The organism is Bordetella sputigena, assembly GCF_965137885.1.
GTDB classification, from domain to species: domain Bacteria; phylum Pseudomonadota; class Gammaproteobacteria; order Burkholderiales; family Burkholderiaceae_B; genus Bordetella_C; species Bordetella_C sputigena.
Window position 1 is genome coordinate 171,371 of sequence record NZ_CBCSCA010000009.1, and the last position, 115,343, is coordinate 286,713.

Genomic DNA, 115,343 nt, shown 5'->3' on the forward strand with positions numbered 1-115,343 from the left:
GCAGGCGGTGCCGCGCGGCCAATGGCAAGCCGCCGCGGCGTCCGGCCTGCGTCCGGCCGAAACCTTGCGCTTCGTCGTGCTCCCACAGGCGCTGCGCCACATGTTGCCGCTGCTGATCACGCAGGCGGTCATCCTGTTCCAGGACACCTCGCTGGTGTACGTCATCTCCCTGCGGGACTTCATGACGTCCTCCGGCATCGTGGCCAACCGCGCCAATCGCCTGGTCGAGGTCTACGTGTTCGCGGCGGCCGTCTATTTCGCGATCTGCGTGTCCACGTCCGCCGCCGCGCACTATCTGGAGAAGCAATGGAGACGAGCATGAGCACCCTGGACATCGAACTCGCCGACGGCACGTGTGCGGCGGCCATGATCGATCGCGCGGGCGCCGGCCAGGGGCCGATGGTGGAAGTGCGCGGCCTGCACAAGGCCTATGGCGCCACGGCGATCCTCAAGGGGTGCGACATGACCATCCGCCGCGGCGAGGTGGCCGTGGTCTGCGGCCCGTCGGGATCGGGCAAGAGCACTTTGATCAAATGCATGAACGGCCTGGAAGCCTTCCAGCAGGGCAGCCTGGTGGTCGACGGCGTGGAGCTGGCGGGCAACCGGGCCGATACGGTTGCGCTGCGCGCCCGGGTCGGCATGGTGTTCCAGCATTTCGAGCTATATCCCCACCTGACCGTGATGCAGAACCTTTGCCTGGCGCCCGTGCGCGTGCTGGGACGGCGCCGCGAGGACGCGGAGGAACGCGCGCGCACATTGCTGCGCCGGGTCGGCCTGCCGGGCAAGGCGGATGCCTATCCCGCGCAGCTGTCCGGCGGCCAGCAGCAACGGGTGGCCATCGCCCGCGCCCTGGCCATGGATCCGGTCCTGATGCTGTTCGATGAACCGACGTCCGCGCTCGACCCCGAAATGATAGGCGAGGTCCTGGGCGTGATGCAGGAGCTGGCCCAGGACGGCATGACGATGGTGGTCGTGACGCACGAAATGGGCTTCGCGCGCCGCGCCGCCACGCACATGGTCTTCATGGACGATGGGCGTGTCGTGGAGGACACCTCCACCGCTGAATTCTTCGACGCTCCGCGTTCCAACCGTGCGCGCGACTTCCTGTCGCGCCTGCTCTCGCACTGAAAGGCAAGAACCATGGACCTGCGAACACCCTCGATGGCCGATGTGCGGGACGCGCAACAGCGCCTGGCCGGCATCGCCGTGCGTACGCCCCTGTTGCGCGCGGATGCACTGGACCGGCGCCTGGGCCTGCGGCTGTACGTGAAGGCGGAGAACCTGCAGCATTCCGGCGCCTTCAAGTTTCGCGGCGCCTACAACTGCCTGTCGCGGCTGACGCCGGCCGAGCATCCCGGCGGCGTTGTCGCGTACTCCACCGGCAACCACGGGCAGGCAATCGCCACCGTCGCCCGCATGCTGGGCTTGAAGGCCACCATCGTGATGCCGGCCGACGCGCCGCGCGTCAAGATCGCCAAGGCGGAACGCCAGGGCGCCGAAGTCGTGACGTACGACCGCGCGACGCAGCGCCGCGAGGACATCGCCGCGCGCATTTCGCGCGAGCGCGGCGCCCTGATCGTGCCGCCGGGCGATCATCCCGACGTGATCGCCGGCCAGGGCACGGCCGCGCTGGAAGCCTTGCAGGATCTGCCCGGCGGTGTGACGGCCGACGTGCTGGCCGTGCCATGCGGCGGCGGCGGCCTGGCCGCGGGGACCTGCCTGGCGGTGGACGCGCACGGCACGCCGACCGCCGTGTGGGCGGCGGAGCCCGAGGCTTTCGACGACACGCGGCGGTCGCTGGCGGCGGGACAGCGGATGATCAATCCGGCGCTGACGGGCTCCATCTGCGATGCGCTGCTCGCGCCCACGCCGGCCGAGCTGCCGTTTTCCATCAACCGGCAAAAGCTGGCCGGCGTGCTCACGGCACCGGACGAGTGCGTACGGCAGGCCATGGGCCTGCTGTTCGACGAGCTGCGCATCGTCGCGGAGCCGGGCGGCGCGATGGCGGTCGCCGGCCTGCTCCAGGATCCCCGCCGCTTCGCAGGCCGCACGGTGGTCGCCATCGTGTCCGGCGGCAATATCGACAGGCCGGCCTTCGTCGACGCCTTGCAGGCTGCGTAGCGCGTGCGGGACCGCGCGCGATGGCACAGGGCCGTTTCATCCAATCCAGCAGTTCCGAGGGAGTAAGCATGCAGGCAACCATGACGCGCATCGAAGAGAAGTTCCAGGGCCTGGGCGTGGATAGCGCGCCCGGCCAGGAAGTACGCCAACACGACGATGCATTGGCCGGCCTGGCGATAGGCGAAGCGCTGGAAGGTCCGGCCGTGGATTTTTCGCACGGCGACGTAGGCGCCGATGCCTTCCCGCCCACGCCGGGCGCGCTCGGGCTGTTCGTCGATGGCTATGAGCGGGGAGGCGCCCAGGCCTACACGGAATACCGCGGCGACGGGGCGATACGCGAGCTGGTGGCCGAACGCCTGGCCCGTTTTACGGGCGCGGCCGTGTCCGCGGGCGATGCGATGATCCTGACGCCTGGCACGCAGAGCGCGCTGTTCCTGGCCGTGCTGTCCACGGTCACGGCCGGCGACCAGGTCGCCATCGTGCAGCCGGATTACTTCGCCAATCGCAAGCTGGTGGAGTTCGCCGGCGCGCGGGCGGTCCCGGTGCGCCTGGGCGAGATGACGGAAGGGCCAGGGGCCGGCATCGATCTCGGGCAATTGGAAGATGCCTTCCGCGCCGGGGCCAGGACCTTTCTGTTCTCCAATCCCAACAATCCCGTGGGCGCGGTCTACTCGCCCGAAGAAATCGCGGCCATCGCGCGCCTGGCGGAGACCTACGGCGTGACGGTCATCGTCGACCAGCTCTATGCGCGGCTGCGCTACGCGGGCACCCGGTACACGCATCTGCGGGCCCAGGATATCGATCCGTCCCGCGTGCTGACCATCATGGGGCCGTCCAAGACCGAATCGCTGAGCGGCTTCCGGCTGGGCTTGGGCTTCGGAGCGCCCGCCATCGTCGCGCGCATGGAGAAACTGCAGGCGATCGTGTCCTTGCGCGCGCCGGGCTATTGCCAGGCGGTACTCCGTACGTGGTTTGCCGAACCGGAGAACTGGCTGGCCGATCGCATCGCGGCCCACCAGGCCATACGCGACGATCTGCTCGGCGTATTCCGGGGCGTGGATGGAGTGCGGGTGCGCACGCCCGATGCGGGCAGCTACCTGTTTCCCGAGCTGCCGCTGCTGACGGTGCCCCATGCCGGCTTCGTCCGCCTGCTGCGCGCGCAAGCGGGCGTGACGGTCACCCCGGGCACGGAGTTCAGTCCGCATGCGGGCGCGCGCATACGCCTGAACTTCTCGCAAAACCATGAGCGTGCCGTCCGGGGCGCATCGAGGATCGCGGCCATGGTAGAGCGGTACCGGCAGGGCGCCTGAACGCGCGCGGGGCGCCTGCCTCATCGTCGCTATACGCGCATCGCATCCCGTACCGGCACGCGCGCGGCCGCGCGGGTTCCGAAGATGAGCCAGATCCAGCCGACCCGGCCGGAAGGCAGGGGCGTGCTATGACCGGCGCCCCAGGAGACCGGCTACGCCGTAGCGGATGCGCGCCCACATCGCTTTGAGCCCGATACTCAGCATGTTGAGTTCTCCGGCGGGCGGCGCGCTTGCCGCCTTGCCGTGCCGTGCCTGCACCATGCGCGACTGGGCCAATGCCAGGACGGCCTGGGCCTGGCTCAGTACCGCCTGGGCCTGCAGCAGCACCGTCTGGGCGTTTACCGTTCCGGTGTCGAATGGAGCCGGCGCCGCGGGAGCCTGGCCCGGGGCCATGCCTGGCAATGCCCCGCCGCGCGCGTCCGCGGTCGGACCGGTATCCGTGCCCAGGCCCGCGGCCGGCGCTTCGCCCATCTCTAAGCCTGTGCCGGCGCCCGGCGCGGCCAGTGACTGCGCCAGGTTCCGTTCGAACTGGGCCAGGATCTGCGACGCGACCTCGGCGATCATGCCGCTGCCGCGCCCGTACTGGGCGACCGAGCCGGACAGCGCCAGCTGGGTAGTCACGGTGACCTGGGTGCCGCCGGCCGCCGGCGCCAGCGCGAAACTGAATTCGGAACGGGCCGAGCCGCGGCCCTTGGGATCGACGCCCGACCCTTCCAGCCAGGCGATGTGTTTTTCATCGTCCTGGCGCACCAGCTCGGCCTGTCCGTCGAAGGAAAGCCGGATGGGGCCCAGCTTGACCGACACCGAGCCTTTGTACCGATTGCCGCCCTCGACTTCGGTCAGCCGCGCGCCCGGCAGGCAGGGCAGGATGCGCGGCACGTCCAGCATCAACCGCCAGGCATCCTCCAGCGGCAGCGGCACGTGGAAGGTATTGGTGAACTCCATGGCTGTTCCTGAAATGGTATGAAAGCTGCACCTAGGCGCGGCCGCTATCCGGCGCGATGTTGTCCGGGCCGGCGGCCGCGTCCAGGCGCTCCAGCAGGCGCATCGGCGTCAGCGGGAATTCGGATAACCGCACCCCGTGATCGGCCAGCGCGTGTTCAATCGCGCCGATAACGGCGGCGGCGACGGGGATGGTGGCGCACTCGCCCACGCCCTTTACGCCCAGCGGATTGAGCGGCGTGATGGAGGGCTGGAATATCACTTCCACGTCCGGCACTTCGGGCGCCGTCGGCAGCAGGTATTCCGCGAAAGTGGTGCTCAGCGGCTGCGCGCCATCGTCGTATCCCATCCATTCGAACAAGGCATTGCCGATGCCATGCACCACCCCGCCATGCACCTGGCCGGCGGCGAGGACCGGATTGATGATGCGTCCGCTGTCGTGCACGGCGACGTAGCGCACGATGGACGCGGCGCCGGTCAGCGCATCGACTTCGACCTCGCAGGCGTGCGACGCGCCTGCGTATGCCTGCGCATCGCAATGGAAGTGGACGGTCTCGTCCAGTCCCGGGTCGCCCGGTACGGGCAACGCATAGCCCGGCACGCCTTTGAGCAGCATCGCCAGCCTGGCCAGGGCGATGGACGGCCCCGCGCCCGATCGGGACACCACTTCGCCGTGGGCCAAGGTCAATTCATCCGGCAGGGTATCGAGCATGACGGCCGCCGCGTCCAGGATCCGGCGGCGCAGCCGGCTGGACGCCTGGTCCACCGCGGAGCCCGCCATAATCGCCTGGCGGCTGGCGAAGCCGCCCATCCCATAGCCTATGAAGGCGGTATCGCCGGCAATGACCTGCACCGCCTCCGGCGCGACGCCGAGATGGCCGGCGCAGATCTGCGCCAGCGTGGTCTTGATCCCTTGCCCCATGGCCAGCGCACCGGTGTACACGGAGATCTGCCCGGAAGGCTGCACCCTGACGCGCGCCGATTCGAAAGGACCGCGCCCGGTCGGCTTGACGCTGTTGGCGACCGCGATCCCGCGATACAGGCCCCGCGCGCGCGAGTCCTGCCTGCGGGCGTCGAAGCCGTCATAGTCGATGGCCTGCAGCGCGCGCGCCTGCAGCGCCGGAAAATCGCCGCTGTCTATGGTCAGGGGTACGCCGGCGCGCGACTTCAGCGGCTTGGTGTAGGGAATCTTCGCGGCGGGGATCAGGTTGCGGCGGCGGCATTCCGCCCTGTCGATGCCCAGCGCGGTGCTCACGCGGTCCAGCAGCCGCTCCATGACGAAGGCGGCCTGCGGATAGCCGGCGCCGCGCACGGTGGCTACCGGCACTTTGTTGGTATAGGCAACGGCGACATCCAGCCGATAGGCGGGCACGATATACGGCCCGGTCATCGAGGAGGCCGAGTTGTACGGCACGTTGGTCCCCTGCGGCGTGTACGCGCCATGATCGTGCACCATGCGTCCGCGCAGGCCCAGCAGGCATCCCCGTTCGTCCACGGCCACCGCCATCGACCAGTACTGGTCGCGCTCCTGGATCGCGCTGACGAAGTGCTCACGCCTGTCCTCCACCCACTTGACCGCGCGGCCCAGCTTGCGCGCGGCCGCCGGCACGGCGACTTCTTCCGGGTAGATCATGAACTTGACCCCGAAGCCGCCCCCGACATCAGGGGTTACGACGCGCAGCAGCTCTTCCGGATGGCCGAGCATCAGCGCGATCGTGTAGTGCAGTTCGTGCGCCATCTGGGTGGACGACCACACCGTCAGCTCGCCGGATGCCGGGTCGGGCCGCGCCAGCACGCCGCGCCCTTCCATGGGGTGGCCGCAGCCGCGGTGTACGTGGAATTCTTCCTGGAGCACCATGTGCGCGTTGGCGAAAACGGCATCGCAATCGCCGTACGACAGCGTGTATTCCTGCAACGCGTTGGAAGCCAGTCCCAGGCGCACGGGCGGGGCCGTGGGTTCCAGGGCCGCACGGCAATCCGCCACGGCGGGCAGCACTTCATAGTCCACCGCCACCGCCGCGGCGGCGTCTTCCGCCGCATGGCGTGACGACGCCACCACGATGGCGATGGCCTCGCCCACGAAGGCGACTTCGCGTGTCGCCAGCACGAAAGGCGTCGTATCGGCGGGCAGGTTGGCAAGCGGAAAGCCCAGCGGCATGCGCCATTCGGTGATTTCGCCGTACAGGTCCCGCGCCGCGTACACCGCCACCACGCCCGGCATGGCGCGCGCCGCCGCGGCGTCGATGGCGCGGATGCGCGCATGCGCATGCGGACTGCGCACGAAGCAGGCGTGCAGCAGCGGGTCGACCTGCAGATCGTCCAGGAAGCGCGCGGTGCCGGTCAGCAGGGCCTGGTCTTCGATGCGGCGGGCGGATAGTCCGACGCCGGGATTCGCCAGGGGCGCCGCGTCCGGCGCCAGCTCGGGATAAGCGGGTTCAAGCGATGTGTCCATGTAGCCGCTCTTCGCGCAGCCGCCGCGTCGCTTCGAGCGCGGCGGCCACAATGTTCTGGTAGCCGGTGCAACGGCACAAATGACCCGACAGCACATCGCGCACGGTGGCTTCGTCAGGGTCCGGGTTGTCGCGCAGCAGTTCGGCCAGCGACATCAGGATGCCGGGCGTGCAATAGCCGCACTGCAGCGCGTGCAGATCGTGGAAGGCGGCCTGCAGCACATGCGGCACGCCGTCGCCCGCCAGCCCTTCGATGGTCTCGACGCGGCAGCCTTCGGCCTGCACCGCCAGCATCAGGCAGGCGCGGGCGGTATGGCCGTCGACCAGCACGGTACAGGCGCCGCACACCCCGTGCTCGCAGCCGACGTGCGTGCCGGTGAGCTTCAGCTCGCCGCGCAGGAAGTCGGCGAGATGGACCCGGGGCTCCGCCGCGCCCTGGCGCGGCTGGCCGTTGACCGTCAGCCGGATCGGCAGCGCCTCGCGGGCGCCACGGGCGGCATCGTCCTGGTTCATGATGATGGGGTCTCCTCGTACGCGCCGGCCCGCGCCACGGCCTGCTCCAGCGCCCGCCGCGACAGCACCGCGGCCAGCCTGCGGCGATACCAGGCCGGCACATAGCTGTCGGCCACGGCGTCGACCTGCCCGCACGCCGCGGCGGCGAGCGCCAGCGCTTCATCGTCCGGCGCGCGGCCCAGCAGCGCCGTTTCCGCTTCGCGCATGCGCAAGGGCGCCATCGCCACGCCGCCCAGCGTCAGCGACACGCGCTCGACCAGGCCGTGCCTGTCGAGCAGTATCAAGGCCGCGCACGACACAATGGCGAAATCGCCGTGGCGCCGCGCGAATTCGACGAAAGCGTATCCATGGCGCCCGGGCCAGGCGGGTACGCGCACGGCCGTCACCATTTCGTCGGGCTCCATGGCGGGCGTCATATAGGCCGCCGGAAAGTCCGCCATGGCGATTTCGCGCGCGCCGCGCCGGCTGCGCACCTCGACGCGCGCGTCCATGGCCATGGCCACGGTCGGTATCTCCGCCGAAGGGTCCAACTGGCAGAGACTTCCCCCGACGGTGCCCCGGTTGCGCGTCTGCCGGTGTCCCACGTGCAGCACGGCCTCGCGCCACAAGGGCAGGCGCTCGGCCACCAGCGGTGAAAACTCCACATCCCGCTGGCGGGTCATCGCGCCGAACTCGACCGTTCCGCCATCCCCGCTGGCGCGGATATACGCCAGCCCGGGGATGCGGTTGATGTCGATCAGGCAGTCCGGAAAGGCGAAACGCATATTCAGCATGGCGACCAGCGATTGGCCGCCCGCCAGGATGCGCCCGTTCTCCGTCTCGCACAGCAGGGCCAGGGCCTCGTCCACCGAACGGGGCGCCAGGTAACGCAGGGCCGGGGCTTTCATCGGCGCGCGTCAGATCTTGGACAGGTCCAGCGCGGATGCGGCGAACAGTTCTTCCGGCGCGACCTTGCGCTTGGAAAGGCCCTGTTCGTAGTGGTAGCGCGCGAAGGTCTCGATCGTGTGGCGATTGGCCTCCAGACCGTAGGGCCAGAAGTCCTCGCCCATGATGGAACGCGCCTCGTTGTAGTGATGCACCATCCACGGCAAGGTCACCGCCAGATGGCAGATCTCGTTCAGTTCCTTGACCGCCAGCGCCTTGGCCTTCAGGAAAGCCTTGTACACGCTGACGGGCAGCCAGGGGTTTTCTTCGACCAGCGATCTGCGGATGCCCACCATGTGCATGATGGGGAAGATGCCGGTGCGCCGGTAGTAGTCTTTCTCGGCCTCGATGTAGTCGCCGAACAGGCGGCCGACGTTGGCCGCGCCGCGCAGGAAGCAGGACGGCGCCCGCGCGCCGATGTAGCCGTCGATTTCGCCGGCCTCCAGCATGCCGGACAAGGTCTTGTCGTCCGGGATCTGCTGCAGGTCGATGTCCTTGCCCAAGTCGATGGGCGCGCGCTCCCCGCGGCCCGGCTCCTCGATGCCGCCGCGCCGCCATTTGATGTCGGACGGCTTGACGCCATACTCGTCTTCCAGGATGCCGCGTATCCACACATTGGCGGTGATCTGGTATTCCGGCACGCCGATGGTTTTGCCGCGCAGGTCCTGCGGCGTCTTGATGCCACGGTCCGTGCGGACGTAGATGCCGGACTGTCGAAAGACACGCGAGATGAAGGCCGGCACCGCGATATAGGCGTTGTCGCCGCGCGCCGTGGTCATCATATGGCTGCTCATGGAGATTTCGGTGACGTCGAACTCCTGGTAACGGAAGGCGCGGTGGAAGGCTTCTTCCGGCTCGATCGGCACCGCCGCGACATCGCAGCCTTCGATGGGCGCGCGGCCATCGAACAACGCCGCGGTCCGATCGTATGCGCCGCAGGCCAGACTGATCTTCAATTTATTGCTCATCGTGATGCTCCTGTTGTTCCCTTGCCTTGACCGCGCCGCGCTAATCCGCCGACAGGCCGATCTTCTGCGCCAGCGCCGTGAACTTGTCGATATCGCTATTCACCATCTTCTGGAAAACCGCCGGCCCGTCGGAGGCGGTGTCGTAACCCAGGTCTGCAAGCTTCTGCTCCACGTCGGGGCGCCGCATGATTCTGGCCACGGCCTCATAGAGCTTCTGCTTGATATCGGCGGGCGTGCCGGCCGGCGCCAGCAGGCCGTGCCATTGCGTCAGTTCATAGCCGGGGTAGCCCTGTTCGGCCACCGTCGGCACATCGGGCATCAGCTTGGAGCGCTCCCTGGACGTGACCGCCAGGGCGCGCAGCTTGCCGGCCTTGATGAAGGGCAGCGCGCTGGACGCCGTGATCACCGCCAGGCCGATCTGGCCGCCCACCACATCGTTCAGCGCCGGACCGCAGCCCTTGTACGGCACATGCACCATGTTGACCTTGGCCTGCAGCTTGAACAGCTCGCCCGCCAGATGCTGCGGCGTGCCGTTGCCGCACGAGCCGAAAGAGACATCGTTGGCTTTCGCCGCGGCCGCCGTGACGTCGGCCAGGCTCTTGTAGGGCGAACCGGGCGGCACCACCAGCACCGAGGGCACGTAGGCGATATTGATGATGGCGTCGAAGTCCTTCTTGGGATCGAAGGGCAGGGTCTTGAAAACACCGGGATTCACGGCGAAGGAACTGTTGACCATCAGCAGCGAATAGCCGTCCGGCGCCCGTTCCTTCACGACGCGCGCGCCGACGTTGCCGCTCGCGCCGGGACGGTTCTCGACGATGGCGGTCTTGCCTATTGCTTCCGGCATGTAGTTGCCGATGAGCCTGGCCAGCATGTCCGTGCCGCCGCCTGGCGGGAACGTGACGATGATGTCGAAGGGCTTGCTCGGGAAGGCGGCGACGTCCTCGGCGGCCGGGGCCGTTCCGGCCGTTGAAAGTAGGGCCGCCGCGGCGGCTCCTGTGATCAGTTTGCGCAGCATCATGACGATTTACCCCTTGTTTATCGGCGTTCATGGACGCCGAGTGCGTGGCCAATTAGTCAGCCTACTGAGTTTTTTGCTCATAGTACTGATTATTTTGACGACCACATCTAGGGAAAATACTTAGCGGCGGAGCACGCCGCCGCTTGCCGCTGGCAGGGAGCAGGAAGCGGTGTGCTTGCAGGCCGCTGTCCCTGTTTTCTATTTGTTTGCCATGTGTTGGCGCGATGCAAGGCAGCGCCCGCGGGCGCTGCTTCTTATAATGGCGGCACAGAACAATGACGAGAAAGCGACGGATGCCGATGAGGAGGACCTTTTGTCAACGGCCATCAAAATCTTCCACGGCCGGTTCGGGCGGGTCGCGCTGCTCGATATGGACAAGCCGCTCATCCCGCATGCGCACCACCATTGCCATGTGTTGATCAAGGCCAGCGGGGCGGACACGTTCTTCTCGGTGCGCGATCGTCTCAACCCCTTGACCGACGACACAGCGGTGCTGGTCAATGCCTGGGAGCTGCACTCCTATGAGCATCCCGGGCCCAGGGCGCCGCGCACGGTCATCCTGGCCCTGTACATAGAGCCTTCCTGGCTGGCCGACATCCAGCGCCAGCTTTGGGTTTCCGCCCATCCCCAGTTTTTCCCCAAGCCTTGCGTCGAGATCGCGCCCCGCATCCGCAAGCTGGCCGACGACCTGGCCATGGAGATGTACTTCGCCGATCAGATATCGCCGCAGCGGCTGGAGGCGGTCCTGTTCGACCTGATGATCGCCGTCATCGACCCGTTTTCGGAATGGCGCAATCTGCGGGGAATCCCTTATCAGCACGCCACGAGCGCCATCGACCCGCGCATCCGGCGCGCCATGGCGTATATGCGGGAGAACGTCGGCGCGCCTGTGGATATGGCCGCGCTGGCGACCCGCAGCGGGCTGTCGCGCGCGCATTTCTTCGAGCTCTTCCGGCGCAGCACCAGCCTGACGCCGAACGTCTTCAGCAATGTGTTGCGCATGGAAGCGGCGCTGCAGGCGCTGAGCCGGCCCGACACGACGTTGACCGATCTCTCTTACCGGCTGGGTTTTTCGGCGCCTGGCCATTTCACCCGGTTCTTCCGCCAGCACATCGGCAGCGCGCCCATCGATTACCGCCGGGTCGTGCAAAGTTATGAAAATCAGACTCCAGGGTAAGTAGCCGGATTTCCCGGTAAGACAAGCTGTCCCGCTCCTGTCTAAGCTGCGCCCATCACAGGATTCATTACAAGAGGCGCGGCGGCAACGACCGGCGTCTGACGGGAAGAGACTTGGATACAGGCCAGCAACGCGCCGGACGGCACGTGGGCGACGCCAGGCAGCGGATCGAGGACGATACGCTGCTGACAGGCAAAGGACGATATGCCGACGATCTGGGCGTCAAGCCCGGCACGCTGTACGCGGCCGTGCTGCGTTCGCCGCATGCTCATGCGCGTCTGCTTGGCGTGGATGGCGCCGCCGCCCTGGCGCTGCCCGGCGTGCATGCCATGCTCGCCGGCGAAGACGTCCGGCGCTGGACACGGCCCTTCGTGGTCGGCGTCAAGCAGCCCATGGAACACTGGTGCCTGGCCGTCGACACGGTGCGCTATGTGGGCGAGCCGGTGGCCGTGGTGGTGGCGGAGAGCCGCGCGCTGGCCGAAGATGCCCTGGAGCACATCAAGGTCGAGTACGAGCCGCTCGATCCGGTCGTCGAAATAGAGGCGGCCATCGCTGGGGATGCGCCCGTGCTGCATCCCAAGGTGGGCAGCAACATCCCCAGCGACCGCGTTTTCCGCTACGGAGATCCGGAAGCCGCCTTCGCGCGGGCGCCCCATTGTGTAGCGCTTACTGTGCGCTATCCGCGCAATTCGGGCACGCCTATCGAATGCTTTGTCGTGTCCGCCGAGCACGTGTCCGCGGACGACGGCTATGAAGTCCTGTCCAATTTCCAGGGCCCGTTTTCGCTGCATGCGGTCATGGCCCTGGCGCTGCAGATTCCCGCCGCGCGTCTGCGGCTGAAGACGCCTCCCGATTCCGGCGGCAGCTACGGCGTCAAGCAGGCGGTGTTTCCGTACATCGTGTTGATGTGCCTGGCCGCGCGCAAGGCCGGCGCTCCCGTCAAATGGGTGGAGGACCGGCTGGAGCACCTGGTGGCGGCGACTTCCGCGACCGGCCGCCTGACTACTTTGCGTGCCGCGGTGGAGGCCGATGGCCGCATCACGGCCCTGGACTATGACCAGTACGACGACGTCGGCGGCTACCTGCGCGCGCCGGAACCGGCGACCTTCTACCGCATGCATGGTTGCCTGACCGGCGCCTACGATATTCCCAACCTGAGCGTGCGCAATCGCGTGGTGCTGACCAACAAGACCCCCGCCGGCCTGGTGCGCGGGTTCGGAGGGCCGCAGGTCTACTTCGCGCTGGAGCGGTTGATGCAGCGCATCGCCGTCGAGCTGGATCTGAACCCGCTGGACGTGTACCGCCGCAACTTCGTGCAGCCGGGCGCATTCCCCTACCGCGCGGCGGCCGGCGCCTTGCTGGATTCCGGGGACTATCCCCAGGGGCTGGCGCTGGCGACCCGCCACGGCGGCCTGGACGAATTGCTGGCGCGACGCGAAGCGGCGCGTCGCGAAGGCCGCCTGTATGGCATTGGCTACGCGGCCATCGTCGAGCCGTCCATCTCCAATATGGGCTATATCACCACGGCCTTGACGCCCGAACAGCGGGCCAAGGCCGGACCGAAGAACGGCGCGCTGGCCGCCGCGACGGTCGCCATCGACCTGCTGGGCGGGGTGACCGCCGTCATCGATTCGACGCCGCAAGGGCAGGGGCACCGGACGGTGGCCGCGCAGATCGTCGCCGACGTGCTGGGCCTGGATCCGTCGGAGATCACTGTCAACGCGGAGCTGGACACGCAAAAAGATGCCTGGTCGGTGGCGGCCGGCAACTACTCCAGCCGTTTCGCCGGCGCGGTCGCGGGTACGCTGCATCTGGCGGCGGTGCGGGTGCGTGACAAGCTCGCGCGTATCGCGGCCGGGCAGTTCGGCTGCGCTCCCGGGGAAGTACGGTTCGCCCGCGGCAAGGTCTTTCCGGAGGGGGCCTTCGACAAGGCGCTGCCCTTCGCCCGGTTGTCCAGCGGGGCGCACTGGGCGCCCGCGCTGCTCCCGCCGGGCGAGGATCCCAGCCTGCGGGCCACGGTGTTCTGGACGCCGGAGCAGCTGACCGCGCCCACCGAGGATGACCGCATCAATACGTCGGCCGCCTACGGCTTCGTGTTCGATATTTGCGCGGTCGAAGTCGACCGCGATACCGGGCAGGTCCGTATCGACCGCTACGTGACCTGTCATGACGCCGGCCGCATCCTGAATCCGGCGCTGGCGGACGGGCAGATACGCGGAGCGTTCGCCCAGGGCCTGGGCGCGGCGTTGATGGAAGAGTTCGTCTACGGGGCGGATGGCAGCTTTCTTTCGGGCACGCTGGCGGACTACACGGTGCCGACCGCCTGTGAAGTGCCCGAGCCGGTGATCGTCCACATGGAGACGCCGTCGCCGTTTACGCCGCTGGGCGCCAAGGGGCTGGGCGAAGGGAACAACATGAGCACGCCGGTGTGCATCGCCAATGCGGTCGCCGACGCGCTGGGCGTGGCCGACGTGCGCCTGCCTTTGAGTTCGTCGCGGGTCATGTCGCTGATCGGCATGGCCGATCCCGAGCCTGCCGCCGGAGCCCTCGCGCGGCCGGCTGTCGCGCCGGATGCCGCTTCGCCTGCTTCGTCCACGTCGGCCGCGCCGCCCGCCGGCAAGGCCCGCGGCCTGACCGCGCGCGGCGAGGTGCGGTTGCAGGCGCCGCCGCAAGCGGTCTACGACGTGTTCCTGGACCCCAAGGCCCTGGCCCGCATCATCCCCGGCTGCCACGCATTGCAGCCGATCGGGCCGAACCGCTATCGCGCCGATGTGACGGTCGGCGTGGGTCTGGTCAAGGCGCGCTACGCGGCCGAGATCGAGCTTGCCGAGCTGGAGCCGCCGCATCGCCTGCGGTTGTCCGGCTCGGGGATTTCGTCGCTGGGCACGGCGCGCGGCAGCGGCAGCGTGGAGCTCGAACCGCAGGGCGCGGGCACGCTGCTGCGCTACGACTATAAGGCGGAGGTCAGCGGCAAGGTGGCCGCGGTGGGAGGACGCATGCTGGAAGGCGCGGCCAGGATCGTACTGGCGCAGCTGTTCGAGAAACTCGGCGGCCAGGCCGGCGGTCAGCCGGTGCCACCGCCGGGGGCCACGCCGGTGCGCATGCCGGCCTGGCGGCGCCTGCTGCGTTGGCTGGGGATCTCGAAATGAAGCCGCCCATCTTCGATTACCGCCGCTGCGATACCGTCGACGAGGCGCTGGCCCTGCTCGACGAGTACGGCGACGACGCCCGGGTGCTGGCGGGAGGCCAGTCGCTGATGGCGGTCCTGAACATGCGGCTGGCGCAGCCGCGGATACTGGTCGATATTTCCCGCGTGCAGGGGCTCGCCCATGTGCGTCCGGAGAACGGTTTCCTCGCGATCGGGGCGTCGGCCACGCAGGCATCCGTCGAATGGCGCGCCACGCTGGCCGACGAAGTGCCCCTGCTGGCGCGTGTTTTTCCCAGTATTTCGCATTTCCAGATCCGCAACCGGGGCACCGTATGCGGCTCGGTGGCGCACGCCGATCCCAGCGCGGAACTGCCCCTGGCGCTGGCGGCCCTGGGTGGCAAGGTCAGGCTGCGGTCGCGCGAGGGGCGCCGGGAGCTGGACGCCGAAGCGTTTTTCCAGGGCATGCTGACCACCGCGCGCCGCCACGACGAACTGGTGGAAGACGTGCACTATCCGCTGCACCGCCCGGGCACCCGCTACGCCTTTGCCGAAGTCAGCCGCAGGCATGGCGATTTCGCCATCGTGGCCTGCGCCGCCGTGGCCGGCGAGCGCGAGATCCGCCTGGCCGTTGGCGGGGTGGCGGATCGGCCGCGCGTACTGACGATGCCGCGGCTGCCGGCAAGCGAGCTGGCCGGCGCCATCAACGATTTCGCCTGGCAGCTGGATGCCCAGGATGATCCGCACGCCACGGCGGTGTATCGCCGCCACCTGGTGCGCAAGCTGGGACGGCGGGTGATCGAGGAGGCTACCCGATGAAGGCTCTGGACCGTGGACAGCGCGATGACATCGCCATCACCTTGAACGGCAAGGCGCGCACGGGCGCATGCGACAACCGCACGCTGCTGGCGGATTTCCTGCGCCACGAGCTGGGCGCGACCGGTACCCACGTCGGCTGCGAACACGGCGTGTGCGGCGCCTGCACGGTGCAGGTCGAAGGCGTGGCGGTGCGCTCCTGCATGATGCTGGCGGTGCAGGCCGAAGGCCTGCGGGTGGATACCGTGGAAGGTCTGGCGCGCAAGTGCGCGGCCGGGACGCCCGCGGATGATGGGAATGCCCGGGATGCCGCGACCCCCATGAGCGACCTGCAGGCCGCCTTCAAGCGCCACCACGCGCTGCAATGCGGGTTCTGTACGTCCGGCATCCTCATGACCTGCGACGACTTCCTGGCCCGCGTGCCGGATCCGACCGAGCAGCAGGTCAGGGAAACCCTGTCGGGACATCTGTGCCGGTGTACCGGCTACACCAATATCGTCCGGGCCGTGCTGGAAACGGCGCGCGACCGGCTTGCCAGGAAAAACCATAACGGAGACGAAGCCGATGCTTGATCTCGGACGCACCTTTCTGCAAAGCGTCGAGCGCAGTCCGGCGGCCGCGGCCATCGTCGACGGCGCGGTGCGTCGCAGCTACGGAGAATGGTATGAAGACGTGCGCGCGGCGGCCGCCGGACTGGCCGGCCTGGGGCTGCGCCGTGGCGATCATCTGCTGATGGTGCTGCGCAACCGCTGGGAAATGGCCACCCTGCACTGGGCTTGCCAGTTCCTGGGCGTGATCGCGACGCCGCTGAACTGGCGCGCCAAGGGCGATGAGATCGAATACTGCGTATGCGATTCGGGCGCCCGCGTGATTGCCTACGAAGCCGTAAGCGCCGACGCGGTGGACCAATCGCCCTCCGCGCGTGCGCTGCCTGGAATCATGGTGGGCGACGACGCCGGCGGCGAGCGTCCCGGCCTGCCGTTCGCCGAACTCTTGCGCGGCGGCGCCGCCGCCCAGGGGACGTTCGCGCCGCAGGCAAGCGCCGAAGATATATCGCTCATGCTGTACACCTCCGGCACCACGGGCAAGCCCAAGGGCGTGCCGCGGCGGCATCGCCACGAGCGGGCGGCCGCACTGGCGCATGTCGCGCAGAACACCTACAGGAGCGGCGAGCGCACGCTGGGCGTAATGCCGCTCTATCACACCATGGGTGTGCGCTCGCTGCTGTCCATGGCGCTGGTCGACGGCCTGTTCGTCTGCATTCCCAAGTACGATCCCGCGGCGGTACTGCGCGCCATCCAGGACGAAGCCATCTCCACGCTGTACCTGGTGCCCACGCTGTACCACGACATCCTGGGGCATGAGGACTTCGCGCGCACCGATATTTCCTCGGTGCGGAAAATCGGCTTCGCCGGGGCGCCCATGCATGATGCGCTGCTCAAGCGGCTGGACGCGGCGTTCCGGCCCACCTTGTTCGCCAATCACTACGGGTCGTCGGAGGTCTACACCTGCGCGATCAACCAGGACGCGCCACGCAAGCCCGGCTGCGCGGGCCGCGCGGGCATCAATACCCGCCTCCGCGTCGTGCGGCTGGACGCCGCCGGGCCGGACGACGCGGCGCGCCAGGGCGAAGAAGGGCAGGTCATCGCCGACCTGGCCGGGGACGAGGCATTCGAAGGCTATTGGAACCGCCCGGACGCGGATGCCAAGGCGCTGCGCGACGGCTGGTACTTCACGGGAGATACCGGCTACATCGACGCCGACGGCGATCTCTACGTGACGGGCAGGGTCGACGACATGATCATTTCCGGCGGCGAGAACATATCGCCTGTCGAGATCGAATCGCTGCTATCGCTGCACCCCGCGGTCGACGAGGTCGCCGTGGTGGGCCTGCCGGACGAGCGCTGGGGCCAACGGGTCGTCGCCTTCGTCAAGCGCCGCCAGCCGGTCGACGGCCCGGCGCTGGACGCCCATTGCCGGCAGTCCGACCTGGTCAATTTCAAGCGTCCGCGCGACTACGTCTTTGTGCAAGGCATTCCCAAATCGCCGGTCGGCAAGATCCTGCGCCGCTGTCTGGTGGCCGGGGAGTTCGAGCGGGATCCTTCCTGATCCCGGAACCGGACCGCAATCATTCATCCAGGAGAGTATTCGTGTCTACCTTGAAGCATCCGGCCCATCACCTGCTCGCCGATCTCGACGGCTTCCGCGTCGAGATCGACGAGGCCCGGCAACGCGCCGACATCGTGCTCGCGCGCCCGCCGTTCAATATCATTTCGATGCCGCAACGCGATCAACTGCGCCTGGTGTTCGAAGCGCTGGACGAACACGACGCCGTGCGCGTCATCGTGTTGCGCGCCGAAGGCGAGAACTTTTCCAGCGGAGGCGATATCAAGGGATTCCTGGCGGCCTCGCCGGAGCACGTTTCCAAGCTGGCCTGGAATATCGCCGCGCCGGCCCGCTGCGGCAAGCCGGTGATCGCCGCCAACCGCGGCTATTGCTTCGGCGTGGGTTTCGAGATTTCCCTGGCCTGCGACTTCCGCATCGCTTCCGACACCACGCTGTACGCGCTGCCCGAGCAGAAGCTGGGCCAGATCCCGGGTTCGGGGGGCTCGGCGCGCTTGCAGAAGATGGTCGGCATCACGCGCACCAAGGACGTCGTCATGCGTTCGCGCCGCATCCCGGGCAAGCAGGCCTATGACTGGGGCATCGCGACGGAGTGCGTGCCCGACGCCGGGCTCGAAGCCGCCACCGACCGTCTGGTCGAGGAACTGGTCGGCTTCTCGCCGATCGCGCAGCGTACGGCCAAGAAGTTGTTGAACGACACGGAGGATTCCACGCTGTCGATCGCCATCGAGCTGGAGGGGCATTGCTACAGCCGCCTGCGCAGCTCCGACGATTTCCGCGAAGGGGTGCAAGCTTTCCATGGCAAGCGCGCGCCGGTTTTCAAGGGGAGTTGATGCGCGCCGCCCCGCGTGGGCGGCATGACTACACGCTGCCCACCGGCGGCATGAGTACATAACGCAGGACCGACCGGCGTGCCGCCAGGCCGCCGGCCTGCCTATAACGACAAGGAGACATCGCATGAATACCACGCAACGCAGGCCTTCCATGCATCTGGCCGCGGCCACGCTGCTGGCGCTGGGCACCCTGGGTGCGCAGGGCGCGCTCGCGCAAGACGCGCAGCCGATACGCCTGGGCGTCGTCACGCCGCTGTCCGGCACCTACGCGCCCATCGGCGCCCAGGTGAAGATGGGGCTGGACCTGGCCTTGGCCGAGATCAACGCCGCGGGCGGCATCATGGGCCGCAAGGTCGAACTGCTGTACGAAGACGAAGAGGCCAATCCCCAGGTGGCCGTGCAGAAAGCCGAAAAGCTGTTCCAGCAAAGCAAGGTCGATTTCCTGACGGGCACGGTAAATTCCGGGTCGACGCTGGCGGTGGGGCAGGTGGCCGAGCGCAACAACAAGCTGATCGCGACCACCGTGTCCTTCTCGGACGCCATCACCGGCGACAAGTGCTCGCCCAACGTGTTCCGGGTGAACGCGAAGGCGGGCCAGCAATCGGTGGCGCTGGCCGCCTGGCTGGCCAAGGAAAAGCCGGGCGCGTCGCTCTTCCTGCTGGGGCCGGACTATGAAATGGGCCGCAGCACGGTAGCGGCCTTCAAGTCCGCCGCCGAGAAGCGCGGCATCAAGCCGGTGGGCGACCTGTTCGCGCCGCTCGACAGCAAGGACTATTCGAGCTATTTCGGCCAGATTCGCGCCGCCCGGCCGCAGGTCTTCTATACGTCGACGGCCGGCAACGACACCGTGCGCCTGTTCAGCCAGATGAGCGAGTACGGCATGAACAAGAACCTGACGATGGTGGGCGTCTCCGGCGCGATCACGGCGCAGAACATCAAGGCCATCGGCAAGAACGCGGAAGGCTTCGTCACCGGCGTCGGCTACTCGCCGGAGATCGACACGCCCGAGAACAAGCAGTTCGTCGAGAAGTTCAAGCGCGCGAACAAGGTCCTGCCCGATCTGTACGGCGCGGATTCCTACGGCGTCCTGTACTTCTACAAGGCCGCCGTCGAGAAAGCGCAGAGCACCGACACCGCCAAGGTCCGCAAGGCCATGGAAGGCCTGGAATGGGATACGCCGCAAGGCCGCAAGACCATGCGCGCCGCCGATCACCAGGCGATCCAGGACATGTACGTGGTGCGCATCCAGAACGGCGATTTCACCATCGTCAGCAAGGTCGACGGCAAGGACGCCATCGATGCCAGCGTCTGCAAGCGCTGGTAGGCCGGCTTCGTAAGGAATGCCATGAACGCCTTGTTCGAAAGCCTGCAGTTCGTCTATGCCCCGCAGGTCGTCAACGGCCTGTCGCTGGGCGTGGCCGTGATACTGATGGCGCTGGGCTTGACCATCATCTTCGGCCTGCTCGATGTCATCAATATGGCGCACGGCGAGTTCTACGCGCTGGGCGCCTACCTGGGCATGTCGCTGCTGGCGATCGGCGTGGACTTCTGGGTCGCGCTGGTGCTGGTGCCGCTGGTCATGCTGCCCATCGGCTACCTGACGGAGCGCGCGCTGATCCAGCGCGTGTTCCACCACAAGGACCGCCATATCCTGACGCTGTTGTTGACCTTCGGCATGGCGATCGTGCTGGAGGACCTGTTCAAGCTGGTCTACGGTCCCAACCCGCTGCGCCCGGACGCGCCGATCGCCGGCGCGACCGAGCTGTTCGGCATGATTTTCCCCACCTACCGCCTGTTCCTGATGGGCGTGGGCGTGGCGATCGTGGCGGCGGTCTGGTGGGTGGTCTACCGCACCCGGCTGGGGGCCATGGTGCGGGCCGCGGCCTACGACCGCAACATGGCGGCCTCGCTGGGTATTCCCGTGCTACGGGTCTATGCGGCCACGTTCGCCTTCGGCGTGGCGCTGGCCGGATTGGCGGGCGTGCTGCTGGCGCCGGTGTATTCGGTGTTTCCGACCATGGGCAAGGATTTCATCCTGATGGCGTTCTCGGTGGTCATCGTGGGCGGGCTGGGCAGCATCAAGGGAGCGATCATCGCCGGCTTGCTCCTGACCCAGGTGCAGGCGCTGTCCAGCCTGTATATCTCGCCGGTGTGGTCGGATCCGCTGCTATTCGGGATCATGGTGCTCGTACTGATGTTCCGTCCGCAAGGTCTGTTCGGGAGGCTGGGCCATGGCTGATACGATCGCGCTGCCGCGCGCGGCGAACCAGCGTACGCGCATGCGCCCCGGGCTGGCCATGGCGTTCGTGGTGCTGGCCCTGGCGGGTGGCCTGGCGGGCTGGCTGACGGACAACGTCTTTTATCTGCGGCTGGCGACCGAAGCGCTGATCTTCGGCGGCCTCGCCATGGCGGTGGATCTGCTGCTAGGTATCGCGGGACTGCTGTCACTGGGGCAGGCGCTGTTCTTCGGCTTCGGCGCCTACCTGGCCGGCCTGTTGTTGCGCGACGCGGGCTTTTCCTTCTGGCCGATGCTGGTGGTGGTGGCGGCCAGCGGCGCGCTCGCGGGCCTGGTGGCCGGCGTCATCGCTATCCGGGCACGCGGGGTGTACTTTGCCCTGATCACTTTCGGCCTGGCGCAGATCGCGGCCAAGGCGGTCTATAACATCCAGGCGCTGGGCGCCTCCGACGGCCTGATGGGTGTGCCGGTGGTGGCCGTCGGCATGGGGCCATGGGAAGTCCCGGCGTCGGATCCGCTGGGGTTTTTCCTGGTCGTGCTGGCCATCGTCATGATCATGTATGGCGTGCTCAGCTACCTGCTGAACACACCCTTCGGGCGCAACATGCAGGCACTGCGGGCGAATCCGCAGCGGCTTTCCTTCCTGGGCTTCGATCCCTGGCGCTACAAGCTGGCGGCCTTTGTGATCGCCGCCGTCCTGGCGGCCGTGGCGGGCGCGCTGTATCCCGTGTTGCGCGGCTTCGCCTCGCCGGAACTGCTGTACTTCCAGACGTCGGGGAACGCCGTCATCACCGTGGTGCTGGGCGGGGTCGGGACCTTGATCGGCGCGCTCTACGGCAGCGTCATTCTGTTCGGCCTGAAGTCCATCATCGGCACCTATACGGAACATCACCTCATCGTGATCGGCCTGTTGTTCATGATCGCGGTCATCTTCTTTCCCGCCGGGCTGGTGGGCGCATTGCGGAGGCGCAAGTGAGCACGACCGACCGAACGGCCGCCGCCGGCGATCCCATCCTGCGGGTCGACCGCCTGAGCGTGCGTTTCGGCGCGCTGCGGGCCGTGGACGACGTTACGCTGCGAGTCGCGCGTGGCGGTATCACATCGCTGATCGGCCCCAATGGCGCTGGCAAGAGCACTTTGTTCAATCTCATCAGCGGCGCCTTGCGGCCGACGGCGGGTACGGTGACGTTCGACGGTCGCGACGTCACCGGCTGGACGCCTCATGCGCTGCTGCGCGCCGGTCTCGCGCGTTCGTTCCAGATCACCAATCTGTTTTTCGAGCTGCCCGTGGCGGAGAATCTGCGGCTCGCCGCGCAGGTCCTGGACGGCGGCTGGAACGGGCTGCGCCCGCTGTCGGCCTCGCGCGTCGCCCGGGCCAGGGTGGATGAACTGCTGGAAGAGTTCGGGCTACAGGCCAAGGCGGCCGAGCCCGCCGGCGCGCTGTCGCATGGTGAGCAGCGGCGCCTGGAGATCGCGGTCGCGCTGGCCTGCAAACCCAGGCTGTTGCTGCTGGACGAGCCCACCCAGGGCATGTCCCATGGCGACACCCAGGAAACCGCCGCGTTGATCAAGCGCCTGGCCGGCGACCTGACGATCCTGCTGGTCGAGCACGACGTCGGCCTGGTCATGGACGTCTCCGACCATGTGGTCGTGCTGGCGCAGGGCCGCAAGCTGGCCGAAGGACGGCCGTCGGATGTCCGCGCCGATCCCGCGGTCCAGGCCGCTTATTTCGGGGAGGCCGCGCATGCTTGAACTGCGCGACGTACACGTGCATTACGGGCTGAGCCATGTCCTGCAGGGCTTGACGCTGGAAGTCGGCCCGGGCGAAGTCGTGGGTCTGTTCGGCCGCAACGGCGTGGGCAAGACCACGACGATCAAGACGGTCGCGGGCTGGACGGCGCCCAGCGGCGGCGAAATCCGCTTCCGCGGCGAATCGCTGGCCAGCCTGCCGGCCGAGAAGATCTGCCGGCGCGGCATCGGCCTGGTGCCCGAGGACCGGCGTATCTTTCCCGGCCTGACCACGGAGGAAAACCTGGCCATGGGTTTCATGCAGTGCGCCCGCCTGGGCCGCGCCGAAGCGCGGGGCCGGCTCGATCGCATCTATCAGCGATTCCCGCGGCTGGCCGAACGCCGGGCACAGCCCGGCACCACCCTGTCGGGGGGCGAACAGCAGATGCTGGCCATCGCCCGCGTGCTGCTCGGCCAGCCCGATCTGCTACTGATCGACGAGCCGACCGAAGGCCTGGCGCCGCTCATCATCAACGACTTGTTCGAGGTCATGGCGCAGGTCAAGGCGGCGGGGCAGTCCATCCTGCTGGTCGAGCAGAATGTGCCGCGGGCGCTGACGCTGTGCGACCGCTTCTATGCCCTGGAGCGCGGCCGGGTGGTGATGAGCGGGCGCGCGGATCGTCCCGAGGACGTGCAGGCGCTGATGCGGGCGATCGCGGTTTAACGCGGCTGCAACGGCGTCATCCCGATCTTTGTCTTCAGCGCCGTGGTGCGATCGGATGCAAGGTAGGCCAGGAATCCGGCCGCCTCGTTGGGTGCCGCGGCGCCCATGCGCACCGCGCCTGAAAATACGGTATTGATCTCCGCCCCTGGCGGCATGTCGCCCAGGATCCGTATGCCGGGCATGCCGAGCAGCTCGCTACGCTGCTGCAAGCCCAGCTGCACGGTGCCGTCGGCGATCAGCCTGGCAACCGGCACGCCGGACGGCGCTTGCACCAGCTTGGGCTGAAGCGCGTCGTACATGCCCCATTCCCTGATCAGCGATATCAAGGCCACGCCGCTGGGGCCGGTCGAGTAGCCGATGCGCGGCGCGGAAGACATCAGCGCGCGCAGGTCGTCGGCCCGATCGAGCGCGTGCGCGGGCGCCGCGTCCGCCACGGCGACGGCGACCTGGGAAAGGGCGATGGCCGTCATCGTGGAGGGCTCGATCTTGCCGGCGGCCGCCAGGGCGTCCAGCGCGTCCTGGGCCAGGATGACCACGTCGAACGGTTCGCCATCCGACACGCGCTTGGCCGCCACGACGCCGCCCACCGATTCGAGCGCGACGGAAATCCCGGTTTGCGCACGGAAGTCCGCCGCGGCTTCTTCCAGCAGGCGTTTCGTCGCCATCGACGAGATGCAGTTGAGGGTCGCCATGATGTTTCGCCTATGTATGTCCGATGTAAGCACCGCGCGGCTGTCTGTCCGGGTGCCGACTGAGAGATTAGCCGATGCCGTCGAGCGTCGCGCCATCGCTGGCCGAACGTTCGTTCAAGCATGTTCCGGCGCCAAGGCCAGTATTTGCTTGCCGACCAAGGACTGGAATTCATCCGCCAGCGCCATGGGGACGGCATGTTCCGGGCGCATGCAGGCGTATTGGGACACCAGCCGCTCCTTCAATGGCCTTTGCACGATGCGCGGGTCGCCTTGCGGTATCGGCGTCCAGGCCGATACCAGGCCGATGCCCGAGGCTTCCGCGGCCAGGCCGCAGATCAACGGTGACGTCGGCGTCTCCGCGACCACGTCCGGCGTGATGCCCAGGCGATTGAATGCATCGTCGATCTGGTAGCGCAGATAGCTTTGCGGAGAGGGAAGCACCAGGCGTTCGCCGGCCAGGTCGCGCAAGGCGACGCGGTCGCGCGCGGCCAGCCTGTGCCGCGCCGGCAGGACCGCGACGATGCGGCAGGCCGGCAGCGGCTGCACGCTGACCCCGGACCTGGACATCGGCAGTTCGACCAGGCCTATATCGAACTGCCGCGTCGATACCAGTTCGGCGATCTGCGTCGACGGCAAGGTCTGCACGAAGACGCGGACCTTGGGACGCGTTTTCAGGAACGATGCGATCACCCTGGGTATGAACCAATGCGCCAGCGCGGGCAGGGTGGCGACACGCAGCGCGCCCGCGCGATGGTGGCCGATGTCATAGGCCACCTGCGTGATCCGCTCGATGCCGACATACAGGTGTTCCACTTCGCGATAGAGGGCTTCGGCTTCCGACGTCGGTACGAGCCGGCGTCCCTTGCGATGGAACAGCGCGTAGCCCAGCCGCAGTTCGAGTAGCGCAATGGTACGGCTGACGCCGGGCTGCGTGACGTTCAACAGCTTGGCTGCGCCCACGACGCTGCCGGAAATCATGACCGCCCGGAACGCTTCGATATGGCGCATGTTCATGTCGATTTTCATCTATACCTCTAAGGCATAAGCAGGCGTTGATTCTTAACTATTTCGCGGCCGCGCGCCTGTCTATTATTCACGGACTTGTGATTGAAGGGTCTTAGGCCGGGGAAATATCCGGACGTGACTTCGGTATAAATATGCTCAAAAGTAATAGCTCAGAGGCCCGGGAAGCCGGAACGGCCGCGCTCCGCGCGCCTTCCGGGCATCGTGGCCACTCCGCGCCGGATGTCGGACTGGCGCTGCGATTGGGACGTTACGTCGCCGGCCTGGACCCCCACGCCATCGACGGACAAACCAAGGACGCCGTATGGCGCTGCATCCTGGACGCGCTGGCGAGCGCGGGTGCCGCGCTCGGTCTGCCCGCGGTGGCGGCGGCGCAAGAGGCCGCGTTGGCGCTATACGGGCGTGGCCCGGCGCCCATGTGGTTCACGGGACGGTCGGCAAGCACGGCCGCCGCCATGTTCTCGAACAGCGCGGCAACCGCGGCGCTCGACCTGGACGACGGCTACCGGCAGGCGCGCGGGCACCCGGGCGCGGCGGTCATTCCCACCGCGCTCGCCTTGATGGATGAACGCCCGCGCGATACGGCCGCGAATCTGTGCGCCGCCATCGTTGCCGGATACGAGGTAGGCGTGCGCCTGGCCATGGCCAGGCCCGCCTATGCCCCGTCGGGGGCCTGGTCCGGCTACGCGGTGGTGGCGACGGCGGGGAGGATGCTGGGCCTCGATCCCGCGGTGATCGCGCACGCCCTGGCGATCGCCGCCCAGACGGCGCCGGCCTTGCCCGCCCTGGCCGGCGTTGCCGGCTCCGACGTGAAAGAGGGGATCGCGGCCGGCGTCGCCGCCGGCTGGGCCGCGCTACGCCTGGCGATGGCCGGCTACGCAGGCCCGGTCGCCGTCCTGGATGACGCGCGGCTGTTCGATCCGGACATCGCGTTGCGCGGCCTGGGCGGCACGCCCCTGATCCATGGCACCTACTTCAAGCCCTTCGGATGTTGCCGCCACATCCACGCGCCGTTGGAGGGATGGCTGCACCTGCGGGCCCGTCACGGCCTGGATGCCGAAGATATCGCCGGGATGCAGGTCCATACCTATCGCGCCACCTTCAACCTGTCCAACAGCCCGGCGCCCGTCACGCTGGTGGAAGCGCAATACAGCGTTCCCTATTGCCTGGCCTTGTGCGCGGTGCACGGGAGCGATGCCTTGCTCCCGCTGGAAGCGAGACACCTGGGCGACGTCCAGGTACGGGATCTGGCGGCGCGGATCACCGTAGTGCATGACGCCGAGGTGGAACCGCTCTTTCCGGCCCGCTCGCCGGCCAGCGTGGCTATCAGCCTCAAGAACGGCCAACGCCTGGCATCGCCTGTGATGGATCCGCGCGGCGACCCCGCCACGCCCTTGGGATGGGCGGACCTGGAAACCAAGTTCCGCGTGGCCACGCGCAAAGGGCTGTCGTCCGCCAGGCAGCGGGCCATCCTGGATGCGATCGCGGACCTGCGCAACGGCGACAGCGTGTCCTTGTCGCGCGTATTGCGTTCGGCGGACCAACAACCTTGCAAGGGAGATGAGCCATGACCGTCACTATCAACGATATCGATCGCCGCCGTCGCACGGTGCTGCGTTCGGCCTTCCTGCTGGCGGCCTCGGCGGCCGCCGGAGCCGGCGTGGCGCAGGATTTTCCCGTCAAGCCCATCAGGCTGATCGTGCCGGCGCCGCCGGGCGGAGGGACGGACGCGATGGCCCGGGTGCTGGCCAATGCGCTGGCGGAGTCGGCCAGATGGAGCGTCGTGGCGGAGAACCGTCCCGGCGGGGGTGGGAATATCGGGTTCGACCAGACCTTCCGTGCGGCGCCGGACGGCTACACGCTGGCCCTGGGCGAGTCCAGCAATATGATCGTCAACGAGTTCCTCTATCACCGCATACCGTACGACATCGAGAAGGACATGCAGCCCATCGCGCTGCTCGCCAAGGTGCCGCTGGTGTTGATCGTTTCCGCCAGCGGACCGTATGGCAGTGTCGCGGATCTCGTGGCCGCCGGGCGGAAAACGAGGATTACGTTCGCCTCATCCGGCAACGGCACCCTGGCGCATCTGATGGGCGAGCGGTGGAAAGGCCAGACCGGACTGGACATGCTGCACGTGCCTTACCGGGGCGCCGCGCCGGCCTTGACGGACCTGATCGGCGGCCAGGTCGATATGTTCTTCGCATCGGTGCCCGTGGCCTTGCCGATGATACGGGGCGGCAAGGTTCGCGCCCTGGCCGTTACCGCGTCGCATCGGCTCGGCACCTTGAAAGAAGTGCCGACCATGGCGCAGGCGGGCTACCCGGGCATGGAAGCCAGCGTCGTGTTCGGCCTCGTCGGTCCGGCGGGAATACCGGCGCCTGTCGTCAGTGAAATCAATACCCAGGTGAACAAGGCCATGCAGGGCCCGGCGGTCACCGGCCAGCTCCTGGCCATGGGCGTGGATCGCCCGCCTGGAACCTGGGGCGGGGATCCCGCTTCCTTCGCCGCGCTGCTGCGAGAGGAACGCGCCCTGTGGGCGCCCGTGGTCAAGGCCTCGGGTGCGCAGGTGGACTAGCGCGGCGGGCCACCGGCCGGCGGGCTGACCGCCTTCCGTTTCACCGTGTCTGTTCTTGAGGAGGCAGTACCAAGGCCGTCAATCCCGGCCGCTACAAAGGCCTGGTGGAAAACCTGGCGCTAGAACGGCGCCATCACCCGCAGCGTGCCGCTATGGCTGGCGATCCTGCCGGACAATTCGCCGTCATATTGCAGCCGGAAGTCCACGCCGGACTTCGTCGTGACCTGCAGTCCGGCGCCTATCCTGGCGATGACGCTGTCCGTCTCCATGGTGGTGCTGAAGGATCCCGTGCCGGCGGGCGCGCCCTGGAAGCGCGCGCTGGTGCGCCATTTGTCCTTGGAAAGAAAGGACGCGCCGGCATAGGCATAGGGCCGCATCGTCGCGCCGTTGCCGAGTTCGGCGCGGCCGCCGATTTCCAGCATGGGCGATAGCGCCATGACGAACTGGTCGCTGCCGTCGACGGACAGGTGCAGGTCGTTGCCGGATTCCCTGTATCCAGGCATGCGCACATACGTGGCGTCCAGGTCCACGTAGGGTTTCAGATACAGGTTGCCGGTGGGCGCAAAGGTACGGGCCGCGCGCAGCTTGGCCCCCATGCTGTATACGTCGGGGTTGCCGTTCGCGGTGCTTTGCAGGCCCGGGATGCCGATGTTGCGATCCAGGTCATACGAGCCGTAGCCGCCGCCCAGCGCGCCGGAGAAGGTCCACGGGCCCGCCTGGTGCTTCAGCACCACGCCCAGGTAGCCGCTGTCGCCATCGCCCGTCACGCGGCCATCCTGGCCGCGCAGCTGGCTGCTCTGATAGGCCGCCGACGCACCGATGAACCAATCGGGACGGAATTGGCGCTGGCCGCCGAATTGGTAGGTCATGCTGTCGTACTTCAGGTCCGCGGTGCCGCCGTTGCCGTCCTGGTGTGTGCTGCGTCCGGTCACCTGGCCCCACAGGCAATCGCGCTCGCCCGTCAGCGGGCCGCTGCCGGTGAAGACGGGGCAGGACATCATGCCGTTGTTGAAGCGCGCCATGCTGGCCTGCATCTGCACCGCCGGCGCCAGCGCCACGCCCGGCGACAGGTCGGACAGGCTCTGCCGATACGTATCGGCGCCCTGGCGCGACGCCTGGTCCAGGGCGGCGAACAGCACGCCGAATCCGGAGTTGCCGCCGGCGTCCCACGCGCGCTGCAGATTGTCGGCGACGGTCGCCTGGTTATGCCGCAGGCCCATCGCCGGCGCGGCGAAGTCGGCGCCGGCGGCGCGTACGCGAGTATCAGGACCGGACTGGCGCGCAGCGTAGTCGATGATCGGGGAATCCACGGCTTCGACCTGTCCCTGCGTGGGGCCTTGCGCCGTCAGTACCGTGACCTCGCGATCCGGCAGCAGGCTGGTGGGCGCGACGTCCACCGTGCCGTTCAGGCTCGACGGGCCTTGCACCACCAGCCTGTTCGAGCGCAGCTGGTCGAAGTCCGCCGTGACGCGCAGGACGCCGCTGCTTCGTTGCGAGAACGAGCCGCTGACGCTGGTGGTGTCGAAACGTCCCGGCGTGCCGATAACCATCAGGCCCGCGTTGTCGATATTGGCCTGGTAGATCGTGGCATTCGCGAGCGTGGCCGTGCTGGCGTTGTTGAGCTCGGGCAGGTTGCCGGTGCAAGCGGTGTTGCCGGCCGTGTTGTTGCAGATGACGTTGCCCTGGATGGTGCCGCTGTTGTTGATCGTAAGTACCGATCCGGACGCGGTATCGCTATTGCCGTCATAGCGCACGGCCGTGCCCGATAGCGCCGATATGGAGCCGCTTGCGCCGACGTTCAGCACATTGTTCGTACCGGCGGCGATCCATGCGCCGCTGGCGTTGCTGCCCGAACCGCCCTGTACGCTGCCGTTGACGTTGACCGTAACGATGCCATTGCCCGAGGGACCCTGGCTTTGCGCGAAGATGCCGGTGGACCCGGCGCCGGTCGCGTTCAAGGTGCCGGCCTGGGTGACCTGCACAGCGCCCGCCGAGCCTGTCGCGGATACATTGCTGTTGCCCGCGAAGCCGCTACCGCCCGCGCCGCCCAGGCCACCCCCGCCGCCTATCGATTGCGCGATGATGCCGAATGCGTTCGCGCCGGTGGTGTTGACGCCGCCATCCACGGAGACGACCACTGGTCCGCCGTTGCCGTTGGCATTCGCATCGGCGGGCTTGCCGCCCCACGCGTCCGGATCCAGCTGTATGCCGAGCGAGGTGTCGCCCGCGATGCCGCCGCCGCCGCCGATGGATTGCGCCACGATCGCGTGCGCGCCGGCGCCCGAGGTGTTCACGCGGCTGCTAGCCGTCAACACCAGGTTGACCGAACCGCCATTGCCGCCCGCGCCGCCGCTGCCGCCCAGCCCCACGCCGAGCAGGTTGGCGGAATTGCCCGCGCCGCCGATACCGCCGCCGCCGCCGATGGACTGCGCCACCACGGCATACGAACGCGCGCCCGACGTGGTAAAGGCGCCGCCGGTGGTTGCGTCGATGCCGCCGCCGTCGCCCGTGACGCCGCCTTTGCCGCCCACGGCGATGGCGATCTCGTGCGTGTTGACGCCCAGCGCGGAGCTCGTATTGCCGGCACCGCCGATACCGCCGCCGCCCCCGATGGACTGCATGGCCATGGCGGGAGAGTCGCTGCCGGTGGTCGTGATGTTGATCCAGCTGCCACCGGCGGGAATCGAGATCGTGCCGCCGTTGCCCGACGCGCCCCCCGCGCCGCCGGCCACGCCGCCCACCGTGACGTTGCCGCTGGCCATGTCGGATCCGNCGCCACGCTGGCCGCCGCCGCCGCCGATGGATTGCAGCAGCACGCCGTAGGCCGAATAGCCGGCCGTGGTGATCAGGTTCGCATGGTCGTCATCGAAGGACGCCGTGATGTTTCCGCCATTGCCGGAGATGCCGCCCGTGCCGCCGACGCCCACCGTGATGTTGGCGTTGACCTTGCTGCCGGACGCGGTGGACGAGCCGCCGGCGCCGCCGCCGCCGCCGATGGATTGGGCCACGTAGCCGTCGGCCCAGTCGCCGCGCGTGGCGATCTGGCCGGCGTGCGTGAGGGTGACCGCGCCGCCGTTGCCGCCGCCGCCGCCGCTGCCGCCCACGTTGACGGTGAGCGTGTAGGTGGCGCCCGAATCGGTGAGCCGGCTCTTGTTGTCCTCGAAGGTGCCGATGCGATCCAGGATGGGATTGGACGAGGCATCCGCGCCTATGGAGCCCCCCAGGCCGCCGCCACCGCCTATCGATTGCAGCATCACGCCGTCGGCATCGCCGCCCGCCGTGGCGATCGCGCCCGAGGTCGTCACGTTCACGGCGCCGCCGTCGCCGCCGCTGCCGCCGGTCTTGCCGACGCCCACGCTCAGGCGGCCGCCATAGCCGTTCACGGCGCCGCCCAGATAGAGCGTGCCGCCCTGCGAATTGCCGCCGCCGCCGCCGATGGATTGCGCGGTGATGCCGCGCGAACCCGAGCCCAGCGTCTGGATGGTCTGGTTCGGGTTCTGCGTCACGTTCACCGTGCCGCCATAGCCGCCCTGGCCACCTTGGCCGCCGAGTCCCACGGTGGCCTTGAGATTGACCAGGCCGCCTTGCGCATAGGCGTTGCTCGCGCCGACGCCGCCATTGCCGCCGCCTCCGCCTATGGACTGCGCGAGCACGCCGTTGGCATAGTCGCCATAGGTGACGATGGTGGAGGCGGGCGGCCGCACGTTGATGGGCGGCAGTTGCAGCGCGGATGGAATACGGGCGTAGGCCGTGCCGGCGTCGCCGAGCGTGACGTTGACCTGGCCGCCGTTGCTGCCGCTGCCGGTGTTGATGCCGCCGATGGCGATGCTGGAGGATATCTCCACGCTGTCCTTATCGCCCAGCGTGGTCGACAAGGTGGACGCATCGCCGCCATTGCCGCCGCCGCCGCCGATGGACTGCGCCACGACTGCGTGCGAGCCGTCGCCCAGGGTGGCGACGGACGTGCCGTGGGCCAGGTTCACGGTGACCGTATTGCCGCCGCCCGCGATGCCGCCGTTGCCGCCCACGGATGCCTGCATATTCACCGCGACGGGCACGCCGGTTCCGGTCGGGGCCACGAGCACGAAGTCCTTCGCGGTGGCGCTGCCGCCGTTGCCGCCACCGCCGCCTATCGATTGCGCCAGGATGCCGAAGGCGTCATCGGGCGCGAAGGTCGCGGGATCCACGTTGGGCGGCGGCATGCCGGTCACGATGCTGCTGTTGTTCAGGTTGACCGTGGTCGTACCGGCCGAGCCGCCGGAGCCGCCGCTGCCGCCGATCGCCACGCCGGCGTTGAAGCCGATGGTGGCATTGAAGTATGAAGAATCGCCGCCGTTGCCGCCGCCTCCGCCTATGGATTGCGCCAGCACGCCCGTGCCATGCTGGCCGCTGGTGGTGATCGACAGGAAATCCTGCCGCACCGTCACATCGCCGCCGCCGCCGCCCGCGCCGGCGGACCCGCCGATCTGCAGCTGCACGAACGACGCCAGGCTCACGTTGCTGGCGCTGCCGCCATTGCCGCCGCCGCCGCCCACCGACTGCGCGGCCAGGCCGATGGCATAGTCGCCCAGCGTGGTGATCACGCCGGGCAGGATGGCGGGCAGGGATCCGCAACTTCCGGTGTTGTCCACGCAAACGGCGCCGCCGCTGCCGCCGCCGCTGGCGCTGCCGCCTATGCCCAGGGACAAACCCGTTGACACCGTCATGGTGTCGCCGCCGTTGCCGCCCCCGCCGCCCACGGACTGGGCCAGCGCGCCGACCGCATAGCTGCCCGAGGTGTTGATCGTGCCCAGATTGAACATGTTGACGGCGCCGCCGGCGCCGCCGGCCGAACCCGTTCCGCCCACTCCCGCAATACCCTTGGCGCTGCCGCCGGTGCCGCCGCCTCCGCCCACGGACTGCGCCAGCAGGCCGATCGCCGCGTTGCCCGCCGTCGTAACGGAGCCGGCGTTATAGAGCTGGACCATGCCGCCTGGCGAAGTGGTCGTGCCCGCGGCGTTGCCGCCGACCGCCAGCAAGCCATTCGCCGATCCGGCGGCGCCACCGCCGCCGCCTATCGATTGCGCGACGATGCCGTGCGCCGAGTAGCCACCGGTGGTGATGCCGCCGGTGTTGGCGACCTGTGCCATGCCCGCGGTGCCGCCGCCCGCTCCGGAGCCGCCCAGCGACACCAGCGTGGAAGTATCCACGCCGCCATTGCCGCCGCTGCCGCCCACCGACTGGGCCAGGATGCCATAGGCATGGTCGCCGCTGGTGGCAATGCGTCCCGCGGACTGGATGGTGACGTTGGACGCGTCGCCGCCATTGCCGCCGTTGCCGCCCGAGCCGCCGAGCACGCCGACGAAATCGGAGCCGGTGCCGCCGCCGCCGCCGACGGAATGGCCGACGATGGCGGTGGAATAGGCGCCGGTGGTGGTGATGCTCGAACTGGCGTCCGCCTTCACGTACACGATGCCGCCGTTGCCGCCGAAACCGCCGCCGCCGCCCGTGCCGGCCAGGGCGCCGCCATTGCTGCCATCCCCGCCCAGACCGCCGAGCGACTCGGCCAGTATGCCGAACATGGCGTCGCCGTGCGTGGTCACCGAACCGCCGTTGATCAGCTGGACCTCGGAACCCCACGACGCGCCGCCGTTGCCGCCGTATTTGTCGCTGGACGGTCCCTTGCCGCCGGCGCCGCCATGGCTCAGCGCCGCGATGCCGGCGCCCACGGCGTTCGACGAACCCGTCACATCCAACAGCACGTTCGCGGTCGATGCGGTGACCGAGGCGTACTGCGCAACGCCGCCGCTGCCGCCCTGGTCGCTGTTGTCGGTGGAGGGAAGGCCGTTACCGCCGGCCGTACGGCTTGCCACGCCGAACAGATAGCCTCCCGTCGTGGCATTCCAATAGACGCTAATGGGCGCGCTGTTGTTGACCACGGCGTAGCCACCGGAGCCGGCGCTGCCGTTGTTGGGGCCGCCGCTGCCGCCCACGGATTGCGACAGGATGGCGGCGCCCAGGGCGGTGCCCTGTACACGGCTGCCGCTGCTGCCCAGCGCGATGCTGCCGTTATTGTTGACCGTGGCCGTGCCGGCGCTGCCACCGCCGCCGCCCAACTGGTCGCCGAAGGCGGAGTTGTTCTGCTCGCCGCCGGTGCCGCCATGGGCATCCGCCAGGATGCCGAAGAATCCTTCGCCGGATACGGTACCGGACATGCTCAATGCCGCGTTGTTGTTCACCGTTACCGTGTCGCTGTTGCCGCCATGGCCGCCGTTGGAATTGTTGTTCTTGTTGTCGGTGCTGCCATTGCCGCCCGCCGACAGGGCGTACAGCAGTTTGCCGGTGGGGAAAAAGCCGGTGCCCGTGCCGTTCAGGAAGGCGCTGAGCGTGCCGTTGTTGGTCAGCGTGACGGCGCCGGCGGCGCCGGCGGTGCCGTCGTCATAGCCGCTTCCGCCTTCACTGCCACCGAGTATCGCGGCGCCGCCGATGACGCCGGACATCGAATAGCCGATGGAGAAACTGCCGTCGTTGGTGATCGATACCTGGGGTCCGGCACCGCCCGTCTTGTTGCTGTTGGTGCCGCTGGCGCCGCTGTAAAGCAGGACCTGGCCGGTGGAATAGGAGCCGCTGGAAATGCTGCAGTTGTACGTGACGGTGCCGTTGGAGGTGCTCTCGCTACACGATGCCTGCGCGGCCCGCGGCAGGACTCCCATCAATCCGCATGCCACCGCGGTGGAAAGAAGCGCCAGCCTGGGCAATGGGTTGCCATGGGGATGGACCCACCCCGGGATGACGAAGCCCGCATGCGTGGCGCGCTGCCCGGTCTTGTCGTTGCTGGGCTTGCGCTGCTTCGTGATTGCGGCCGGTTCGTTCATTCTGCTTCTGCTCCGCGCAGCGGCCCCGCCTGGAATGGACCGGCTGGTTTTTTATGGTTCTCGGGAGCGCCGGAGTGTGCCACGCGTCCTTGAAAACGCGGGATTTTTTCGATGAATCCGGGATTTTTGTCGATGAATTCCGGCGTGGGGTCGGGCAGGGGGACTCCCTTGCCGGCTGGGCAAACCCTTATGGCGGCCGCGTCGTAGGGCCGGCTAGGATGATGCACACATCCATATATCCAGTCTGACAATTGTAACTAAGAAATGGACGACGCTTTCGACGCTCCCGCGGCGCTAACCGCGGAAGAAGAAGCCTATCGCTACATCCTCCAGCGCATCCGCGTGCGGGCCTACGCGGCGGGAGACCGGCTCGTGCCCGAGGAAATCGCCGCGGCGATCGGCACCAGCCGCATGCCTGTGCGCGAAGCCTTCAAGCGGCTGGCCGGAGAAGGCCTGCTGAGCCTGCGGCCGAACCGCGGCGCGCTGGTGCGCGGCCTGTCGGTGCCCGAGATGGAGGAGGTGTTCAACATGCGCGCGGTGCTGGAAGGCCTCGCCGCGCGTACGGCCTTGCGCCGCATCGGACCAACCCATATCGGCGGACTGCAACGGCTGATCGATGTCATGGAAGAGTGCGATGGCGACGTCCCCCGATGGGTGACCGCGCACCGCCAATTCCACGAGTATCTATGCCGCCTGAGCGCCAGTCCGCGCCTGATGCAGCAGATCGCGGCCCTGCATGCCGTGGTGGAGCCCCATATGCGCTTGTGGCTGCAATATGCCGACAAGCCCATGAGCTCGCGGGACGACCACATGGGGATCGTGCAGGCTTTCCGCGCAGGCGATCCCGCGCGGGTCGAAGCCGTGATGCGCGAGCATATCGAAGGCACCGTGCCGGCGCTCAGCGCATTGATGGCCGCTTCAGGCGGCGCGCATGGCATGGTCGCCAATAAGGATCCACACTCCGGCCCGTCGGCGCCACGCGCCTAGCCGGCAAGCATTCCAGGCCCGCGGCCGTCGTGGCCGCGGGCGCTCCCCACCCAGGTGCAGCTTCATGCAAAACCAATACGACGCCATGCGCGCGGCCGATGTGCGCTATACCGTGCATCCCTATACCAATCTGAGCCTGCATGAAGAGGTCGGCCCGATGGTGATCGCACGCGGCGATGGTGTGTATGTCTACGACACCGCGGGCAACCGCTACATCGAAGGCCTGGGGGGATTGTTCTGCGCTTCGCTGGGTTTCAGCGAAGCGCGCCTGGCCGACGCGGCGGACCGCCAGATGCGCACGCTGCCCTTCTATCACGCGTTCGGCCACAAATCGAACGAGCCGGCCATCCGGCTCGCCGAAAAGCTGATCGGCATGGCGCCGGGAAAGATGTCCAAGGCCTTTTTCGCCAATTCGGGTTCCGAGGCCAACGACACGGCGATCAAGCTGATCTGGTACTACAACAATGCGCTGGGCCGTCCGCAAAAGAAGAAGATCATTTCGCGCACGCGGGCCTATCACGGCGTGACGGTGGCGTCGGCCAGCCTGACCGGCCTGCCCAACAACCATCGCGATTTCGATCTTCCCATCGACCGCATCCTGCACACCGACTGCCCCAACTATTACCGCAACGCGCAACCGGGCGAATCGCAGGAGGCCTATGCCACGCGCTGCGCGGAATCGCTGGATGCGCTGATCCGCGCGGAAGGGCCCGACACGATAGCCGCTTTCTTCGCCGAGCCCATCATGGCGTCGGGCGGCGTCATCGTTCCGCCCGCCACCTACTTCGAGAAAATCCAGGCGGTGCTGCGCCGGCACGACGTCCTGCTGGTGGCCGACGAGGTGATCTGCGGTTTCGGGCGCACGGGCAATATGTTCGGCTGCGAAACCTACGGTATTCAGCCGGACATGATCTCCTTGGCCAAGCAGTTGTCGGCCGGCTATCTGCCGATCTCGGCCCTGCTGGTCAGCGATCGGATATACCAGGCCATGGTCAGCGAAAGCCGCAAGATCGGCACCTTCAGCCATGGATTCACCTACAGCGGCCATCCCGTCGCCGCCGCCGTGGCGCTGGAAACCCTGCGCATCTACGAAGACGACCGCATCCTGGACCACGTGCGCGCCATCGTGCCGCATTTCCAGCGGCGGCTGGCCGAACTGGGCGAACATCCCCTGGTGGGCGAGGCGCGCGGGGCGGGCCTGATAGGCGCGGCGGAGCTGGTGGCCGATAAGGACGACAAGACCACCTTTCCGGTCGAAATGGGGGTGGCCGCCCGCGTCGGCGAATGCGCGCTTCGGCACGGCGTGATCACGCGCGCGCTGGGCGATACGGTGAACTTCTGCCCGCCGCTGATCATCACCAAGCCGCAGATCGACGAATTGTTCGACGGCGTGCATGCCGCGCTGGAAGAGACCTGGGACTGGCTGCGTACGCAGTCACGCTGGGAAGAGCCGGCGCCAACATAAGGGCCGGCCATAACGCCCGTCACAAGGGCATATATTTCAAGGGAATATCATGCACCGTGGAATTCTTCGCGCGTTCGGCGCGATCGTATTGGGCTTGTGCGCCCACTTACAACCCGTTCAAGCCCAGGGCGCCTGGCCCGATCGCCCGGTGCACGTCGTCGTGCCGTTCCCGGCCGGCGGGGCCACCGACTTCATCGCCCGGGCCTTGGGCGAACGGATGTCGCGTGAACTGGGGCAGCCATTCATCATCGACAACCGGCCCGGCGCGGCTTCGATGATCGGTTCGCAGGTCGTGGCGCGCGCGCCGGCCGATGGCTATACCTTGCTGCTGGCGACGTCATCGTCCATGGTGGCCAACCGCTTCATGTACAAGACGCTGGACTACGATCCGGACAGCTTCGAGCCCATCTCGCTGCTATGCATTACGCCGCTGGTGCTGGTATCCAATAATGATCTGCCCGCCAAGGATATTGGCCAGTTGATCACGTACGCCAAGGCGCATCCCGACGCGCTCAGCTATGCATCCTACGGTACCGGCACCCAGTCGCATCTCGCGATGGCGATGTTGAACAACAGCGCCGGCACCCGCATGTCGCACGTGCCTTACAAAGGCGCCGCCGAAGCCTTGCCGGCCGTGATGGGCGGCCACGTGCAGCTTTACGTCGACACCATCATCAGCAGCCTGCCTTATATCAAGAGCGGCAAGGTCCGCGCGCTGGCCGTGACCACGGCGCATCGCACGCCGTTGTTGCCCGACGTGGCGCCTATCGCCGACCAGGGCTATCCCGGCTTCGACCTGGCGCCGTGGTACGGCCTGGTGGCGCCGCGCGGCACGCCGGCCCCGGTGCTGGACAAGCTGCGCGCGGCGATGGCGAAGGTCATGGCCATGCCGGAATTCGTGGCGACGCTGGCGCAGGCCGGCGCCGAGCTGCCGGCCGACGGCGCCGGGCCGGCCGCCTTTACCGCGCGCATGAAGGCGGATATCCCCTTGACGGGGCGCCTCATGAAGGCAGCCGGCGTCGCCCAGAATTAGGCGCCGCCGGCGGGGCATGGGCGGCCCGGACCGCTGGCCGGGAGCCCGCCGGGCAGTCCGCGGGCGGCGGCCCTTTTGCCCATGGAGCCGTCCCGACATGGCCCTGGCCGGCCCGGCTCCGGCCGGCCCCGGGATGAGAAAATGGCGGGCATGCCGGCCCGATAGCGATGACCGGCGTGCTCCACCATTCTTTCAACCGCGCCGCGCAGGGGCCTAATGAACCAGCGGAATGTCACTTACCGGATGATCGAGGCCTTCCAGGCCGCCATGCTGCACGGTGGCATCAGCGCCGGAGCCGATGCGCTGGGAATATCGCAGCCGGCCATGAGCCGGCTGATTGCCGACCTGCAGAATTCGATAGGTTTCCTGCTGTTCGCCAAGAGCGGGCGCACGGTCAAGCCCACGGATGAAGCGCATGCCTTGATGGCGAAGGTACAGCAGTCCTTCCTGGGCCTGGAACAGATCGTGGATTTTTCCGCCCAGTTGCGCAAGCAGAAACTCGGGCAGCTGAGCATCTGCGCCATCCCCTCCATCGGGCACTCGATCATGCCGCGGGTGGTCGCCCAGCTCCGGCGGAAATTTCCCGATGTGTTGATCAGCCTGCAGGTCAGTTCGTACGTCGACGTGGCTCGCCAGGTAAAGACGCGGCAGGCCGACATCGGGCTGACGGCGGATACGTTCTCGCTGGGCGGCCTGGAGACCGTCGCGGAGTTTTCCGCGGATTGCGTTTGCATCGGCACGTCCCCATGGCTGGACGCGGGCGCTCCGCACGTGGATGTGAAAGCGCTGGGCCGGCTTCCCTTCATCTCGCCGACCGGTACGTTCCGTCCGCGCCTGGATGCATGGCTGCGGGCCAACGACGTGCGGGTCGACGCCATGGCGGAAGCCTCGCTTTTCCAGTCCATCAGCGATCTTTGCCTGGAAGGCCTGGGTGTCGCCGTCGTGGATCGCTTGACGGGCATCAAGCATAGGGAACGCGGCGGCGTGACGCTGCCGCTACGGCCATCCATGGCCTACACCGTCTATGCCACCGCGATGAGCGATACCCGGATGTCGGCGCCCGCGCGCGAGCTTATCCGGCTGGTCGCCGCGGCGCATGGCTGAAACATAACATCCAGGTATGGGTCGATCACCTGGGATCCATGGATGCGGATGCGATGACTTCTTAGGATGGAGCCTCAATAAATTTCAAGGGGATCCTGATGTCCTGGAGCATCGCGTGTCGGCCCTGGATAGCCGCCGTTTCAATGGGGATGATCTTCGCCACACCGGCGGCGCGGGCCGACTGGCCCGAGCGGCCCATCCGGTTCATCGTCAATGCCGCCGCGGGCGGGGCGGCGGACGGCACGGCCCGGGTGCTGGCCGACGCACTGGGCAAGCGATTGGGCCAGCCCGTCATCGTCGAGAACCGGCCGGGCGCCTCGGGCGCGATCGGCCTGGACATCGTCGCCAAGGCCGCTCCCGACGGCTACACCATCGGCAACGCCAACCTGGCGACGTATACGGTCACCGCGCTGACCGCGCCGTCGCTGCCCTATAACCCCGCGCAAGACTTCACGCCCATCGCGCGGCAATGGACGCAGCCGAATCTGCTCGGCGTCAGCCCCAAGCTGCCCGTAAAGACGGTGGCCGAGCTGGTGGCCTACGCCAAGGCGCATCCGAACGCCCTGTTTTACGGCTCCACGGGTACCGGCACCGCATTGCATGTGCTGGGCGCCTTGTTCGCGAACCTGTCCGGCGCGCAATTGACCCACGTGCCCTACAAGAGCGCGCCCGCCGCCGAACTGGATTTGTCCACCGGACAGATCCAGATGATGTTCAGCAACTTCACTTCCATGGAGCCGCAGGCGCGGGCGGGCCGCATCCGCGCATTGGCCATTACCGGCCCGCATCGCTCGCCCATGCTCCCCGACGTGCCCACCATCCGCGAGGCCGGCTACCCCGCGCTGGAGATGGAAACCTGGGGCGGTGTCGTCGGTCCGGCCAATATGCCGCCGGCCATCGTGGAAAAACTGAATCGCGAGATCAACGCGGTGCTTGCCGATCCCGCGGTCATCAAGAAGCACGCCGCGCTGGGCGCGACGGTGGCGCCGGCCTCCATCGCGGAATTCAGGCAGATGCTCGATGCCGACAGCGCCCGCTGGGGCGAGGTGATCAGGCGCAACCACATCACGCTCGAGTAGCCAGGTCGTATGTCCTCGAATGAAATCATCGTCGTAGGCGGCGGGCTGGTTGGCGCCGCCATCGCGTACGGCATAGCCAGGACCGGCGGCGCCGTAACCCTGCTGGATCAGGGCGACATCGCCCATCGCGCCTCGCGCGGCAACTTCGGCCTGGTCTGGCTGCAAAGCAAGGGCGCCGGCTTTCCCCGCTACGCCCGATGGAGCCGCGATGCGGTGGACCACTGGGGCCCGCTGGCCAGGGAGCTGGCCGAACTGACCGGCGTCGATGTCGACCTGCGGCAAAACGGCGGCTTCTGGATGGGCTTCAGCGAAAAGGAGATGGTCGAACGCGAGGCCATGCTGGCCGGGATCAACGCCGACGGCCGCACTCCGTTCGAGATGCTGGACCACGCGCAACTGAAAGCACGCCTGCCCGCGATCGGTCCGAAAGTCGTGGGCGGCAGCTGGTGTCCCCTGGACGGTCACGTCAATCCGCTGAAACTGCTGCACGCCCTGCATGCCGGCCTGAAGCTGCGCGGCGGACGCATTTGCAACGGCGTCGATGTCCGCGAGGTCAAGGCGGCGGGCAGGTCTACCGGTTTCCAGGCCAGGTCGGTCGACGGACGCAGCTGGACGGGCAACAAGATCGTGCTGGCCGCGGGCCTGAGCAACGACGCGCTCGCGTCGCAGCTGGGACTGCATGCGCCGGTGGTGGCCAACCGGGGCCAGGTACTGATCACGGAACGGCTGAAGAAATTCCTGCCGTATCCCACGAACAAGGCACGTCAAACGGCGGAAGGGACCGTTCAGCTCGGGTTCTCCGTCGAGGATGTGGGCCTGGACGACGGCACGACCGTGTCCGCCATCGAATGGATAGCCAGACGCGCCGTGACGACTTTTCCGCTCCTGTCCACCGTGAAGCTGGTGCGCGCCTGGGGGGCGCTTCGGGTGATGACGCCCGATGGCGCGCCGATCTATCAGGAGTCGGCGCGCTTCCCGGGCGCATTCGTTGCAACCAGCCATAGCGGCGTGTCGCTGGCGGGTTCGCATGCCTTCGAAATCGCGCCCTGGATCGCGGGCGTCAAGCCGGCGCCGCAAGACTTGGAGCAGTTCGCCGGGGAGCGTTTCCTCGACCCCAACCGGAAGTTCAGCAATGCGCACTAACGATTCAGAGACCGCCATTTCCCTGTTCATGCCGGAGGGCAATCACAGCGCGCGAACCGTCCGCATCCATTTCGATGGCAAGCCCCTGGCGGTGCCGGAAGGGATCAGCGTCGCATCGGCCTTGCTGATGTCGGACGTGCGCGCGTTCAGGTCCACGCCGGTGTCCGGGGCGGCTCGGGCGCCTTACTGCATGATGGGTGTGTGTTTCGAATGTCTCGTGGAGATAGACGGCCTTCCCGGCCGGCAGTCCTGTCTCGTCCCGGTTCGTGACGGAATGGTGATCAGGCGCCAGGAAGGCGCCACCGAGCTCGATGCGCCGAGCGGCAAGGACTGAGATATGGATGCAAATGTCGAACGATACGACCTGGTGGTGGTCGGGGCGGGGCCGGCGGGGCTGTCCGCGGCGATAGAGGCGCGGCGTGCCGGATTGAGCGTCGTCGTGCTGGACGAACAGCGGCGGCCGGGCGGGCAGATCTACCGGGCCATCGAGGACGCGCCCGCGCACAGGCGCAAGGTCCTTGGCGCGGATTATGCCGCCGGCGCGGCCCTGGCCGAATCTTTTGCCGCTTGCGGCGCGGACCACCGTGCGGGCGCCGCCGTCTGGAACGTCGACCGGGACAGGACGGTTTCCTATCTGCAGGACGGCCGCGGTGGAACGGTGCGGGGGCAGGCCGTCGTGCTTGCCAGCGGCGCGATGGAGCGGCCTTTCCCCATCCCTGGATGGACCCTGCCCGGCGTCATGGGCGCGGGGGCGGCGCAGATCCTCTACAAGGCGTCGGGCGCCATTCCGTCCGAACCCGTCGTGATCGCGGGATGCGGGCCGCTCCTGCTGCTCCTGGCGCAGCAGTATCTGGACGCGGGCGTGAAGATCAAGGCATTGATCCAGACGACCGGCACGGCGGATTACCTGCGCGCCGTCCCGCATCTCTTCCGCGCGGTGCAAGGCTGGAACGACCTGGCCAAGGGCGCGAAGATGCTCAGGACGATACGCGCGCACGGCGTCGAAACCTACACCGGCGCAAGCGGCTTTTCCATCGAAGGCGCCGACAGGGCCGAGGCGATTACCTTCCGGCACAAAGGCAGGCGGCGGCGCATTGCGTCTTCCTTGATCCTGCTGCATCAGGGGGTAGTCCCCAATACGCAACTGAGCTGGTCGCTGCGCGCCGAACACCGGTGGGACGAGGGGCAACTGTGCTGGATTCCGCGCACGGACCCGTACGGACAGATCGACGATACGCGCATCTATATCGCGGGCGACAGCCGGGGCATCGTGGGCGCGAAGGCATCGGCTTCGCAAGGGCGCCTGGCCGCGCTGGATATTGCCCGCCGTTTGCAGCGTATCGAACCCAGGGCCATGCACGCGCGCGAGGCCGAACTGCTGGCCGGATTCCGCAAGCAGGTGAGGATCCGGCCCTTCCTGGACCAGCTGTATCGCCCGCGGGACGATCATCGCATTCCCACGGACGGCAACGTCATCGTCTGTCGTTGCGAAGAGGTTCCCGCCGGCAAGATCCGGAAATACGTGGAAGTCGGCTGCCTGGGCCCCAACCAGACCAAGGCCTTCGGCCGGTGCGGGATGGGGCCATGCCAGGGCCGCCTTTGCGGCCTGACGGTGACCGAAATCATCGCGGACGAACGCAAGGTCAGTCCGCGGGAGGTCGGCTACTACCGGATCCGGCCACCGATCAAGCCCATCACTTTGGGCGAGCTCGCCCATCTCGAAGAATAGTTTTTCAACCCGCCTGAAGAGTCCCAGACATGGAAATCAAACGCATCGCGACCGACACCCGCCGCTCGCGCGCCGTGGTCTACAACAATATGGTCTTCGTGGGCGGCCAGACCGCCGACGATCGCAGCCAGGACATACGCGGCCAGACGGCCCAGACGCTGGCCAAGATAGAGAAATTCCTGGCGGAAGCCGGTACCGACAAGAGCCGCCTGCTGACCGCGCAGATCTGGATCAAGGACCTGGAGCGCGACTTCGCCGGCATGAACGAGGTCTGGGATGCCTGGACCGCGCCGAACGCGGCGCCCACCCGCGCCACGGCGCAATGCGAGCTGGCCGCGCAGGACATTCTTGTCGAGATCATCGTCACCGCCGCCGTCGCCCGGAGTTAGATCCCGCCGGCGGGCCATGGTCCCCTGGACAAGCTGGCCACGCTGCCGGCCAACGCGGCCAGGGCCGCCGACGCCAGCCCCCAGTGCACCGCGTCGTGCGCCGGCAGCAGCGCGAACATCAAACTCATCAGCAGGCTGCCCAGCGTCAGGCCGGTAAGCCGCGCGGTGCCTTGCGCGCCGCCGGCCGCGCCGCTGCGCTCCCTGGGCGCCGACAACAGCATGTTCTGATTGTTCGGCGTCTGGAAGAAGCCGAAGCCCAGGCCCGCCAGGCTGGTGAACACGACAATCGGCAAGGCGGGGTCGCCGTGCAAGGGCCACATCGCGCACAGCGCCAGACCGATCGCGAAGCATCCGCTTCCGGCCGCGCACAGCCAGGCGCCTGGCACGCGCTGGGCCAGGCGGGCCGACAGCGGCGCGGCCAGCATCACCGCCAGCGGCCAGGGGATCATCAGCAGCCCCGCGGTCACGGCGCTCTGGCCGAGTTCGTGCTGGATGTAGAACGGCAGCGCGACAAAGGCGGCCATCTGGCCGGTGAAGCAGCACACCGACGCCACCACGGACGCACGGAACGAGGGCACGCGCAGCAGGTCGAACGGAATCAGGGGCGCCGCCTTGGGCGTCTCCCGCCGTACCAGCAGCACCATGCAAACGGCCGACAAGGCGAGCAGCGCGCCGCCGTCCAGCGGACGCATCACCAGCCGGTCGCTTCCGAGCACGAAAGCGGCGAACATGACCGCGTTGAGCGCGATGCTGCCGGGGTCGATGCGGCGCGTCGAGCGGGCCGGCGCCGGCAAGGCTGCGCATGCGGCGAGCACCAACAGGCCTATCGGCAGATTCACCGCGAACAGCCACGGCCAGCTTGCGGCGGACAGTATCAACGCGCCCAGGGTCGGCCCCGCCGCCGAGGCGGCCGCGACGGCCAGCGCGTTCCAGGCGATCGAGCGCCCCAGCAATCGACGCGGATAAATGAACCGCAACAGCGCCAGCCCCAGCGGCATGACGGCCGCGCTGCCCAGGCCCTGCAGACATCTCGCGGCCACGAGCCAGGGCAGGGACGGCGCCAATGCGCACAAGACCGATGCCGCGGTAAAGAGCGCGACACCGCCGGCAAAGATCCGCCGATACCCATACCTTTCCCCGACGGCTGAAGCCGGCAACAAGAACATGACGACCGCCAGTTGATAAGCGGTGACGATCCAGATCGCATCGGCCGGTGTCGTCTGCAATTGCGTGGAGATCTCCGGCAGCGCGATATTCGCGATGGCGCCATCGAGCACGACGAGTACACCCGCGCCCAGCACGGCCGTGACGGCGGCAATGCGCCGCGGCAGCGGCAGGCCGTCGGCATCGTCCGCATCGTTCTCCTTCTTCGCCTGAATGGTGTGCGCAATCGCGGGAGGGGGATGGGGGCTGGACAGGGATGGCAACATGATCGGAAGACCTGTAAGGGGCACGCTGTATCGCGCCAGGCCAGCTTAGGCCTGGCCGGCCGGCTTGCACAGCGCGTGGCGCGCAACTTATCCCTGCATGCGGCGCATGTTGGAATTCGCGCGGCCGTGCTAGATTCCAGCCATGCCCACAGAAGCCGACCTGAACCTATTGCTGGCGTTGAACGCACTGCTTTCCGAGGGCAGCGTCGCGCAGGCCGCGGAACGCCTGGGCCTGAGCGAATCCGCCATGAGCCGGGCGCTCGCGCGGCTGCGCGAAACCACTGCGGACCAGCTCCTGGTGCGGGCGGGCCGGGGCATGGTGCTCACCCCGCATGCGCTCGCATTGCGCGACCGCGTCAGGGAGCTGGTGCAGGAGTCACGCGTGGTGCTTCAACCCGCCGGCGTGGAGATGGATCCCGCTACGCTCCAGAACCTGTTCACGATACGCGCCAACGACGGCTTCATCGAGGCCTTCGCGCACCGCCTGGTGGCCCGCGCCGCGCGCGAGGCGCCCGGCGTCCGCCTGCGGTTCGCGCCCAAGCCGGACAAGGACGTGCGCCCGCTGCGCGAAGGGCTGCTCGACCTGGATATCGGCGTCCTGGGCGAGGCGGGTCCGGAGGTACGCGTCCAGGCGCTCTTTCGCGACCGCTTCATCGCGGTGGTGCGCGAGGGCCATGCCTTGCTGTCCGAGCCGGCGATTACGGCCGAGCGCTATGCGGCCTGCGGCCACGTGGTGACGTCGCGCCGTGGCCGCCCCGGCGGGCCGGTGGACGACGCGCTTGCCGCGATGGGACTGGCGCGCAACACCGCCGTCGTGGTGCCCAGCTTCAACACCGCCTTGTCGGTGGCGGCCGCGACCGACCTGGTCGCCTTGATCCCCGCTTCGTACTTCGAACACCTGCGGGAGCGCGGCACGTTGCGCGCCTTCCCGCTGCCCATGGCCACCGAGCCTATCACCGTGTCGCAGATGTGGCATCCGCGCCTGGACCGGGATCCCGCGCACCGGTGGCTGCGCGGGGTAGTGCTGGAAATTTGCCGGCCCCGGGACGAGCGCGCCGGGCCCGAGGCCGATCGCGCCTGATCGGCCGACGCGCGGTCCCGGCGCTATATCGAAGCCCCGCCGTCGACCATCAGCAGCGTCCCCGTCACGTAGGCAGCATCGTCGGAGGCCAGGAACAAAGCCGCGCGGGCGACGTCCCAGCAGGTCCCCTGCCTGCCCATCGGGCATTTGGCGTCCCGTTCCCGCATCACTTCGGCGAAGCGGTCGGCGGACAGGTGGCGATACATGGTGCGGATGTGGGGCGTATCCAGATAGCCGGGCACCACCACGTTGCAGCGTATCTGCTGCGGCGCGTACTGCCGGGCGATGATGCGCGAGACGTGGTTCAGGGCGGCCTTGGAAGAGTTGTACGCCAGATAGGGTATGCCGGAATAGCGCAGGCTGGCGGTGGACGAGACGTTGACGATGCTGCCCCTGCCATGCCGCTCCATCAGCGGAATCGCCTCCTTGCATGCCAGGAAGACGCTCTTGAGGTTGACGTCGTGTACCCGGTCCCACGCTTCTTCCGGCGTGTCGACCGGGCCGCCCAGGTATTCGATGCCGACGTTGTTGTGCAGGATGTCCAGGCGGTCCCAGCGCTCGGCCACGCAGGCGACGACGCGTTTGACGTCTTCGTGACGGCTGACGTCCGCCTGCATTGCGTGAGCCTCGCCGCCTTCGGCGTGGATCATCCGCGCGGTGGCTTCGGCGGCATCCAGATGCAGATCGACGACGACCACGCGCGCGCCCTCGCGCGCATAGATCAGCGCCACGGCCTGGCCGTTGCTGAGGCCTGCTTCGGGCGCGGACGCGCCGCCACCCATGACTATCGCGATCTTGTCTTGCAATCGGCCATTCATGTCGGACCCTCACGGACGAATGTAGGCGCCACCGTTGACGTCCAGTGTAATACCGGTGACATACGCGGCCAGCTCGCTGGCCAGGTAAAGGCAGGCGCCCGCGACATCGGCGGGCAGGCCGACGCGCCGCAACGGAAAGCCTTTCGCCTTCTTACTCCAGCTGCTTCCGGAAATAGACCCGGTCGAAACCCGCTTCGCTTTTACGGTCCGTTATGACGAAGCCGGTCTTCGTGTACAGGGCGATGTTTTCGTGCATCAGTGCATTGGTAAACAGCGTCAGGGCCGGCAGGTTCTTCGATCGCGCCATGCGCTCCGCGAACAGCATCAGTTCGCGCCCGTAGCCCTTGCCCTGTTCGGCGGGTCCCACGACCAGATTGTTGATCTTGATGGAATCGTGGTCTTGCGTCAGCAGCACCGCGCCCGCGATAACGCCATGCGCGCGCAGCACATAAAGATCGCCGGAGGCCGCCAGTTCGGCGTAATCGGCGCTCATTGGCGCCGGTAGTCTTCCCATACGGTCGATGTATTTGGAATAAGCGCCATCGACCAATGCCTTGATCGCGGCGGCGTCGCCTTGCCGCGCCGGTTCGATGGTGTGCGCTTCCTGGCCGTGCGATGGCAGCCGCTTGTAGAAGAAAGTCGTCGCGGTCAGGCCGCCGTACGGCTTCAACGCGTAATCGGGGATCACGCCCGCGCGCGTCCAGCCCGCACGCGCATAGACGCGTTCCGCATCGCTGCCGGTTTCGGTGTCCAGCACCAGCAGCGTCCGTCCGGCCCGCGCCGCCACGACGTCCACTTCGGCCAACAGTTTTCTTCCAAGGCCGTGGCGGCGGAACTCGCTGTGGACCAGCAGTTTTGAGACGTCGGCTCTATGGGGTTGGTTTTCGGGTTGGCCGACGACGATCTGTACCGTGCCCACGATCCGGCCGCGGACTTCGGCGATAAGCAGTATGCGGTCGCCGCGTGCAACGCCGTCGGCGACATTCGTCCAGAATCGCAGGGCCTTCGGCATTTCGAGCGGCGCCATGAAACTGACCGAGGCGCCGCCGTCGACGCAATCCATCAATAGCTCGGCCAGCGGTTGAACAAGTCCTGACGCTTCTTCCGCTCCAACCACACGGATACTGGCTTCGGTCCTCATCCTAGATTCCTTTGGGGGTCGTCGTTATCGCCAGCAGATAGTGGGCGTTCACGGAGCCTGGGTTATGGAAGGCGGTGGGCCGATCCAGCCGCATGGTCAGGCAGTCGCCTTTCGCCAACTGCCAGGTCGTTGCCCCGCTACGTACTTCCATCGTTCCGCGGATCATCCACAGTTGCTGGATGACGTCAGGGTCCTGCATCGCGGTTTCATAGGAGACCCGTTGGCCGGGGGGGAAGTGGATCTCGACCAACTGGGTGGGGCAGGGAACGGCCGCGGAAAGGTGCCGTCGTACGTATCCCGACGCCGGGTCTTTCCAAACGGCCTGCTCGTCGGCGCGGGAAATGGGCGAAATACTGCCCTCGGCGGGCGGACGCTCGAACAAGGACGCGAGCGGGACCTGAAGCGCCGCGGCCAGCTTGTCCAGGACGATGGCGGTCGGGCTGCTTTCGCCGCGCTCAATCACGGATATGGTGGAACGGCTCACGCCGCTGCGCTCGGCCAGCGCGTCCAGCGACCAGGCCCGCTTCGTCCGCAGATCGCGGATGCGAGACGCGATGAGCGCGTTGATGTCCATGTCTATCTTGAAAATTGGAAATTTTGTCCATTTTTCAGGATAATGGCCACGGCGTCAATCGATGTCGTCAGTCGCCGGCGCCCGTCGATGCCGTCAATCCGTATGCCGGTTTGCGGCATGGCTTTGCGACGGCCCCCGCGCCAGTTCTGAAAGGATTCATCACCGTGATCACCAACGTCGGCATTCTCGTCCGCGACCGTCTGGGCCGCGCGCTTCTGCAAATGCGCGACGGCAAAGCCGTTAACGGCCCCCTGGCCTGGAGCTTCTGGGGCGGCGGCATGGAACCGGAAGACCCCGATCACTGGCACACGGCCTCGCGTGAATTGGCGGAGGAACTGGACATCGTCGCACCGCCCGCGGATTTCACCGAGATAGGCCGCCGCATCGGCAGCGACGGCCAGGAAGCCCCCCTGATGCTGCTGCGCCAGCCCATCGAATGGGGCGATTTCCGCGTCCTGGAGGGCGCCGGCGCCGGATACTTCCTTCTGGACGAAATCCGACAGCTGCCGGTCACACGATCCGTCGCGTGGTACCTGGCCCACCAGCCCGATGTATTCCTCCGCCTGGCCTAGCGTGCAATCGATGCCGCTACTTGTGAAGAGAGCGCCTCCACCGAGCGATCGCTACGAGGGAAAAATGCCTTTGCTCAAGGTCGTCTGGCATATGCAATACTGCATATGCAATCTGGGGGCAACGTCATGGCGATACGTTCTCCTTCCCCTGGCGCCGTTGAGAATTGGCTGGAGTAGACCATTGACCCGAGGACCGTCATGACGACGCTGGAAAATCGCGCCAATGCGGCGTTGGTGGTAATCGATCTTCAGAACGGTGTGGTGGCCGATGCCTATCGGCGTGACGAGGTGATCCAGGCCGTCAAGGCGTTGATCGATCGTGCCCGCGGCGCGAACGTGCCGGTCATATGGGTCCGGCACGCCGATGAGGAGCTCCGCGAGGGCAGCGCGGCGTGGCGGATCGTTGACGAGCTCGTGCCGGTAGCGGACGAGCCGATCGTCGGCAAGCGCTATCGGGATGCGTTCGAGGATACCGATCTCGAAGAGGTCTGTTCCCGACTGAAAGTGGGCAAACTCATCGTCGCCGGCGCACAGACGGATATGTGCGTGCGTTCGACATTGCATGGTGCGCTGGCCCGTGGTTATGACGCGGTTCTGGTCGGTGATGCTCATACGACAGTCGACATGACGCAGCAAGGCGCCCCGACCCCCGCGGAAGTCATCCGCCACACCAACCTCTATTGGAGCGGACAGAAGGCACCCGGAAGGTCGGGTGGCGTGATCTCCAGCACGGATTTCCCGATGCACATCCGTGGCGCGTAACGCTACGGCAGAGCGGGCCCGGGCGATCAGCCTTGCGGCAAGCGCACGACCGCGCGGCTGGCTCGCGCTCGCGTAAACTCTCGTTCTTGCGCGGCGTGGCCGCGCACCGCTGCGGTGTTCGTCGTGGGGTCATGCCCCGAACGCCGATGTGTTTCATCAGCGAGAGCTTCTACATGTCCCCTGCATACAGTGCGTTCGACAATCCGCGGACACTCGCGTCCAGTCCCCAGCCCCGCGAAGGCTTGCCCGGTCCAGGCCGTTCCCGTCGTGGCGGTCTGCCGCGCGGCGTCAAATATGTGGTTGCGGTGTTATCCGGCGCGTTGCTGCTGGTCTCGGCGAGCGGTTGCAGTTCGCTGTTCAGCGAAGGTGCCGCGGCGGGCGCGGGTGTCGGTGGCGCGGCGCTGGCCAGCAAGGTGACCCGCAATCCGACCGTCGCCGCCGGTATCGGCCTGGGCGCCTTGGCGGCGGCGCAGGCCGGCGTCAAATACGTCGAGAAGGACTATCACGCGGAACAGCAGGATCGCATCGCGGCCGTCGCCGGGCCGTTGGCGATAGGCAAGACCGCCAAATGGGAAAGCCGCCACGCGATCGAGATCGAGCCCGATGCGCAGGGCCGGGTGACCGTGTCGCGGCAGATCAGCACCGGCGAGTTGAACTGCAAGGAAATCGTGTTCTCGGTGGATGAGGTGGTCGAGGACAAGCCGCGCAGCGACTTCTATACCGCGACGATTTGCGAGCAGGCCGGCCATTGGAAGTGGGCGTCGGCCGAGCCGGCGACGGCGCGCTGGGGATCGCTGCAGTGACGGCCCGACGTAGCGCGAACCCTGGCATCGGTGCCGCGGCCGTACGCGCGGCGGTCGCCGCGTGCCTGACGACCGGCGCCCTGGCCGGATGCAGCTCGATCGGCGGCTTTACCGGCGCCGCGGCTGGCATCGCGACGGGCGCGGCCACCAGCAATCCCGCGGTCGGCGTGGGTGTCGGCGTGGCCGTACAGGCCGCTACCGACGCCGCCATCCAGCGCGTGTATCGAAACATGCAGGATACCGAGCAGACCCTGATCGCGCGCGCGGCCGGCAACATGGCTCCCGGTGAAAAGCGCGCATGGGCGGCCCACTATTCGATCAGCTTCTTCGATGAGCACGGCGAGCTGCAGGTGCTCAATCAGACCGAGAACGCATTGACGGCCTGCCGCGAAGTGGCGTTCTCCGTGATCAGCGGCAAAGGGGATACCGCGACCTCGCAATGGTTCATCACACAGGTCTGCCGCGACAGCGACCAGCAGTGGCGCTGGGCCGCCGCCGAGCCCGCGGTGGGCCGTTGGGGATCATTGCACTGACCGCGCGGGACGCGCGTCCTGATGCCTCCGCCACGGCCGCCGTTCCGTGCGCGGCGGCCGGCGCGCCGTACGTCCCGGCCGCCGCGGTCGCCGTTCCGGCGTATCAGCGTGGCTTCGCGAAGCCGCCGGCCGCCCACTCCGCGGCCCGCTGCACGCTGAGCTTGTAAGTGGGCGCCACGTTGACCTGGGCCAGTTGCTCGCCCAGTTCGTCGTAGGCGCTCAGCACCGCATACGGCTCGTCTTCGTCCGGCACGATGTCCAGCTTGACGGTCAGGCGGCCGCCATCCGCGTCGATCTTTACGCTCTTGTGCAGCGTCGCATGCAACTGCTGCTCGTGCCGGCGCAGGACTTCATTCGCTGTCTTCACCAGCGTAAAGAAGGCAGGCGCATCCAGCGGCTTCGGGTTCTTCTTGTCGCGCCCCATGGTCCATGGGCCCACCAGGGCCGGCTCCGCTTCGCCGTCCTTGGTCATTTCCACGGCCCAGCCGTCGTCGTCCTCGTTCTTGATGACGCGGGCGGTCCAGCCGTCATCGCACCAGAGCCTGGGCTCCTGTGTCTTGCGGTCTCCGGGGGTGTCGTCGTCCGGCGTGCTGGCTTGATTCACTGCTGTATTGCTCCTGGATTGTTGCTACGCGCCGCTCAGTCTACCGTGACCACGATTTTGCCGACCTGTTCGTTCGACTCCAGGAAGCGGGTGGCTTCCTTGATTTGATCGAACCGGAAGGTGCGGGAGATCAGCGGCGACAGCGTACCGGATTCCAGCCCCGCGTTGATGAAGGCCTTGGCCTGCGCCAGCAGTTCATCGTTGCCAATGACTTCCAGGTAGAGATAGCCCTTGAAGGTCAGGCATTTGCCCAGCGCCGCGAACTGCGGGAATGTCCCGGTTTCCGTGCTCAGCGCGCCGTACTCCAGCAGCATGCCCCCGAAGGCCATGCATTCCGCAAGCTGGGCGATCGCCGGGCCGCCGATCGGGTCGAATACCACGCGCGCGCCCTTGCCGTTGGTAATCGCCTTCACCCGGGCCGCCAGGTCTTCTTCGCGGGTCGCGATCACGTGGTGCGCGCCGGCGGCTTGCAGCGGCTGGGCCTTGGCGCCGGTGCGCGTGGTCGCGATCACCGTCGCGCCGACGCTGCGCGCGATCTGGATGGCGGCAATGCCGACGCTGCTGGAGGCGGCCGAGACAATCACGAAATCGTCGGCGCGCAGCTTTGCCTGGGCAATCAAGGCTCCCCAGGCCGTCACGTATTGCATCCATGACGCCGCCGCCTGCTCGAAGCTCAGCCGCGCCGGATGCTTCACCACGTACCTGGCGGGAATGTTGATCAATTCGCCGTAGGTAGGCCAACGCGCCATGTCCGGCGTCGGGATGACGCTGACGGCGTCGCCCTGCGCGAATCCGGCCACGTCGCTTCCGACCGTCTTCACCACGCCCGCGGCCTCGTAGCCGAGTTGGGACGGGAACGCGGCCTCTTGCAGGTACCGGCCGGAGCGGAACATGACCTCGGCGCGGTTCAGGCCTATGGCCTTGACGGCGATCTGGACCTCATCCGCCGCGGGCGCGGCAACGTCGATGTCTTCGATGCGCAGTACGTTCGCATCGCCATATTCATGAAAGCGGACAACTCGGGTCATAGGGGGCTCCTTGTTCGGTGGGCTATGCCTGCACAGTATTGTTTGACCAGACCGGCCGTGGCGCAATACGCCGTTTTTTTTACATATACTTGCGGCTGCTCGTGAAGCCGTTTCGCGAGCACGAAGAGGACGCTTTCCTCCCCGCACGGCCCGTACAGAGAGCGGACGCCGTGGTCTCCAGTGGAGATGGACTATCCCGCTTGCCGCCACCACGGGCATTCCGCGGCTGCGCGCGTTTCCGCGGGCGTATCTTTGTGCTGGCGGTTTGCTGTTCGTGGCCTATGAGCTGTGCCTGGCGCTTTCGCCGGGCTATGCCGCGAGCGGCCGCCCCGAGCGCGTGAATCGACCGTGCGCTAGGTAATCAGCTTGACCAGCGCCGGCACCGTCAGCACCGCCGTGTAGTAGCCCATGAACTGCACGCCCGTATTGAACGCGAAGAATCGCGACAGCAGGCCGCCCAGCAGCCCCATGGTCAGGATCACCAGCAGGCCCAGCAGCTGTCCTTCCCACACGCTGATCACCACGATCAGGCCGACGAAGGTGGCGATGATGGCTTCGTGGCTGACCTTGCGGGATACGAACAACGCGGCGCGGCGGGCGTAGTTCATGGCGAAGGGATAGGAAACCAGGGAGGCGATGACCACGGCCAGCATGCCGTAGCCCAGGAACTCCCAGTGGTTCAGCAGATTGTGCAGGTTGTGCGTCTGCCCGGTCGCGCTGTCCACCGTGAACCGCGGCGGCGCGTTGAACAGCGGCGCGGCGGGGCCGGCCGCCACCGGGCTCAAGGGCAGCCCGAAGGCGATCAGCGGGATCAACGCCTCGGCGATGTAGGTGGCTTCCGTGACCCCGTTGCGCGCGCTCAATACCGTCGTCAGCCGGTGATAGGCGTGGCGGATGCGGGAACCCACCATCTCGCCCATCACCACCGTCATCGCGACGGGACTGAAGACGAAGGTCGCGCTGGAAATGGCCGCGGTGGCCAGCGTCCAGCGCGCCTGCGTGCGGTCCAGCACCTTGAGCGGGTTGGGGAAATAGCCCGACCAGCCCTTTACGTCCGGCGCCAGCGTAAGCGTGTGGACCTTGTCGCGGGCCATCCGCTTGCGGCCCTGCGGCGACATGACGGCGAACAGATCCGCGATCAGCGGGCCGATGGCGATGCCCAGGAAATAGCTCACGCTCAGTTTGACGCCGTAGCGGGCGGTCAGGCTCTGCAGCGCGACAATGACCACGACGAAGGGAACCAGCAACGCCACCGCGGCCCATCGGCCCGCGGAGAAATACGCGATCAGTACGGCGGCCGCCAGGAAGATCCAGGGCGCCGAACGCGTGATTGCCGGTCCGAACGGCGCCAGCAGGACGGCGAACAGCACGGCCAGCGGCACCGCCACGAAGGCGGCGATGATGGCGCCGGAAATCATCTTGCGCAGGGCGATATGCGGCACGCCCAGCTTGCGCAGCATATTCGCATCCTGCAGCAAGGGCGTCGCCAGCGTATCGCCGGGAATGCCCAGTAGCGCCGTCGGTACGGCGTGCGTCATGTGCTTGGCGACCGCGCCCGCCAGGAAGAAGGTGAACACGCCGGCCGGCGGCACGCCCAGCAAGGCGACGAGTAGGGTCAGCGGCGCGATGGTGGTCGTTTCGTCGGTGCCCGAGATCAGCCCGATGGCGGCGAAGACGATCGCGCCGATCAGGCCCATGGCGGCCGCGGCCAGGATCTGGTTCAACAATATGGGATCGCTCATGCCAGCGCCTCCTTGGTCTGGGGCAGGCGCGCGTCGCGCGCATGGGACTGTCCGTCGAACAGCTCCTGCAGGCCCAGCTCGCGCAGTTCCTGCAGCGCGGCCGGCGGCAGGTCGGCCAGCGTACCCAGGCCGCCGGGCTCATTGGCCAGCTCGGCCAGCACTTCCGCGCGCCACGCCGGGTCGGCCAGCGAGGTGTCCTCGATGACCTCGCGCTTGGGCGGGAACAGGCGCGCGCAGACCACGCCGGCGATCACGCTGCCGGCCAGGCCCGCCAGCATGGCGTAGGCATGCGCAAGTTCCGCGGACGATGCCATGCCGCGCAGCCAGCGGCCGGCCGCGACGAAGGCGGCGACGCTGACGACGATGCCGATGGCGATGGACCATGCCAGGTGGCGCAGGTCGACGGTGTCGCTCCAGACCTCCGCCAGCTGCCATGCGGGCTCGCGGTCCGGTACGGCGCGCTGGCCGTATGGGGTGGAATCGATACTCATGGTTGGTCTCCTCCTTCTTTTGTCGCGGCCGGTCATGGGTAGCCATGACCGGTCGCCTTCTTTTGCGGGGGGCGCGGTCCGCGCGGACGTTCCGGCGGTCCGGTCGCCGGCCGCCCGCCCGGCGCCGTATCCAAGGCGCCCGGACGGCGCCGCCCGCGCCTGCCCTTACGTCGGTTGCTGCCCGCGCAGCGCTTTCAGCAAAGCGAGGGCGCGATCCGTGCGCACATCTTTTTCTTCGGCCATCCGGCGTGCGATGGTATCCACTTCCTGGCCGCTCGCGCCCGCCGTCAGCGCGATATTGCGGGCATGCAGCGCCATGTGGCCGCGCTGTATGCCTTCGGTGGCCAGGGCGCGCAGGGCGCCCAGGTTCTGCGCCAGGCCGACGGCGACCGCGATTTCCGCCAATTCCTGCGCCGAGCGTACCGCCAATATCTTCAGGGCGATCCGCGCCAGCGGATGGGTCTTGGTGGCGCCGCCCACCAGTCCCAGGGCCATGGGCATTTCGATGGAGCCGACCAGCGCGCCGGAAGCATCCTTTTCCCAGGCGGTCAGCGAGGTATAGCGTCCCGTCCGCGCGGCATAGGCGTGCGCGCCGGCTTCAATCGCGCGCCAGTCGTTGCCGGTGGCGACGACGACGGGATCGATGCCGTTCATGATGCCTTTGTTGTGGGTGGCGGCCCGATAAGGATCGACCGCGGCGAAGGCCCAGGCGTCGAGAATGCCTTCGATGATTTCCTCGCCGCTGCGTTCCCTGGTGGCGAGCGCCGCGGGCGTCAGGCGCACCCGGGCGCGCGCCAGGCGCAGGTCCGCCAGATTGGACAGGATACGCAGCCGCACCGAACCGCCGGTGATTTCCTCCACCAGCGGGGCCACGGCTTCGGCCATGGTGTTGACCGTGTTGGCGCCCATCGCGTCGCGCACATCGACGATCAGATGCACGACCGCCATGGGGCCGCGCGGCGTGTCCGGGAAGATATGGATTTCGATATCGCGGCAGCCGCCGCCCAGCTCGATCAGCACCTTGTCGCGGCTGTTGGCCAGCGCCAGGATGCGCTCCTTTTCACGCAGCAGCGCCAGGCGCGCGCCCTGCGGATCGGTCAGGCCCAGGATCTGTATCTGCGCGCGCATCACGGGCGCGGTGCTGGAGGTCTCGAAGCCGCCGCATTCGCGGGCCAGCTTGGCCATGTAGGATGCCGCGGCGACGACCGAAGGTTCCTCGACCGCCATGGGCACCAGCACGTCGCGGCCGTTCACCTGGAAATTGGCGGCGACGCCCATCGGCAGCTCGAAAGTGCCGATGACGTTCTCGATCATGCCGTCGGCGCGATCCAGCGCCAGCGCGCCCGGCCGGGCCAGCGCCTGCTTTTCTTCGTCGCTGAGGCCGACGGCGCCGACGATGGCCTGCAGCCGTTCGGAGGGAGACAGGGCGCGGAAATTGGAAAGGCGCGAATCGACCACGATGGAAATGCTCCGTTTGGGAATCAACGGGTCGATGCTAGGTAAACTGTACCGCCGTTGACAGGTACAGTTTGGGCAAACAGTACCATCGCACTGCACCAATTTTGAATGGATGCGCCTGGAATCGTGGCCACGGACGACAGCAGCAAAGGGCAGGTACGTCGCGCGCCGCGCGAAGCGCGCGAGCCGCGCGGCGGACGCGGCGCCCCGATCGCCGAGGGTCTGGCCCGGTTGATCGGGCAGCAGATCGCCGATGGCGTCTACCGCGCCGGCGACAAGCTGCCTTCGCTGCGCGAAGTCGCGCAGTTGCACCGCTACGCCAAGAACACCGTCGTCGTCGCCTTCGAGATACTGGTGGCACAGGGGCTGGTCGAACCGCGGCGCGGCTCCGGCTTCTACGTGGCGGACCGCCACTACGTGCGCAAGCCGGCGGAAGAAGAATCAGGCCAGCTGAGCCGCGCCATGGACATCGTCTGGCTGATGCGCGAGCAGCTCAAGACCCAGCCGGACGCGGTGGCCGTCGGCGACGGCTTCCCGCCCGTGGAATGGCTGGCCGATATGCGCATGGACCGCTATCACCAGAAGGTGGTGCGCACCGGCCTGGGCAGCCTGTTCCGTTATGGCAGCCGCTTCGGCTACGCGCCGTTGCGCGAAAGCCTGGTGCGCAAGCTGGGCGACATCGGCGTGCATGCTTCGCCGTCGCAGCTGGTGCTGACCCATGGCGCCAACGAGGCCATGGATGTCGTCATCCGTTATTTCGTGCCGCCCGGAGCCGCCGTGCTGGTCGACGATCCCGGCTATTACCCGCTGTTCGGCAAGCTGAAGCTGGCGGGCGCCCGCATGCTGGGCGTGCCGCGCCTGCCCGACGGGCCGGACGTCGCGGTGCTGGAGCGCCTGTTGGCGCGCGAAAAGCCCAGGCTGTTTTTCACGCAGTCGCTGGCGCACAATCCCACCGGCTCGGACATCTCGGCAGCCAAGGCCTATCGCGTGCTGCAGTTGTGCCAGGCGCATGGCGTGATGGTCGTGGAAAACGACCCGCTGGCGGACTTCAAGCCGACCTCGGCCGTGCGCCTGGCGGCGCTGGACCAGTTGGCGGGCACCATCTACATCGGCAGCTTTTCCAAGTCGTTCTCGGCGGCGCTGCGGGTCGGGTTCATCGCCTGCAATACGGCGCTGGCCAGTGATCTGGCCGACCTGAAGGCGCTGGTGCATGTCAGCAGCTCGGAGTACTGCGAGCGCATGGTCGACGTCATGCTGCGCGAGGGCCACTACGAACGCCACCTGTTCCGCCTGCGCCGCCGGCTGGAGGCGGCAACCGCGCAAGCGCTGCAGGTGCTTGACGAACTGGGCGCCGAGGTCTTCGCGCGACCGGCGAGTTCGCTTTATCTCTGGTCGGCCTTTCCCGGCATCGACGATACGGTGGCGCTGGCGCGCGAACTGATGCCGGAGAAAATCCTGCTCGCGCCGGGACGGGTGTTCAGCGTCGACGCGGAGCAGGTGTCGCGATGGTCACGGTGCAATGTCGGCGCGCTGGTGGATGAGCGCTTTCGCATCGCAATGCGCGCGCGGCCGCGATGACGGCCCTTTGCGGGGGCCGGACCGGTCAGAACTCTTCCAGGAAGCGCATGCGGAACCTGCGGCCCTTGATATTGCTGCCGGAGAGCCGCGCGTAGGCCTGCTTGGCGATCTGCCGGTTCAAGGCCACATAGGCATTGAACTCGGTAATGTTGATCTTGCCGACCTGCTCGAAATCCAGGCCGCCATCGCCGGTCAGGGCGCCCACCAGGTCCCCCGGGCGCAGCTTGTCTTTCTTGCCGCCCTGTATGCACAAGGTGACCATGGGCGCGCGCAAGGGGCGGTCTGATTTGGGCCGCAGCGCTTTCAGGTCGCCCCATTTCAGCGGAGTCCCCTGGTATTCCTCTATGAGATTGGCCCAGCGCATTTCCTCCGGCGAACACAGGCTGAGCGCCAGCCCTTTCTGTTCCCCGCGGCCGCCGCGGCCGATGCGGTGGACGTGGACTTCGGTGTCCTTGGTCACGTCCACATTGATGACCGCGCCCAGGCTCTGGATATCCAATCCGCGGGCGGCCACGTCGGTGGCCACCAGCACGGCGCAGCTCTGGTTGGCGAACTGGATCAGGATTTCATCGCGCTCGCGCTGCTCCAGGTCGCCGTTGAGCGCCTGCGCACTGATGCCGGCCGCCTGCAGGCGCTCCACCAGGTCGTGGCTGCGGATCTTGGTATTGCAGAATGCCAGCGTGGACGCGGGGCGGAAGTGGGCCAGCAGAGAGACTACGGCGTCCAGGCGTTCCCCTTCGTCCACCTCGTAGAAAATCTGTTCGATGCGGCTGGCGTCATGCTGCGTCTCCACCTTGATTTCGGCGGGATTGCGCAGGAAGCGGGCGCTGAGCTTGCGGATATTGTCGGGGTAGGTGGCGGAAAAGAGCAGGGTCTGGCGCTTGGCCGGGCAATGCGCGGCGATGGCGACGATGTCGTCGTGGAAGCCCATGTCGACCATGCGGTCCGCTTCGTCGAGCACCAGCGTCTGAAGGGCGGACAGGTCCAGGCTTCCGCGCTCCAGGTGGTCCTTGATGCGGCCGGGCGTGCCCACGACCAGATGCGTGCCACGGGCCAGCGATTCCGCCTGGGGGCGGGCGGCGGCGCCGCCGCATAGCGTCAATACTTTCACATTGGGGATCAGCCTGGCCAGCCGGCGCAGTTCCTGGGCCACCTGGTCGGCCAGCTCGCGGGTGGGGCATACGACCAGCGCTTGCGGGACCAGGCGGGCGGTGTCCAGTTTCTGCAGCAGGCCCAGGCCGAATGCCGCGGTCTTGCCGCTGCCGGTCTTGGCCTGGGCGATCAGGTCGCGGCCTTCCAGAATGATGGGCAGGCTTTGCGCCTGGATGGGCGTCATCCGCGCGAAACCCAGGCTTTGCAGGTTGTCCAGCAGGGTGGGCTGCAGGGGCAGCGTCGAGAATGCAATGTCGTTCACGGATTATCCCCGTTGGCTCAAGGCCCGTTCGATGCGATTGCGCGCCACGGTCGTGCGTGGCACTTTGAAGGGGAACCAGCTGCGCACGTCCTCGTCCAGGCCGATGCCGTGCATGTAGTTGTAGATCGCCTTTTTCAAGCCTTTGCCCAACCTGTCGTGGTCCACGCCCGTCGGATCATGGAAGCCGATGTCGTTCTTGGCGAAGGACACCGGCGGCAGAGCTTGCAAGGTTACGCCGTATTCCTCGGGATGCTTGCCGACCGGCGAATGCACCGTGCACGCAAAGCGATGGAAGAATCCGCTCTGGATGCAACCGTTCTCGAACAGTTGGCGCACATATTCCAGCGCATCGACCGTATCCTGCACGGTCTGGGTGGGAAAGCCGTACATCAGGTAGGCATGCACGAGGATGCCCGCATCGGTGAACGCGCGCGTTACCCGCGCCACCTGGTCGATGGAAACGCCTTTCTTCATCAGCTTCAGCAGGCGGTCGGACGCGACTTCCAAACCGCCCGATACGGCGATGCAGCCGCTGTCGGCCAGCAGTTCGCACAGCTCCGGCGTGAAGGTCTTTTCGAAGCGGATGTTGCCCCACCACGAAATCCCGGTGTTGCGCGCGATCAATTCGGTCGCGAGGGCCTTCAGCGACTTCGGGGGCGCCGCTTCATCGACGAAGTGGAAGCCGGTCTGCGAGGTCTCGCGCACGATGGATTCGATGCGATCCGCCAGCACCGTGGCGGATGCCCCTTCGTAACGGTCGATGTAGTCCAGGCTGATGTCGCAGAAGCTGCATTTCTTCCAATAGCAGCCGTGCGCGACCGTCAGCTTGTTCCAGCGCCCGTCGCTCCACAGGCGGTGCATGGGGTTGAGCATGTCCAGCAGCGACAGATAGCGGTCCAGCGGCAGCCCGTCCCAGGTCGGCGTGCCGACTTCCGCGAACGCCACATCGGGCTCCACCATGTTCACGTAGCGTACGGCGCCCGTATCGGCGTCGCGCAGGAAGGTGCGCACCAGGCGTTGTCGTGAACGCTTGCCTTGCACGTGGTCCAGCAAGGCCAGCAAAGGACGTTCGCCGGCATCCAGCGTGACATAGTCGAAATAGTCGAACACGCGCGGGTCCTTCAACTCGCGTAGTTCGGTGTTGACGAAGCCGCCGCCCAGCACGGTCACGATGCCGGGATCCCGGGCCTTGATCGTCTGCGCGATGCGGAAGGCCGCATAGACCGCGCCGGGGAAGGGCACCGACAGCAGCACCATCGTAGGCGCATGGCGCGCCAGCGCTTCCAGCGTCAGGTCGCGCAGCGTGTCGTCCACCAGATTCGGCGAGGCCGCCAGCGCCTGGGCCAACGGATCGAAAGTGGGCTGGCTGCCGGCCAGCGATTCGGCGTAGCGCACGAACTCGAAGCGCTCGTCGACCGCATCGCGCACCACGTCGGCAAGGTCGTTCAGGTACAGCGTGGCCAGGTGCTTGGCGCGATCCTGCAGGCCCAGGGCGCCGAACGCCCAGCCCAGGGGATCGCCGCCTTCTTCATCGATGTAGACGTCCAGGGAGTTGAATCGCGGACCTTCCGGCAGATAGTTGCGGCCCACGATACGGTGGGCCAGCGTAGCGTCCCGGCCCTGCAGGAAGGCGATGACCGGGCCTATGGTGGCCAGGTAGCGCGGCTGTTGCGCGACGAAGGCCTGGACGGCCGCGCTATGGTCCTGCGCCGGCAGCGCCTCGATGCGCGCCGCAATGGCGCGCAGGCCGTCGGGCGACAGCAGCCGCAGGACGAGCGCCAGGGCCAGGTCTTCCTGGAACGATGGCACGTCACGTGACCGTAAAAAACCGGTCAGGTAGGCGGTGGAGGGATAAGGCGTATTCAACTGCGTCATCGGCGGGATGACGGACAGCACGCGCAAAGGCGGAGCGGACATGGGGCGCGGCAAAGGGACGGCGGGACGGCGGCCGGACGCGGGCGGACGGCAACGATAAGCAGGGATTATAGGCAGCCCGGCGCCCCGGCCGGTGAGCGGTTCCGTGTCGAGGTGCGCGAGCGATAAAATCCCGCGCCATGGCGTCCTCGCATCCTGATCGCCGGCGGGTCCGGGTTTTCGTCGTCGAAGACGATGCCCTGCTGCGCCCGGAATTCGAACGCATGATCGGCGCGCATCCGGAGCTGGCGCTGGCCGGCAGCGTGTCCACCCTGGCGGAGGCCCGGCGCCAATTGGCGTCCGCGTCCTGCGACATAGCCATCGTCGATCTGGGATTGCCCGACGGCGATGGCTGCGACCTGATCGCGATGCTGCGCGAGACCGCGCCGGACATCGCCGTGCTGGTCAGCACGGTATTCGGTGACGAGGCGCACGTGGTGCGCGCCATCGAGGCGGGCGCGCGGGGCTATCTGCTCAAGGACACGACGCTGGACGACTTCGCGCGTTCACTGCTCGCGGTACACGCGGGCGGCGCGCCCTTGTCGCCGCAAATCGCGCGCTACCTGCTGAAGCGTTTCGCGCCCGACCCAGGCCGCCGTCAAGCCGCCGCTACCGGCGGGGCCGCGATCGGGCCGACGGATCCGGGCCGGCGGGCCGCGGCGCCGGCGGCCGCCCTGGGCGCCGAATCGCTGACGCCGCGCGAGACGGATATCCTGCGGCATATCGCACTGGGATATTCGACGGCCGAGACGGCGACGCGCCTGGGCCTGTCGGGGCACACCGTTTCGACGCATATCAAAAGCATCTACGGCAAACTCATGGTGCGCAATCGCGTCGAAGTCGTGAATGCCGCGCGTCGAAAGGGATTCATCCCTTGAGCAAGCGCTGGGTAGCCGCCATCCTGCTTTGCTGCTGCGCCGTGTCCGGCTGGGCCGCGGGTGCGGCAAGCCCCGCCGTGGCGGATGGCGCGGCGACCGCCGCCAGCGCGGCCGCGAACGGTACGCCGGCCGCGTCCATGGAGGCGGCCGGCAATGACCCGGTGCTGCGGCTGGACCGCGCATGGTTCCAGGCCGGCGATTCAGCCGCTCCGCCAGCCGCGGGCGGCATCGAGCTCGCATTGCCGGATAACTGGCGCCGCACTCATCCCGGGTTGGACGGCTATGCCTGGTATGTCGCGCCGTTCAGGCTTGCGGCGCCCCCGGTCCGGCCGCTGATCCTCTATGTGCCCCATGTTTCGCTGGCCGCGGAATTCTGGCTGAACGGGTCGCTGCTGAATCCCGGCGTGCGTTTCGACACGCCGCGGGCCATGGGTTCCGCCATGAGCGATGCGCCCGTGCGGCTGGTGTTGCCTTCCGGCCTGTTCCGCGCGGGCGAGAATATCCTTGCCGTCCGGCTGCAAGGCAGCACTCATATCCGCAGCGGAATCTCCGCGATCACCATCGCGCCGCCCGGGTATGTGGATGGGAGCTGGCGGCTGCGCTATGTGCTTCAGGTCGGTGTGCCGTACGGCGTGCTGGTGGTGATGGGCGCGGCGCTGTGCTTTCTGGTGGCCCACGTCCGCCGGCAGCGGCGTACGCACGTCATCCAGTTCGGCATGCTGGCGGGAGTGCTGGCCGCGGCCTCGTATCTGGCATTGGACCTGCCGGTGAGCCGGGGCACGCAGGAGATCACGCGCATCGTGATCACGACCGTCATGTACTGGGTGCTGTGCGTGGTGGGCTACCGGATGTCGGAGTTCCGGTTGCGCGGTTTCCTGCCGGCATGGCACGCGCTCGGCGCGCTGACGCTGCTGGCCGTGCTGGCGGCGGGCGCCGCCGGCATGGCCGACGATCGCCTCTGGCTGTGGACCTGGCCGCACGTGCTGGCGCGGCTGGTCGTGATCGGCCTGCTGCTGTGGCGCGCGTGGCGCTTGCGGTCGCCCAAATACGCCGCGCTGGCGCTGTCCGCGCTCATCTGGTGGGTGACTATCGTGCAGTCATACCTGATCCTCATGGACTGGCTGCATTGGGACAGCTTCCGCTGGAGCATCGCGGGAGCGGTGCCGTTCTGCGTGGTGCTGCTGTTCGTCTTCGCCGAACGTTTCATCCTGGACCGGGAGGAAGCCGCCGTCGCCCAGCAGGCCGCAATCGCGACGGAACGCGAGCGCATCCTGCAGGACATGCATGACGGCATGGGATCGAACCTGGTGGCGGCCTTGCACATCGCGCGTCGTCCCGATGCCGATCGCGTGGAACTGGTGCGCTCGTTGGAAGACACCCTGCAGGACCTGCGGCTGATCATCGATTCGCTCGATGCCCAGGACGCCGACCTGCAGCCGCTGCTGGCGAACCTGCGCTTTCGCCTGGAGCCGCGGCTGCGCGCCATGGGCGTGCGGCTGGAGTGGGACGTGCAGCCGCTGCCCAAGCTGCCTGGCATGGGGCCGGATGCCGCGCTATCCGTGCTGCGGGTAATCCAGGAAGCGGTGAACAATGCCGTCCGGCACGCCGCGCCGCGGACGATACGGATCGCCGCGCAGTTGGAACAAGCGGCGGTGACATTGTCCGTAAGCGACGATGGAAGCGGCCTGCATGGGGATGGCGGCCCGGACGGGGTCGCCATCCCCGGCGGCGCGCACGGCATGCGCGGCATGCGGGCACGGGCGGAGAAGCTCGGCGGCGCCCTGGTCGTGGAGAGCGGCGCGGCCGGCACCAGCGTGCGCCTGCGTCTGCCGATGGAAGGCGCGCCTACCTGAAACTGGGGATGTGCGGCAGGCGGCTCTTCCCTAGAATCGCCGCGTTTTCCACTGGCCGGCCCGATCCCTACATGAACCGCATCTATCGCCTTATCTGGAACGCCGCGCAAGGCAAGTGGCAGGTCGCGCCCGAGACCGCGCGCGGCGGCCGGTCCGGTTCTCCCGCGGCGGTCCGCCGGGCCGGGCGGCTCGGTGCGGCAGCCATGGCCGGCGTGCTGGCCGCGATGCTGGCCGGCACGCCGGCGCATGGGCAGGCGGCGCCGATCCTGGGGGTCGACGGTGGCGACGGCGGCGCGGGCGGCGATGTCACCAGCGCGGGCGCGGGCAGCAGCCGTACCACCGGGGACAGCGCTAACGACGGCGGAGTGGCCGATCCTTCGGGCCAAACTGCTGGCCAGCAGGGGCAGGGCGCGGCCGGCAGCGGCGGGCTGGGCGGCAATGGCGTCATGACCGGGGGAGACGGCGGCGGCGGCGGCGGATTGCAGGATCATGGCGTCGGCGGCGGNGGCGGGGCAGGCAGCGCCGCCACCACGGCCCCGATGGGCACGATGGGCGGCGGCGGTGGCGGCGGTGGCGGCCTGGCTTTCATGTTGCAGCAAGGCGCCTTCCCGAACGACACCTACACCGTTTCCAGCGATGTGGTCGGCGGCAAGGGCGGGCAGGGTGCCAGCACGGCGGACGGCGACGGCGGCGCCGGCGGCGGGGGTGGCGGCGGAGCCGGCATCCTGATGAGCGGCACGGGCCTGACCCTGACAGTCCCCGGCGGATACACGATCGGCGGCGGCGCGGGCGGAGCCGGTGGCGACGCGGCGGCGTTCACGTCGTTCGGGATTGCCGGTTCGGGCGGCGGGGGCGGCGCCGGCGTGCTGGCGACCGCCAACAGCCGTGTGTTGAATGCGGGCACCATACTCGGCGGTAATGGGGGAGCGGCCGGCGGCGGCGGGCTGAGCGTGAGCGGTGGCCGGCCCGCCGGGCCGGCGGGCGACAGCGGCGGAACGGGCGGCGGCAACGGCGGCGGAACGGCGTCCAGCGGAACCTTCGGGACCTATCCTTTGCCTGGCGGCGGCGGAGCCGGCGTGGTGCTGCCCAGCGGCGCGACGCTGGGCAACAGCGGCACCGTCATCGGGGGCGATGCGGGCTCGGTCGGCCAGTCGCCGATACCCGGCGCGGCCGCGGGCGGGCCTGGGGTCATCGGCATGGGCAATACCGTGGTGGAGAACGCCGGCGTCATCATCGGCGGGCAAGGCTCGCCGCAGGCTGGCCGGGCCAACGCCATCGACTTCCTGAACTCGGGCAACCTGTTGATCCTGGACGCCGGCTCGCGGATCACGGGCAACGTGGTCAGCCACCTGGGCGTGGATGCCCTGCGCCTGGGCGGCGATACCACCGACGCCAGCACCGTCTTCGATGTGTCGCAACTGGGGGCGGTGGGCAGCGGCGCGCAGTACCAGGGTTTTATCAACTATTCCAAGACCGGCGCCAGCACGTGGACCTTGACCGGCGTGGCGACCAAGGCCACGCCGTGGACGATCGCCGGCGGCACGCTGGCCGTTTCACAGGAAGCCAGCCTGGGCACTCCCGCCAGCACGCTGACCTTGTCCGGGGGCACTTTGCGCTGGAACGCGGCCTTCGGCATGGCGGCCTCGCGCCAGGTGTCGGTGACGGGTGACAGCACGCTGGACACCAACGGTTTTGCCGCCACGATCAATGCGCCGGTCAGCGGAAGCGCCAAGCTGACGAAGGCCGGGGGCGGCACGCTGACGCTGGCTGGCGATATGGCATTCACCGGCGCCCTGGACGTCCAGGGCGGTACCCTGCGCTTGGGCATCGGCGACGCGGCCGTTACACCGTCGCCCTCTGCCATCAACCTGGACGGCCAACTCGTCGTCGATTATGCGGGGAACGCGACTTTTCCCGGCGACATCAGCGGCACCGGGCCCTTGATCAAGCAGGGGGCCGGGCGGCTTACGCTCGGCGGCCTCAGCCCGCTGGGCGGCATCGAAGTCAATCAGGGCACACTGGAGGTCGCCTCCGCCAGCCAGCTGCGCGTCCAATCGGTCATGCTCGGGGGCGGCACGCTCGCGGTGGGCCAGGGCGCCTTCAACCAGATGTTGGCTTTCAGCGGGGGCACTACCGGTACTGTCCACATCGCCGGTCCCGACCCCTTCGCCCACAACGGTTCGCTGTTGATGGGCCCGGGCGCCACTGCGCGCTTCACGGCGGACACGGCGACGGAACTGCTGGAGTCGCCCACCACGATGGGCGTGGTCGCCACGTCGGCCATCGAAATCGGGCAAGGCGTGACGCTGCGCGGCAACAGCGTTTTCGATACCGGCCTCGCGACGCTCGGCACGCTGTCCATCGACGGCGGCGGCGCCCTGATAAGCCAGACACCCAGCGGGCTCACGGTCAACAACCTGCAGGGCGGCGGGACGCTGCAAGGCTATGCGCTGAGCGTGGCGCAAGGGGACTTCAGCGGCGCGCTGGACGTTTCCAGCCTGAGCAAGACCGGTCCGGGCCGTTTGGTCCTGTCCGACGCCTACGTGGTGAACAGCAGCGGTATCGACATCGCCGGCGGCACGCTGGTCGCGAACTCGAATCTGGGCGCCGCCAATCCCGTAACGGTGCGCAATGGCGCCACCCTCGCCGGCAACGGGACGGTCGGGACCACGGTGATCGCGGACGGCGGCACGCTGGCGCCGGGCGACCAGGGCGGCACGCTGGGCGTGCAGGGCGACCTGGCCTTATCGGCGCAATCGCGGCTGGCGTATGCGCTGGGCAGCGGCGGCACGTCGGCCAATCCCGCCGGGGGAGCGAGCAGCCGCGTCGCGGTCCTGCGCAATTTGACGCTGGACGGCGTCCTTGACCTGTCGCCCAGCACCGTGCCCGCCGATGGCACGGCGGCCGCGGGGTACTACCGCCTGTTCACCTATGGCGGGGTGCTGGACGACCTGGGCCTGCAGGTGGATGCGAGCGCCATGCCGTCGTCGATCGCGGCGTACGAGGTGCTGGCGGGCAATGGCCATGTCGATCTCGCCATCGGGTCGCCGGGTTCCGACATGCTGCAGCAGTGGCAGGGCGGCAGCGGCAACTGGGATGGCGCGTCGCTGTCCTGGGCCAATGAGAATGGCGACGTGCCCGCGGCCTGGGCCGGCAAGGTCGCGGTGTTCAAGGACGGCGGCAGCCAGGGCGGGACGATCGCGGTACAGGGCGCGCAGTCCTTCCAGGGCCTGCAATTCGTCGACAACGGCTATACCTTGAGCGGTCCGGGCACGCTGCAGGTCGACGGCTCGGCCAATGCCGACGGCAACGCGGAAATTCGCGTACTGGCGGACCGGGCGACCATCGCCGCCGCCATCGCCGGGGCCGGTGGCATTACGAAAACCGAGGCCGGCACGCTGGTGCTGTCCGGCGCCAATACCTATGCCGGCGGCACGGTGCTGGCCGGCGGCACCGTGCAAGTGGCGGGCGACGGCAATCTGGGCGCGCTGTCCGGCGCGCTTACCTTCAATGGCGGCACGCTGCATACCACGACGGCTTTCGCGACGGCGCGTCCAGTCAACCTGCGGGCGGGCGGCGGGGTCTTTCAGACCGACGGCGATCTGGCGCTGGCCGGCACGGTACAGGGACCCGGCGGACTGACCAAGACCGGTCCGGGCACGCTGACCCTGGTTGCCTCGAATGCCTATCAGGGCGGTACGGCGATCGATGGCGGCGTCGTGGCGGTGTCGGCCGACGACAAGCTGGGCGCGGCGACGGGCGGCCTGAGTTTCGATGGCGGCACGCTGCGCTGGGACGCACCCTTTGATCTGGCCGGCTCGCGCGCCATCACCCTGAATGCAGGCGGCGGTACGCTCGACACGCACGGCAGCGACACCACCATCGTCCAGGCCATGAGCGGAAACGGCGGCCTGACCAAGACCGGCGCGGGCACGCTGGTGCTGCTGGGCGAGAACAGCTACGCGGGCGGCACGGTCATCGCCGGCGGCACGGTGCAGGTGGGCGCGGGCGGCCAGGCCGGCAGCATTCGTGGCGACGTCCTGGACGAGGGCGCTCTGGTTTTCATGCGGAGCGACGACCTGGCCTACGGCGGCGTACTATCGGGCGGCGGCGCCTTGCGCCAGGCCGGCGCGGGCAACCTGACACTGGCGGGCGACAGCGCGGGCTTCGCCGGGCTGACGTCCGTATCGGCAGGGACCCTGACGGTGGACGGCAGCCTGGGCGGTACGCTGTCGGTCGCCAGCGGCGCGGTGCTGGCCGGAACCGGTACCGTGGGCACGACCGTAGTCGCGGGGGGCGGGACATTGGCGCCCGGCAATGCCACGACGCCCAAGGGCACGTTGACGGTCAACGGCGATCTGGCCTTTCTGCCGGGAAGTACTTACCGCGTCCAGGCCGGCCCGGCGGCGGGTACGGCGGGCGGCACGGCCGCCAGCACCTTCGTGCACGTGACCGGGGCGGCGCAACTGGCCGGGTCGGTGGTGCACGTGGGACCCGACGGCAGCTATGCCGCGTCCAGCACATACCGGATCCTGACCGCGGACGGCGGCGTGCACGGCGCCTTCGACGCGGTGTCCAGCAATTTCGCTTTCCTGGAGCCGGCCCTGGCATATGACGCCAATGACGTTGACCTGACGATCCGCCTCAAGCAGGTCGCGGGCCAGCCCGGTGGAGGCGATGACGGCGGTTCCGGCGGCGGAACGCGGCCCATCCGTTTCGATGACGCGGCCGCCACGGGCAACCAGCGCGCCGTCGCCAGGGCCTTGCAAAGCCTGCCGGCAAGCAGTGCGCTGTACTCGCGCGTATTGAACTTGCCCGCCGGCGCGCCCGCCGCCGTTTTCGACTCGCTCTCGGGAGAGGCGCATGCCAGCGCGATGTCGACGCTGATCGGGGTGGCCGGCAATGTCGCCAATATGCCCATGACGCGGCTGCGCGCCAACCTGGACGCCGGCCGGATGCCGGGGCCCGCCATCGCGCAGTTGGGCATGGGCGACGCGTCCGCGCTGCCTTCGTCGGCGGCGCAACCGATGTGGGCGCAGGTATTCGGCAATTGGGGCAGGCTGGCGGGCGGGAACGATGCCGGCAAGGTAAGCCAATCCGACGGCGGACTGTTCGTCGGCGGCGATCACGCCGTGGGCGGCGGCTGGCGGATGGGGGGGGCGCTGGGCTATACGCACAGCCACAGCAGCGTGGAAGGCCTGGACTCGACCGCGGACGCCGACAGCTACAGCGCCGTGGTCTATGGCGGCAAGGCATTCGACGCGGGGCCTGGACGTGTTCATCTGAGCGCGGGCGCCGCCTATAGCTGGCATCGGTTGAGTACCCAGCGCGACGTCGATGCCGCCGGCGTGGGCGAAACGCTGAAAGCCCACTATGGCGCGAGCACCGCCCAGGTTTTCGGCGAGCTCGGTTATGCGCTGCCGCTGGGCGCGAAGGCGGCGCTCGAACCGTATGTGGGTGTCGACTACAGCGACCTGCGCACGCGCGCATTTTCGGAGTCGGGCGGCGACGCCGCCCTGAACGGGGACGCGGCGCGCAACCAGCTCGCCTCCAGTACGCTGGGCGTGCATGCGCGGACCGAGGTCGAGCTCGGCCGTACCCAGGCGCGGTTGCGGGCGACGGTGGGATGGCGGCATACCTATGGGGACGTCGATCCGCGTACCACGCTGGCCTTCGACGGCAGCCAGTCGTTCACTGTCACGGGCGCGCCCGTGGCGCGGGACGCCGCTGTGCTGGAAGCCGGCGCCGACCTTGCCATGGGCCGGCGTACCACCTTGGCGCTGACCTATGCCGGCCAGTTCGGCGGCGGCAACCGGCAGAATGCAGGGATGGCCGAAGTGCGGTGGCGGTTCTAGCGCCGTGCTGTCCGCGGCCAGGCAATTGCCGTACAGCGCGTCGAGCCATTCCCCGCGTCCGTATGCCCGTATGATGGTCGCGACGGCGCGCGGGCGCCGGACCAGCGGGAGAGCGCGTATGGACTATGTGTTATCGCTGACCCAGGATCCTGCCGCCTGGATCGCCCTGGCGACACTGATTGCGATGGAAGTCGTACTCGGCATCGACAACCTGATCTTTATATCGATACTGACGAACAAGCTGCCGGCGTCGCAGCAGGCGCGCGGCCGGCGCATCGGCATCGGGCTGGCGCTGATCCTGCGCCTGGGTCTGCTTGGCACGGTGGCCTTCATCGTGCAGCTTACCCAGCCCTTGTTCGAGATCTTCGGGCGCGGCATTTCCTGGCGCGACCTCATCCTGATCGCGGGCGGCCTGTTCCTGGTGTGGAAAGCCACCAAGGAAATCCATCACCACGTCGACCCGGACCCGGGCGGCGACATGTTCGAGGGCAAGGCGGCCACGATAGGCTTTGCGGCGGCCATCGGCCAGATTCTGCTGCTGGATCTGGTGTTCTCCATCGACAGCATCATCACCGCGGTGGGGATGACCGAGCACATCCCCATCATGTTCATCGCCGTCATCGTCGCGGTGCTGGTCATGCTGCTGGCCGCCGATCCGCTGGCGCGCTTCATCCAGCGCAATCCCACCGTCGTGATGCTGGCCCTGGGTTTCCTGCTGATGATAGGCATGACGCTGATCGCCGAGGGTTTCGGCGCCCATGTGCCCAAGGGCTACATCTACGCGGCCATGGCATTCTCGGCGCTGATCGAAGGCTTGAACCTGATGGCACGCCGGGCGAAAGCGCGGCGTGGCGCGAAGACGACGGGCTAGGGCTTGCGGAACTTGAGCACGAATTGATCGGTGTGGCCGCGCACCGCGGGCGCGAACACCGGCGCGTCATGCGGGTCTTGTGGATTGCGCAGCACGCTGCTTTCGGCCTCCAGCCGGAAGCCCGCGGCCAGGGCTTGCTGCTTGACGGTTTCCGGGTCGATGCGGTGCAGGGTGTGCGCGCTCGTATCGCTGCTGCCCGCGTTGGCGACGTGGTCGACCACGATGAAGGTGCCGCCGGGCTTCAGGGCCCGGTACACCGCGGCGTCGAGCTGCGCGGCGGCCGCGGGGCCGGCGAAGCCGTAGACGTCGTGGTAGTTGTCGGAAGTCCAGGCGACGTCCAGCGGTTCGGGAAAGGATAGCGCCGCCAAAGGCTGGCTGCTGACGCTGACGTTGGTGTATGCGGCCGTCGGGATGGCTTGCGCCGTGGCTAGCGACTTGGGCGCTATCTTCAGGAACTCCTGTGGCACGACGGCATAGACGTGGCCGGCGGGGCCGACGGTCTTGCTGAAGATGCGCGTGAAGTAGCCGCCGCCCGGGATCAGGTCCGCGACGCGATCCCCCGGCTTGATGCCGGCGAAAGCCATCAAGTCCGCCGGCTTGCGCGCGGCGTCGCGCTCCACGTCCGAGGCGGGACGATCAGCGGACGCCAGCGCGGCGCTGATCGCGGTATTCGTTTGCTGGCGAGGCGGCTGGGCACAGGACGCCAGCGCGAAGCCGGCGGCGGCGAGCAGTACAACGGCGGGTTTCACGGTTCAGGCTCCAATCAGTGGCCGACATGCGCCGGCGTCCGGTAGACCTTAATGCCTGGAGTCGATTGCCGCAACCGCGGCGGCGCGCTTCAGTGGCGCGATGTGATGGCTAGCGGCTAAGCTAGGCCGTGGCCAAAGCGGGACCGTCGGGCCACGCTTATTCCAATAAGGAGACTAGACGATGAGGTTCACTCTGTTGGTGGCTGCTTGCGCGATCGCGACGACCATGGCTGGTGGGGTTTCCGCGGCCGAGTACCCGGAAAGACCCGTCACGCTGATCGTGCCGTACCCCGCGGGTGGGACGACCGACATCGCCGCGCGCACGGTGGCGCAGGCGATGGCGCCTTTCCTCGGCCAGCCGCTGATCGTGGACAACCGTGCCGGCGCGGGCGGAAACATCGGCATGGGCCTGGTCAAGCGTGCGCAGCCGGATGGCTACACGATAGGGATGGGCACCATAGGCACGCAGGCCATCAACGAATTCATCTACAAGGATATGCCCTACGATCCGGCCAAGGACTTCACGCCGCTGGCGCTGGTGTTCACCACCCCCAATGTGATCGTCGTGCGCGCGGATTCCCAGCTGAAGTCGATGAAGGACCTGGTCGCGTACGCCAAGGGCAGCAAGGGCAAGCCAATGACGTACGGCTCGCCGGGCGTGGGCTCGTCGGTGCACCTGACGGGCGCTTACCTGGAACACATCGCCGGCATAGAGATGCTGCACGTGCCGTTCCGCGGCGTCGCCGCGTCGATGCCGGCGCTGATCGGCGGACAGATCGACGTGCTGCTGGATAACCTGCCCAGCACGCTGGGCCAGCTGAAGGATGGCACGCGGGTGCGCGCCCTGGCCGTCACCAGCGCCGAACGATCGCCGTCGCTGCCCGACGTGCCGACGGTGTCGGAGAGCGGGATCGGCAAGATGGACGTAACGGCATGGTTTGCCCTGTACGCGCCGGCCGGCATTCCAGGGGCCGTGCGGGACAAGCTCATCACCGCCGCCATGCAGGCGCTGCAGACCGATGCGGTGAAGGAGCAGTTCCGCTCCGTGGGCGCGGTCCCGGGGCAGCTGACAGGCAGGGAGCTGGCGAAGTTCGAGGACCAGGAGCGCCATCGCTGGGGCGAACTGGTCAAGGCGCGCGACATTAGCGCGAACTAGTCGGCGCCAAGCCCTCGCGTGGCGCGACCCGGCGCCATGCGAGGGGCTTGAGTCGCCGATGTACGTCGGCAACCGCGCCGCCACGCGCGCTTCGTTACTTCAATACTTCACTACTTCAATAGCCGAACTTGCGGGCGGCATCCAGCGCCAGGCCGGCCCCGATGCTGCCGAACAGGTCGCCTTCCACGCTGCGCGCGTCGGGCAACAGCGCCGCGATGCGTTCGCGCAGGCAGGAAACCCGGCTGGAGCCGCCGGTAAAGAACACCGTATCGATCGCCGCACGGTCCACCGTGGCGTCCCGCAGCAGGGCCGCCACGGTGCTTTCGATGCGGGAGATCAGCGGCGCCGTCGCGTGATCCAGCTCCGGCCGCGTGATCGCCAGCGTGCGGCCCGGCGCGATGCGGTCCAGGCTGGCTTCCGTGCGCGGCGCGTCCGACAAGTCGATCTTGGCCTTTTCCACCTGCAGCGACAGCCAATGGCCGGCGCGCTCCTTGACGAGCTTGAGCAGCAGCTCGACCTTATCGCGCTCCGCGGCGTTGGCGCGGATGTAGGACAGCGTTTCCTGGGCCTTGTTGGTATAGGCGAAGTTGATGGTGTGCCATGACGCAAGATTGGAATATTGCGTGGACGGCACGTCCTTGCCGTTGCGCAGCTTGCTGCCCAGCCCCAGCAGCGGCATGAAGGCGGCCAGGTTCAAATGCCGGTCGAAGTCGCCGCCGCCGATATGCACGCCGCCGTGGGCCAGAATGTCCTGCTTGCGGTCCGGCTTGCCGGCGCGCTCGGGGCCCAGCCGGATCAGGGAGAAATCGGAAGTGCCGCCGCCGATGTCCACCACCAGCACCAATTCCTCGCGGCTGATCTGCGACTCGTAATCGAATGCCGCCGCAAGCGGCTCGTATTGGAAGGCGACGTGCTCGAAGCCGACCGCCGCGGCGATCTCGCCCAGGGTGTCCTGCGCGCTTCGATCGGCTGCTTCGTCGCCGTCGACGAAAAACGCCGGCCGGCCCATGACCACCGACGTGAAGCTGCGTTCCGCGGCCTGCTCGGCGCGTGTCTTCAGCTGGGCGATAAAGTGGGTCAGCAGCACACGGAAGGGAACGCCGCGCCCGCGGATTTCGGTATGGCCATCGATCAGCGAGCTGCCCAGCAGATTCTTCATGGCGCGCATCAGGCGCCCTTCGTAGCCGGCCAGATAGTCCTCCAGCGCGGCGCGGCCATAGCTGATCGTCGTGTCTTCCTCATGGAAGAAGATGGCCGAAGGTATGGTGGGCTGGCCGTCTTCGAGCGGCAGCAGCGGCGCGGCGCCAGGGCGCCGCCAGCCTACCGCGGAATTGGACGTGCCGAAGTCGATGCCGCAGGCGACGGCGGGTAGGGAAGTGTTCATGAAATGCGAGCGCCCCGCGGCGGCTGGGGCGGGGCGCGACTATGGTGTCAAAGCCGCATTGTACGGGCCGCGCCGCCCGTCGCAGGCGCTCCTGAGCGTCGTGCCGCACCACAGCCACAGCGCCAGCGAACCGATCGACACGCCGCCCAGGGCCAGGAATGCCGTGGCATAGCCGAAATGCTGCGCGACTACGCCGCCCAGCGCGGCGCTCAGGGCCGCCCCGATGGCCTGCACGGTCATCACCATCCCCTGGCCGGCGTTGATGCGGCCCGTGCCCTGCAGCAGGCGGACTACCAGCGCCGGAACCGCCACGCTTTGCAGGCCCGCGCCTATGCCATCCAGCGCCTGCACCGGCCACACCGCCCACGCGTCGATGAAGGACGCGGCGAGCAGCCCACGCAGCGGCAAGGCCAGGAAGGCGACGAGAATGACGCCCCAATAGCCGATACGCCGTATCAGCGGGTTCGCCACCAGGGCGGCGCCTACCATGACGAGCTGCGCGACCACGATGGTCTGTGCGGTGAACGCGCTGGGATCGCTCTGGTGCGCGGCGACCACCGCAAGGCCGAATAAAGGAAGCATGGCGGCGTTGCCGAGATGGAACAGCGCGAGCGCGACGGACAAGAGCAGCAGCGGCCGGTTCTTCACCAGCTCGCGGAATCCGCTGGCCTGGCCGGCATCCTGCGTCGGCGCCAGGCCCCGCGCGCTATCGTGGTCTATCGCATCGGCGCGGATGATCAGAGTGGAAATGACCGTCATCAGCCCGAATACGCCCGCGAGCGCGAACACGGCGCCAAAGCCGTAGCGCCAGCCCAGCAGGCCCGACAGCGCCGCGCCGACGACGTTGCCGGCATGGTTGGCTACCTGATTGCGGCCCAGTTGCCGATCGAAGCCTTGTACGCGCGCGATCCCCAGCGTCAGACCCGCCAGCGCGGGCCCTAGCGCCGCGCCGGCCATTCCGGTGAGAACCTGGGATGCGGCGACGGTCCAGTAGCCTTGCGACAGCCATGGGGCCAGCGAGCCCAGCGTCGCCAGCACGGACGCCGCGACGATGAGCGCGCGCTTGCGGCGTGTTGCGTCCACCAGGGCGCCGGCCGGCGAGGTCGCCATCATGCCCGCGATGCCTCCCAGCGTCAGCACGGCCCCGATGGCGTCCGGTCGCCAGCCTTGGGCTTGCAGGAAAACGCCCAGGAACGGACCGAGACCCGCCTGTACGTCGGCCATGAAGAAGTTCAGCGCTTCGAGCTTGTACTGGCGCATCCTGGGGTCCCTGGCGATCGGCGCCGGCCGGGCACGTTGCCTTGGTTCAACCGGGCACGTCGATGAGTTCGGCGATCGCCTCGACTTCCATCGTGCATCCGTAGCGGTTCCGGATGCCGTGGCCCCATGCCTGCACGTGCATGCCCGGCGTGAGATATGTCGCCAGGTACGCCGCGGTGTCGGGCGGCATGCGCAGCGAGGTGCCATCGGCCAGCAAGGCACCGCGCAACTCGCCCTTGGCGCCGAACAGGCGAAGCACGACCTTACCGCTGGCCTCCATTTTCTGGTGCTTGGCGTGCATCCGGGGGTGCGTATCGCGCCTGCCGCCGGGACCCTCGTCGCGTATGGTCGAGCCGCCTCGCGTCGAGAGCGCCACCGCCACGATCATGTCCGCGCCGCGCGGCTTGACGCCGCGTACGCGTATCTTGTCGCCGATCGCGATGTGCCGCGCGACCTGGCGCGACAGGTGCGGGGGAAAATGGACCTGTCGCCCGCGGCGGGTGCCGAGGATCAGACCATCCAGTTCGCCGTGCAGATTGAGAAGAAACCGGCTTACCGTTCCGCGCCATTCCGGCAGGTGGTCCGGATCGATCCAATGCATGGTGTGTGTCCTGTTTCGTTGCGAAAGAAAAAGCGATTAGGGAAGCGGCGCGGCGCGGTCATAAAGCCGGATCTGCTTGCCGGGTGCGCCGAATGCCGTCGCCTGCAGCGCCATGCCGTATTGATTGCGCACGCCGTAGCCTTGCGCGGAAACCTCCGCGCCCGTGCGCAGCAGATCGGCGAATCGCCGCGCATCCGGAGGCGCCAGTTTGATGACGGTGCCGTTGGCCAGGATCACGCCGTCCGGTTCGCCCCGCGGCGCGGTGGTGACGTACGCCACGATTCCCTGGGCGCTCAGCTGCGATAGCCTGGCGCTACGCGATACGGGCGGCACGCGCGGCGCGCCCGGCGGCGGACGATCGACCACCGCGCGGTCGGTTTTTGTATCGACGATGCGCTCGGCGCGCAGGTTTCCAGCCGCATCCGTCCTGCCGCTGATGCGCACGGGATCGCCGGGCTGGACCGTCGCGGTCAGGTCGGCGCCCAGGTGCGGGGGAAAGCGCACGAGCAAGCCTTCCGTGCTCACGAAGCCCTCCACGTCGCCATCGGGGTTCGGGACGAAGCGCGAGACGGTGGCTTGGGTGGTGACCGGTGCGCCGGCCTCGGCGGGCGGCCTCGGTTCCGGACCGCCGCCCGGCCGCGGCGGGGGCGGCANCGGGGGCGCGGTGGCCGGCGCGTCCGCCCCGGCGCCCGGTGGCGCGGGCGGGGCGGGTAGCGTGTCCGCCGGACTATCGGCGGCGCGGGCGGCGCAGGCGACGGCCAGCAACGTGGCCAGGCTCAACGCGTGGATGCGGAAACCGATCGCGCGCGGGGCGGGGAATAGCGACCTCAATGGCATGATCGGCTCCTGTGTTGCATACCGGAGCGCTATGCAAAGCCTATGCCATGACCGTCGCGCGGGGCGATGCGCGGGTTTCCGCCGTCAGGGGGCGCCCAATGTGTCAGCGAAGCCGACACCGGCTGTCCGATTTCCGGACAGCGACGCGGCGTCAGCCGCGGTCGTCGTTGTCAGGACCGGATATGCCGAGATTGGCAAGCCGGGTGTAGAGCGATTGGCGGCTGATGCCGAGCCTGCGCGCCGCCTCGGCGCGGTTGCCGCCGGCGACCGCCAGGGCGCGGACGACGAGAGCCCGTTCGACCTGGGCCAGCGCTTCGTTCAGTGGCATCTCGAAGAGCGGAAAAGGAATCGCATCGGTCGCGGCGCTGGTGGTCTCGTACAGGAAGGAGAAGTCCTCGCGGGTGAGCATCGCCCCGGGCGCCATCGCGCTTGCCCGCTCGATGGCGTTGGCCAGCTCCCGGACATTGCCCGGCCATGCATAGGTCGCCAGCAACCGTTGCGCATCGGTGGAGAGTTGCTTGCGCTGCGAGGGAAGCGCCAGCGTCGCAAGGAAGTGTTCCGCGAGCGGCAGGATATCCGCGACCCGTTCACGCAAGGGGGGCATATGCAAGGGAATCACGCTCAGCCTGTACAACAGGTCCTGGCGGAAAGTCCCGGCCGCGACCATCGCCGGCAAGTCGCGGTGGGTCGCGGCCACGATGCGCAGGTCGATGGCGATGCGACGCGTCGTGCCCAAGGGAGTGACTAGTCGTTCCTGCAGTACGCGCAGCAGCTTGGCCTGCATGGGCAAGGGCATATCGCCGATTTCATCCAGGAACAGCGTGCCGCCGTTGGCTTCCTCGAAGCGTCCACGGCGCTCGGCGTGCGCGCCGGTGAACGCGCCCTTGCCATGGCCGAAGAGTTCGCTTTCGAGCAGCCCGTCCGGAATGGCCGCGCAGTTTACGGCGACGAAGGGTTGGTCCGCGCGGGGCGACGCCCGATGCAGCAGGCGCGCGGCCACCTCCTTGCCGGTTCCCGTTTCTCCGGTAATGAGCACCGTCGAGTTCGTGCCCGCGGCGCGCCCCAGCCGCTTCTGCACTTCGCGCATGGCGGCGCTGACGCCGAGCAGCCGCGGTTCGTCCGAGGCGGGCTCGTCGGCGAAGGGCGGACTCGCCGCGGCGGCCGCCGCGGGATGGGAGGCGATGATGCGTTCCAGCAAGGCCGCGATCTCGGCGCGGCCAACGGGCTTGGTCAGATGTTCGAACGCGCCCAGCCGCATGGCCCCTATCGTGTTGGCGCTGGTGGCATGTGCCGTCAGCATCACGACCGGGACGCGCCGCAGGCCGGCTTGTGCGCGTAGCGACTCGAGCACCGCCAGGCCGTCGTCTCCCGGCAGGCGAAAGTCCAGGAAGATGCAGTCGGGTAGCAGGCCTTCCCGCAGGCGTTGGAATGCCTCGGTGCCACAGCGGGCTTCGACCGGCGTGTGGCCGCAATCCTGGATGGTTTCGGCGAGGCCTTCACGAAAGGCATCGTCATCGTCGATGATCAGTATGGTCGCCATGGCAGTTCGATGACGAAACGGGTCACGTTGGGATCTTCCGCGAGCCAGGCGGCGCCCCGGTGGGCGGAGGCGATTTCGCGCACGACCGCCAGGCCGAGTCCGGATCCGTCGGGGCGTCCGGTCACGAAAGGTTCGAAGATGCGTTCGCGCTCGGCGGGACTGACGCCGGGCCCGTCGTCGATGACCTCAAGCCTGAGACGCTCGCCCGCCTCGCTATGCACGCAGTTTGCCCGCAACAGCACTTTGCCGCCCGCCGTTGCATGCCGCAGCGCGTTCGCCACCAGGTTGTCCAGCGCGCGCGCCATCTGCGCCGGGTCGAACACCGGCCGCGTTTCCCACGGTTCGACGTGCGCGTCCAGTTTTACATCGCGGTTTTCGGCGTCGGGTTCATGCGTGCGAACCACCTCGTCCAGCCACTGTGGCAGATCGACTTCGCGTGGCTGGACCGTGACCGGCTGCGTCAAGGCCAGCAGACTGGCGACTTGCGATTCGACACGGCCCACCTGTTCGATGATCGTGCGCAGCGCGGCTTCGCGGCGCGCGGCATCGCCCGCCAGCGCGTTTTCCGCCTTCAGGCGCATCGCGCCCACCGGATTGCGGATCTCGTGGGCGATTTGCGCGGCCATTTTTCCGAGCGCGCCAAAGCGTTCCGCGTGGCCGAGCTGCACGCTCAAGGCGTGGGTTTCGCGCTGCAGGCGCTGGGCGCGTTCGACGTAGCGATTCAGCGCATCGACGATCTGGTCCAGATCGGGTTCGCCAAGCCGGGCCAGCGTCTTGCCCTGTTCGAAATCGCCCGCGGGCGCGAGCGCCTGTTGCAGCCGCGTGAGGCGGCGTTTCCAGCGCCGCAGCGCCAGCGCGACGAACAGCGCGAGCATGGCGACGATCGCCAGCAGGGCCGCCAGTACGGTGGTGGCGCGTTCTCCATAAGGGCCCAGCGGCGGCCGCGCCCGCGTCAGCGTCCATGCCAGCAGCGTGCCCTGGCGCGGTACCGGACATGCCACGGCGATGACGGCATCCGTGCCGCTGGACACGACGTCGGACTGCATCCCGCCGCTGGCGGCCGCTTTTTTCAAGGTGCGCAGTATCAGTGGCGTCTCGGCTTCGGGAATGTCTCGCTTCAAGCCGCTGCCCGTGTAGGTAGGGTAGGCATAGGCCAGGAAGCCATTCGATGTTTCCGAGGCGGCCGCGCTCCAGAAGCCGCCTTCTATTCCATCGGTGCGCAGCAAGGCCAGGTTCAGCACCGCGTGCATGAGATCGATGTTGACCGTACCCGGTACTGGCAGCGAAAGATCGTAGCGGGCGGCGACCGCCGCGCACGCCGCATAGGACTGTTGCCGGGCGACCGCGACGCGTTCGTCCAGCGCCGAGGACAGCATCAGCCACACCGCGGCCCCCAGCAAGCCGCACAGGCCGGCAACGAGGATCCAGAGCGCGACGAGTTGGGTGGAGAACGACGGTCTGGGCATGGGCGGCGTGGGCCTGGATATGAGCCCGGACGATTATAGTTGCGACGCCGCGAGGTGGCCCGGTCATCCGCGAACCGCGGTTGCGGCGCGGCGCCGCAGCGATGCCGCGTCCGGCGAGTTGGCGATGCCGGAGCCGATGCCGCGGGCGGCTACAGGTCTCGCGCGAGCCGCGCCACGGTGACGCCGGGCTTCAGCTGACGCAGCGACGGCATGACGAGCGTGCATGCGTCATACGGGGTGACGACGGGTTTGCCGTCCGCCCATGCCAGCACCGTACCGGCCTTTTCCACTGTCTCCAGTCCCTGCCAGTCGCGGGCGAACCGCACATCCATGGACGGCGCGACCACGGCGTCGGTGACCTGGAGCACGCGTTGTATCGGCGGATCGGGCAGCCGCCACCCCGCGGGTATGTCTCCGCTGTCGAGCACGCCGGATGCGGGCAGCACGCGCGCGAGCATGTCCCGCGCCACGTCATGCGAAGACCGGTCGCCATGGAACCCGCATTCGATCAGCAGGGCGCGGGCGTCCTCGCGCGCGGCATCGCCGAACTGCGCGAAGTCGCGCATGCGCACGCCGTCCTTGTGCCCGGCGTCCACGATGACATGCGCCGGGGCCTTCAGCTGGCGCGCCAGCGCGATATTGCGCGGCAGAAGGCCCGTGAGCAGAAGAGGGGCGCCCGGTTCGTGCATGGAATGCAGATCCAGCAGCCAGTCCGCGCCTTCCACCCAGGGGCGCAGGATGGCCGCGCGGCGGCGCTCGGCTGTATCGCGGGCGTCGATCCGATCGCCCGTCCATACGCGGTTCATATCTTCGTCGACGAAGCGCGAGGCGTCGTGGCGAGCGGGGTCGAAGCGGTCGAAGGCCTCCAGGTTGCAGAACGCCAGGGTAAGCGCGCCGCGGCGGGGGCGCAGTCCCGAGGCCAGCAGGTCTTTGAGCGCCCACGCGCCGCACAGCTCGTTGCCGTGGACCAGCGCCGTCACCAGCACCTTGCGGCCCGGTACGCCGGAGTCGAAGTGCCAGACGCCTGGCGTACCGGTATTGCCGATGCGCTCGGCGGCGAGGTCCGGCGCCGTAAGTTCGAATTTCATGTGATGGGCTATTGGGCTGTTGGATGACTGGGTTCCGGGGCGGCGGGCCCGCGGCCTCGCGGGCCGAGAAGCCGAGAGGCCAGGAAGCCAGGCGGCCGAGCGCTACTGGGCCTCGATCCGGGCGGCCTTGACCAGCGCGCCATATTTTCCGGTCTCCGCCGCCTGGAACGCCGCCAGGTCCACGCCCGGCTGGGCGATCTCCGCGCCCGCGTCCAGCATCTTCGCGCGGTACTGCGGCGACCTCAACGTATCGTCCAGCGCCGCGCGCAACTTGGCGACGACGGGCTGCGGAAGACCGGGAGGACCATACAGGCCGAACCAGAGATTGATGTCGACCGACTCAAACCCGGGCGTCGCCGCCAGCGGGGCGATCTCCGGCGCGGCGGCCGAGCGCTTGTTTTCCGTCAAGCCCAAGGCCACGATCTTGCCCCCGCGCACCTGCGGCAGCGCGGAAGAAAGCACCAGGATGCCGAAATCCAGCTGGCCGCTCATCAGGTCGGTGACCATGGGCGCCACGCCTCGGTACGGGACGTGGCCGACCCGGGTCTGAGTCGCCTGATTGATCATCTCGCCGGCCAGATGCAGAGTCGTGCCGACACCGGAGGATCCATAGTTGTATGTGTCCGCCGGCGCGCTGCGTGCCTTCCGCAGGTAGTCGGCGGCGGTCTTTACGCCCGACTTGGGACTGGCCGCCAGCACCATCGGTTGCGAGGCAACCAGCCCCACGGGAGTGAAGTCCGTGGCGCCGTTGTACTGGACGGCGGTATTGATCATGCGGGCGATGACCATTTCGTTGGTCGACCCCAGCAGCAGCGTGTAGCCATCAGCCGTGGCGCGCGCGACGCGCTGGGCGCCGATGGTGCCGCCGGCGCCGCCCAGGTTCTCGACGACCACCGTCTGGCCCAGGCGTTTGCTCATTTCCTCGCCCAGGAGGCGGGCGGTCAGGTCCACGCTGCCGCCGGCGGGATAGCCGACGATCAGCGAGATACTGCGCGTGGGGTATTCCGTCGCGTATGCGGCGGTACAGGAAGCAGCCAGCGCGGCGGCCGCGCATAGCATCGCGAACGCCCGGCGCGGCCGGTACGACAAGCATTTCATGAGTTTCTCCCTGGGGGCGGATTGGACGGCTTGACCGTCTCTTGGTGCTCGGGACCGTATTGTCGGCCGGCGCGGCGGCGTCGATGTGCTAGAACGGCACAATGCCGTGCCGTTTGGGCCCGGCACCCCGTCCCGGATCCGTCGCCGTCAGGGAATGCGGCGCGTTGTCGCCGCCCAGGCCGCCTCGGCGATTTCCGTCATGCGGACACGCGGCCGATACAGGCGGACCTCAAAGGCGACTTCGTCGCCGCGTCCGCCCAGCGCGGTCAATGCCCCGCGCCTGCAGTCGGCGACCACCATGGACCATGGCAGCCAGGCTACGCCCAAACCATGGGCCACCGCGCCGAGCGCCGCATCCAATGAATCGCTGCGCATGAAAGGCGTCAGCGCGTAGGGCGTGGTTTCCAGGCGATCGGCGAGGATGCGGGCCATCGCCAGGCCGCCGGCATAGTCGATCAGGGGCGTCGGCCGGCCTCCTTCGCGCAGCTGGTGCCGCGGATTGCCCCGGGAGTCGACCTGGCTGACCGGCACCAGCTTATCGGTGGCGAAGGTGATGTACTTGTAGCGCTGCGCGCTTAACGACGCCGACATGGCGGGATGCTCGTAGCAGCACAGCATGTCGACCGTGTTCTGCTCCATCATGATGACCACGTCCTGCATCCTGCCCGTCGATATCTCCACCTGCGCGTCGCCGTTCAGCGCCCGGGGCGCGCGATTGCGCAGGCGGGCGATCCAGTCGGCGACCAGCGTCCGCGCCAGGCTGCGGCCCGTCGCGATGCGCAGTACCGGTTCGCCGCCCGCGCCGGCTCCGCGCACGCGGTGGCGTACCAGGCGCATCTGTTCGACCACCTGGATGGCCGTTTTGAGCAGGGCGTCGCCTTCCGCGGTCAGCGCCACGGGCTGTTGACCACGCCGCACCAGGGGCGCCCCCGCCCACGCCTCGAGCGCGCGGATACGCCGGCCAAAGGCCGGATGCGTGACGTGCCGAAGCTCCGCCGCCCGGACGAAACTGCCGGTGCGCGCGAGCGCGATCAGGTCTTCCAGGAGTTTGAGGTCGGGCATCAGTCCAGGCCCAGCAGCGCCGGCAGGCGCGCCATGTCCGCGAACACGGCGGCGGCGCCGCCGGCCAGCAGCGCATCGGCCGGGCTGTGCGACGGACCGCCCGGGCTGTAGCCCAGGACGGTGGCGCCGGCCGCCACGCCGGCGGTGACGCCGGTCACGCTGTCCTCGATGACGACGCAGGCGGACGGGCTTATTCCCAATGCCGCGGCGGCCGCGAGATAGACGTCCGGGCTGGGCTTGGAGCGCGCCATCTCATAGCCGCTGAAGATCCTGCCGTCGAAATAAGGCATCAGGCCGGTCTTGTTCAGCTGCAGCTCCAGCTTTGCACGGTCCGCGCCCGAGGCGCAGGCGATGCGGCCGTCCAGGCGTCCGTGCAGCAGCCTCACGGCGTCCAACACATTGGGAATCGGTTGCACACGCTCGCGCAGCGCGTCATTGCGGCGCCGCCAGAACTGGGCCAGCCAGTCCGCGCCCACGGCCACACCCGAGGCCTGGCCGATCCAGGGCAGCTCGTCTTTCATCGTCCTGCCGACGAAGCGTCGCAGCACCTCGTCGTGCGTCAGGGACAATCCGAGTTCCTGCAGCATGTCGCGCAGCACACCCGTGGATATCCGTTCGCTGTCCACCAGTACGCCGTCGCAATCGAACAACACTGCCTTGGCTTTCAAGAGCACTCCACGCCAGATAGGGAAAGAGGCGCGCCGGCCGCGCCGCTTCCCGATCTTACCTGTTCCCGCGCGGCCCGAATCATCCGCATGGCGATGCGCGCGAACGCGGATCGCCATGCGCGATGACGGCGTGTCGGGGAGCGCCCGTCAGCGGTCGAAGTAGCCTTGCTGGATCGCCCGCAGCCACACCGGGCCGATGACGCGGACCTGGCGGTTGACGATGCTGTGGTTAAAGCCTTCGATGCGGATCAGCACGTGCTTGCCGATGTAGGGCGCCATCATGGTGCGGGCCGCTTCCATCCATTCGACGGGATAGACCTCGTCGTAGGTGCCGTTCATATCCCAGACGGGCAATCCCTTCAGCGCCGGTCCCGGCATGCTGGTGGCCAGGATGTCGTTCAGCATCTTGTTGAAGCCGGCCTGCTTCATCTTGGCGGGGACGAAGGGCGCCATGTACAGCCGCAGGGCAAGCTCGGACAGCGCGCCGACGTTGTAGAACATGATGGGGTCTTCGACTTCCTTGAAGCGCGGCTCTTTCAGGTCGCGTTGCCAGCGCGCGTCCTTTTCGGCGGGATCGGCGCGCTTGTTGTAGAACTCGAAGTCCGCGCGGCCGCGGCCGCGCACGCGCAGGGCGGATTTCTCGTACGGCCAATCCCAGCGTCCCGCCTGGGCGGCGCCGTAGTAATAGGCCACGCCGGGAGGCGAGGAGCCCCAGTTGAGATAGCCATCGGGACGCAGGCGTTCCGCCAGTGGCCACATCAACGCGCCGCCGGTGGAAAAGCCCCAGTACAGCACCATGGACTTCTTGCGCTCCTTGTCGGACAGCGTGCTGCGCAGGCCGGCTTCCAGGCCGTCGACCATGGCGACCGGCGTCGCGGCGACCATCTCATTGAACAGCTGCGTGCCCGGCTTGGGAAAGCGCACGTACTCGCTGCCGCTCTTGCTGGCGGTATTGCCGGCGGGCTGGATGGTGTAGTCGTCCTTGGACCAGTATGCCTTCTGATGCTGCGAGAAGATGGGCATGCGTTCGTCCAGCGGGATGGTCTCCCAGGTGCCGCTGCGGTCCGGCGCGAAGAAATTCCAGCGGCCGACGCGGGTCAGCGCGATGAAGGTGATGCCGCGTTTGGCCAGCCATACGCCGATTCCTTCCTTGCCTTCGTCCGTCTCGATGAATCCGTTGGCGCTGGAGCTGCCTTCTTCGGTCGCCACCAGGACGACCTTGCGGCCGTTGTGCATCAAGGGCTTCGAGGGCTCCAGGCGCATGACGACCTGCGTGAAGGTCATGCCATTGGCGGGATAGTCGACGTAGGTGACCTTCTTCGTGAACTGGCTGGTCTCCGGGTAGTCCTTGCCGGCGAGTATTTCTTCGACCTGCGCTTGCGGCAGTGTTCCCTTGTCCGCCGGCAGGGTCCAGGCCGTGGCGGCGGTCATGTAGATGGCGGAAAGCGCCGCGGCGACTGTTCCGGCGATGAGTTTGTACGGCATGGATGCATCGGTCCGTGTAGGGGTTCATGGCAGGCTGCCGCACGGCGGCGCCGGCTCATGAAAGCGCGCGCGATCGTGCGGACAGCACGGGCATGGTGCCATGGCCCGGATCCCGCGAACGGGACGGTCCCCGATGTGGCGCACACATTCCCCGCTTTGGCGCCGAGATGCACTGCATTGCAGCGGAATCTGCGGCGCCCATGCAACAGGATGGGCGCATGGGCCGGCATCATGGACCGGCATCATGGGCCGGCATGCGGGGAGGCGCGCGGCGTCGCCGACATCCCGCAAACCGCGGGGCGCAAGAGGACAGCGATGCGCCCGCGTCGCTACGCAGCCACGGATTGATAGGCGCGTTCGGCGAATTCCCGCGTCGCCGCCAGGCCTTCCGGCGTGTAGTGCGCGCCGGGCGCCAGCTTGGCCAGCAGGTTCCTGGATGCGGCAAGCGAGCTGGCATGGTCGCCGGTCTTGGCGGCGTATTTCCTGGCCGCGCGAAAGCTCAGATGACGGCCGTTGACCATCATGCGCGGCGTGCGGCCCGGCAATTCGGGGCCTGCAAGATACTCCTTGCAGTCGCCCGCGATCCAGTCGTAGATCGCCTGCAATTCTAAAGTGTTGAACACGCCGAACATGCAGGCGTCGGCGCCCGATAGCAAGGCCCAGAACTTCGATCGCGACGGATCCTGATGGCGCACGATCCAATCCTTCTGTTGCAGCGCCCGCAGGAACTCGGGAATGCGGTCCGGCTCGGATAGCCATGCATTGACCGTGCGGCCGGCAATGCGGCAGTAGTCGGCGTGCGCCGCGCGGCCGTAGCGCGACTTCGCGCGGAAGATCTCCGTCACGACCTGATCGGCATCGAAGCCCGCCGCGACGGCGGTGGAGGACACGCCGGCATCGTTGAGCAGAAAGCCGCGCTTGACGCGCTCGTAGAAAGCGGCCCGCTGCACGGGCTCTTCCGGCATCAGCCGCAGCACCGCGTCCACCGCCTGGCGGGCATGGCCGGAGCCGGCGTTGTCGACCGTGACGTGGACGGTGAAGTAATACGGATCGATGCCCAGTTCGTCCAGCTCGTAGGCCGTCACATGCAGGTGATAGGGCAGTTGCTCATAGCCCAGGTTGAAGCCGGCCATCTCGGCGGTCAGGGTATGTCCATGCAGCCCTACCGCGAGCTGGATCGCGCCCTGTTCGTACAGGCGGTCGTCGGTGGGCTCCCAACCGTCCGCGCCGGTGGCGCGCAGCAGATTCAGGAACAGCGTGACGTGGTTCTGCGCTTCGTCACCCATGCCCAGCTCTTCCAGATAAGTCGAGATCAATGGCTCGAAGCGCGCGTCGCCCTGATGCCGCAGGCTGCCATATAGCCACGAGCCGTCCACCAGCTTGGTCGGCGCGACCTGGGCCAGGAAGTGGAGCGCGTGCGAGCGCGTGGCGAACATTTCGCGCGGCCCGCCCGCCTTGCGGCGCGCCAGGTATTGCCGATAGCGCTCCCCGACCGCATCGACGTTGGCGTCCATCCAGGCATACAGATCCCTGGGGTCGGACGGCAGTGCCGCGGCGCCGACATCCAGCGCGGCCAGCCTTTCCGCCAGCCATGCGCCGCTGGCCTCCAGTGTCCGGGCGCTATCCGGGCTGGCGACCATTTGCTGATAGCGCTCCTTGTAGAGCATGTCGCGGGATGCCGGAGCCGGGTGCTCCGCCGTTCGTCGGGTAGGGAAGGGAGTCGTAGCGGATAAGCAGGTCATTGTTGTTGTCCTCGATCGTTGATGACCTGTTTGGGGCAATTTGTGTGCCGGGGCTTCCCGATTTCCGCAAAGGGTGTAACCAGGCTGCTCTTGCGTACGGACGACCCGCTGTGCGACCGACAAGCCGTGATCCTCGGCCGGCCGTGATGTAACATCCGGCACGAAATAACCGCATGGGGTGTGACATGTCTTCATTGGAGCCGAACGACGGCCGCCCATTGCCAACCTATCAGCCCGACCGCCTGGTCGATGCCATCGTCAGCTACGCGGTCTACATGGTGACGCCCGACGGGAAGGTGGCGAGCTGGAACGCCGGCGCCCGCGCGCTGACCGGCTGGCATCCTACCGATGCAATAGGCCAGCACTACTCGACGTTCTGTCCCGCGTTCGCGGCGATCTCGGAGGACCTGGGTGTCCTGCTGGACGACGCCAGGTCGCCCGGGGTGCTGCATCGCGAAGGCTGGCTGAAGCACAAGGATGGCACCCACGTGCGGGTCAGCACCGCCATCAGCGCGATGCGGGAGGATAGCGGGGCGCTGCTGGGCTACGCTTTCGTTTCGCGCGATCTCTCCGACGTCATGGCGGCCGACGAGGCGCTGCGCCAAAGCGAGGAGCAATTCCAGTTATTGATGCGCGGCGTGGTCGATTATGCGATCTATATGCTGGACCGCGATGGCCATGTCAGCAGTTGGAACGCGGGCGCCGAGCGCATCAAGGGCTATAGGAAGGAAGAAATCCTCGGCAGCCATTTTTCGCGCTTCTACACGGACCCGGACCGCGAAGCAGGCATGCCGGAGCACGCGCTGCGGACGGCCTTGCGCGAAGGGCGCTATGAAAGCGAGTCCTGGCGTGTGCGCAAGGATGGCTCGCGCTTCTTCGCCCACGTCGTGGTCGATCCCATCTACGACAGCGAGCACAAGCACGTCGGCTTCGCGAAAATCACGCGCGACATCACGGAAAAGCAGGCGGCCAAGGAAGAACTGGAGCGCACCCAGCGCGCGTTGCAGCAGGCTCAAAAGCTGGAAACCATAGGCAAGCTTACCGGCGGCGTGGCGCACGACTTCAATAATCTGCTGCAGGTCATCGGCGGCAACCTGCAACTGCTGGCGTTCGAATTCCCGGACAACGAACGCGCCAAGCAACGCCTGGCGAACGCACTGGCTGGCGTGCAACGCGGCGCGAAGCTGGCCAACCAGCTATTGGCGTTCGGGCGCAGGCAACCGCTGGCCCCGAGCGTCGTCAACATCGGCCGCTTCCTGCGCGGTTTCGACGATATGCTGCAACGCAGCCTGGGCGAGGCCATCGAGATCGAAACCATCGTGGCGGGCGGCCTGTGGAACACGATGGTCGACCGGGCGCAGCTGGAAAATGCGCTGCTCAACCTGGCCATCAACGCGCGCGACGCCATGAACGGCGTGGGCAGGCTGACCATCGAAATCGGCAACGCCTATCTGGACGACGCCTACGCGCGGACGCGGCCGGAAGTGACGCCCGGCCAGTACGTCATGCTGGCCGTCACGGACACCGGCGGCGGCATGACCGAAGAGGTGATGGCGCAGGCCATCGAGCCTTTCTTCTCGACCAAGCCCGAGGGCCATGGCACCGGTCTCGGATTGTCCATGGTCTACGGTTTCGTCAAGCAGTCGGGCGGCCACTTCGCGCTGTATAGCGAGGTCGGCCATGGGACCACGGCCAAGCTGTATCTGCCGCGTTCGCTGGAAAAGGAAGATGTACCCGCGGAGCTGCTGACCGCCGACGCGGCCGGCGGCACGGAAACGATACTGGTCGCCGAAGATGACGTAGAGGTCTGCGCAACGGTGGTGGACATGCTCAGGGGCCTGGGCTATCGGGTGCTGAAGGCCACGGACGGCGAGAGCGCCTTTGCCATCGTGCAGAGCGGCGTCAAGATCGACCTGCTGTTCACCGATGTGGTGATGCCCGGTCCGCTGCGCAGCCGCGACCTGGCGCGCAAGGCGCAGGAGCATATTCCGGACATGGCGGTGCTGTTCACGTCCGGATATACGCAGAACGCGATCGTGCACGGCGGGCGGCTGGACAAGGGCGTGGAGCTGATCACCAAGCCCTACACGCGCGAAGAGCTGGCGCGCAAGATCAGGCAGGTCCTGGCCAATCACAAGCAGCGCCGCGCCGCGGCGGGAGGCTCGCAATGACCGCCGTGGCCGCTGGAAGTTTTTGGGCGTTCTCGCTGGCCATTTACGCGCGTCCCGGCGTGCCGGACGCCTGCCTGGGCCTGCAGGACGGCCATGGGCTGGACGTCAACGTACTGCTGTTCGCGCTGTATGCCGGCCAGCGCGGGATCGCGCTGGGCATCGACGACTATGCCGCGCTGGAAACCGTCGTTTCAGATTGGCGGCGGCAAGTGGTGGCGCCGTTGCGCGGCATCCGCCGGCACGTCAAGACGACGCTCGGCGGCGAGGGCGGCGGGCCGTCCATGGAGCGTGAAGTGTACGAAGCCATCAAGCGCGCTGAACTGGCCGCCGAGCGCGCGCAGCAGGCCCGCATGGAGCAGTGGCTCGCGGCACGCCCGACGGCGGACCCGGCGGGGGCGGGCGCTGGCTGCGCCGAGAACCTGGATGCCTACCTGCGCTTCATGCAGTGCCGGCGCGATGCGGCGGCGCAAGCCCATCTGCAGGTGTTGCGCGCCGCGGCGCCAGCGGTCACGCCTGCGGCGGCTGGCCGTTCGACGCCGTCAGGCCGCCGTCCACCGGCAGATTGACGCCGGTCACGAAGACCGCATCTTCGCTGGCCAGGAAGGCGATGACGGATGCGATTTCCTCGGGCTCGGCGCCACGGCCCAGCGGAATGCGTTCGGCGAATTTCTCCATCAGCGCCTGATTGGCGTACATGTCCTCGGTCAGGTCCGTGCGGGTCAGGCTGGGGCACACCGCGTTGACGCGGACGCCGTCGCGGCCGTGGTCCATGGCCAGCGAGCGGGTGAAATTGGTGACCGCGCCCTTGGCCGCGTTGTAGAAACTCATGCGCCAATCGCCGCCCAGGCCGGATACCGACGAGACGTTGACGATGCAGCCGCGGGTTTTGATCAGTTCCGGCATGGCGGCGCGGCAACCGTAGAAGACGCCGTCCAGGTCGGTGGCAATGACCTTGCGCCAGTCCTCCGGCGACGCCTCGGTGACCGTGCCCTCCACCGCCGTGCCGGCGTTGTTGACCATGACGTCCAGGCGCCCGAAGCGCTGCACGGCCGCCCGGACCAGTGCCTGGACTTCGTCCAGTACCGAGACGTCGGCGATATGGATCAGTATCCTGGATTCGTCCAGGTCCGCGGCGGCGCGCTTCAGCTTGGACCCGGTGCGGCCGGCAAGCACGACGTTGGCGCCTTCCTGGGCGAAGCGCCGCGCGGTGGCGGCGCCGATGCCGGATCCGGCGCCGGTGACGATCACGACTTTTCCTGCGAAACGGCTCATGACGATCTCCTGTGCGACTCGATGACCGGGCGCCGTTGCAAGCGCCGTACCGCGTTGCGGCGCCGCGGCCGCGCCGGCCGATGGGCTGCCCCGCCGGCGCGGATCGGGCCGAGCGCGGTTCCGGCGCGGGGCCGTTCAGGAAGCCGGCAAGGATTTATGGCTACAATCCCCGGCGACGCGAGGGCGCCGCCACGGCGTTCGCCGACGATGGCCGATGGCCGTCACCGCGCGTCGATGCCCCCGGCCGGTAAACAGACCGGTAAAACGAGCCGGTAAAACGGCCGCTGCCACTCCGCCATGTCCTCTTCCTCCGCCGTACCGACGCCTGCGCTGCCCCCGGGGCGCGAGCGCACACTGCTTTGGCTGCTTGCGCTGACCCAGTTCACCATCGTGGTGGACTTCATGGTGATGATGCCGTTGGGGCCGCAGATCATGCAGGCCTTCACCATCAGTCCGGCGGCCTTCGCGGCCGCGGTATCCGCCTATTCCTGGTGTGCCGGCATTTCGGGCCTGTTGGCGGCCACCTACATCGACCGCTTCGACAGGCGCAAGATGCTGCTGGTGGTGTATGCCCTGTTCGCGCTGTCCAACCTGATCTGCGCCATGGCCACCAACTATCACGCGCTGCTGCTGTCACGGGCTTTCGCCGGGTTGACGGGCGGCGTGCTGAGTTCGCTGGTGCTGGCCATCATCGGCGACGTCATCCCGCCCCAGCGGCGCGGCACCGCCATGGGCGTGGTGATGACATCCTTTTCGCTGGCGGCCGTGGCCGGCGTGCCGCTGGGCGTGGTGCTGGGCGCGCATTACGGCTGGAGTTCGCCGTTCTTCGAACTGGTGCTGCTGTCGGCGGTGATCTGGGCAGGCGCCTGGAAAGTGGTGCCCACGCTGACCGCGCACATCCGCGTCCCCCCGGTGCCGCTGTCGCGGACGCTGCCGGATCTGTGGTCGCTGATGCGCGAGCCCGCGCACCTGCGCGGCTTCGGGCTGACCGCGATCGTGATGGGCGCGCACATGTTGATCGTGCCGTTCATCTCGCCGTTCCTGGTCGGCAACCTGGGCGTGGAGCCCGAGGCCATTTCGCTGATCTATATGGCCGGCGGCGCCGCCACCTTCTTTACGTCGCGGGCGGTGGGCCGGCTGGCGGATCGCTATGGCAAGCGGCGGGTCTTCCGTGTGGCGGCCCTGGCTTCGCTGTTGCCGGCGCTGTTCATCACGCATCTGCCCCAGCTGCCGCTGTGGGCCTTGATCGTGTTCTTTCCGTTCTTCCTGGTCACCGCCAATGCCCGCATGATTCCGGTGCAGGCGCTGCTGACCACGGTGCCGGAGGCCCATCGACGCGGCGCATTCATGAGCGTGAACTCCGCCGTGCAGCAGATCGCCACCGGCACCGGCGCCTGGATAGGCGGGCTGATGCTGACGACTTCCTCCAGCGGCCGCATCTCCGGCTACGGCGCCAACGGCTGGCTGTGCTGCGCCTGCATCGTCTTTGCGATGTGGTGGGTGACCAAGGTCCGGTCCTACGGTTACGAGGCCAGGACGGCGGAAGCGGTCCGCGCGACGTAGGGGTCCAGGATCGCCACGTGCTTGCGGCGGCACTACGGTGCTTCGGGATATGCAGTCATGGGTGCGATCGCGCGTCTTCTGATCGTCGTCTTGCTGGCGTTGGCGGCCTGGTGGGCGTGGCCGCGCCTGCCGGATGCATGGCGCGCGCCCTGGCATATGGCGCGTCTATCGCTGCAGGAAGCGCCCACGGCCCTGCCCGTGCCGGTGCGGGGCGTAACCCCGCGCCAGCTGGCCGATACCTGGAACGCCGCGCGGTCCCAGGGCCGCAAGCATCAGGGGATAGACATCTTCGCGCCGCGCGGCACGCCGGTACTGTCGGCGACCGAAGGCGTGGTCACGCAGGTCGGCACCAACCGCCTGGGCGGCAAGGTGGTGTGGGTCATGGGGCCGGGCCGGCAGATTCACTATTACGCCCATCTGGACGCCTATGCCGAGGTGGAATGGGGCAGCCACGTCATGCCGGGTGACGTGCTGGGTTACGTCGGCAACACCGGCAACGCCCAGGGCACGCCGCCCCACCTGCATTACGGCATCTACGCGCCGGGCGGCGCCATCAATCCCTTTCCTATTCTCACGGGCCGCGGCGATCCACCCGCCGGCAAGGCCGCCGGGCCGGATTCCTAGCCCATACGGGCGAGTCTCCACACACGTCGCCGAGGGCGCGCGGCTCGTTCAGACCGACATATCGATCGCCGATGTCCGTTCGTCCGCGCGGGGATTGTGGTGGATGCCCTTGCGCACGGCCCACACCGGGTTGACCTGGTACAGCGGAATGATGGCCAGGTCGTCGATGGCGACCTTGACCGCCTCCTGCATCTGCTTTTCGCGCGATTTGTCGTCCATCGTCGCCAGCGCCCGGGCGGTCATGGCGTCCAGCCTGGGATTGCTGTAGCGTCCCTCGTTCGCCACGCCCCAGCCCGTCGCGGTGTTATAGGTGCCGACGACGTTCATCAGGCCCGTCGACGCGTCGCCCGCGGAATTGCCCCAGCCGATCAGGTGGATGGCGAACTCCTGCTTGCGCGCGCGTTGCGCGAACACCGCATAGGGCATGGTCGCCACCTCCACGCCCAGGCCCGCGCGCGACCACATCTGCCCGATCGCCTGCGCCACGCGCGAGTCGTTCGGATAGCGATCGTTGGGGCTGTGCAGGGTGATGCGGAAGCCTTTCGGAAAACCCGCCTCGGCCAGCAGGCGGCGCGCTTCCTGCACGTTGACCTGCGGCACCGGGATCTGCGGATTGTAGGAGTAGGCGCCCGGCGGTATCCATTGGCCGTTGGCCGCCGCGCCGCCGTTCATCAGCCGGTCGACCAGCAGTTTGCGGTCGATGGCCAGCGAAAGCGCCTGCCGCACCCGCGGGTCGCGCAGGGGATTGTGCGGCAGCGGGCTGCCGTCTGCGGCCTTGATGAAGGCCATATTGTCGTCGCGCGAGACATTGGGGAACAGGAAGATGGACCGCATGCCGGCGATCTGGTCGACCGTGACGTTCGCCGCCGACTTCAAATGCGCGATGTCGGCGGTGGGGATCTGGTCGGCCATATCGATATCGCCCGCCAGCAGGGCGGCGATGCGTGTGCTGTCGTTGGCGATGGTGCGTAGCCGCGCCCGGGCCCACGCCGGCCTGGCGCCCCAGTAATCGTCGTTGCGGATAAAGCCGGCTTCCTCGTTCTGGCGGAAGTATTCGTAGCGATAGGGACCCGTGCCGATGGCGGCCTTGCCCGTGTTGTAGTCTTCGCTGGTGGCGTTCTCGCCCACGTGCCGGGAGACGATGTAGACCGTGCCGACGCCGCGCGGCAGATTGGCGTAGGGCGTCGAGGTGTGCAGCCGCACAGTGAGTGGATCGACGATCTCGACCTTGGAGATGGCGTTGATGTAGCTGGCGAAGCCGCCCGGCACGTCGCGCAGCTTGACCACGCGATCCAGGGTGTAGGCCACGTCATCGGCGGTGAAGGGCTTGCCGTCGTGCCAGCGCACGTTCGGCCGCAGCTTGAATTCCCATACCGTATCGGAAATCAGCTGCCAGGACTGCGCCAGGCCGCGCGCCGCCGGCTTGGAGTTCTGGTCGCGTTCGACCAGCTTCTCGTAGATGTGCGACGCATAGTCGATGTTCGGCTGGGTGTTCGCATAATGCGGATCGGCCGACGTCGCGGCCGAGCGCGTGCCTATGATCAGCGTGTCCTTGCGCGCTTGCGCGCATGCCGGCCCGGCCGCGCCCAGGGCGGCCAAAGCGCCCGCGGTGCCCAGAAGAAAATCACGTCGGTTCATCGTCATTGCCTGCTTCCCCTTTCTGTGCGCAAACCTTATGTGCGCTTTCACCGCCCTTATGCCAAAACCTTATGCGCCATTCCGCGGCATGCTTTCCATCCAGCTCTTGTGGAAATGCAAATTGTCCTGGACGCGAATGGATACCTGGACCGCGTGGGTGAACTCCGTGGCCGTGCTGCTGGTCTGGCAGCTGGCATGCACCTCTATGGCCATGCGTGGATGCGGCGCCCGGTAGCGAACCTCGGAGATGATGGACGCGCAGGCCGGATCGCGGTTGGACACCGTGTAGTCGGAACGCCGCGTCGTGCCATTATCCGCGGCGCCCAGCGTGCAGACGACGGCATCCGCGGCCAGATCGTGCGTCAGCGTGTAGGTGGCCTTGGGCACTTCCCCCACCGCGGGCAATGGGTGCGGCGACGCCTGGAAAACCGGCGGCGGCAGGCCGTTGCCGGTCGCCGTCATGACCGGCAATTCGATGCGCGATGGATGCGCGGCCCCGCAATGGACGGTGTTTCGCGCATGCATCCCCGTCGGCCAGGCGTTCTGGAAATCGGCGCTGGATACGGCGATACGCAGGCGATGGGATGGCGCGATCTCGTACGCCAGATCGCGCAATTTCAGCCGCAGTTCGTAGACCTTGCCCGGTTCCAGCGGCGTGGGCCTGTCGTGCGTTTCCCGATGCGTGGCCAGGCAGCCGCCATGGCTGATCAGGCGCGAGGTCCCGTCCGGCGCGACGTCGCAGATCCTGACGTTGAAGTACGCGACGTCGGCCGAGGATGACACGTGGAGCACCGCTTCGGGCTGTCCCAGGATGGACAGGGTCTTGTCCAGGGGCGCCGTGGTGAAGCACGCGGAATACGCATCGTCAACGCGCTGGTCGGTAGGCATGCCCCATGGCGACGTACTGCCCAGGCCGACGCGGCCGCTGGCCATGCCCACGGTGGGGCGGTAGTCGTAGCTGACCTCGCCGTCCGCCGGCGCCCGATGCGCGAGGCCGCCGCCGGCGTCCAGATACAGCGTTTCGGCGCGAGACGCCGCTGGCGGCCATTGCGTGTCGGCATGCCAGTGTCCCGGTTCGTTCAGCGTCAGCAGCGTGGGCTGCTGCCATTGGCGCACGAACACGGTGACCGGCGGTTCGTCCATGATGCCGTTGTCCATGCCCTTGAGCCAGTAATCGAACCATCGCAGATATTCGACGCGGGTATCGATGCGCGGTCCGGGCAATGCGAATTTCTCTTCCGGGTAGTAATGGCCCCAGGGTCCGATCACTACCTTCTTCGGACCCTTCAGTTGCCGGAAGGCGTCCAGTTCGGCATTGGCGTACCAGTCCGCCCATCCCTCTATCAAATAGACCGCGCAGCCGACCTTGTCGAAGTTGTCCTTGATGCTCTTGCCGCGCCAATATTCGCCATCGGTGTCGTGGCGGAATATCTCCAGGCTCCACGGCGAGCTGCCTGCCAGGCGTTCGTTCCAGATGCGGGCCCACTCCGGCCCGACCAGCGCCGGATCGGGCGGCGCGAAGTTGTAGGCCGCCATATTGGGCGCGAAGAACTCGAAGCGCCATGGCCGCCGGCAACCGCCCGGATAGGCGGTGTCCTCGTACATATCATTGCTGCCGGATCGTACGATGATGGCCTTCAGATGCGGCGGCGCCTTGCCGGCCACCTGCCATTGCACGGTCGCGCCATAGGACTTGCCGATCATCCCGACCGCGCCGCTGCACCAGGGCTGCCGCGCGGCCCATTCGACCATGTCGTAGCCGTCCTGCTGCTCGTCATCCGAGTAGGCGTCGGCACTGGCGCCGGAGGAACTGCCGGTACCGCGCACGTCGAACTGCACCACCGCATAGCCGTGCTGCGCAAGGTATGGCACCGCCGGCGGGAAGCTGGGCTGCGCGTGGTCCAGGCGGCGGTAGGGGTTGTATTCGATCACCGCGGGAAAGCGGCCTTCGGCGGCCGGTCGCGTGATCCTGACATTCAGCTCGACGCCATCGCGCATCGGCACGCGCAGGCCCTTGATGATCTCGACCGCCACGCCAGCTCCCTTGTCATCGTTATGTCGCGATATCGGCGTCCGACTTTAATGGAATTTTCTGAAAAGGCCGACAGCTGCCGTTTATATCGCCATAAACGTTATCTATGAGGTGTGTCGTGCCAACCGCCGGCCCAGCATCAGGCTGGCGATCGCCGCCAGCTGGGCCAGCGCCGCCACGCAGTACAAGGCCGTCACGCCGCCGTTCGTGCGTAGCAGCCCGAACGCGGCGGGCGCGAACGCGTAGGTCGCTTGCGATATGGCGACGATCAAGGGAATGACCTTCCGCGCGTCGCCGGGCAGGAAGTCGACCTGGGCGATCAAGGGAGGAAGCGACGTGGCGTTGCCGATGCCGGAGCCGAACAGCACCAGGCCGGTCCAGCACAGGGCATCGGCCGGCCAGCCGTGGCCGCGCAGCGCGGCGCTGGCCAGCAGCACCAGCACGCCCAGCGTTTGCAAGCCATAAGCCAGCGCGGCCACGCGCCGGCGATCGGCGTCCACGGGCATCAGGCGGCCGACGGCATAGCGGCCGAGGATGGCGCAGGCGGTGCAAAGCCCCATCGCGGCGCCGGCCGTCTGTTCGCCCATGGCGGGCGCCAGTATCGAAAACAGATGCGCGATCAGGCCGATCTGCGCGAAGAGTCCAAGGGCCATGCCGGCGCATAGCGTGATGAAGCGGCGGTCGCGCCATGCGGATGCGAGGGGCAGCGGGGCTGTCGTCTCCGCGCCGTTCGCCGCGGTCGCCGTGGTCGCGGCTGGTTCGACCAGACCGTCCACCCGCTGTCCTTTCGATGCCGGCGTATGACGGAAGACGCCGCCCGACAGGAAAGCAACGATGGCGACCATGACGATGCCCACCGCGGCGGCCGCGCCGCTGAACCCCATGCGGTCGATCAACAGCACCCATAACGGCGAGAACAGCACGCCTCCCATGCTGGCGCCGTTGTAGGCCATGCCCAAGGCGGCGGGGCGACGCAGCGCATACCAGGGAGCGATCAAGGCATTGACCGCCGCCGCGCCCATGGCCACCCAGCCCGCGCCGCTGAAGGCCGCGGCGACGAACAGCTGCGCGGGCGTCGCGGCAATCGCCCAGCCATGGACGCCCAGTGCCAGCAGCGCGGCGCCCAGCACGGTAATCCGCGGCACGCCGAAGCGCCGGTACAGGCGCGGCAGGTTCGCGACGACGAAAGCCCCGAGCACGAAGTGGAAGGTGACTGCCGCCGACGCCATGGCTACGTCCGCGACGCCGCGGCGCAGGACATCCTGCAGATACACCGGCGGACCGTAAAAGCCCACGCCCCAGCCGAACACCGCGACCACGAAGGTGGCCGCGACGACCTTGCTGCCGAAGAACGGATGATATGTAGCGCCCGCGCCTGTCGCCATGTTTACGCTTGCATGGATGGAAAGGCTCCCAGTATGCTCAAGCCTCGTATTCGACACTTCGGGATTGGGCGAATAATGGAATACACGGACAAAGCGCCCGGGCGCCTGGCGCAGCCACCCGGCGCGGCCACGGCCGACGGCCAGCTGGCCGCCGTCGCCTCGGCGATCGGCGATCCGGTGCGCGCCAGCATGCTTTGCAGCCTGCTCGACGGCTGCGCGCGCACGGCGACCGAGCTGGCGGCGGTGGCGGGAATCGGCGCGTCCACCGCCAGCAGCCACTTCACGCGGCTGCGCGAACAGGGCCTGCTGGAGCAGGCCACGCAAGGCAAGCACCGCTACTACCGCCTGGCGAACCGCGAAGTCGCCGGCGCGCTCGAAGCGCTGCTGGTGGTCGCCGGCGTGAAGGCGGCGCCCTACAAGCCCGGCACGCCGCCGGAGCTGCGCGAGGCGCGCACCTGCTACAAGCACATGGCCGGTACGGTCGCCGTGCGCATCCACGATGCCTTCCTGGCGCGTGGCTATCTGCGCGCGCGGGAAGGGCAATATGTCCTGACGCCGGCGGGCGCCGACTATTTGCGGCAGATCGGCATGGACGTCGACGCCATCCACACCACGCGGCGCAGCTTCGCCCATCCCTGCCTGGACTGGAGCGCGCGCCGGCCGCACATCGGCGGCGCCTTGGGCGATGCGCTGCTCGCCCATTTCATCGCTCGCCGGTGGGTGGAAAAGCAGCTCGATACGCGCGCGCTGCGCCTGACCCGCGGCGGCGAGCGGGCCTTGCGATTCGAGTGAAGCGGCAAGGTCGACGCTATTTGAGCGCCACGTCTATCGACCTTCAACTTCCTGCCAGCCTGGCGGGAAACACTTCCACCAGCCAGTCGATGAACACCCGCAAGCGGCGCGCGACATAGCGGTTCCGGGGATAGAGGACATGGAAGGGGTAGGGCGCCGGGCGCCATTTTTTCAGTATTTCCACCAGCTCGCCGCTGCGTAGCGCCGGACCGGCGGCGTAGGTGAAAGTCTGGATGATGCCCAGGCCGGCCATGCAGGCGGCCAGGTGGGCGTTGCTCTCATTGACGCCTACGTGCTGCTCCACCTTGACTTCCGTCTTTTCGCCATCGCGCAGGAAACGCAGGGGTACGGCGCGGTTGTCCTGAGTCGAGATATAGCTGACCACGCGGTGTCCGTTCTTCAGTTCTTCCGGATAGGCGGGTACGCCGTACTGTTTCAGGTATGCACGCGCCGCGCAGGTGATCATGGCCGCCTCGCCCACGGGGCGCGCCACCAGGGATGGGCTGTTCATCCGGCCGCCGCGGATGACGCAATCGACGTTGTCGCCGATCAAATCCACCGAACGGTCGGATACACCCAGGTCGATGCGGATTTCCGGAAACCGGCCGATGAAATCGGGCAGCAGCGGAATCAGTACGTCGCGGGCGGTGGATCCTCCCACGTCGACGCGCAGGCGGCCGCGCGGTTTGCCATGGGCGATGTTGAACGAGGCATCGATGTCCTCAAGATCGTTGATCAGTCGCGCGGTCTTGGCGTAATAGTCCTGGCCTTCCGGCGTGACGGTGACGCGGCGGGTGGTCCGCTGCAGCAGCTTGACGCCCAGATGCGCTTCCAGGTCCTGGACCAGTTTGCTCAGGATGGCATTGGGCATGTCGATCGAGTCGGCCGCGCGCGTGAAACTGCCCGCTTCCACGACGCGCGCGAAGGCGCGTATGGCTAGAAGTTGGTCCATAGATTATCCATATGTATGGATAGTAATTTCATTGTTCGCCATTGTTCCACAAATCGGGCACGCCTAAAGTGACGCCATGGCCTGGACGACAAGCCGGTCGCCAACAACGGCTACCGCCGCGAAGCGAACGGAGGTCCGGCGCCCCACATCCCTCGAAATGGAGCAAGTCATGAGCAAGCAATTGAACGGAAAGATCGCCCTGGTGACCGGCGGCAGCACGGGCATCGGCCTGGCGGCCGCGCAGGAACTGGCGGCGCAGGGCGCCCGCGTCTTCATCACCGGCCGCCGCCAGCCCGAACTGGACGCCGCCGTCGCGGCCATCGGCCCGGCCGCCACCGCCTTCCGCGCCGATGCATCCGTGCTGTCCGACCTGGACGCGGTCTACGCGCAGATCGCGAAGACCGACGGCCGGCTGGATGTCCTGTTCGCCAACGCCGGTGGCGGCGACATGATGCCGCTGGGCGCGATCACGGAAGAACACTTCGACCGCATCTTCGGCACCAACGTGCGCGGCGTGCTGTTTACCGTGCAGAAGGCGCTGCCCTTGCTGGTGGACGGGGCGTCCGTGATCCTGACGTCTTCCACCACCTCCGTTAAGGGCACGGCCAACTTCAGCGTCTACAGCGCCAGCAAGGCGGCGGTGCGCAACTTCGCCCGCTCCTGGGCCCTGGACCTGAAGGATCGCGGCATCCGCGTCAACGTCGTCAGCCCCGGCCCCGTCCGCACCCCGGGCCTGGGCGGCCTGGTTCCCGATGAGGGACGCCAGGGCCTGTTCGACTACCTGGCCTCGCAGGTGCCGCTGGGCCGGCTGGGCGAACCGGAAGAAATCGGCAAGGCCGTGGCCTTCCTGGCTTCCGACGCGTCCAGCTTCGTCAACGGTATCGAACTGTTCGTCGACGGCGGCATGGCGCAGGTTTGACCGGCGCGTGGCGCGCCGGCGCGGTAGCGCGACGATGGGTCGGATACGCCGATACGCCGATACGCCGATACGGTCGTGCGGCCGCTGCCGCGCTACGCCTGCCCATGCATATGGGTCAGCACCAGCGCCGTGGCCGCGGCGCGCGTCTCCACGCCCAGCTTCACGTACACGTGTTCCAGGTGCTTGTTCACCGTGCGCGGGCTCATGCCGAGGATGTCGCTGATGTCCCGATTGGTCTTGCCCTTGGCCAGCCACAGCAGGACTTCATGCTCGCGGGCGGTCAGTTGATAGGCCGTCGCCAGGGATGAGGCCGGCGCGGGCGGCGCGCAGCGCTCGTCCATCAGCAGGACGTGTTCGCCGGCCTTGCGGGAGGCGGTCAGGCGTATGCGCAGTTCGCGCTCGCCGCCGCGGCGCAAAAAGGCCGGCGCTGCGACCGCCGTCGCGCCGCCCGCCGACGTGGCGGCGCTCGCAAGATGCTGCGCCACCCACGCCGACAGCGGCGCCGGCAGATCGTCGCCGTCGTCTTCGCCGAAGAATTCCGCCAGCCACAGCCGCGCCTTGGCCGTCTTCCACGTGACGCCGCCGGCATCGTCCAGCACCACCACCGCGTTCGCCACGGCATCCATGGCGTTGATGGCCACCGACATCATGCGCGCATTGCGCAGGTGCGCCTGCAGCCGCGCCAGCACGACGTTCGTGTCCAGCGGCTTGACCACGTAATCGATGCCCCCCGCCTGAAAGCCCCGCACCACGTCTTCGGGTTCGGTCAGGCCTGTCATGAACACCACCGGAACGTGGCCGGCCGTGGGATGCGCCTTGATGCGGCGGCAGGTCTCGAAGCCGTCCATGCCCGGCATCACCGCGTCCAGCAACACGATATCCGGCACCACGAAATCCAGCCGTTCCAGCGCGGAATGGCCGTCGGTGGCGACGATCACCATGTATCCGGCATGATCCAGCGCCTCGGACAACATCTTCAGATTGTCCGGGGTATCGTCCACGAGCAGGACCAGATTGTTAGCGGACGGCGGCGGCATGATGCTGTAGATGTTCCTTGAGCAGGGTGTTGTACTCGGCCAGGCGGAAGTCCTGCGCCAGCGTGGCCAGGTGATCGATGAGCGGCGCCGTATGCGGCGCGCGGAGGCGGATTTCGTCCAGCCGCGCGAAGATGCCCTTGATGTAGCCCATCGCGCCCAGTTCCAGCAGCGACTCGGCGTCCTCGCGGTCCAGCGCCACGCCGCGCAGCGCATCGACGGTGGGCGGGGCGGGCGTCGCGGCGGGACGCACGATCCACTCCAGCCGCAGGTGCAGGCCGATCTTGGCCAGCAGTTCGTCCAGCACCACCGGCTTGACCAGCCAGTCGGTCAGCCCGCACTGCACGGCCTCTTTCGGATCCACGCCGTAGGCGTTCGCCGAAACGATGATCACCGGCACGCCCACGCCCTGGTCGCGCAGCAGGCGGCAGACCTCCCATCCCGTCAGGCCGGGCATGGAAACGTCCATCAGGATCAGCGCCGGCCGCAGCGTGTGCACGCAGGCCAGGCATTCCTGGCCATTGCCCGCTTCCAGCACATCGAAGCCCAGCGGGTGCAGCATGTCGCGCAGGATACGGCGCTGCGAGGGCTGGTCGTCCACCACCAGCACCGCGCGGCGCTCGCCCGCGTAGCCGACGATGGCGCCCGCGGGACGCATATCGCTGCGCGGCGATCGCACCTCCGGCAGGAACAGCTTGAGCGTGAAGGCGCTGCCGCGGCCGACCTCGCTGCGTACCGTCAGCTCGCCGCCCATGATGCCGGTCAGCATGCGGCAGATGGTCAGGCCCAGCCCGGTCCCGGTATCGGCCTGGTCCGCGGCCGCCCAGCTGCGTTCGAAAGGCATGAAGATCCGCTCCAGGTCTTCCGGTGGAATCCCGGCGCCGCTATCCTCGACCTCCATCTGCACCATATCGGCGGCATAGCGCACGCGCAGCGCGACGTGGCCGACGCGGGTGAACTTGACCGCATTGCTCATCAGGTTGATCAGTATCTGCCGCAGGCGCTTTTCGTCGATGTGGACGATCTTGGGCAGGTTGGGCGCGGCTTCGTATTCGAAGCGCAAGCCTTTCAGCGCGGTCTGCGGCTGGAACATCTTGACGATCTGGTCCAGGAACTCCGGCAGGCGCAGTTCCGCGGTTTCCAGGCGCAGCTTGCCGGCCTCGATACGGGCGATGTCCAGCAGCCCGTCGATCAGGCCGATCAGGTGCTTGCCGCTGCGATGAATCACGTCGATGGCCTCGCGCCGGCCGGGCGGGATGGCGGCATCGCGCTGCAGGATCTGCGCATAGCCCAGGATGCTGTTCAGGGGCGCGCGCAGTTCGTGGCTCATGCCGCCCATGAAACGGCTCTTGGCCAGGTTGGCGGCCTCGGCGGCTTCCTTGGCCTGCTGCAACTGCGCATCGGTCTGGCGGTGCGCTTCGATCTCGTGCAGCAGCAGGTTGGTCTGGCGATCCGACTCTTCCTGCGCCACCTGGCGGCTCTCGTTGGTCAGCACCAGCCACCACGCGGCGACCCCGCCCACCAGCAATAGCGCGGCGAACAGCTTCAGGAAGGTGGCCCGCAGCACCGTAGTGTCGGCGCCCACCTGGCCGAAGGTGACGGCCTCCTGGTAGTAGATCAGGGACAGGATGGCCGCGAATAGCCCGCCTATCATGCCGATGACCACCAGGTAGTGCGCCAGGCGATGATGGAACAGCGGCGTGGCGGCGCCCGGCAGTATACGCCGCAGCGCCGCGCCCAGCTGGTCCTGCAGCCGCGAGCCGGTCTTGCAGCGGTCCTGGCAGCGCGCGTCCAGCGTGCAGCACAGCGAGCAGATGGCGCCGTTGTAGGCCGGGCAGTGCGCCATGTCCTGGGTTTCGAAGGGCTTGGCGCAGATCACGCAGGTCAGCCCCGCGCCATGGGCATGCAGGACCTGCGGCTGGCGGGCCAGATAGTAGCGACCGCGCGTGGCCCAGGCGATCGCCGGCGCCGCGATGAAAGCGGCCAGCAGCGTGATGAAGGGCGACAACGCCTGGACGGTGGCGCCCGCCACGCCGCTGTAGGCGGTAAAGGCGATCGCCATGGAAATCAGCATGCCGCCGACGCCCACGGGGTTGATGTCGTACAGATAAGCGCGCCGGAACTCGATGCCGCGCGGGCTCAGCCCCAGCGGCTTGTTGATCACCAGGTCCGCCACCAGCGAACCTATCCAGGCGATGGCCACGTGCGCGAACACCGCCAGCACGTGTTCCAGCGCATCGAACACGCCCATCTCCATCAGGCCGATGGCGATCAGGACATTGAAGACCAGCCACACCACGCGGCCGGGATGGCTGTGCGTGATGCGCGCGAAGAAATTCGACCACGCCAGCGACCCCGCATAGGCGTTGGTGACGTTGATCTTCACCTGCGAGATGACGACGAAGAGCGTCATCGCGGCCAGCGCCAACCCCGGGTTCGAGAAGACGTAGCCGAAGGCGTGCAAATACATCTTGGTGGGATCGGCCGCCTTGGCCGCCGGCACGCCATGTTCCAGCGCCAGCCAGGCCAGGAAGGCCCCGCCCAGCATCTTGGCCGCGCCGGGCACGATCCAGCCCGGTCCGGCGCAGAGCAGGGCGGTCCACCAGCGCACCCGGTTGGCGGGCGTTTTCTCCGGCAGGAAGCGCAGGAAGTCGACCTGCTCGCCGATCTGCGTGATCAGCGACGCGGCGACGGCGGCGCCGGCGCCGAACATCAGCAGGTCGAAGCCCGCGCCGCCGCCATGGCGGCCGGCGAAATCCATCAGGCCCTGCAAGGCGCCAGGGTCCTTGTACAGGATGAAGGCATAAGGCAGCACCAGCAGCAGCACCCACACCGGCTGCGTCCACGATTGCAGGCGGTTCACCAATGTGATCCCGTAGGTCACCAAGGGAATGATGACGATGGCGCAGGCCATGTATCCCAGCCACAGCGGCAGGCCGGTGCAGACTTCGATGGCCAGCGCCATGATGGCCGCTTCCAGCGCGAAAAAAATAAAGGTGAAGGACGCGTAGATCAGCGACGTGATGGTCGAGCCGATATAGCCGAAGCCCGCGCCGCGCGTCAGCAGGTCCATGTCGAGCCCATGCCGCGCCGCGTAATAGGCGATGGGCAGGCCGGTGAAGAACACTAGGACGGCGACCGCCAGGATGGCCCACAACGCATTGACGAAGCCGTAGTTCAGCGCGAGCGCGCCGCCGATGGCCTCCAGCGCCAGGAATGACAGCGCGCCTATCGCCGTATTGGCGACGCGGAACTCCGACCATCGGCGAAACGAAAGCGGCGTGAACCGCAGCGCGTAGTCTTCCAGGGTTTCGTTGGCCACCCAGGTGTTGTAGTCGCGCCGTATCTTGACGATGCGTTGAGGTGCGCCTGCATCCACGCTGAAGGTCTCCGGTATGCGTCAATTGACGTATGCCGTGTTTGTACCTGCTGGGAAGGTAACAGCCACTACGTCAATCAACGTATGTTGCACTGCGACACGGGCTCCTAGTATCGCATCGAACCCCCGGATTGCGGCGGCGCACGATAGCGTTGGCGGCATCGGGTTTCCCCTGAAGCGATCCATCCGCAAGGAGCATCCGATGTCCCGCAAACCCCCCTACGAACAAGACCTTGCGTCGCCCTCGCGGCGCCGCGCGGCGCTGGCGCTGGCCGCGCTGCCGCTGATCGGCATCCCGGCCCTGGGCCGCGCCGCGGGACCGGCGACGTCCGCCGTCAACACCACGGGCCTGGCGGTCACCGATACGGAAGTCACCGTGGGGCAGCTGCACTCCGCGACCGGCACCATGGCCATCAGCGAAACCGGCTCCATCCAGGCCGAGCGCCTGGCCATCGAGCAGATCAACGCCATGGGCGGCATCCTGGGCCGCCAGATCAAGATCATCCAGGAGGACGGCGCCTCCGACTGGCCGACCTTCGCCGAGAAAGCCCGCAAACTGCTGGTCAGCGACAAGGTGGCCACGGTGTTCGGCTGCTGGACGTCCGCGTCGCGCAAGGCGGTGCTGCCGGTGTTCGAAAAAGAAAACGGCCTGCTGTACTACCCGACCTTCTACGAAGGCCTGGAGCAGTCCAAGAACGTCTTCTACACCGGCCAGGAAGCCACGCAGCAGATCCTGGCCAGCCTGAACTGGCTGGCCAAGGAAAAGAAAGCCAAGACCTTCTACCTGGTCGGCTCCGACTACATCTGGCCCCGTACGTCCAACAAGATCGCCCGCAAGCACATCGAAAACGTGCTCAAGGGCGAGGTAGTGGGCGAGGAATACTACCCGCTGGGCCACACCCAGTTCGGTTCGCTGATCAACAAGATCAAGCTGAAGAAACCCGACGTGGTGTTCGCCGACGTGGTCGGCGGCAGCAATGTGTCCTTCTACAAGCAGTTGAAAGCCGCCGGCGTGACCTCGCAGAAGCAGAAGCTGCTGACCATTTCCGTGACGGAGGACGAACTGCTCGGTATCGGCGGCGAAAACGCCGAAGGCTTCTGGTCCTGCATGAAGTACTTCCAGAGCCTGAACAACGAGAACAACAAGAAATTCGTCGCCGCCTTCAAGGCCAAGTACGGACCGAACGCCGTGATCGGCGACGTGACACAGGCCGCCTATCTGGGCCCCTGGCTGTGGAAGATGGCGGTGGAAAAGGCGCAGAGCTTCGACGTCGACAAGGTGGTGGCCGCCTCGCCCAACCTGGAGTTCAAGCAGGCGCCGGAAGGCTACGTCAAGGTCGATCCCAACCATCACCTGTGGAGCCGGACCCGCGTGGGCCAGATCCGCAAGGACGGCCAGTTCGACGTGGTGTACGAGACGCCGGACCTGATCAAGCCGGATCCCTTCCCCGAAGGCTATCAGTAAGCCGCCATCGGCACGCCGCCCATGCCTCCGCATGGCGGCGCCGGCACGCCGCCAACACCTTTTCGATTGGGCCACCGCCATGGAATCTTTCTCCGACCTGGGTGCCATCCTTCTGATGCAGGGCTTCAACGGCCTGTCGGTGTTCAGCGTATTGCTGCTCATGGCGCTGGGACTGGCCATCATCTTCGGGCAGATGGGCGTCATCAACATGGCGCACGGCGAGTTCCTGGCGGTGGGCGCCTACACCACCTATCTGTTCTCGGAGCTGACCCAGCAATACGCGCCCGACGCCATGCCCTATTACTTTTTCGTGGCGATCGCCGCGGCCTTCGTGGCGACCTTCGCGCTGGGCTGGCTGGTGGAGTGGCTGATGATCCGCCACCTGTACCGCCGGCCGCTGGACACGCTGCTCGCCACCTGGGGGCTGTCGCTGGTGATGCAGCAGGCACTGCGTTCCATCTTCGGGCCGCGCGAAGTCAGCCCGACCCTGCCGGACTGGCTGATGGGATCGGTACAGCCGCTGGCCGGCGTCGATATCCCGATCAACGGCCTGGTGGTGATGTCCATCACCGTGATCCTGACCGTGGCCCTGCTGTTCGCGCTGTTCCGCTCCAGCTGGGGCCTGCACGTGCGGGCCACGGTGCAGAACCGCGTGATGAGCGGCGCGGTCGGCATAGACACCAAGCGGGTCGACCGCATGACCTTCGCGCTCGGCTGCGGCATCGCCGGCATCGCCGGCGCGGCCTTTACCACCATAGGCTCGACCGGGCCGACCAGCGGTTCGCTGTACATCGTCGATACCTTCCTGACGGTGGTCTTCGGCGGCGCCGCGAGCCTCTACGGCACCATCGCCTCGGCCTTCGTGATCGCCCAGACGCAGTCGGTGTCGGAGTTCTTCATGACGGGCTCCATGGCCAAGGTGCTGACCCTGTCCGCCGTGGTCATCATCCTGATGCTGCGTCCGCAAGGGCTGTTCACGATCAAGGTCCGCAAGTAGGCCGCCGGGAGATCGAACGTGAAACTCATCTACAAGAATGTATTGGGCGGACGCCAGGGCATCATCGGCCTGGCCATCCTGGCGGCGCTGATCTTCGTCGTGTTCCCGCTGGCCCTGGACGGCTTCCGGCTGAACCTGGTCGGCAAATACCTGACCTATGCCTTCGTGGCGCTGGGCCTGGTGCTGTGCTGGGGCTACGGCGGCATCCTGAGCCTGGGGCAGGGCGTCTTCTTCGGCATCGGCGGCTATTGCATGGCCATGTTCCTGAAGCTGGAGGCGTCCACGGTGGAAGCCACCAAGATCCAGTCCACGCCGGGCATTCCGGACTTCATGGACTGGAACCAGATCACGTCGCTGCCGTGGTTCTGGATCCCGTTCAAGAGTTTCGTATTCACGCTGTTCGCGGTGCCCATCGTTCCGGCGCTGCTGGCCCTGGTCATCGGCGTGGCGATGTTCAAGCGCCGTGTCGGCGATACCTACTTCGCCATCGTCACGCAGGCCATCGCATTGATTCTTTCGGTGCTGATCATCGGCCAGCAGGGGCTCACCGGCGGCGTCAACGGCATCACCGACCTGAAGACGCTGCTGGGCTGGGACATCCGTACTGACTCCGCGCGCGTGATCCTGTACTTCGTCAACGGCGTGCTGCTGTTCGCCTGCCTGCTGTTTGCCCGCTTCCTGCTGTCATCCAAACTGGGCAAGCTGCTGATGGCCATGCGCGACAAGGAAGAACGCGTGCGGTTCTCGGGCTATGACGTGGCCGGCTTCAAGGTGTTCGTGTTCTGCGTGGCGGCGGTGTTTTCCGCCATCGGCGGAGCCATGTTCACCTTGCAGGTCGGTTTCATGTCGCCGTCCTTCGTCGGCATCGTGCCGTCCATCGAGATGGTGATCTTCGCCGCGGTGGGCGGACGGCTGTCGCTGCTGGGCGCGGTCTACGGCACGCTGCTGGTGAACTTCGGCAAAAGCTATTTTTCGGAGAGCTTCCCGCAGCTGTGGCTATTCCTGATGGGGGGACTCTTCATCGCGGTGGTCATGGCGTTTCCCAACGGCCTGGCGGGCCTCTACACCCGCTATGTGCAGCCGCGCCTCGGCCGCCGGGGCGGCGCCGACGGCACGCTGCGCGCGGCACCGGCGACGCCGTCCGCGCCTGAAACCGCATCGCCCACGGAGGCCGCATGAATCCGCCGCTGATGAATGTCCGTCCCGCCGGCGCCCAGGAGTTCGCGCTCTACGTCGAAGGCCTGACCGTGTCCTTCAACGGCTTCGTCGCCGTGAACGACCTGAATCTGTATGTGGACAAGGGCGAGCTGCGCGTGGTCATCGGCCCCAACGGCGCCGGCAAGACCACGGTATTGGACCTGATCTGCGGCCGCACCAAGGCCACATCCGGCTCGATCCGCTTCAAGGATACGGAGCTGACGCGCATGGCGGAGCACGAGATCGTGCGCGCCGGCGTCGGCCGCAAATTCCAGACGCCGTCCATCTACGAAACGCTGACCGTGCGGGAAAACCTGGAAGTCTCCTTCCCGCGCGGACGCAGCGTGTTCGGCGCGCTGGCCTTTCGCCGCACGCCCGACGTGATCGAGCGCGTGGAGCAGGTGGCGGAAGACATCTTCCTGGCCGACATGCTGGAGAAATCCGCCGAGCTGCTGTCGCACGGCCAGAAGCAATGGCTGGAGATCGGCATGCTGCTGATGCAGGAACCCGAGCTGATGATGCTGGACGAGCCGGTCGCCGGCATGAGCGTGTCCGAGCGCGAGAAAACCGCCGAACTGCTGAACCGCATCAGCCGCGACCGCTCCATGATCGTGATCGAACACGATATGGAGTTCGTCAAGAACATCGCGCACAAGGTGACGGTGCTGCACCAGGGCAAGGTCCTGGCCGAAGGCCCGATGGAAAAAGTGCAGTCCGATCCGCGCGTCATCGAAGTCTATCTGGGTCACTGACCGTCTGGAGAACCCGCATGTTCAACGTTTCCGGCCTGGTGTCCGGGTATGGGCAAAGCCGCGTGATCCACGGCGTGGACCTGAGCGTCGCCAAGGGCGAGATCGTGGCGATCATGGGCCGCAACGGCATGGGCAAGACCACGCTGTTCAAGACCATGATGGGCGTGCTGCCGTCCATGCAGGGCAAGGTGAGCGTCGACGGCAAGGACCTGACCGCCATGGAGAGCTTTCAGCGCGTGCGCAACGGCGTCGCCTATGTGCCGCAGGGCCGCATGATTTTTCCCACGCTCACGGTGGAAGAGAACATCCGCACCGGCCTGCCGGGCAGGGCGCTGCGCGACCCCATCCCCGACGATGTCTTCGCCCTGTTTCCGGTGCTGCACGAGATGCGCCGCCGCCGCGGCGGCGATCTTTCCGGCGGCCAGCAACAGCAGCTGGCGATCGCGCGGGCGCTGGTCACCGGTCCCAAGGTGCTGATGCTGGACGAACCGACCGAAGGCATACAGCCGTCCATCATCAAGGACATCGCCCGCACGCTGCTGGAAATCCGCAAGCTCAAGGACCTGGCCATCATCGTGTCCGAACAGGTGCTGAGCTTCACCATGCAGATCGCCGACCGCCTGATCGTGATCGACAAGGGCCGTTTCGTGCATGAAGACCTGCGCGACCAGGTCGACGAACAGACCATCAGCCGCTATTTGTCCGTGTAGAACCCAAAGGAGCAAGCCATGCCCGAAACCCTGATCAAGGTCGATCTTGCGCAGTCGCCGTACGAGAACGAGAACATCCACAACCGCTGGCACCCCGACATTCCCATGGCCGCCTGGGTCAAGCCGGGCGACGACTTCGTGCTGGAGACCTATGACTGGACCGGCGGCGCCATCAAGAACGACGACAGCGCCGACGACGTGCGCGACGTGGACCTGTCCACGGTGCATTTCCTGTCCGGCCCGGTCGGCGTGGAGGGCGCTGAGCCCGGCGACCTGCTGGTGGTCGACTTCCTGGACATCGGCGCCAAACCGGACAGCCTGTGGGGCTTCAACGGTTTCTTCAGCAAAAAGAACGGCGGCGGTTTCCTGACCGAGCATTTCCCCCAGGCGCAGAAATCCATCTGGGACTTCGAGGGCATGTTCACCAAGTCCCGCCACGTGCCCGGCGTGCGCTTCGCCGGCCTGATCCACCCCGGCCTGATCGGCTGCCTGCCCGACCAGGCCATGCTGGACACCTGGAACAAACGTGAACAGGCGCTGATCGATACCAACCCCACCCGTGTGCCGCCGCTGGCCAATCCGCCGTCGCCGCAGACCGCCCACATGGGCAAGCTGCAGGGCGCCGGCCGCGACAAGGCCGCCGCCGAAGGGGCCCGCACCGTGCCGCCGCGCGAGCATGGCGGCAACTGCGACATCAAGGACCTGTCGCGCGGATCGCGCGTGTTCTTTCCGGTCTATGTGAAGGGCGGCGGCCTGTCGGTCGGCGACCTGCACTTCTCGCAGGGCGACGGCGAGATCACCTTCTGCGGCGCCATCGAGATGGCGGGCTGGATCCACATGCGCGTGTCGCTGATCAAGGGCGGCATGGCCAAGTACGGCATCAAGAACCCCATCTTCAAGCCCAGCCCCATCACGCCGAACTACAAGGACTACCTGATCTTCGAAGGCATTTCGGTGGACGAGGGCGGCGGCCAGCATTACCTGGACGTGCACATCGCCTATCGCCAGGCCTGCCTGAACGCCATCGAATACCTGAAGAAGTTCGGCTACTCCGGCGCCCAGGCCTATTCCATCCTGGGCACGGCGCCGGTGCAAGGACATATCAGCGGCGTGGTGGATATTCCCAATGCCTGCGCCACGCTGTGGCTGCCGACCGAGATCTTCGAGTTCGACATCCAGCCGTCCGCCAACGGTCCGGTGAAGGCCATCAGCGGCGGCGTCGATATGCCTTTGTCGCCAGACCTGTAACGCCCGGGAGAGCGCCATGCCCTTGTATGACTATTCCTGCGGGCAATGCGGCGATTTCACCGCCATGCGGCCCCTGGCGCAGTGGCGCGATCCTTCGCCCTGCCCGGAATGCGGCGCCGGCTGTGACCGCATCCTTGCGGGCGCCCCGGCCCTGGGCGCCTTGTCATCCGCGGTGAACCGCGCCCATGCCATGAACGAACGCAACGCCAGCGAACCCCGCAGCACGCGCGGCGGGCACGGCATGAACTGCGGATGCTGCGGCGCGGGCAGAACCGCCGGCAAGACGCGCAAGACCGCGGACGGCGGCAAGACCTTCGCCAACAGCCGGCCCTGGATGATCAGCCACTGAGCCGCCCCGCGCCGCCTGCAGGACCGCCGGGCGGAGCAGCCTCCGCCCGGCGCATCCATAAGCTTTCCTCATCCAAGGATTGGAGGAACTGGATTGATCCGGCCGCGCGGCCTCCCTACAGTACCGCGTATTCCCCGCCACCGAGGGAGCGCGCAAGGAGGCCGCGACGATGCTGCGTTTCGATCCCAATCTTCGATGGATGTACACCGAGCTGCCCATGCTGGAGCGGTACGGCGCCGCCGCCCGCGCGGGCTTCCAGGGTGTCGAGGTGGCCTTTCCGTACGAATACCCCGCCGGCCAGATCGCCGACCTGCTGGGCGAGAACGCGCTGCGCCTGGTGCAGGTGCTGACGCCTTGCGACTGGGCCGCCGGCGAACGCGGCATCGCCGCGTTGCCGGGACGCGAGGACGAATTCCGGCGTAGCGTGGATACCGCCGTGGCCTATGCCGTGAAAGTGGGCAAGCCCATGATCCACGCGATGGCGGGCAACATACCCCCTGGAACGGACCGCGCGCGCTGCCGGGACACGTTGCTGCGCAACCTCGACCACGCCGCGCCGATCCTGGCGAGCGAAGGGCTGACGTTGATCCTGGAGCCCTGCTGCCGCGCGCGTTTCCCCGATTATTTCTACAGCCGTATCGCGGAAGGCGTGGCGCTGATCGAAGCGCTGGGCCGGCCCAATGTGAAGCTGTGCTTCGACACCTTCCATGTGCAGATGGAAGAGGGCAACCTGACCAATACACTGCGCGCGGCGTGGCCGCATATCGGCCATGTCCAGATCGGCAACGCACCCGGCCGCCATGAGCCCGGTCCGGGCGAGATCCATTTCCCGTTCTTCTTCGCGCAGCTGGAGCAGCTGGGCTGGGACCGCTGGGTGGGCTGCGAGTTCGAGCCCAGCGGCCCCACGGACGACTGCCTGGAATGGGGCGCGCCCTACGGCATACGCCGGCCTTCCTGATCCCCGCCCGCCGCCGACGATCAACCCACCGCGATACACGAACCATGCTGACCGCCGCCGATAACGACCTGCTGACGCTCACCGGACCCGACCGCGCCATGGGGCAGTACTTTCGCCGCTACTGGCAGCCCGTCGCGCTGTCGCGCGAGCTGCCCGAGCCGGATGGGCCTCCCGTGCGCGTACAGATACTGGGCGAGAAGCTGCTCGCCTTCCGCGATACGCAAGGGCGCGTCGGGTTGGTGGAACCCGTCTGTCCGCACCGCGGCGCGGACCTGTATTACGGGCGCAATGAAGACTGCGGCCTGCGCTGCGTCTTCCATGGCTGGAAGTTCGGCGTGGACGGCAGGGCCGTCGACCTGCCCAACGTGCCGCCGGATTCGAATTACCACCGCACGATGTCCATCAAGGCCTACCCGACCAGGGAGTTCGGCGAGATCGTCTGGGCCTATATGGGTCCACCGGCCGCGGACGGCAAATTGCCCGAAGTGCCGCGGTTGGAGTTCGGGACGCTGCCGGCCAGCCGCCGCTATGTGACAAAGAAACGCCAGGAATGCAACTGGGCGCAGGCATTGGAAGGCGCGCTGGATACGTCGCACTTCTCGTTCCTGCACATGCCGGCGCCCAGCGTGCCGTCCAACGAGAATGCCGATGCGCCAGCCGACGAAAAGCGCCTGGCGTGGATCCGCCGGGATCCCATGCCCCAGTTCTCCATCCTGGATCACGAGGTTGGTTTCGTCGTGGGCGGGGCGCGCCGCGCCGATGGACAGGATATCTATTGGCGCACCGCGCAATTCGCGCTGCCGTCGCACAGCACCACGCCGTCGACACTGCCCGGCGAGAACTATTTCGGCTACACCTTCGTGCCGATCGACGATCATACCTGCTGGATCTACACCTATGTCTGGAATCCCGAGCGGGACCTGACCGAGGAGGAAATCGCGCAGCTGAAGCGCGGCCACGGCGTGGTCGCCGAGGTGGACGATGACTTCATACCATTGCGCAACCTGTCCAACGGCTACCTTATCGATCGCCAGGAACAGAAGCACAAGACCTACACCGGGGTCCGCGGCGTAGCCGAGCAGGACGCGATGATCCAGGAAAGCCAGGGCCGCATCGCCGACCGCACGCGCGAACACCTGACGGCCACCGACGCGGCCATCGTGCGGTTGCGCCGTACTCTGCTGGCCGGCGCGCGTGCGCTGGCCCAGGGAACGGAACCGCGGGCGCCTTGGCGCCACGACGCCTACCGCCTCCGTTCGGGCAGCTGGATCGCCGCGCAGGGCCGGTCCTTCGAGGAGATCATGCAGGAGCGCTTCGGCAGTGTTATCGGTCACGTGGACGGCCACGTGGACGGACGCCTCGACGAAGCCCACGCCTGACCGCGTTTCCGCGAGCGCCCGCAGAGGCGCCGCAATACAGCCACCCGAGGAGACATTATGAAAACCCCGATACGCGGTCTGTGCGCCGCCTTCGCGCTGGCCTTCGTCGCCTGTGCCGGCGCGGCCGGCTATCCCGACAAGCCCATCAGGCTGATCGTGCCTTACGCGGCCGGCGGCTCCACGGACAGCACCGCGCGCCTGATCGCCAAGGGGCTGACGGAACGCCTGGGCCAGCCCGTCGTGGTGGAAAACCGCGCCGGCGCGGGCGGCATGATAGGCCAGGATCTGGTGGCCAAGGCGCCGGCCGACGGCTATACGTTGCTGTTCAGCGCCGCGGGGCCGCTGGCGGTCACGCCGCACGCGTACGCCAAGATGCCCTACGATCCCGTGCGGGCCTTCACGCCCATCAAGCTCGTCGCCAAGGCGCCCCTGGTGCTGGTGGCCAATCCCAAACTCGGCTTCAAGAGCGTGCAGGACCTGATCGATGCCGCCAAAAAGAACCCCGGCAAGATCACCTATGCATCCTTCGGAACGGGTAGCGCGGGACACCTGGCAGGGGAATTGTTCAAATCCCTGACCGGGGTCGACATGGTGCACGTGCCGTACAAGGGCAGCGCACCGGGACTGGTCGACGTCGTCGGCGGCCAGGTGAACGTGATGTTCGATGTGCTGGTGTCCGCGCTGCCGCAGGTGCAGGCAGGCAAGCTGGACGCGCTGGCCATCACGCTGGGACAGCGCTCGGAACTGATGCCCAACGTCCCTACCATGCAGGAAGCCGGCGTCAAGGACTTCGAGGCAGGCACGTGGTTCGGCCTGCTGGGGCCGGCCGGCATGCCGCCCGACCTGGTGGCCCGGCTCTCCCGGGTGACCGATCAGGTGCTGGCCGACGCGGCGCTGCGCAAGGAACTGGTCGCGCAGGGCGCCGAGGTGGCCGGCGGCTCGGCCGACGCTTTCCGCGCTTTCTTCCTGTCGGAATACGACAAATGGGGGCGCGTCGCCCGCGCCGCCGGCATCAAGGCGGGCTGACCCGCGTCGATACGTGCGCGACGAGCATGACGATGAATCGACGATTGAACCTGCGCATACGCGCCATCGCGCGGGAAGCCGACGGCATACACAGCTACGAATTGATCGACGAGGCCGGTGGGGAATTGCCCGCCTTTACCGCCGGCGCCCACGTTACGGTGCATTTGCCGGGCGGTGTGTCGCGCAGCTATTCGCTGACCAATTGCCCCGAAGAGCGCCACCGCTACGTCATCGCGGTCAATCGCGACGCGCGCAGCCGCGGCGGATCGCGCTACCTGCACGACACCGCGCGAGTGGGCCAGGTGTTGCCGGCGGACCCGCCGCGCAATCTGTTCGAACTGGATGAGAATGCGCCGGCGTCGGTACTGATCGCGGGTGGGATAGGCATTACGCCCATACGGTGCATGATCCGCCGCCTGGAAACCTTGGGCCGGCGCTGGGAGCTGCACTACTGCGCCCGCCATCCCGCCGCGGCCGCCTACCTGGAAGAACTGCGCGTCGATCCGCGCGTGCGAACCTATTTCGACGCGGGTCCGGCGCCCCGGCGGCTCGATATCGCGGCCACGCTGGCGGCGTTGCCGGCCGACGCCCATGTCTATTGCTGCGGTCCGGCGCCCATGCTGCGGGCGTTCCAGACGCATGCCGCCGCGCTGCCGCCGGCACGGGTACACCTGGAACGGTTCGGCGCGGCGGAGGCCGCCTCGACCGAAGGCGGCTACACCGTGCGCCTGGCGCGCAGCGGCCGCACGGTACAGGTTAGGACAGGCCAGAGCATTCTCGAAGCACTGCTGGAAGCCGGCGAGCAGCCGCCGCATGCCTGCCGTCAGGGCGTGTGCGGCAGTTGCGAGACGGCCGTTCTG

Annotated in this window: 93 protein-coding genes and 2 pseudogenes (2 of these 95 running past the window's edge); 55 read left to right on the plus strand and 40 right to left on the minus strand. The window is 67.5% G+C overall.

Features of this window, described 5'->3' with window-relative positions; translation table 11 throughout:
• From ACNA0R_RS18310 to ACNA0R_RS18325, 4 genes are all read left to right on the plus strand, one after another.
• Window positions 1-322, plus strand: the 3' portion of a protein-coding gene (locus ACNA0R_RS18310; protein WP_415827471.1) for an amino acid ABC transporter permease. The gene continues 341 nt to the left of window position 1, outside the view; only the last 322 of its 663 coding nucleotides appear in the window; its start codon lies off the left edge, out of view; the stop codon is at window positions 320-322.
• Window positions 323-399: 77 nt separating this feature from the next.
• The gene (locus ACNA0R_RS18315; protein WP_415827570.1) at window positions 400-1,128 is read left to right on the plus strand and encodes an amino acid ABC transporter ATP-binding protein; all 729 of its coding nucleotides are present in this window, start codon (window positions 400-402) and stop codon (window positions 1,126-1,128) included.
• A 12-nt stretch (window positions 1,129-1,140) separates the two neighbouring features.
• Complete coding sequence (locus tag ACNA0R_RS18320; RefSeq protein WP_415827472.1) at window positions 1,141-2,121, plus strand: threonine ammonia-lyase; 981 nt, start codon at window positions 1,141-1,143, stop codon at window positions 2,119-2,121.
• Window positions 2,122-2,189: 68 nt separating this feature from the next.
• A complete protein-coding gene (locus ACNA0R_RS18325) occupies window positions 2,190-3,431 on the plus strand; it encodes a pyridoxal phosphate-dependent aminotransferase (protein WP_415827473.1) in 1,242 nt (413 codons plus the stop codon).
• A 126-nt stretch (window positions 3,432-3,557) separates the two neighbouring features.
• Here the strand turns inward: ACNA0R_RS18325 and ACNA0R_RS18330 are convergent, their stop codons facing one another.
• The 6 genes from ACNA0R_RS18330 to ACNA0R_RS18355 are packed head-to-tail and all read right to left on the minus strand — an operon-like array spanning window position 3,558 to window position 10,246.
• A complete protein-coding gene (locus tag ACNA0R_RS18330) occupies window positions 3,558-4,376 on the minus strand; it encodes an SRPBCC family protein (protein ID WP_415827474.1) in 819 nt (272 codons plus the stop codon).
• 31 nt (window positions 4,377-4,407) lie between these two features.
• Entirely contained in the window at window positions 4,408-6,825 is a 2,418-nt protein-coding gene (locus ACNA0R_RS18335) for a xanthine dehydrogenase family protein molybdopterin-binding subunit (RefSeq protein ID WP_415827475.1), read from the minus strand.
• Window positions 6,809-7,336 carry a (2Fe-2S)-binding protein gene (locus tag ACNA0R_RS18340; protein ID WP_415827476.1) on the minus strand — a complete coding sequence of 176 codons (528 nt, stop codon included), beginning with the start codon at window positions 7,334-7,336 and terminating at the stop codon, window positions 6,809-6,811. The genes ACNA0R_RS18335 and ACNA0R_RS18340 overlap by 17 nt, the downstream gene beginning before the upstream one ends.
• Complete coding sequence (locus ACNA0R_RS18345) at window positions 7,333-8,223, minus strand: FAD binding domain-containing protein (protein WP_415827477.1); 891 nt, start codon at window positions 8,221-8,223, stop codon at window positions 7,333-7,335. The genes ACNA0R_RS18340 and ACNA0R_RS18345 overlap by 4 nt, the downstream gene beginning before the upstream one ends.
• A gap of 9 nt (window positions 8,224-8,232) precedes the next feature.
• Entirely contained in the window at window positions 8,233-9,228 is a 996-nt protein-coding gene (locus ACNA0R_RS18350; RefSeq protein WP_415827478.1) for an ABC transporter substrate-binding protein, read from the minus strand.
• Window positions 9,229-9,268: 40 nt separating this feature from the next.
• Window positions 9,269-10,246, minus strand: coding sequence for a tripartite tricarboxylate transporter substrate binding protein (locus ACNA0R_RS18355; RefSeq protein ID WP_415827571.1), 978 nt, complete (start codon window positions 10,244-10,246; stop codon window positions 9,269-9,271).
• A gap of 316 nt (window positions 10,247-10,562) precedes the next feature.
• Between ACNA0R_RS18355 and ACNA0R_RS18360 the strand changes: the two genes are divergently transcribed.
• The 11 genes from ACNA0R_RS18360 to ACNA0R_RS18410 all read left to right on the plus strand — a co-directional run bounded on the left by ACNA0R_RS18360 (window position 10,563) and on the right by ACNA0R_RS18410 (window position 23,032).
• On the plus strand, window positions 10,563-11,426 hold the full coding sequence (locus ACNA0R_RS18360; RefSeq protein ID WP_415827479.1) for an AraC family transcriptional regulator: 864 nt from the start codon (window positions 10,563-10,565) through the stop codon (window positions 11,424-11,426).
• Window positions 11,427-11,539: 113 nt separating this feature from the next.
• Window positions 11,540-14,575, plus strand: coding sequence for a xanthine dehydrogenase family protein molybdopterin-binding subunit (locus tag ACNA0R_RS18365; RefSeq protein WP_415827480.1), 3,036 nt, complete (start codon window positions 11,540-11,542; stop codon window positions 14,573-14,575).
• The gene (locus ACNA0R_RS18370; protein ID WP_415827481.1) at window positions 14,572-15,390 is read left to right on the plus strand and encodes an FAD binding domain-containing protein; all 819 of its coding nucleotides are present in this window, start codon (window positions 14,572-14,574) and stop codon (window positions 15,388-15,390) included. Before ACNA0R_RS18365 ends, ACNA0R_RS18370 begins: the two co-directional genes overlap by 4 nt.
• Complete coding sequence (locus ACNA0R_RS18375; RefSeq protein WP_415827482.1) at window positions 15,387-15,959, plus strand: (2Fe-2S)-binding protein; 573 nt, start codon at window positions 15,387-15,389, stop codon at window positions 15,957-15,959. Before ACNA0R_RS18370 ends, ACNA0R_RS18375 begins: the two co-directional genes overlap by 4 nt.
• Window positions 15,952-17,496: an AMP-binding protein gene (locus tag ACNA0R_RS18380; RefSeq protein ID WP_415827483.1), complete on the plus strand. Its 1,545-nt coding sequence runs from the start codon at window positions 15,952-15,954 to the stop codon at window positions 17,494-17,496. Before ACNA0R_RS18375 ends, ACNA0R_RS18380 begins: the two co-directional genes overlap by 8 nt.
• A gap of 41 nt (window positions 17,497-17,537) precedes the next feature.
• A complete protein-coding gene (locus ACNA0R_RS18385; RefSeq protein ID WP_415827484.1) occupies window positions 17,538-18,344 on the plus strand; it encodes an enoyl-CoA hydratase/isomerase family protein in 807 nt (268 codons plus the stop codon).
• 124 nt (window positions 18,345-18,468) lie between these two features.
• Window positions 18,469-19,668, plus strand: coding sequence for an ABC transporter substrate-binding protein (locus ACNA0R_RS18390; RefSeq protein WP_415827485.1), 1,200 nt, complete (start codon window positions 18,469-18,471; stop codon window positions 19,666-19,668).
• 21 nt (window positions 19,669-19,689) lie between these two features.
• Window positions 19,690-20,583, plus strand: a complete 894-nt coding sequence (locus ACNA0R_RS18395) for a branched-chain amino acid ABC transporter permease (RefSeq protein WP_415827486.1) — start codon at window positions 19,690-19,692, stop codon at window positions 20,581-20,583.
• Entirely contained in the window at window positions 20,576-21,556 is a 981-nt protein-coding gene (locus ACNA0R_RS18400; protein WP_415827487.1) for a branched-chain amino acid ABC transporter permease, read from the plus strand. The genes ACNA0R_RS18395 and ACNA0R_RS18400 overlap by 8 nt, the downstream gene beginning before the upstream one ends.
• Complete coding sequence (locus ACNA0R_RS18405) at window positions 21,553-22,332, plus strand: ABC transporter ATP-binding protein (RefSeq protein WP_415827488.1); 780 nt, start codon at window positions 21,553-21,555, stop codon at window positions 22,330-22,332. Before ACNA0R_RS18400 ends, ACNA0R_RS18405 begins: the two co-directional genes overlap by 4 nt.
• On the plus strand, window positions 22,325-23,032 hold the full coding sequence (locus ACNA0R_RS18410; protein WP_415827489.1) for an ABC transporter ATP-binding protein: 708 nt from the start codon (window positions 22,325-22,327) through the stop codon (window positions 23,030-23,032). Before ACNA0R_RS18405 ends, ACNA0R_RS18410 begins: the two co-directional genes overlap by 8 nt.
• Here ACNA0R_RS18410 and ACNA0R_RS18415 read toward each other — a convergent pair.
• Both ACNA0R_RS18415 and ACNA0R_RS18420 read right to left on the minus strand, forming a co-directional pair.
• Window positions 23,029-23,724, minus strand: coding sequence for a substrate-binding domain-containing protein (locus ACNA0R_RS18415; RefSeq protein ID WP_415827490.1), 696 nt, complete (start codon window positions 23,722-23,724; stop codon window positions 23,029-23,031). The genes ACNA0R_RS18410 and ACNA0R_RS18415 overlap by 4 nt on opposite strands.
• A gap of 114 nt (window positions 23,725-23,838) precedes the next feature.
• Entirely contained in the window at window positions 23,839-24,738 is a 900-nt protein-coding gene (locus tag ACNA0R_RS18420) for a LysR substrate-binding domain-containing protein (RefSeq protein WP_415827491.1), read from the minus strand.
• Window positions 24,739-24,989: 251 nt separating this feature from the next.
• Between ACNA0R_RS18420 and ACNA0R_RS18425 the strand changes: the two genes are divergently transcribed.
• From ACNA0R_RS18425 to ACNA0R_RS18475, 11 genes are all read left to right on the plus strand, one after another.
• Window positions 24,990-26,318, plus strand: a complete 1,329-nt coding sequence (locus ACNA0R_RS18425) for an MmgE/PrpD family protein (protein ID WP_415827492.1) — start codon at window positions 24,990-24,992, stop codon at window positions 26,316-26,318.
• On the plus strand, window positions 26,315-27,322 hold the full coding sequence (locus ACNA0R_RS18430; protein WP_415827493.1) for a Bug family tripartite tricarboxylate transporter substrate binding protein: 1,008 nt from the start codon (window positions 26,315-26,317) through the stop codon (window positions 27,320-27,322). The genes ACNA0R_RS18425 and ACNA0R_RS18430 overlap by 4 nt, the downstream gene beginning before the upstream one ends.
• Before the next feature lie 7,118 nt (window positions 27,323-34,440).
• On the plus strand, window positions 34,441-35,163 hold the full coding sequence (locus ACNA0R_RS18435; RefSeq protein WP_415827494.1) for a GntR family transcriptional regulator: 723 nt from the start codon (window positions 34,441-34,443) through the stop codon (window positions 35,161-35,163).
• A 64-nt stretch (window positions 35,164-35,227) separates the two neighbouring features.
• Window positions 35,228-36,628 carry an aspartate aminotransferase family protein gene (locus ACNA0R_RS18440; RefSeq protein WP_415827495.1) on the plus strand — a complete coding sequence of 467 codons (1,401 nt, stop codon included), beginning with the start codon at window positions 35,228-35,230 and terminating at the stop codon, window positions 36,626-36,628.
• Window positions 36,629-36,677: 49 nt separating this feature from the next.
• A complete protein-coding gene (locus ACNA0R_RS18445; RefSeq protein ID WP_415827496.1) occupies window positions 36,678-37,661 on the plus strand; it encodes a Bug family tripartite tricarboxylate transporter substrate binding protein in 984 nt (327 codons plus the stop codon).
• Between the two features lie 216 nt (window positions 37,662-37,877).
• Window positions 37,878-38,765, plus strand: a complete 888-nt coding sequence (locus tag ACNA0R_RS18450) for a LysR family transcriptional regulator (protein WP_415827497.1) — start codon at window positions 37,878-37,880, stop codon at window positions 38,763-38,765.
• A gap of 143 nt (window positions 38,766-38,908) precedes the next feature.
• Window positions 38,909-39,844 (plus strand): Bug family tripartite tricarboxylate transporter substrate binding protein, encoded by a 936-nt coding sequence (locus ACNA0R_RS18455; RefSeq protein WP_415827498.1) that lies wholly within the window; start codon window positions 38,909-38,911, stop codon window positions 39,842-39,844.
• 9 nt (window positions 39,845-39,853) lie between these two features.
• The gene (locus ACNA0R_RS18460) at window positions 39,854-40,987 is read left to right on the plus strand and encodes an NAD(P)/FAD-dependent oxidoreductase (protein WP_415827499.1); all 1,134 of its coding nucleotides are present in this window, start codon (window positions 39,854-39,856) and stop codon (window positions 40,985-40,987) included.
• Complete coding sequence (locus ACNA0R_RS18465) at window positions 40,977-41,321, plus strand: (2Fe-2S)-binding protein (protein WP_415827500.1); 345 nt, start codon at window positions 40,977-40,979, stop codon at window positions 41,319-41,321. The genes ACNA0R_RS18460 and ACNA0R_RS18465 overlap by 11 nt, the downstream gene beginning before the upstream one ends.
• Before the next feature lie 3 nt (window positions 41,322-41,324).
• Window positions 41,325-42,716, plus strand: a complete 1,392-nt coding sequence (locus tag ACNA0R_RS18470; RefSeq protein WP_415827501.1) for an FAD-dependent oxidoreductase — start codon at window positions 41,325-41,327, stop codon at window positions 42,714-42,716.
• Between the two features lie 29 nt (window positions 42,717-42,745).
• A complete protein-coding gene (locus tag ACNA0R_RS18475) occupies window positions 42,746-43,105 on the plus strand; it encodes a RidA family protein (RefSeq protein WP_415827502.1) in 360 nt (119 codons plus the stop codon).
• Here the strand turns inward: ACNA0R_RS18475 and ACNA0R_RS18480 are convergent.
• Window positions 43,102-44,535 carry an MFS transporter gene (locus ACNA0R_RS18480; RefSeq protein WP_415827503.1) on the minus strand — a complete coding sequence of 478 codons (1,434 nt, stop codon included), beginning with the start codon at window positions 44,533-44,535 and terminating at the stop codon, window positions 43,102-43,104. The genes ACNA0R_RS18475 and ACNA0R_RS18480 overlap by 4 nt on opposite strands.
• Window positions 44,536-44,677: 142 nt before the next feature.
• Between ACNA0R_RS18480 and ACNA0R_RS18485 the strand changes: the two genes are divergently transcribed.
• Window positions 44,678-45,616 (plus strand): LysR family transcriptional regulator, encoded by a 939-nt coding sequence (locus tag ACNA0R_RS18485; protein WP_415827504.1) that lies wholly within the window; start codon window positions 44,678-44,680, stop codon window positions 45,614-45,616.
• A 23-nt stretch (window positions 45,617-45,639) separates the two neighbouring features.
• Here the strand turns inward: ACNA0R_RS18485 and ACNA0R_RS18490 are convergent, their stop codons facing one another.
• From ACNA0R_RS18490 to ACNA0R_RS18510, 5 genes and pseudogenes are all read right to left on the minus strand, one after another.
• A complete protein-coding gene (locus tag ACNA0R_RS18490) occupies window positions 45,640-46,422 on the minus strand; it encodes an SDR family NAD(P)-dependent oxidoreductase (RefSeq protein WP_415827505.1) in 783 nt (260 codons plus the stop codon).
• A gap of 21 nt (window positions 46,423-46,443) precedes the next feature.
• Window positions 46,444-46,578: pseudogene (locus ACNA0R_RS18495) on the minus strand (SDR family oxidoreductase); the annotation flags it as partial.
• Between the two features lie 7 nt (window positions 46,579-46,585).
• Entirely contained in the window at window positions 46,586-46,948 is a 363-nt protein-coding gene (locus tag ACNA0R_RS18500) for a GNAT family N-acetyltransferase (protein ID WP_415827572.1), read from the minus strand.
• A 105-nt stretch (window positions 46,949-47,053) separates the two neighbouring features.
• Window positions 47,054-47,575: pseudogene (locus tag ACNA0R_RS18505) on the minus strand (N-acetyltransferase family protein); the annotation flags it as partial.
• A 1-nt stretch (window position 47,576) separates the two neighbouring features.
• Window positions 47,577-48,149 carry a helix-turn-helix domain-containing protein gene (locus tag ACNA0R_RS18510; RefSeq protein ID WP_415827506.1) on the minus strand — a complete coding sequence of 191 codons (573 nt, stop codon included), beginning with the start codon at window positions 48,147-48,149 and terminating at the stop codon, window positions 47,577-47,579.
• 164 nt (window positions 48,150-48,313) lie between these two features.
• Between ACNA0R_RS18510 and ACNA0R_RS18515 the strand changes: the two genes are divergently transcribed.
• The 4 genes from ACNA0R_RS18515 (at window position 48,314) to ACNA0R_RS18530 (ending at window position 50,819) form a co-directional block, all read left to right on the plus strand.
• The gene (locus ACNA0R_RS18515) at window positions 48,314-48,721 is read left to right on the plus strand and encodes an NUDIX domain-containing protein (RefSeq protein ID WP_415827507.1); all 408 of its coding nucleotides are present in this window, start codon (window positions 48,314-48,316) and stop codon (window positions 48,719-48,721) included.
• A gap of 198 nt (window positions 48,722-48,919) precedes the next feature.
• Entirely contained in the window at window positions 48,920-49,483 is a 564-nt protein-coding gene (locus ACNA0R_RS18520; protein WP_415827508.1) for an isochorismatase family protein, read from the plus strand.
• Window positions 49,484-49,656: 173 nt separating this feature from the next.
• On the plus strand, window positions 49,657-50,286 hold the full coding sequence (locus ACNA0R_RS18525) for a hypothetical protein (RefSeq protein WP_415827573.1): 630 nt from the start codon (window positions 49,657-49,659) through the stop codon (window positions 50,284-50,286).
• Window positions 50,283-50,819: a hypothetical protein gene (locus ACNA0R_RS18530; RefSeq protein ID WP_415827509.1), complete on the plus strand. Its 537-nt coding sequence runs from the start codon at window positions 50,283-50,285 to the stop codon at window positions 50,817-50,819. Before ACNA0R_RS18525 ends, ACNA0R_RS18530 begins: the two co-directional genes overlap by 4 nt.
• A 103-nt stretch (window positions 50,820-50,922) precedes the next feature.
• On the opposite strand, the gene ACNA0R_RS18535 is transcribed toward ACNA0R_RS18530, so the two are convergent.
• The 5 genes from ACNA0R_RS18535 to ACNA0R_RS18555 form a co-directional block, all read right to left on the minus strand.
• Entirely contained in the window at window positions 50,923-51,423 is a 501-nt protein-coding gene (locus ACNA0R_RS18535; RefSeq protein ID WP_415827510.1) for a hypothetical protein, read from the minus strand.
• A 35-nt stretch (window positions 51,424-51,458) separates the two neighbouring features.
• On the minus strand, window positions 51,459-52,451 hold the full coding sequence (locus ACNA0R_RS18540; protein WP_415827511.1) for a zinc-dependent alcohol dehydrogenase family protein: 993 nt from the start codon (window positions 52,449-52,451) through the stop codon (window positions 51,459-51,461).
• A gap of 353 nt (window positions 52,452-52,804) precedes the next feature.
• The gene (locus tag ACNA0R_RS18545; protein WP_415827512.1) at window positions 52,805-54,193 is read right to left on the minus strand and encodes a tripartite tricarboxylate transporter permease; all 1,389 of its coding nucleotides are present in this window, start codon (window positions 54,191-54,193) and stop codon (window positions 52,805-52,807) included.
• Window positions 54,190-54,684 carry a hypothetical protein gene (locus ACNA0R_RS18550; RefSeq protein ID WP_415827514.1) on the minus strand — a complete coding sequence of 165 codons (495 nt, stop codon included), beginning with the start codon at window positions 54,682-54,684 and terminating at the stop codon, window positions 54,190-54,192. Before ACNA0R_RS18550 ends, ACNA0R_RS18545 begins: the two co-directional genes overlap by 4 nt.
• A gap of 165 nt (window positions 54,685-54,849) precedes the next feature.
• Window positions 54,850-56,145, minus strand: coding sequence for a hydroxymethylglutaryl-CoA reductase, degradative (locus ACNA0R_RS18555; RefSeq protein WP_415827574.1), 1,296 nt, complete (start codon window positions 56,143-56,145; stop codon window positions 54,850-54,852).
• A gap of 105 nt (window positions 56,146-56,250) precedes the next feature.
• Between ACNA0R_RS18555 and ACNA0R_RS18560 the strand changes: the two genes are divergently transcribed.
• On the plus strand, window positions 56,251-57,720 hold the full coding sequence (locus ACNA0R_RS18560; RefSeq protein ID WP_415827515.1) for an aminotransferase-like domain-containing protein: 1,470 nt from the start codon (window positions 56,251-56,253) through the stop codon (window positions 57,718-57,720).
• Window positions 57,721-57,745: 25 nt separating this feature from the next.
• Here ACNA0R_RS18560 and dbpA read toward each other — a convergent pair whose 3' ends face one another.
• Both dbpA and ACNA0R_RS18570 read right to left on the minus strand, forming a co-directional pair.
• A complete protein-coding gene (gene dbpA, locus ACNA0R_RS18565; RefSeq protein WP_415827516.1) occupies window positions 57,746-59,134 on the minus strand; it encodes an ATP-dependent RNA helicase DbpA in 1,389 nt (462 codons plus the stop codon).
• Between the two features lie 3 nt (window positions 59,135-59,137).
• Entirely contained in the window at window positions 59,138-61,051 is a 1,914-nt protein-coding gene (locus ACNA0R_RS18570) for a B12-binding domain-containing radical SAM protein (protein ID WP_415827517.1), read from the minus strand.
• Window positions 61,052-61,188: 137 nt separating this feature from the next.
• Between ACNA0R_RS18570 and ACNA0R_RS18575 the strand changes: the two genes are divergently transcribed.
• The 5 genes from ACNA0R_RS18575 (at window position 61,189) to ACNA0R_RS18595 (ending at window position 70,505) form a co-directional block, all read left to right on the plus strand.
• Window positions 61,189-61,926 (plus strand): response regulator, encoded by a 738-nt coding sequence (locus ACNA0R_RS18575; RefSeq protein WP_415827518.1) that lies wholly within the window; start codon window positions 61,189-61,191, stop codon window positions 61,924-61,926.
• The gene (locus tag ACNA0R_RS18580; protein ID WP_415827519.1) at window positions 61,923-63,779 is read left to right on the plus strand and encodes a sensor histidine kinase; all 1,857 of its coding nucleotides are present in this window, start codon (window positions 61,923-61,925) and stop codon (window positions 63,777-63,779) included. Before ACNA0R_RS18575 ends, ACNA0R_RS18580 begins: the two co-directional genes overlap by 4 nt.
• Before the next feature lie 71 nt (window positions 63,780-63,850).
• A partial coding sequence (locus ACNA0R_RS18585) for an ESPR domain-containing protein (RefSeq protein ID WP_415827520.1) occupies window positions 63,851-64,284 on the plus strand: 434 nt, incomplete at its 3' end.
• Between the two features lie 82 nt (window positions 64,285-64,366).
• A complete protein-coding gene (locus tag ACNA0R_RS18590) occupies window positions 64,367-69,634 on the plus strand; it encodes an autotransporter domain-containing protein (protein WP_415827521.1) in 5,268 nt (1,755 codons plus the stop codon).
• 118 nt (window positions 69,635-69,752) lie between these two features.
• Window positions 69,753-70,505, plus strand: coding sequence for a TerC family protein (locus tag ACNA0R_RS18595; protein ID WP_415827522.1), 753 nt, complete (start codon window positions 69,753-69,755; stop codon window positions 70,503-70,505).
• Here ACNA0R_RS18595 and ACNA0R_RS18600 read toward each other — a convergent pair.
• On the minus strand, window positions 70,502-71,254 hold the full coding sequence (locus ACNA0R_RS18600) for a class I SAM-dependent methyltransferase (RefSeq protein WP_415827523.1): 753 nt from the start codon (window positions 71,252-71,254) through the stop codon (window positions 70,502-70,504). The two genes, ACNA0R_RS18595 and ACNA0R_RS18600, sit on opposite strands and share 4 nt — an antisense overlap.
• Window positions 71,255-71,435: 181 nt before the next feature.
• Between ACNA0R_RS18600 and ACNA0R_RS18605 the strand changes: the two genes are divergently transcribed.
• Window positions 71,436-72,410 (plus strand): Bug family tripartite tricarboxylate transporter substrate binding protein, encoded by a 975-nt coding sequence (locus ACNA0R_RS18605; protein WP_415827524.1) that lies wholly within the window; start codon window positions 71,436-71,438, stop codon window positions 72,408-72,410.
• A gap of 115 nt (window positions 72,411-72,525) precedes the next feature.
• On the opposite strand, the gene ACNA0R_RS18610 is transcribed toward ACNA0R_RS18605, so the two are convergent.
• The 11 genes from ACNA0R_RS18610 to ACNA0R_RS18660 all read right to left on the minus strand — a co-directional run bounded on the left by ACNA0R_RS18610 (window position 72,526) and on the right by ACNA0R_RS18660 (window position 86,566).
• Window positions 72,526-73,794 (minus strand): Hsp70 family protein, encoded by a 1,269-nt coding sequence (locus ACNA0R_RS18610; RefSeq protein WP_415827525.1) that lies wholly within the window; start codon window positions 73,792-73,794, stop codon window positions 72,526-72,528.
• 39 nt (window positions 73,795-73,833) lie between these two features.
• Window positions 73,834-75,054, minus strand: coding sequence for an MFS transporter (locus ACNA0R_RS18615; protein WP_415827526.1), 1,221 nt, complete (start codon window positions 75,052-75,054; stop codon window positions 73,834-73,836).
• 46 nt (window positions 75,055-75,100) lie between these two features.
• On the minus strand, window positions 75,101-75,655 hold the full coding sequence (locus ACNA0R_RS18620; protein ID WP_415827527.1) for a hypothetical protein: 555 nt from the start codon (window positions 75,653-75,655) through the stop codon (window positions 75,101-75,103).
• Window positions 75,656-76,643: 988 nt separating this feature from the next.
• Window positions 76,644-78,032 (minus strand): sigma-54-dependent transcriptional regulator, encoded by a 1,389-nt coding sequence (locus ACNA0R_RS18625; protein ID WP_415827528.1) that lies wholly within the window; start codon window positions 78,030-78,032, stop codon window positions 76,644-76,646.
• Window positions 78,017-79,498 (minus strand): sensor histidine kinase, encoded by a 1,482-nt coding sequence (locus ACNA0R_RS18630; RefSeq protein WP_415827529.1) that lies wholly within the window; start codon window positions 79,496-79,498, stop codon window positions 78,017-78,019. Before ACNA0R_RS18630 ends, ACNA0R_RS18625 begins: the two co-directional genes overlap by 16 nt.
• Window positions 79,499-79,647: 149 nt before the next feature.
• The gene (locus ACNA0R_RS18635) at window positions 79,648-80,586 is read right to left on the minus strand and encodes a M14 family metallopeptidase (RefSeq protein ID WP_415827530.1); all 939 of its coding nucleotides are present in this window, start codon (window positions 80,584-80,586) and stop codon (window positions 79,648-79,650) included.
• Window positions 80,587-80,688: 102 nt separating this feature from the next.
• The gene (locus ACNA0R_RS18640; protein ID WP_415827531.1) at window positions 80,689-81,684 is read right to left on the minus strand and encodes a Bug family tripartite tricarboxylate transporter substrate binding protein; all 996 of its coding nucleotides are present in this window, start codon (window positions 81,682-81,684) and stop codon (window positions 80,689-80,691) included.
• Between the two features lie 147 nt (window positions 81,685-81,831).
• On the minus strand, window positions 81,832-82,746 hold the full coding sequence (locus ACNA0R_RS18645; RefSeq protein ID WP_415827532.1) for a LysR family transcriptional regulator: 915 nt from the start codon (window positions 82,744-82,746) through the stop codon (window positions 81,832-81,834).
• A complete protein-coding gene (locus tag ACNA0R_RS18650) occupies window positions 82,746-83,414 on the minus strand; it encodes an HAD family hydrolase (protein ID WP_415827533.1) in 669 nt (222 codons plus the stop codon). The genes ACNA0R_RS18645 and ACNA0R_RS18650 overlap by 1 nt, the downstream gene beginning before the upstream one ends.
• Window positions 83,415-83,561: 147 nt before the next feature.
• Window positions 83,562-84,899, minus strand: coding sequence for a hypothetical protein (locus ACNA0R_RS18655; RefSeq protein WP_415827534.1), 1,338 nt, complete (start codon window positions 84,897-84,899; stop codon window positions 83,562-83,564).
• 329 nt (window positions 84,900-85,228) lie between these two features.
• Window positions 85,229-86,566, minus strand: coding sequence for an iron-containing redox enzyme family protein (locus ACNA0R_RS18660; protein ID WP_415827535.1), 1,338 nt, complete (start codon window positions 86,564-86,566; stop codon window positions 85,229-85,231).
• Between the two features lie 260 nt (window positions 86,567-86,826).
• On the opposite strand from ACNA0R_RS18660, the gene ACNA0R_RS18665 reads away from it, so the two are divergent.
• A complete protein-coding gene (locus ACNA0R_RS18665; protein ID WP_415827536.1) occupies window positions 86,827-88,812 on the plus strand; it encodes a hybrid sensor histidine kinase/response regulator in 1,986 nt (661 codons plus the stop codon).
• Complete coding sequence (locus tag ACNA0R_RS18670) at window positions 88,809-89,378, plus strand: TIGR02444 family protein (RefSeq protein ID WP_415827537.1); 570 nt, start codon at window positions 88,809-88,811, stop codon at window positions 89,376-89,378. Before ACNA0R_RS18665 ends, ACNA0R_RS18670 begins: the two co-directional genes overlap by 4 nt.
• On the opposite strand, the gene budC is transcribed toward ACNA0R_RS18670, so the two are convergent.
• Complete coding sequence (budC, locus tag ACNA0R_RS18675) at window positions 89,320-90,084, minus strand: meso-2,3-butanediol dehydrogenase (RefSeq protein WP_415827538.1); 765 nt, start codon at window positions 90,082-90,084, stop codon at window positions 89,320-89,322. The two genes, ACNA0R_RS18670 and budC, sit on opposite strands and share 59 nt — an antisense overlap.
• A 297-nt stretch (window positions 90,085-90,381) precedes the next feature.
• Here budC and ACNA0R_RS18680 point away from each other — a divergent pair, with 297 nt between their 5' ends.
• Complete coding sequence (locus ACNA0R_RS18680; protein ID WP_415827539.1) at window positions 90,382-91,647, plus strand: MFS transporter; 1,266 nt, start codon at window positions 90,382-90,384, stop codon at window positions 91,645-91,647.
• Between the two features lie 57 nt (window positions 91,648-91,704).
• Window positions 91,705-92,271, plus strand: a complete 567-nt coding sequence (locus ACNA0R_RS18685) for a M23 family metallopeptidase (RefSeq protein WP_415827540.1) — start codon at window positions 91,705-91,707, stop codon at window positions 92,269-92,271.
• 48 nt (window positions 92,272-92,319) lie between these two features.
• Here the strand turns inward: ACNA0R_RS18685 and ACNA0R_RS18690 are convergent, their stop codons facing one another.
• The 3 genes from ACNA0R_RS18690 to ACNA0R_RS18700 form a co-directional block, all read right to left on the minus strand.
• Window positions 92,320-93,909, minus strand: coding sequence for an ABC transporter substrate-binding protein (locus ACNA0R_RS18690; RefSeq protein ID WP_415827541.1), 1,590 nt, complete (start codon window positions 93,907-93,909; stop codon window positions 92,320-92,322).
• A gap of 69 nt (window positions 93,910-93,978) precedes the next feature.
• A complete protein-coding gene (locus ACNA0R_RS18695; RefSeq protein ID WP_415827542.1) occupies window positions 93,979-95,943 on the minus strand; it encodes a CocE/NonD family hydrolase in 1,965 nt (654 codons plus the stop codon).
• A gap of 102 nt (window positions 95,944-96,045) precedes the next feature.
• Complete coding sequence (locus tag ACNA0R_RS18700) at window positions 96,046-97,326, minus strand: MFS transporter (RefSeq protein ID WP_415827543.1); 1,281 nt, start codon at window positions 97,324-97,326, stop codon at window positions 96,046-96,048.
• 75 nt (window positions 97,327-97,401) lie between these two features.
• Here ACNA0R_RS18700 and ACNA0R_RS18705 point away from each other — a divergent pair, with 75 nt between their 5' ends.
• Window positions 97,402-98,118: an ArsR/SmtB family transcription factor gene (locus ACNA0R_RS18705; RefSeq protein WP_415827544.1), complete on the plus strand. Its 717-nt coding sequence runs from the start codon at window positions 97,402-97,404 to the stop codon at window positions 98,116-98,118.
• 43 nt (window positions 98,119-98,161) lie between these two features.
• On the opposite strand, the gene ACNA0R_RS18710 is transcribed toward ACNA0R_RS18705, so the two are convergent.
• Window positions 98,162-99,070: a LysR family transcriptional regulator gene (locus ACNA0R_RS18710; RefSeq protein ID WP_415827545.1), complete on the minus strand. Its 909-nt coding sequence runs from the start codon at window positions 99,068-99,070 to the stop codon at window positions 98,162-98,164.
• Between the two features lie 169 nt (window positions 99,071-99,239).
• Between ACNA0R_RS18710 and ACNA0R_RS18715 the strand changes: the two genes are divergently transcribed.
• Window positions 99,240-99,989: an SDR family oxidoreductase gene (locus ACNA0R_RS18715; RefSeq protein WP_415827546.1), complete on the plus strand. Its 750-nt coding sequence runs from the start codon at window positions 99,240-99,242 to the stop codon at window positions 99,987-99,989.
• A gap of 92 nt (window positions 99,990-100,081) precedes the next feature.
• Here the strand turns inward: ACNA0R_RS18715 and ACNA0R_RS18720 are convergent, their stop codons facing one another.
• Together ACNA0R_RS18720 and ACNA0R_RS18725 are read right to left on the minus strand one after the other, a co-directional pair.
• Window positions 100,082-101,026 (minus strand): response regulator, encoded by a 945-nt coding sequence (locus ACNA0R_RS18720; RefSeq protein ID WP_415827547.1) that lies wholly within the window; start codon window positions 101,024-101,026, stop codon window positions 100,082-100,084.
• Window positions 101,007-104,402, minus strand: a complete 3,396-nt coding sequence (locus ACNA0R_RS18725; RefSeq protein ID WP_415827548.1) for an ATP-binding protein — start codon at window positions 104,400-104,402, stop codon at window positions 101,007-101,009. Before ACNA0R_RS18725 ends, ACNA0R_RS18720 begins: the two co-directional genes overlap by 20 nt.
• 202 nt (window positions 104,403-104,604) lie before the next feature.
• Here ACNA0R_RS18725 and urtA point away from each other — a divergent pair, with 202 nt between their 5' ends.
• The 11 genes from urtA to ACNA0R_RS18780 all read left to right on the plus strand — a co-directional run.
• The gene (urtA, locus tag ACNA0R_RS18730; protein ID WP_415827549.1) at window positions 104,605-105,867 is read left to right on the plus strand and encodes an urea ABC transporter substrate-binding protein; all 1,263 of its coding nucleotides are present in this window, start codon (window positions 104,605-104,607) and stop codon (window positions 105,865-105,867) included.
• Between the two features lie 79 nt (window positions 105,868-105,946).
• Window positions 105,947-106,864, plus strand: coding sequence for an urea ABC transporter permease subunit UrtB (gene urtB, locus ACNA0R_RS18735; RefSeq protein ID WP_415827550.1), 918 nt, complete (start codon window positions 105,947-105,949; stop codon window positions 106,862-106,864).
• A gap of 18 nt (window positions 106,865-106,882) precedes the next feature.
• A complete protein-coding gene (gene urtC / locus ACNA0R_RS18740; protein WP_415827551.1) occupies window positions 106,883-108,043 on the plus strand; it encodes an urea ABC transporter permease subunit UrtC in 1,161 nt (386 codons plus the stop codon).
• The gene (gene urtD / locus ACNA0R_RS18745; protein ID WP_415827552.1) at window positions 108,040-108,813 is read left to right on the plus strand and encodes an urea ABC transporter ATP-binding protein UrtD; all 774 of its coding nucleotides are present in this window, start codon (window positions 108,040-108,042) and stop codon (window positions 108,811-108,813) included. Before urtC ends, urtD begins: the two co-directional genes overlap by 4 nt.
• Before the next feature lie 17 nt (window positions 108,814-108,830).
• Window positions 108,831-109,523 (plus strand): urea ABC transporter ATP-binding subunit UrtE, encoded by a 693-nt coding sequence (gene urtE / locus ACNA0R_RS18750; protein WP_415827553.1) that lies wholly within the window; start codon window positions 108,831-108,833, stop codon window positions 109,521-109,523.
• A gap of 18 nt (window positions 109,524-109,541) precedes the next feature.
• Entirely contained in the window at window positions 109,542-110,771 is a 1,230-nt protein-coding gene (fmdA, locus tag ACNA0R_RS18755; RefSeq protein ID WP_415827554.1) for a formamidase, read from the plus strand.
• Between the two features lie 16 nt (window positions 110,772-110,787).
• Window positions 110,788-111,120 carry an FmdB family zinc ribbon protein gene (locus ACNA0R_RS18760; RefSeq protein ID WP_415827555.1) on the plus strand — a complete coding sequence of 111 codons (333 nt, stop codon included), beginning with the start codon at window positions 110,788-110,790 and terminating at the stop codon, window positions 111,118-111,120.
• Between the two features lie 169 nt (window positions 111,121-111,289).
• Window positions 111,290-112,078, plus strand: coding sequence for a hydroxypyruvate isomerase family protein (locus ACNA0R_RS18765; protein WP_415827556.1), 789 nt, complete (start codon window positions 111,290-111,292; stop codon window positions 112,076-112,078).
• A 44-nt stretch (window positions 112,079-112,122) separates the two neighbouring features.
• On the plus strand, window positions 112,123-113,457 hold the full coding sequence (locus ACNA0R_RS18770) for a Rieske 2Fe-2S domain-containing protein (protein ID WP_415827557.1): 1,335 nt from the start codon (window positions 112,123-112,125) through the stop codon (window positions 113,455-113,457).
• A 57-nt stretch (window positions 113,458-113,514) separates the two neighbouring features.
• The gene (locus ACNA0R_RS18775) at window positions 113,515-114,483 is read left to right on the plus strand and encodes a Bug family tripartite tricarboxylate transporter substrate binding protein (RefSeq protein ID WP_415827558.1); all 969 of its coding nucleotides are present in this window, start codon (window positions 113,515-113,517) and stop codon (window positions 114,481-114,483) included.
• A 26-nt stretch (window positions 114,484-114,509) separates the two neighbouring features.
• A protein-coding gene (locus ACNA0R_RS18780; protein WP_415827559.1) for a PDR/VanB family oxidoreductase crosses the window boundary here: on the plus strand, window positions 114,510-115,343 show its 5' portion. The gene runs 117 nt beyond the window's last position; the window shows 834 of its 951 coding nt (coding positions 1-834); the start codon lies at window positions 114,510-114,512; its stop codon lies beyond the right edge, outside the window.

Bases quoted from the DNA above. Each gene is read 5' to 3' on its own strand.
- ACNA0R_RS18590 (WP_415827521.1), top strand. From the start codon at position 64,367: ATGTTGCAGCAAGGCGCCTTCCCGAACGACACCTACACCGTTTCCAGC.
- ACNA0R_RS18575 (WP_415827518.1), top strand. From the start codon at position 61,189: ATGGCGTCCTCGCATCCTGATCGCCGGCGGGTCCGGGTTTTCGTCGTC.
- ACNA0R_RS18685 (WP_415827540.1), top strand. From the start codon at position 91,705: ATGGGTGCGATCGCGCGTCTTCTGATCGTCGTCTTGCTGGCGTTGGCG.
- ACNA0R_RS18610 (WP_415827525.1), bottom strand. From the start codon at position 73,794: ATGAACACTTCCCTACCCGCCGTCGCCTGCGGCATCGACTTCGGCACG.
- ACNA0R_RS18655 (WP_415827534.1), bottom strand. From the start codon at position 84,899: ATGCCGTACAAACTCATCGCCGGAACAGTCGCCGCGGCGCTTTCCGCC.
- ACNA0R_RS18380 (WP_415827483.1), top strand. From the start codon at position 15,952: ATGCTTGATCTCGGACGCACCTTTCTGCAAAGCGTCGAGCGCAGTCCG.
- ACNA0R_RS18680 (WP_415827539.1), top strand. From the start codon at position 90,382: ATGTCCTCTTCCTCCGCCGTACCGACGCCTGCGCTGCCCCCGGGGCGC.
- ACNA0R_RS18350 (WP_415827478.1), bottom strand. From the start codon at position 9,228: ATGAGCAATAAATTGAAGATCAGTCTGGCCTGCGGCGCATACGATCGG.
- ACNA0R_RS18400 (WP_415827487.1), top strand. From the start codon at position 20,576: ATGGCTGATACGATCGCGCTGCCGCGCGCGGCGAACCAGCGTACGCGC.
- ACNA0R_RS18410 (WP_415827489.1), top strand. From the start codon at position 22,325: ATGCTTGAACTGCGCGACGTACACGTGCATTACGGGCTGAGCCATGTC.
- ACNA0R_RS18665 (WP_415827536.1), top strand. From the start codon at position 86,827: ATGTCTTCATTGGAGCCGAACGACGGCCGCCCATTGCCAACCTATCAG.
- ACNA0R_RS18500 (WP_415827572.1), bottom strand. From the start codon at position 46,948: ATGGGAAGACTACCGGCGCCAATGAGCGCCGATTACGCCGAACTGGCG.
- ACNA0R_RS18340 (WP_415827476.1), bottom strand. From the start codon at position 7,336: ATGAACCAGGACGATGCCGCCCGTGGCGCCCGCGAGGCGCTGCCGATC.
- ACNA0R_RS18540 (WP_415827511.1), bottom strand. From the start codon at position 52,451: ATGACCCGAGTTGTCCGCTTTCATGAATATGGCGATGCGAACGTACTG.
- urtB (WP_415827550.1), top strand. From the start codon at position 105,947: ATGGAATCTTTCTCCGACCTGGGTGCCATCCTTCTGATGCAGGGCTTC.
- ACNA0R_RS18395 (WP_415827486.1), top strand. From the start codon at position 19,690: ATGAACGCCTTGTTCGAAAGCCTGCAGTTCGTCTATGCCCCGCAGGTC.
- budC (WP_415827538.1), bottom strand. From the start codon at position 90,084: ATGAGCCGTTTCGCAGGAAAAGTCGTGATCGTCACCGGCGCCGGATCC.
- ACNA0R_RS18660 (WP_415827535.1), bottom strand. From the start codon at position 86,566: ATGCTCTACAAGGAGCGCTATCAGCAAATGGTCGCCAGCCCGGATAGC.
- ACNA0R_RS18420 (WP_415827491.1), bottom strand. From the start codon at position 24,738: ATGAACATGCGCCATATCGAAGCGTTCCGGGCGGTCATGATTTCCGGC.
- ACNA0R_RS18475 (WP_415827502.1), top strand. From the start codon at position 42,746: ATGGAAATCAAACGCATCGCGACCGACACCCGCCGCTCGCGCGCCGTG.
- fmdA (WP_415827554.1), top strand. From the start codon at position 109,542: ATGCCCGAAACCCTGATCAAGGTCGATCTTGCGCAGTCGCCGTACGAG.
- ACNA0R_RS18390 (WP_415827485.1), top strand. From the start codon at position 18,469: ATGAATACCACGCAACGCAGGCCTTCCATGCATCTGGCCGCGGCCACG.
- ACNA0R_RS18335 (WP_415827475.1), bottom strand. From the start codon at position 6,825: ATGGACACATCGCTTGAACCCGCTTATCCCGAGCTGGCGCCGGACGCG.
- ACNA0R_RS18710 (WP_415827545.1), bottom strand. From the start codon at position 99,070: ATGGACCAACTTCTAGCCATACGCGCCTTCGCGCGCGTCGTGGAAGCG.
- ACNA0R_RS18510 (WP_415827506.1), bottom strand. From the start codon at position 48,149: ATGGACATCAACGCGCTCATCGCGTCTCGCATCCGCGATCTGCGGACG.
- ACNA0R_RS18570 (WP_415827517.1), bottom strand. From the start codon at position 61,051: ATGTCCGCTCCGCCTTTGCGCGTGCTGTCCGTCATCCCGCCGATGACG.
- ACNA0R_RS18690 (WP_415827541.1), bottom strand. From the start codon at position 93,909: ATGAACCGACGTGATTTTCTTCTGGGCACCGCGGGCGCTTTGGCCGCC.
- ACNA0R_RS18720 (WP_415827547.1), bottom strand. From the start codon at position 101,026: ATGCCGCCGCCGTCCGCTAACAATCTGGTCCTGCTCGTGGACGATACC.
- ACNA0R_RS18705 (WP_415827544.1), top strand. From the start codon at position 97,402: ATGGAATACACGGACAAAGCGCCCGGGCGCCTGGCGCAGCCACCCGGC.
- ACNA0R_RS18470 (WP_415827501.1), top strand. From the start codon at position 41,325: ATGGATGCAAATGTCGAACGATACGACCTGGTGGTGGTCGGGGCGGGG.
- ACNA0R_RS18700 (WP_415827543.1), bottom strand. From the start codon at position 97,326: ATGGCGACAGGCGCGGGCGCTACATATCATCCGTTCTTCGGCAGCAAG.
- ACNA0R_RS18635 (WP_415827530.1), bottom strand. From the start codon at position 80,586: ATGAAATTCGAACTTACGGCGCCGGACCTCGCCGCCGAGCGCATCGGC.
- ACNA0R_RS18520 (WP_415827508.1), top strand. From the start codon at position 48,920: ATGACGACGCTGGAAAATCGCGCCAATGCGGCGTTGGTGGTAATCGAT.
- ACNA0R_RS18460 (WP_415827499.1), top strand. From the start codon at position 39,854: ATGTCCTCGAATGAAATCATCGTCGTAGGCGGCGGGCTGGTTGGCGCC.
- ACNA0R_RS18440 (WP_415827495.1), top strand. From the start codon at position 35,228: ATGCAAAACCAATACGACGCCATGCGCGCGGCCGATGTGCGCTATACC.
- ACNA0R_RS18770 (WP_415827557.1), top strand. From the start codon at position 112,123: ATGCTGACCGCCGCCGATAACGACCTGCTGACGCTCACCGGACCCGAC.
- ACNA0R_RS18760 (WP_415827555.1), top strand. From the start codon at position 110,788: ATGCCCTTGTATGACTATTCCTGCGGGCAATGCGGCGATTTCACCGCC.
- urtD (WP_415827552.1), top strand. From the start codon at position 108,040: ATGAATCCGCCGCTGATGAATGTCCGTCCCGCCGGCGCCCAGGAGTTC.
- ACNA0R_RS18485 (WP_415827504.1), top strand. From the start codon at position 44,678: ATGCCCACAGAAGCCGACCTGAACCTATTGCTGGCGTTGAACGCACTG.
- ACNA0R_RS18320 (WP_415827472.1), top strand. From the start codon at position 1,141: ATGGACCTGCGAACACCCTCGATGGCCGATGTGCGGGACGCGCAACAG.
- ACNA0R_RS18620 (WP_415827527.1), bottom strand. From the start codon at position 75,655: ATGCATTGGATCGATCCGGACCACCTGCCGGAATGGCGCGGAACGGTA.
- ACNA0R_RS18630 (WP_415827529.1), bottom strand. From the start codon at position 79,498: ATGCCCAGACCGTCGTTCTCCACCCAACTCGTCGCGCTCTGGATCCTC.
- ACNA0R_RS18670 (WP_415827537.1), top strand. From the start codon at position 88,809: ATGACCGCCGTGGCCGCTGGAAGTTTTTGGGCGTTCTCGCTGGCCATT.
- ACNA0R_RS18640 (WP_415827531.1), bottom strand. From the start codon at position 81,684: ATGAAATGCTTGTCGTACCGGCCGCGCCGGGCGTTCGCGATGCTATGC.
- ACNA0R_RS18375 (WP_415827482.1), top strand. From the start codon at position 15,387: ATGAAGGCTCTGGACCGTGGACAGCGCGATGACATCGCCATCACCTTG.
- ACNA0R_RS18545 (WP_415827512.1), bottom strand. From the start codon at position 54,193: ATGAGCGATCCCATATTGTTGAACCAGATCCTGGCCGCGGCCGCCATG.
- ACNA0R_RS18330 (WP_415827474.1), bottom strand. From the start codon at position 4,376: ATGGAGTTCACCAATACCTTCCACGTGCCGCTGCCGCTGGAGGATGCC.
- ACNA0R_RS18765 (WP_415827556.1), top strand. From the start codon at position 111,290: ATGCTGCGTTTCGATCCCAATCTTCGATGGATGTACACCGAGCTGCCC.
- urtA (WP_415827549.1), top strand. From the start codon at position 104,605: ATGTCCCGCAAACCCCCCTACGAACAAGACCTTGCGTCGCCCTCGCGG.
- ACNA0R_RS18315 (WP_415827570.1), top strand. From the start codon at position 400: ATGGTGGAAGTGCGCGGCCTGCACAAGGCCTATGGCGCCACGGCGATC.
- ACNA0R_RS18370 (WP_415827481.1), top strand. From the start codon at position 14,572: ATGAAGCCGCCCATCTTCGATTACCGCCGCTGCGATACCGTCGACGAG.
- ACNA0R_RS18345 (WP_415827477.1), bottom strand. From the start codon at position 8,223: ATGAAAGCCCCGGCCCTGCGTTACCTGGCGCCCCGTTCGGTGGACGAG.
- ACNA0R_RS18450 (WP_415827497.1), top strand. From the start codon at position 37,878: ATGAACCAGCGGAATGTCACTTACCGGATGATCGAGGCCTTCCAGGCC.
- ACNA0R_RS18595 (WP_415827522.1), top strand. From the start codon at position 69,753: ATGGACTATGTGTTATCGCTGACCCAGGATCCTGCCGCCTGGATCGCC.
- ACNA0R_RS18550 (WP_415827514.1), bottom strand. From the start codon at position 54,684: ATGAGTATCGATTCCACCCCATACGGCCAGCGCGCCGTACCGGACCGC.
- ACNA0R_RS18775 (WP_415827558.1), top strand. From the start codon at position 113,515: ATGAAAACCCCGATACGCGGTCTGTGCGCCGCCTTCGCGCTGGCCTTC.
- ACNA0R_RS18560 (WP_415827515.1), top strand. From the start codon at position 56,251: ATGGATGCGCCTGGAATCGTGGCCACGGACGACAGCAGCAAAGGGCAG.
- ACNA0R_RS18605 (WP_415827524.1), top strand. From the start codon at position 71,436: ATGAGGTTCACTCTGTTGGTGGCTGCTTGCGCGATCGCGACGACCATG.
- ACNA0R_RS18480 (WP_415827503.1), bottom strand. From the start codon at position 44,535: ATGTTGCCATCCCTGTCCAGCCCCCATCCCCCTCCCGCGATTGCGCAC.
- ACNA0R_RS18355 (WP_415827571.1), bottom strand. From the start codon at position 10,246: ATGCTGCGCAAACTGATCACAGGAGCCGCCGCGGCGGCCCTACTTTCA.
- urtE (WP_415827553.1), top strand. From the start codon at position 108,831: ATGTTCAACGTTTCCGGCCTGGTGTCCGGGTATGGGCAAAGCCGCGTG.
- ACNA0R_RS18445 (WP_415827496.1), top strand. From the start codon at position 36,678: ATGCACCGTGGAATTCTTCGCGCGTTCGGCGCGATCGTATTGGGCTTG.
- ACNA0R_RS18430 (WP_415827493.1), top strand. From the start codon at position 26,315: ATGACCGTCACTATCAACGATATCGATCGCCGCCGTCGCACGGTGCTG.
- ACNA0R_RS18625 (WP_415827528.1), bottom strand. From the start codon at position 78,032: ATGGCGACCATACTGATCATCGACGATGACGATGCCTTTCGTGAAGGC.
- ACNA0R_RS18615 (WP_415827526.1), bottom strand. From the start codon at position 75,054: ATGCGCCAGTACAAGCTCGAAGCGCTGAACTTCTTCATGGCCGACGTA.
- ACNA0R_RS18465 (WP_415827500.1), top strand. From the start codon at position 40,977: ATGCGCACTAACGATTCAGAGACCGCCATTTCCCTGTTCATGCCGGAG.
- ACNA0R_RS18715 (WP_415827546.1), top strand. From the start codon at position 99,240: ATGAGCAAGCAATTGAACGGAAAGATCGCCCTGGTGACCGGCGGCAGC.
- ACNA0R_RS18645 (WP_415827532.1), bottom strand. From the start codon at position 82,746: ATGCCCGACCTCAAACTCCTGGAAGACCTGATCGCGCTCGCGCGCACC.
- ACNA0R_RS18525 (WP_415827573.1), top strand. From the start codon at position 49,657: ATGTCCCCTGCATACAGTGCGTTCGACAATCCGCGGACACTCGCGTCC.
- ACNA0R_RS18415 (WP_415827490.1), bottom strand. From the start codon at position 23,724: ATGGCGACCCTCAACTGCATCTCGTCGATGGCGACGAAACGCCTGCTG.
- ACNA0R_RS18325 (WP_415827473.1), top strand. From the start codon at position 2,190: ATGCAGGCAACCATGACGCGCATCGAAGAGAAGTTCCAGGGCCTGGGC.
- ACNA0R_RS18455 (WP_415827498.1), top strand. From the start codon at position 38,909: ATGGGGATGATCTTCGCCACACCGGCGGCGCGGGCCGACTGGCCCGAG.
- ACNA0R_RS18435 (WP_415827494.1), top strand. From the start codon at position 34,441: ATGGACGACGCTTTCGACGCTCCCGCGGCGCTAACCGCGGAAGAAGAA.